General features: G+C 50.3%; 107 protein-coding genes, 6 pseudogenes and 1 riboswitch (1 of these 114 running past the window's edge). Of the genes and pseudogenes, 76 read left to right on the forward strand and 37 right to left on the reverse strand.

Features of this window, described 5'->3' with window-relative positions:
- Positions 1-536 (reverse strand): IS110 family transposase (locus E1757_RS25215; protein ID WP_165972279.1); only part of this gene is annotated, 536 nt, incomplete at its 3' end.
- 524 nt (positions 537-1060) lie between these two features.
- On the opposite strand from E1757_RS25215, the gene E1757_RS25220 reads away from it, so the two are divergent.
- Positions 1061-1459: a bleomycin resistance protein gene (locus E1757_RS25220; RefSeq protein ID WP_133233417.1), complete on the forward strand. Its 399-nt coding sequence runs from the start codon at positions 1061-1063 to the stop codon at positions 1457-1459.
- A 254-nt stretch (positions 1460-1713) separates the two neighbouring features.
- Here E1757_RS25220 and E1757_RS25225 read toward each other — a convergent pair whose 3' ends face one another.
- Entirely contained in the window at positions 1714-1896 is a 183-nt protein-coding gene (locus E1757_RS25225) for a hypothetical protein (RefSeq protein ID WP_133233419.1), read from the reverse strand.
- A 406-nt stretch (positions 1897-2302) separates the two neighbouring features.
- Here E1757_RS25225 and E1757_RS25230 point away from each other — a divergent pair, with 406 nt between their 5' ends.
- The 6 genes and pseudogenes from E1757_RS25230 (at position 2303) to E1757_RS25250 (ending at position 5806) form a co-directional block, all read left to right on the forward strand.
- Positions 2303-2494, forward strand: coding sequence for a hypothetical protein (locus E1757_RS25230; protein ID WP_133233421.1), 192 nt, complete (start codon positions 2303-2305; stop codon positions 2492-2494).
- A 37-nt stretch (positions 2495-2531) separates the two neighbouring features.
- Positions 2532-2624 (forward strand): annotated as a pseudogene (locus E1757_RS37305) (methyltransferase domain-containing protein); the annotation flags it as partial.
- Between the two features lie 111 nt (positions 2625-2735).
- Complete coding sequence (locus tag E1757_RS36625; protein WP_246079486.1) at positions 2736-2969, forward strand: hypothetical protein; 234 nt, start codon at positions 2736-2738, stop codon at positions 2967-2969.
- Between the two features lie 221 nt (positions 2970-3190).
- The gene (locus E1757_RS25240) at positions 3191-3826 is read left to right on the forward strand and encodes a stalk domain-containing protein (protein WP_133233423.1); all 636 of its coding nucleotides are present in this window, start codon (positions 3191-3193) and stop codon (positions 3824-3826) included.
- Between the two features lie 18 nt (positions 3827-3844).
- Positions 3845-4456, forward strand: a complete 612-nt coding sequence (locus E1757_RS25245) for a class I SAM-dependent methyltransferase (protein WP_133233425.1) — start codon at positions 3845-3847, stop codon at positions 4454-4456.
- A 360-nt stretch (positions 4457-4816) separates the two neighbouring features.
- On the forward strand, positions 4817-5806 hold the full coding sequence (locus tag E1757_RS25250) for a helveticin J family class III bacteriocin (protein WP_133233427.1): 990 nt from the start codon (positions 4817-4819) through the stop codon (positions 5804-5806).
- Positions 5807-6170: 364 nt separating this feature from the next.
- Here E1757_RS25250 and E1757_RS25255 read toward each other — a convergent pair whose 3' ends face one another.
- From E1757_RS25255 to E1757_RS25275, 5 genes are read right to left on the reverse strand one after another with little or no spacing between them, the layout of a single operon-like run.
- Positions 6171-7427 (reverse strand): MFS transporter, encoded by a 1257-nt coding sequence (locus E1757_RS25255; protein ID WP_133233429.1) that lies wholly within the window; start codon positions 7425-7427, stop codon positions 6171-6173.
- 51 nt (positions 7428-7478) lie between these two features.
- Entirely contained in the window at positions 7479-8405 is a 927-nt protein-coding gene (gene opp4C / locus E1757_RS25260) for an oligopeptide ABC transporter permease (protein ID WP_133233431.1), read from the reverse strand.
- A gap of 28 nt (positions 8406-8433) precedes the next feature.
- Complete coding sequence (locus tag E1757_RS25265) at positions 8434-9384, reverse strand: ABC transporter permease (RefSeq protein WP_133233433.1); 951 nt, start codon at positions 9382-9384, stop codon at positions 8434-8436.
- A gap of 25 nt (positions 9385-9409) precedes the next feature.
- Entirely contained in the window at positions 9410-10408 is a 999-nt protein-coding gene (locus tag E1757_RS25270) for an ABC transporter ATP-binding protein (RefSeq protein ID WP_133233435.1), read from the reverse strand.
- 13 nt (positions 10409-10421) lie between these two features.
- Positions 10422-11426, reverse strand: coding sequence for an ABC transporter ATP-binding protein (locus E1757_RS25275; RefSeq protein ID WP_133233437.1), 1005 nt, complete (start codon positions 11424-11426; stop codon positions 10422-10424).
- Between the two features lie 363 nt (positions 11427-11789).
- On the opposite strand from E1757_RS25275, the gene E1757_RS25280 reads away from it, so the two are divergent.
- From E1757_RS25280 to E1757_RS25290, 3 genes are all read left to right on the forward strand, one after another.
- A complete protein-coding gene (locus E1757_RS25280; RefSeq protein ID WP_133233439.1) occupies positions 11790-12353 on the forward strand; it encodes an ANTAR domain-containing response regulator in 564 nt (187 codons plus the stop codon).
- A gap of 212 nt (positions 12354-12565) precedes the next feature.
- A complete protein-coding gene (gene speB, locus E1757_RS25285; RefSeq protein ID WP_133233441.1) occupies positions 12566-13543 on the forward strand; it encodes an agmatinase in 978 nt (325 codons plus the stop codon).
- A 21-nt stretch (positions 13544-13564) separates the two neighbouring features.
- Complete coding sequence (locus E1757_RS25290) at positions 13565-15208, forward strand: ABC transporter substrate-binding protein (protein WP_133233443.1); 1644 nt, start codon at positions 13565-13567, stop codon at positions 15206-15208.
- Positions 15209-15277: 69 nt separating this feature from the next.
- Here the strand turns inward: E1757_RS25290 and E1757_RS25295 are convergent.
- Positions 15278-15432 (reverse strand): annotated as a pseudogene (locus tag E1757_RS25295) (transposase); the annotation flags it as partial.
- Between the two features lie 274 nt (positions 15433-15706).
- Here E1757_RS25295 and E1757_RS25300 point away from each other — a divergent pair.
- From E1757_RS25300 to E1757_RS25315, 4 genes are all read left to right on the forward strand, one after another.
- Entirely contained in the window at positions 15707-15985 is a 279-nt protein-coding gene (locus E1757_RS25300) for an ArsR/SmtB family transcription factor (protein WP_133233445.1), read from the forward strand.
- Positions 15986-16088: 103 nt separating this feature from the next.
- Complete coding sequence (locus E1757_RS25305; RefSeq protein ID WP_133233447.1) at positions 16089-16472, forward strand: VOC family protein; 384 nt, start codon at positions 16089-16091, stop codon at positions 16470-16472.
- Positions 16473-16901: 429 nt separating this feature from the next.
- Positions 16902-16984: riboswitch (cyclic di-GMP riboswitch) on the reverse strand.
- A gap of 417 nt (positions 16985-17401) precedes the next feature.
- Positions 17402-18076: a HupE/UreJ family protein gene (locus E1757_RS25310; RefSeq protein WP_246079488.1), complete on the forward strand. Its 675-nt coding sequence runs from the start codon at positions 17402-17404 to the stop codon at positions 18074-18076.
- A 311-nt stretch (positions 18077-18387) separates the two neighbouring features.
- Complete coding sequence (locus E1757_RS25315) at positions 18388-18561, forward strand: GNAT family N-acetyltransferase (protein WP_133233449.1); 174 nt, start codon at positions 18388-18390, stop codon at positions 18559-18561.
- A 154-nt stretch (positions 18562-18715) separates the two neighbouring features.
- Here the strand turns inward: E1757_RS25315 and E1757_RS25320 are convergent, their stop codons facing one another.
- Both E1757_RS25320 and E1757_RS25325 read right to left on the reverse strand, forming a co-directional pair.
- Entirely contained in the window at positions 18716-19291 is a 576-nt protein-coding gene (locus tag E1757_RS25320) for a peroxiredoxin family protein (protein ID WP_165972281.1), read from the reverse strand.
- A gap of 76 nt (positions 19292-19367) precedes the next feature.
- Positions 19368-20048, reverse strand: coding sequence for a Crp/Fnr family transcriptional regulator (locus tag E1757_RS25325; RefSeq protein WP_133233453.1), 681 nt, complete (start codon positions 20046-20048; stop codon positions 19368-19370).
- Positions 20049-20179: 131 nt separating this feature from the next.
- Between E1757_RS25325 and E1757_RS25330 the strand changes: the two genes are divergently transcribed.
- Positions 20180-20416, forward strand: a complete 237-nt coding sequence (locus E1757_RS25330) for a DUF3977 family protein (protein ID WP_133233746.1) — start codon at positions 20180-20182, stop codon at positions 20414-20416.
- A gap of 322 nt (positions 20417-20738) precedes the next feature.
- Here the strand turns inward: E1757_RS25330 and E1757_RS25335 are convergent, their stop codons facing one another.
- Positions 20739-21062 (reverse strand): ArsR/SmtB family transcription factor, encoded by a 324-nt coding sequence (locus E1757_RS25335; RefSeq protein WP_133233455.1) that lies wholly within the window; start codon positions 21060-21062, stop codon positions 20739-20741.
- 772 nt (positions 21063-21834) lie between these two features.
- On the opposite strand from E1757_RS25335, the gene thrS reads away from it, so the two are divergent.
- Both thrS and E1757_RS25345 read left to right on the forward strand, forming a co-directional pair.
- The gene (gene thrS, locus E1757_RS25340; RefSeq protein WP_133233457.1) at positions 21835-23748 is read left to right on the forward strand and encodes a threonine--tRNA ligase; all 1914 of its coding nucleotides are present in this window, start codon (positions 21835-21837) and stop codon (positions 23746-23748) included.
- 169 nt (positions 23749-23917) lie between these two features.
- Positions 23918-24427 (forward strand): DinB family protein, encoded by a 510-nt coding sequence (locus E1757_RS25345; RefSeq protein WP_133233459.1) that lies wholly within the window; start codon positions 23918-23920, stop codon positions 24425-24427.
- A 156-nt stretch (positions 24428-24583) separates the two neighbouring features.
- On the opposite strand, the gene E1757_RS25350 is transcribed toward E1757_RS25345, so the two are convergent.
- Both E1757_RS25350 and E1757_RS36250 read right to left on the reverse strand, forming a co-directional pair.
- Positions 24584-25135: a hypothetical protein gene (locus tag E1757_RS25350; protein ID WP_133233461.1), complete on the reverse strand. Its 552-nt coding sequence runs from the start codon at positions 25133-25135 to the stop codon at positions 24584-24586.
- A gap of 36 nt (positions 25136-25171) precedes the next feature.
- Positions 25172-25588, reverse strand: coding sequence for a DUF6220 domain-containing protein (locus E1757_RS36250; protein WP_246079490.1), 417 nt, complete (start codon positions 25586-25588; stop codon positions 25172-25174).
- A gap of 226 nt (positions 25589-25814) precedes the next feature.
- On the opposite strand from E1757_RS36250, the gene E1757_RS25360 reads away from it, so the two are divergent.
- The 5 genes from E1757_RS25360 to E1757_RS25380 all read left to right on the forward strand — a co-directional run bounded on the left by E1757_RS25360 (position 25815) and on the right by E1757_RS25380 (position 32306).
- On the forward strand, positions 25815-26501 hold the full coding sequence (locus E1757_RS25360) for a response regulator transcription factor (protein WP_133233463.1): 687 nt from the start codon (positions 25815-25817) through the stop codon (positions 26499-26501).
- The gene (locus E1757_RS25365; RefSeq protein ID WP_133233465.1) at positions 26498-27865 is read left to right on the forward strand and encodes a sensor histidine kinase; all 1368 of its coding nucleotides are present in this window, start codon (positions 26498-26500) and stop codon (positions 27863-27865) included. Before E1757_RS25360 ends, E1757_RS25365 begins: the two co-directional genes overlap by 4 nt.
- A 188-nt stretch (positions 27866-28053) precedes the next feature.
- Positions 28054-29031, forward strand: coding sequence for a Gfo/Idh/MocA family protein (locus E1757_RS25370; RefSeq protein ID WP_133233467.1), 978 nt, complete (start codon positions 28054-28056; stop codon positions 29029-29031).
- Positions 29032-29186: 155 nt separating this feature from the next.
- Positions 29187-30056 (forward strand): sugar phosphate isomerase/epimerase family protein, encoded by an 870-nt coding sequence (locus tag E1757_RS25375; protein ID WP_133233469.1) that lies wholly within the window; start codon positions 29187-29189, stop codon positions 30054-30056.
- A 726-nt stretch (positions 30057-30782) separates the two neighbouring features.
- Entirely contained in the window at positions 30783-32306 is a 1524-nt protein-coding gene (locus E1757_RS25380) for an extracellular solute-binding protein (protein WP_133233750.1), read from the forward strand.
- A 526-nt stretch (positions 32307-32832) separates the two neighbouring features.
- On the opposite strand, the pseudogene E1757_RS36630 reads toward E1757_RS25380, so the two are convergent.
- Positions 32833-32997 (reverse strand): annotated as a pseudogene (locus E1757_RS36630) (NUDIX domain-containing protein); the annotation flags it as partial.
- A 92-nt stretch (positions 32998-33089) separates the two neighbouring features.
- Positions 33090-33263 (reverse strand): hypothetical protein, encoded by a 174-nt coding sequence (locus tag E1757_RS35995; protein WP_165972282.1) that lies wholly within the window; start codon positions 33261-33263, stop codon positions 33090-33092.
- 377 nt (positions 33264-33640) lie between these two features.
- On the opposite strand from E1757_RS35995, the gene E1757_RS25390 reads away from it, so the two are divergent.
- Positions 33641-34657: an NAD-dependent epimerase/dehydratase family protein gene (locus E1757_RS25390; protein ID WP_165972283.1), complete on the forward strand. Its 1017-nt coding sequence runs from the start codon at positions 33641-33643 to the stop codon at positions 34655-34657.
- Positions 34658-34934: 277 nt separating this feature from the next.
- Here the strand turns inward: E1757_RS25390 and E1757_RS25395 are convergent, their stop codons facing one another.
- Together E1757_RS25395 and E1757_RS25400 are read right to left on the reverse strand one after the other, a co-directional pair.
- Entirely contained in the window at positions 34935-35327 is a 393-nt protein-coding gene (locus E1757_RS25395) for a hypothetical protein (protein WP_133233475.1), read from the reverse strand.
- Between the two features lie 186 nt (positions 35328-35513).
- A complete protein-coding gene (locus E1757_RS25400) occupies positions 35514-35708 on the reverse strand; it encodes a hypothetical protein (protein WP_133233477.1) in 195 nt (64 codons plus the stop codon).
- A gap of 310 nt (positions 35709-36018) precedes the next feature.
- Here E1757_RS25400 and E1757_RS25405 point away from each other — a divergent pair.
- Positions 36019-36329, forward strand: a pseudogene (locus E1757_RS25405) (response regulator); the annotation flags it as partial.
- A gap of 116 nt (positions 36330-36445) precedes the next feature.
- Positions 36446-37423 carry an aldo/keto reductase gene (locus E1757_RS25410; RefSeq protein ID WP_133233479.1) on the forward strand — a complete coding sequence of 326 codons (978 nt, stop codon included), beginning with the start codon at positions 36446-36448 and terminating at the stop codon, positions 37421-37423.
- A 198-nt stretch (positions 37424-37621) separates the two neighbouring features.
- On the opposite strand, the gene E1757_RS25415 is transcribed toward E1757_RS25410, so the two are convergent.
- Entirely contained in the window at positions 37622-39172 is a 1551-nt protein-coding gene (locus E1757_RS25415) for a CAP-associated domain-containing protein (RefSeq protein ID WP_133233481.1), read from the reverse strand.
- Positions 39173-39410: 238 nt separating this feature from the next.
- On the opposite strand from E1757_RS25415, the gene E1757_RS25420 reads away from it, so the two are divergent.
- The 5 genes from E1757_RS25420 (at position 39411) to E1757_RS25435 (ending at position 42774) form a co-directional block, all read left to right on the forward strand.
- Positions 39411-39887, forward strand: a complete 477-nt coding sequence (locus E1757_RS25420; RefSeq protein ID WP_165972284.1) for a NanQ anomerase/TabA/YiaL family protein — start codon at positions 39411-39413, stop codon at positions 39885-39887.
- Between the two features lie 101 nt (positions 39888-39988).
- On the forward strand, positions 39989-40774 hold the full coding sequence (locus tag E1757_RS25425; protein ID WP_133233485.1) for a class I SAM-dependent methyltransferase: 786 nt from the start codon (positions 39989-39991) through the stop codon (positions 40772-40774).
- A gap of 177 nt (positions 40775-40951) precedes the next feature.
- The gene (locus tag E1757_RS25430; protein ID WP_133233752.1) at positions 40952-41704 is read left to right on the forward strand and encodes an AAA family ATPase; all 753 of its coding nucleotides are present in this window, start codon (positions 40952-40954) and stop codon (positions 41702-41704) included.
- On the forward strand, positions 41704-41856 hold the full coding sequence (locus tag E1757_RS36000; RefSeq protein ID WP_165972285.1) for a hypothetical protein: 153 nt from the start codon (positions 41704-41706) through the stop codon (positions 41854-41856). The genes E1757_RS25430 and E1757_RS36000 overlap by 1 nt, the downstream gene beginning before the upstream one ends.
- Before the next feature lie 9 nt (positions 41857-41865).
- Positions 41866-42774: a zinc-binding dehydrogenase gene (locus E1757_RS25435; protein WP_133233487.1), complete on the forward strand. Its 909-nt coding sequence runs from the start codon at positions 41866-41868 to the stop codon at positions 42772-42774.
- A gap of 130 nt (positions 42775-42904) precedes the next feature.
- On the opposite strand, the gene E1757_RS25440 is transcribed toward E1757_RS25435, so the two are convergent.
- Positions 42905-43270: a winged helix-turn-helix transcriptional regulator gene (locus E1757_RS25440; protein WP_133233489.1), complete on the reverse strand. Its 366-nt coding sequence runs from the start codon at positions 43268-43270 to the stop codon at positions 42905-42907.
- A gap of 243 nt (positions 43271-43513) precedes the next feature.
- On the opposite strand from E1757_RS25440, the gene E1757_RS25445 reads away from it, so the two are divergent.
- Both E1757_RS25445 and E1757_RS25450 read left to right on the forward strand, forming a co-directional pair.
- The gene (locus E1757_RS25445) at positions 43514-44053 is read left to right on the forward strand and encodes an NAD(P)H-dependent oxidoreductase (protein ID WP_133233491.1); all 540 of its coding nucleotides are present in this window, start codon (positions 43514-43516) and stop codon (positions 44051-44053) included.
- Positions 44054-44293: 240 nt separating this feature from the next.
- Positions 44294-44716, forward strand: coding sequence for a hypothetical protein (locus tag E1757_RS25450; RefSeq protein WP_133233493.1), 423 nt, complete (start codon positions 44294-44296; stop codon positions 44714-44716).
- 227 nt (positions 44717-44943) lie between these two features.
- Here the strand turns inward: E1757_RS25450 and E1757_RS25455 are convergent, their stop codons facing one another.
- A complete protein-coding gene (locus E1757_RS25455) occupies positions 44944-45909 on the reverse strand; it encodes a hypothetical protein (protein ID WP_133233495.1) in 966 nt (321 codons plus the stop codon).
- 274 nt (positions 45910-46183) lie between these two features.
- Between E1757_RS25455 and E1757_RS25460 the strand changes: the two genes are divergently transcribed.
- Positions 46184-46570, forward strand: coding sequence for a CHY zinc finger protein (locus tag E1757_RS25460; protein WP_133233497.1), 387 nt, complete (start codon positions 46184-46186; stop codon positions 46568-46570).
- A gap of 267 nt (positions 46571-46837) precedes the next feature.
- Here E1757_RS25460 and E1757_RS25465 read toward each other — a convergent pair whose 3' ends face one another.
- The 3 genes from E1757_RS25465 to E1757_RS25475 form a co-directional block, all read right to left on the reverse strand.
- On the reverse strand, positions 46838-47566 hold the full coding sequence (locus E1757_RS25465) for a transposase (protein WP_246079494.1): 729 nt from the start codon (positions 47564-47566) through the stop codon (positions 46838-46840).
- Between the two features lie 201 nt (positions 47567-47767).
- Positions 47768-48247, reverse strand: coding sequence for an integrase core domain-containing protein (locus E1757_RS25470; protein ID WP_133233499.1), 480 nt, complete (start codon positions 48245-48247; stop codon positions 47768-47770).
- Between the two features lie 53 nt (positions 48248-48300).
- The gene (locus E1757_RS25475) at positions 48301-48516 is read right to left on the reverse strand and encodes a WYL domain-containing protein (RefSeq protein ID WP_133233501.1); all 216 of its coding nucleotides are present in this window, start codon (positions 48514-48516) and stop codon (positions 48301-48303) included.
- 673 nt (positions 48517-49189) lie between these two features.
- On the opposite strand from E1757_RS25475, the gene E1757_RS25485 reads away from it, so the two are divergent.
- The 9 genes from E1757_RS25485 to E1757_RS25525 all read left to right on the forward strand — a co-directional run bounded on the left by E1757_RS25485 (position 49190) and on the right by E1757_RS25525 (position 60661).
- Positions 49190-50845: a cache domain-containing sensor histidine kinase gene (locus E1757_RS25485; RefSeq protein WP_165972286.1), complete on the forward strand. Its 1656-nt coding sequence runs from the start codon at positions 49190-49192 to the stop codon at positions 50843-50845.
- A gap of 15 nt (positions 50846-50860) precedes the next feature.
- Positions 50861-52354 carry a response regulator gene (locus tag E1757_RS25490; RefSeq protein WP_133233505.1) on the forward strand — a complete coding sequence of 498 codons (1494 nt, stop codon included), beginning with the start codon at positions 50861-50863 and terminating at the stop codon, positions 52352-52354.
- A 104-nt stretch (positions 52355-52458) separates the two neighbouring features.
- A complete protein-coding gene (locus E1757_RS25495) occupies positions 52459-54399 on the forward strand; it encodes an ABC transporter substrate-binding protein (protein WP_165972287.1) in 1941 nt (646 codons plus the stop codon).
- Between the two features lie 114 nt (positions 54400-54513).
- A complete protein-coding gene (locus E1757_RS25500; RefSeq protein ID WP_133233509.1) occupies positions 54514-55512 on the forward strand; it encodes an ABC transporter permease in 999 nt (332 codons plus the stop codon).
- Between the two features lie 22 nt (positions 55513-55534).
- A complete protein-coding gene (locus E1757_RS25505; protein WP_133233511.1) occupies positions 55535-56377 on the forward strand; it encodes an ABC transporter permease in 843 nt (280 codons plus the stop codon).
- Entirely contained in the window at positions 56361-57317 is a 957-nt protein-coding gene (locus E1757_RS25510; protein ID WP_133233513.1) for an ABC transporter ATP-binding protein, read from the forward strand. Before E1757_RS25505 ends, E1757_RS25510 begins: the two co-directional genes overlap by 17 nt.
- Before the next feature lie 26 nt (positions 57318-57343).
- Positions 57344-58381: an ABC transporter ATP-binding protein gene (locus tag E1757_RS25515; protein WP_133233515.1), complete on the forward strand. Its 1038-nt coding sequence runs from the start codon at positions 57344-57346 to the stop codon at positions 58379-58381.
- A 29-nt stretch (positions 58382-58410) separates the two neighbouring features.
- Positions 58411-59490: a glycoside hydrolase family 172 protein gene (locus tag E1757_RS25520; RefSeq protein ID WP_133233517.1), complete on the forward strand. Its 1080-nt coding sequence runs from the start codon at positions 58411-58413 to the stop codon at positions 59488-59490.
- 52 nt (positions 59491-59542) lie between these two features.
- The gene (locus E1757_RS25525) at positions 59543-60661 is read left to right on the forward strand and encodes a glycoside hydrolase family 172 protein (protein ID WP_133233519.1); all 1119 of its coding nucleotides are present in this window, start codon (positions 59543-59545) and stop codon (positions 60659-60661) included.
- Positions 60662-61103: 442 nt separating this feature from the next.
- Here the strand turns inward: E1757_RS25525 and E1757_RS25530 are convergent.
- Positions 61104-61828: pseudogene (locus E1757_RS25530) on the reverse strand (IS110 family RNA-guided transposase); the annotation flags it as partial.
- 629 nt (positions 61829-62457) lie between these two features.
- On the opposite strand from E1757_RS25530, the pseudogene E1757_RS25535 reads away from it, so the two are divergent.
- From E1757_RS25535 to E1757_RS25560, 6 genes and pseudogenes are all read left to right on the forward strand, one after another.
- Positions 62458-62574 (forward strand): annotated as a pseudogene (locus E1757_RS25535) (transposase); the annotation flags it as partial.
- A complete protein-coding gene (locus E1757_RS25540; protein WP_220446533.1) occupies positions 62571-62924 on the forward strand; it encodes an RNA-guided endonuclease InsQ/TnpB family protein in 354 nt (117 codons plus the stop codon). The pseudogene E1757_RS25535 and the gene E1757_RS25540, both read left to right, overlap by 4 nt.
- A 53-nt stretch (positions 62925-62977) precedes the next feature.
- Positions 62978-63595, forward strand: coding sequence for an FMN-binding negative transcriptional regulator (locus E1757_RS25545; protein ID WP_133233521.1), 618 nt, complete (start codon positions 62978-62980; stop codon positions 63593-63595).
- A 187-nt stretch (positions 63596-63782) separates the two neighbouring features.
- Positions 63783-65081 (forward strand): phytoene desaturase family protein, encoded by a 1299-nt coding sequence (locus E1757_RS25550; RefSeq protein WP_133233523.1) that lies wholly within the window; start codon positions 63783-63785, stop codon positions 65079-65081.
- A 30-nt stretch (positions 65082-65111) separates the two neighbouring features.
- Positions 65112-66041, forward strand: coding sequence for an RNA polymerase sigma-70 factor (locus E1757_RS25555; RefSeq protein ID WP_425464863.1), 930 nt, complete (start codon positions 65112-65114; stop codon positions 66039-66041).
- A 205-nt stretch (positions 66042-66246) separates the two neighbouring features.
- The gene (locus E1757_RS25560; RefSeq protein ID WP_133233525.1) at positions 66247-67071 is read left to right on the forward strand and encodes a stalk domain-containing protein; all 825 of its coding nucleotides are present in this window, start codon (positions 66247-66249) and stop codon (positions 67069-67071) included.
- An 81-nt stretch (positions 67072-67152) separates the two neighbouring features.
- Here E1757_RS25560 and E1757_RS25565 read toward each other — a convergent pair whose 3' ends face one another.
- The 4 genes from E1757_RS25565 to E1757_RS25580 all read right to left on the reverse strand — a co-directional run bounded on the left by E1757_RS25565 (position 67153) and on the right by E1757_RS25580 (position 70529).
- Positions 67153-67728, reverse strand: coding sequence for a 5' nucleotidase, NT5C type (locus E1757_RS25565; RefSeq protein ID WP_165972288.1), 576 nt, complete (start codon positions 67726-67728; stop codon positions 67153-67155).
- Positions 67729-67797: 69 nt separating this feature from the next.
- Positions 67798-68439 (reverse strand): DUF2306 domain-containing protein, encoded by a 642-nt coding sequence (locus tag E1757_RS25570; protein ID WP_133233529.1) that lies wholly within the window; start codon positions 68437-68439, stop codon positions 67798-67800.
- 205 nt (positions 68440-68644) lie between these two features.
- Positions 68645-69520 carry a phytanoyl-CoA dioxygenase family protein gene (locus E1757_RS25575; protein ID WP_165972289.1) on the reverse strand — a complete coding sequence of 292 codons (876 nt, stop codon included), beginning with the start codon at positions 69518-69520 and terminating at the stop codon, positions 68645-68647.
- Between the two features lie 118 nt (positions 69521-69638).
- Positions 69639-70529 (reverse strand): helix-turn-helix transcriptional regulator, encoded by an 891-nt coding sequence (locus E1757_RS25580; RefSeq protein ID WP_133233533.1) that lies wholly within the window; start codon positions 70527-70529, stop codon positions 69639-69641.
- A gap of 228 nt (positions 70530-70757) precedes the next feature.
- Here E1757_RS25580 and E1757_RS25585 point away from each other — a divergent pair, with 228 nt between their 5' ends.
- Together E1757_RS25585 and E1757_RS25590 are read left to right on the forward strand one after the other, a co-directional pair.
- The gene (locus E1757_RS25585; protein ID WP_133233535.1) at positions 70758-71255 is read left to right on the forward strand and encodes an LURP-one-related/scramblase family protein; all 498 of its coding nucleotides are present in this window, start codon (positions 70758-70760) and stop codon (positions 71253-71255) included.
- A gap of 129 nt (positions 71256-71384) precedes the next feature.
- Positions 71385-72344, forward strand: a complete 960-nt coding sequence (locus tag E1757_RS25590; RefSeq protein ID WP_165972290.1) for an alpha/beta fold hydrolase — start codon at positions 71385-71387, stop codon at positions 72342-72344.
- Between the two features lie 156 nt (positions 72345-72500).
- Here E1757_RS25590 and E1757_RS25595 read toward each other — a convergent pair whose 3' ends face one another.
- Both E1757_RS25595 and E1757_RS25600 read right to left on the reverse strand, forming a co-directional pair.
- Positions 72501-74261, reverse strand: a complete 1761-nt coding sequence (locus E1757_RS25595; protein WP_133233539.1) for a sensor histidine kinase — start codon at positions 74259-74261, stop codon at positions 72501-72503.
- A gap of 23 nt (positions 74262-74284) precedes the next feature.
- A complete protein-coding gene (locus tag E1757_RS25600) occupies positions 74285-75010 on the reverse strand; it encodes a response regulator transcription factor (protein ID WP_133233541.1) in 726 nt (241 codons plus the stop codon).
- Between the two features lie 258 nt (positions 75011-75268).
- On the opposite strand from E1757_RS25600, the gene E1757_RS25605 reads away from it, so the two are divergent.
- The 20 genes from E1757_RS25605 to E1757_RS25700 all read left to right on the forward strand — a co-directional run bounded on the left by E1757_RS25605 (position 75269) and on the right by E1757_RS25700 (position 102848).
- Positions 75269-76261 (forward strand): mannonate dehydratase, encoded by a 993-nt coding sequence (locus E1757_RS25605; RefSeq protein ID WP_133233543.1) that lies wholly within the window; start codon positions 75269-75271, stop codon positions 76259-76261.
- 35 nt (positions 76262-76296) lie between these two features.
- Positions 76297-77613 carry an ABC transporter substrate-binding protein gene (locus E1757_RS25610; RefSeq protein WP_165972291.1) on the forward strand — a complete coding sequence of 439 codons (1317 nt, stop codon included), beginning with the start codon at positions 76297-76299 and terminating at the stop codon, positions 77611-77613.
- Positions 77614-77640: 27 nt separating this feature from the next.
- A complete protein-coding gene (locus E1757_RS25615; RefSeq protein WP_220446534.1) occupies positions 77641-78531 on the forward strand; it encodes a carbohydrate ABC transporter permease in 891 nt (296 codons plus the stop codon).
- 12 nt (positions 78532-78543) lie between these two features.
- On the forward strand, positions 78544-79383 hold the full coding sequence (locus tag E1757_RS25620; protein WP_133233545.1) for a carbohydrate ABC transporter permease: 840 nt from the start codon (positions 78544-78546) through the stop codon (positions 79381-79383).
- A 28-nt stretch (positions 79384-79411) separates the two neighbouring features.
- Positions 79412-80434, forward strand: coding sequence for a mannonate dehydratase (locus E1757_RS25625; protein ID WP_133233547.1), 1023 nt, complete (start codon positions 79412-79414; stop codon positions 80432-80434).
- 193 nt (positions 80435-80627) lie between these two features.
- The gene (locus tag E1757_RS25630; protein WP_133233549.1) at positions 80628-81518 is read left to right on the forward strand and encodes a dihydrodipicolinate synthase family protein; all 891 of its coding nucleotides are present in this window, start codon (positions 80628-80630) and stop codon (positions 81516-81518) included.
- A 62-nt stretch (positions 81519-81580) separates the two neighbouring features.
- Positions 81581-82486 (forward strand): 2-hydroxy-3-oxopropionate reductase, encoded by a 906-nt coding sequence (garR, locus tag E1757_RS25635; protein ID WP_133233551.1) that lies wholly within the window; start codon positions 81581-81583, stop codon positions 82484-82486.
- A gap of 48 nt (positions 82487-82534) precedes the next feature.
- Positions 82535-82717 carry a hypothetical protein gene (locus E1757_RS25640; protein WP_133233553.1) on the forward strand — a complete coding sequence of 61 codons (183 nt, stop codon included), beginning with the start codon at positions 82535-82537 and terminating at the stop codon, positions 82715-82717.
- A gap of 185 nt (positions 82718-82902) precedes the next feature.
- The gene (locus E1757_RS25645) at positions 82903-84798 is read left to right on the forward strand and encodes a beta-alanine-activating enzyme beta-propeller domain-containing protein (RefSeq protein WP_133233555.1); all 1896 of its coding nucleotides are present in this window, start codon (positions 82903-82905) and stop codon (positions 84796-84798) included.
- 87 nt (positions 84799-84885) lie between these two features.
- Positions 84886-85647 carry a hypothetical protein gene (locus E1757_RS25650; protein WP_133233557.1) on the forward strand — a complete coding sequence of 254 codons (762 nt, stop codon included), beginning with the start codon at positions 84886-84888 and terminating at the stop codon, positions 85645-85647.
- 222 nt (positions 85648-85869) lie between these two features.
- Positions 85870-88002 (forward strand): S-layer homology domain-containing protein, encoded by a 2133-nt coding sequence (locus tag E1757_RS25655; RefSeq protein ID WP_133233559.1) that lies wholly within the window; start codon positions 85870-85872, stop codon positions 88000-88002.
- A gap of 263 nt (positions 88003-88265) precedes the next feature.
- Entirely contained in the window at positions 88266-90668 is a 2403-nt protein-coding gene (locus tag E1757_RS25660) for a DUF7408 domain-containing protein (protein WP_133233561.1), read from the forward strand.
- A 170-nt stretch (positions 90669-90838) separates the two neighbouring features.
- A complete protein-coding gene (locus tag E1757_RS25665) occupies positions 90839-91768 on the forward strand; it encodes an ABC transporter ATP-binding protein (RefSeq protein ID WP_133233758.1) in 930 nt (309 codons plus the stop codon).
- Positions 91765-92661: an ABC transporter permease gene (locus tag E1757_RS25670; protein WP_425464864.1), complete on the forward strand. Its 897-nt coding sequence runs from the start codon at positions 91765-91767 to the stop codon at positions 92659-92661. The genes E1757_RS25665 and E1757_RS25670 overlap by 4 nt, the downstream gene beginning before the upstream one ends.
- Before the next feature lie 84 nt (positions 92662-92745).
- The gene (locus E1757_RS36005) at positions 92746-94506 is read left to right on the forward strand and encodes a hypothetical protein (protein ID WP_165972292.1); all 1761 of its coding nucleotides are present in this window, start codon (positions 92746-92748) and stop codon (positions 94504-94506) included.
- A gap of 296 nt (positions 94507-94802) precedes the next feature.
- Positions 94803-95792 (forward strand): AAA family ATPase, encoded by a 990-nt coding sequence (locus E1757_RS25680; protein WP_133233563.1) that lies wholly within the window; start codon positions 94803-94805, stop codon positions 95790-95792.
- Positions 95789-96682 carry a DUF58 domain-containing protein gene (locus tag E1757_RS25685; protein WP_133233565.1) on the forward strand — a complete coding sequence of 298 codons (894 nt, stop codon included), beginning with the start codon at positions 95789-95791 and terminating at the stop codon, positions 96680-96682. The genes E1757_RS25680 and E1757_RS25685 overlap by 4 nt, the downstream gene beginning before the upstream one ends.
- 499 nt (positions 96683-97181) lie before the next feature.
- Positions 97182-99341: a vWA domain-containing protein gene (locus tag E1757_RS25690; RefSeq protein WP_133233567.1), complete on the forward strand. Its 2160-nt coding sequence runs from the start codon at positions 97182-97184 to the stop codon at positions 99339-99341.
- Positions 99325-102288 (forward strand): VWA domain-containing protein, encoded by a 2964-nt coding sequence (locus E1757_RS25695; RefSeq protein WP_133233569.1) that lies wholly within the window; start codon positions 99325-99327, stop codon positions 102286-102288. The genes E1757_RS25690 and E1757_RS25695 overlap by 17 nt, the downstream gene beginning before the upstream one ends.
- Before the next feature lie 254 nt (positions 102289-102542).
- Positions 102543-102848: a DUF6509 family protein gene (locus E1757_RS25700; protein WP_181956693.1), complete on the forward strand. Its 306-nt coding sequence runs from the start codon at positions 102543-102545 to the stop codon at positions 102846-102848.
- A 271-nt stretch (positions 102849-103119) separates the two neighbouring features.
- Here E1757_RS25700 and E1757_RS25705 read toward each other — a convergent pair whose 3' ends face one another.
- Together E1757_RS25705 and E1757_RS25710 are read right to left on the reverse strand one after the other, a co-directional pair.
- The gene (locus tag E1757_RS25705; RefSeq protein WP_133233571.1) at positions 103120-103746 is read right to left on the reverse strand and encodes a nucleotidyltransferase family protein; all 627 of its coding nucleotides are present in this window, start codon (positions 103744-103746) and stop codon (positions 103120-103122) included.
- A 20-nt stretch (positions 103747-103766) separates the two neighbouring features.
- Positions 103767-104750, reverse strand: coding sequence for a phosphotransferase enzyme family protein (locus tag E1757_RS25710; RefSeq protein ID WP_133233762.1), 984 nt, complete (start codon positions 104748-104750; stop codon positions 103767-103769).
- Positions 104751-105073: 323 nt separating this feature from the next.
- On the opposite strand from E1757_RS25710, the gene E1757_RS25715 reads away from it, so the two are divergent.
- Complete coding sequence (locus E1757_RS25715; RefSeq protein ID WP_133233764.1) at positions 105074-105505, forward strand: VOC family protein; 432 nt, start codon at positions 105074-105076, stop codon at positions 105503-105505.
- Positions 105506-105663: 158 nt separating this feature from the next.
- Here E1757_RS25715 and E1757_RS25720 read toward each other — a convergent pair whose 3' ends face one another.
- Complete coding sequence (locus E1757_RS25720; RefSeq protein WP_133233573.1) at positions 105664-106401, reverse strand: class I SAM-dependent methyltransferase; 738 nt, start codon at positions 106399-106401, stop codon at positions 105664-105666.
- Positions 106402-107070: 669 nt separating this feature from the next.
- Here E1757_RS25720 and E1757_RS25725 point away from each other — a divergent pair.
- The 3 genes from E1757_RS25725 to E1757_RS25735 all read left to right on the forward strand — a co-directional run bounded on the left by E1757_RS25725 (position 107071) and on the right by E1757_RS25735 (position 108896).
- Positions 107071-107313 carry a helix-turn-helix domain-containing protein gene (locus tag E1757_RS25725; protein WP_133233575.1) on the forward strand — a complete coding sequence of 81 codons (243 nt, stop codon included), beginning with the start codon at positions 107071-107073 and terminating at the stop codon, positions 107311-107313.
- A gap of 2 nt (positions 107314-107315) precedes the next feature.
- Complete coding sequence (gene def, locus E1757_RS25730; RefSeq protein WP_133233577.1) at positions 107316-107831, forward strand: peptide deformylase; 516 nt, start codon at positions 107316-107318, stop codon at positions 107829-107831.
- 336 nt (positions 107832-108167) lie between these two features.
- Positions 108168-108896 carry an SDR family oxidoreductase gene (locus tag E1757_RS25735; protein WP_133233579.1) on the forward strand — a complete coding sequence of 243 codons (729 nt, stop codon included), beginning with the start codon at positions 108168-108170 and terminating at the stop codon, positions 108894-108896.
- A gap of 215 nt (positions 108897-109111) precedes the next feature.
- Here E1757_RS25735 and E1757_RS25740 read toward each other — a convergent pair whose 3' ends face one another.
- The 3 genes from E1757_RS25740 to E1757_RS25750 all read right to left on the reverse strand — a co-directional run bounded on the left by E1757_RS25740 (position 109112) and on the right by E1757_RS25750 (position 112665).
- Entirely contained in the window at positions 109112-110491 is a 1380-nt protein-coding gene (locus tag E1757_RS25740) for an ABC transporter substrate-binding protein (RefSeq protein ID WP_133233581.1), read from the reverse strand.
- Between the two features lie 393 nt (positions 110492-110884).
- On the reverse strand, positions 110885-111706 hold the full coding sequence (locus E1757_RS25745) for a carbohydrate ABC transporter permease (RefSeq protein ID WP_133233583.1): 822 nt from the start codon (positions 111704-111706) through the stop codon (positions 110885-110887).
- Positions 111703-112665 (reverse strand): carbohydrate ABC transporter permease, encoded by a 963-nt coding sequence (locus tag E1757_RS25750; RefSeq protein WP_133233585.1) that lies wholly within the window; start codon positions 112663-112665, stop codon positions 111703-111705. Before E1757_RS25750 ends, E1757_RS25745 begins: the two co-directional genes overlap by 4 nt.
- A gap of 481 nt (positions 112666-113146) precedes the next feature.
- Between E1757_RS25750 and E1757_RS25755 the strand changes: the two genes are divergently transcribed.
- Positions 113147-113560 carry an NUDIX hydrolase gene (locus E1757_RS25755; RefSeq protein ID WP_133233587.1) on the forward strand — a complete coding sequence of 138 codons (414 nt, stop codon included), beginning with the start codon at positions 113147-113149 and terminating at the stop codon, positions 113558-113560.
- A gap of 133 nt (positions 113561-113693) precedes the next feature.
- Complete coding sequence (locus tag E1757_RS25760; RefSeq protein ID WP_133233589.1) at positions 113694-114281, forward strand: histidine phosphatase family protein; 588 nt, start codon at positions 113694-113696, stop codon at positions 114279-114281.
- 341 nt (positions 114282-114622) lie between these two features.
- On the opposite strand, the gene E1757_RS25765 is transcribed toward E1757_RS25760, so the two are convergent.
- Positions 114623-115343, reverse strand: partial view of an ABC transporter substrate-binding protein gene (locus tag E1757_RS25765; RefSeq protein WP_133233591.1) — the 3' portion only. Its footprint extends 713 nt past the window's final position; the window shows 721 of its 1434 coding nt (coding positions 714-1434); its start codon lies beyond the right edge, outside the window; it ends in the stop codon at positions 114623-114625.

Here is a 115343-nt window from a genome sequence, read left to right on the forward strand (position 1 = left end):
AAACTTAACCCATTCAGCCATGTGCGATGCTTTGTTCCCCATTTCTTCCCTTTCTCGGAAAATACCAAATTGTATCGAAGCAAAAATTTTGTAATCCGATGACGGGTTCGCTGGCGGTCTTCCTTTATGGCCTCCCGAGCTCGAACTAAATCACGCAATGCTTCATCCTCTTCTGTAGGTACATAAATACCGGTTAACTCTCCTGCACGAAATAATTGGGCTAGCTTTATGGCGTCCCTACGGTCTGTTTTTACTTTTTCACCAGGCTTTTGTGGAATTAAGGACGGGGCAATTACCGTGCATTCAATACCTAGTGTGAGTAAATACCGGTATAAAAAGTAACCCGTAGGACCTGCTTCATAACAAACTTGAAGTTGCCCCGGTTCTCCCAGCTGTTTCATTAATTTTCTCACAGCTGCCTCCGTGTTAGTAATCGTACCCCAAAAACGCGACGCCTCCCTACCCTCATCCGCAATGGCAACAGCAATTGTTTCCTTCGAAACGTCTAAACCTACGTATTTTGTGTTAAGCTTCATAATGTTGACTCCTCCTTTTGCATTGTAGCTCTGCTTTGGTTTTCCCTAAAACAATTATTTCCAAAGTAACCTACGTTGTTGCAAATTCGGGGAGTCGACCTTCGTTCATGATAACTTGTTCGCTTCAAAAGAGAGTTTTTCGTCTCCGATTGCCTTTCAAATATGCAGAATAATAAAGCAGAAGACGGATGGCATAATACTTCCCAGGCGGGAACCCAAATTCCTCATTGTTCGATAGCGTCCAACGTTTCTATGTTATAACTTCTCCCGGCTCCAAACGGGTTAATCTTCAAAGTCGAAAACCGTTTGTTTGCGGCAAACGCCCGTTGATACGAATGTGGTTCTTCAATCTTCATTCCATCGTGTCAACTTTGCATGCTCACTATCTCACCCAATGACAATATTTCGAGCCAATACGAACGGGCAGTTTAGCGTGGTTGTACCCACGGCAAAGATATTCCTATACTACCAAATAATTGGGTTATTTTGTATTATGGTTGTAAAAAGACGGAGGATGATATGTTTTGAGATTCAATTCAATAATACCGGAGCTTTCTGTTAAGAATTTACTGATCTCCAAAATATTCTATTTGGAAATTTTGGAATTCACTTTGGAATATGAGCGCATTGAAAATAGCTTTATGTTTCTCTCGTATGGAAAGGCGCAAATTATGCTTCAACAGATAAATGGATATTGGGAAACGGGGAAAATGGAACACCCATTTGGCAGAGGGGTAAACTTTCAGATCGGTTGTAGTGACGTTGAAACACTGGTCAAAAAACTACTTTCAAATGGCTACGGACTTTTTCAAGATATAGAGGAAGTAAGCTATAAAGAGAACGAGATTGAACACAGAGTAAAAGAATTTTTAGTGCAGGATCCCGATGGCTATTTGTTACGTTTTTCTCAGTCTATTTGTTAACGAGGTGGTGAATCAGCTATACGTATGCGATTTGTCAGTTTAATTCGTGTAACAACCAGCCAAAATATTTATTGCCGAATATATAAGTTAATAAGGTAAGGTCATTGTGCTAACGGGTACGATAGCGTAATAATTAGGGAGCAGATCGCCGCGTGGCAGCTGCTCCCTATTCTGATTAAAGCAACGGGCAGATTCTCTGGGTCCTAGTTCCATCAAATGTCGATATCTCTATATCTTAGTAGCGAGCTAATCAGTTACGTTTTGCTTATCAAGGAACGCACACCATTAATGATTAAGGCGACGGCGAACACAATCACAACTATGATGCCTATTATGTCAAGCAGGGGATCTAGGCCTTGCAGTAATTCTGAAGCTGGGACGTAAATTAGGCCGAAACCACCAATGACTCCGCCGAGATAGTTCAGAAACTTAGACAAAGCGTTTCACCTCCTCTAGCGATAATACTTAGCTTATGCATGAAAGATTGGTAATGTGATAGACAAATGAATGTTTAAAGTCATTAAGTATCCATTGAACATGGAGATCGAATCTGGTTAAGAGGCCTTCCTGCTGTTCTGGATGGTAACTAGCGATTTATACATTAGGTGGTGTTGAAGAGGTAAGCTTACTTGAAATCAATTTGCCCAGAAACATTAACGGCATATTAGAACACGCCATTGCTAAAGAGTTCTCATGGATTATTGATGAGGATCACGGATTAACGGGATGTTTAACGCAGAAAATCAGTCATTGATAATTGATGATCCGGTTGCTATAATTTCCCATAAGCAGTGATTAATTAGTTGAGAAGAGATGAGATGAGTTGAGAGGAGACGTCTAGGTATGGAAACTGGTAATGAGCAGGTAATTCGTTTGGAGTTTCAGAAACAAGCCAAGGGTTTTTCAGATACTCGGCTATCTTTAAATCGTGAAGATTTATTAAAATGGATTAGCTGTAGTCTTCAGCTACAACCCGATCATAAAGTATTGGACATAGCTGCAGGGACAGGGATTTTAAGCAAGCGCAAACGTTGAACAATTACCAGTTAATGTTGATGCGTTTGATTTAGTTATAAGTCGCTTAGCCTTCCATCATTTCACAAATCCATCCAAAGTCTTAGATGAAATGACTAGAGTTTGTAAACCATCCAGTACTGTTTGTATCGTCGATATGATTTCATTAGAAGATAATTACTTTTGTAACCTATACAATCACTACGAAAGACTTCGAGATCCATCGCATACAAGGGCTCTCAAAGAATCAGAATTTATCAATTTGTTTAAAGATGCACGTTTGGATATTCAACTTGTTGAAACGATTGATGTTTCAATTAATGTTAATAGATGGCTGGAACTGACCAACACAGAGCAAGAAGTTGCAAAGAAAATTATTGCTGATATTCATATGGAATTACAGGGAAAGAAAACTACAGGTTTATCACCGTACTTAGAGCAAGATGAAATGATGATTAATCAGAAGTGGATTAAAATTATTGGTAGCAAAAATTGAACGGTCAATTATCATTCAGCTAACGAACTAAAGAGGGGAACGTAAGCCATATGACGAACAGGCAGCCGGTATTATTGGCTGCCTGTTCAACAATCGGGCAAGATATTACCGCGCGAACGGCAGCTTTGTTGCGTAGGTTTAGTACATTACTTTTTTCATTTTGCAGCTCATATTTGGTATAGTATGTCTTCTTAAGTAATAAGACGGGAGTTGAACATATTTTGAAAAAGTTCATTTTAGGTCTAATCTGCGGCATTGCTTTAACTGCAACGACAGCAGTATATGCAACAGATACCATTCAAACTATTAGGCAAGTTTTTATTAATGGGATGTTGCTTAAAACCAATGTTCAAGTTTCTGAAGATGGAACGACGATGATTTCGGCAAGAACTCTAGCTGAAGCACTTGGAGCAAGAGTCAATTGGAACGAGCAATCAAATACTATCGAAATTGCAAATCAATATCCTTATTTTGTATCCTCACTTCTCCATGGAAAATACACCTTTAAGTATGAAATTATTGCGGATAACAAAACAGGTAACTCTAATACGACTGTGATCTATTCGGAGGGGTATAAAGATATACCCGATAATACAGAGTATCAAAAGCTGTTCTTATTACTGCTGGTCGACCAATTAGATAAAAACATAAATACCAAGCAGATTGAATTTTGGTCAAATAAAGAGAATGCTCTTACATATGCATCAGGGAATTATGAAAAAGATGGAATCGAAGGTTGGTCAGGAATGAACTCTCGTTTTGGACTATTAATCAGGGATGGTGAAAAAGTTTCACTTTCACATATTTTAAGTGTACATGAACGAGACGTAATATCTATTGGAAAATATCTAGAGTGAATGATTGGAGAGATAATAATGGGAAATACGGATAAGTTTGAAATGATTGCTAATTTATATGACACTCCTGAAAGAATCCAAATTGCAAAGGTATCATCAGATGCCATCCGTAATTATTTAGTTGACGCTAAAAGTAAGAATGCTATTGATTTTGGGTGTGGAACCGGTCTTGTCGGAATGAACTTGTTAAGCGAGTTTCATTCTATGCTTTTTCTGGATACGTCACAAAACATGATTAATCAAATAAAGCAAAAAATAACGGATTTTAATATTCAGAATGTAGATACTTTATGCTTTGATATTGAAAAGGAAAGTCTATCGGTCTTGCAGGCCGACTATATTTTTATGGCTCAGGTTCTACTCCATATTTATGATGTTGAATTAGTTTTATCAAGATTATTTGATGTTCTTAATGAAGGAGGACATCTACTGATCGTAGATTTTAATAAAAATGAAAAAATAGTTTCAGATATTGTTCATAACGGATTTAATCCAGGAGAGCTAACCGACATTATGACTAAAATAGGGTATAGGGATATTCAATTCAAAACTTTTTATACGGGAAGTAAAATATTCATGGGACACGATGCGTCTATGTTTATTCTTGATTCAAAAAAGGGCCACCGGTAAAGGATGGCCTTAAACTTGCAGTTACAAACAGCCCGGAGAACCGTACCATAAGTAAAGGAGTTTAACGAGGCACGATAGTTAAACGAGCAGACCGCCGCGGCAGTCTGCTTTTTCATTGAAGTAAAACGGAGTTTGGCGCACTAAACAAATGGATGTGGGTGCTGTCTTCACCACCGGCAGTTGACTAGATTGGAGCTCTCCTACGAGCGGTAAATCAATCTAACATGATTTATATTGGATGGATATGGTTAATAAAGAACGGGAATCGTTATTTTCCGACCCTGGAATATAGAGAGGAAGAATATGGGCAGTCCAATAATAGTAGTCCAATTCTATGATCATTTTTAATGGAGGATCGATATGTTTAAAGTTCAAGCGTTGAGCCTTATTAAAAAGCAATCAAAAATACTTGCATCTGTCGTACTCGCAATACTTTTTTTTGGAATGTCTGTTTTGCCCGTATCTGCGGCAGCTCCCGGGAAAACTGTAAATGCTTCGGCAACGCTCGCATACAATCTCAAAGGACTTAAGCATAACGTGGCAGTTCAGAAAGCTTACATCGCTTCAACGTATGTTTACGTAACTCAGAGGTCTGGGGGAACATGCTATCTTTCAAGATTGCGCATAAACGGTAAAGACGCTACATACGTTGATGAAATGACCATCACCAATACCGGTCATTGCCAAACCCTAGATATGTATACGTACAATGGCAAAAATTACTTTTATTTCAGTTCAAAAGCGGATCCTTCAACAACGTATTACTGGTCGCTCCAGGTAGCAAGACTCCAATACTCGCCCGGTGGGAAAGTAGATTATACGGATCTTCATAGGTTCACTTATATGAACTACGCCAATAAGACCGGTACAAGATTAGGTGACACATACCGTGTTGATGGCGGCGGTAATAGTGCTTATACTATTTTCCGCGTACAAACTGCAGAAGGACCTGTAACTTGGTCCATTTATGACACGGCTGCATTGAACAAACTTCTTGATAGCAATGAACAGGTGCGACTGGACAGCGCGGCGGCGAAAAGCGCCTGCGTTATCAGCTTTACGCAGTCGGGCAGTGCTATAGTCAGACCGAACGGATCTTTCCAAGGTCTCGATATGCTCGATAAAACGGAAATATATACGTCAGGCGGTGCGGAAGGTCAGACTCCGCAGATTGCTAAGATGTCGAATACAGGAACATACAATACCCTTGTGAAAATTACAAATGTGGGGACCCATGAAATCGAGGGAGTACAGACAAAAAACGGTAACGTTTATTTTACTATAGTTACAGACCCAGTAAATAAACAAAATACGCAGAAAATTTATTACGTTCCTGATAGTATATTTTAAATAGCGCCGAACTTACGCTCCGGAAGCCGAAAAGCGGCTCCGGAGTTTGTTTTTCCACATCTGGACAAGAACTTATAACCGAATTGTATGGAAATTGTTACGCTAACTGGCAGGATAGCGCAACGAACGATTTGGAATCGGAGGTAGGACACAATAGAACATCGGAAAACCAATCTCAGTTCGCAAAAAGAATAGAAATTTCTCAAGGTAATCCGAATGAAAATTTTGATGATGAGCATGATGGCGCCGGTCGGGATGAGCCAGTGGCAGCAATCATCTTCTGTGTCCCTGGTTTAATGGACTAAATGATTCATTACATTAAAGTCTTGTTCTAAACAATACAGTGTTGTTCTCTCTAACCATGCTAATACGTCACGGCTTGCCTTTGCGTTAAGCTAGCTTTTTCCTTATGCAATGAAGCATGGATCAGGAAAAAGCCGACGGAAATGACCGAAGCGCATGTGCCTATGACCAATACAGGGACAACCCCCCAATGATCGTAGACGTTGCCGTACAGGGTCGGGCCCGTCATGCGGCCCGTATTGCCGAAGCCGCCGGATAGCCCCATGAAGAAGGGGGCGGCTTTTCCCGTCCGTTCCGAATAAAAAGTCGGAATGGCCGGCAGCAGCAGCATCTCGCCGATCGTACAAACGATCATCCCGATAACCAGGAATAAATAACCTTGATGGAACAATAAGATGAAGCCGAGTCCCAAGGCGTAACAGCTCGAGCTCATAACAATTTGGGCAACAAGCGATTTGGCGATAGTTGATTTGATGAAGTTAGTAACCGGCTGCCCGGCAAAAATAACGATTCCGTTTATCGTCCATAGCAGGCTGTACATCGTCAACGGGTAGCCTTGTTCGGTTAAATAAGGGGCGATCCCGTTGCTCCATAAAGTAAACGATATATAATAGAACAAAGCACCTAAACCAAGAAACAAATAGACGCGGACGTTTAACAGGTTGCGCAATACGCTCCCGTCTCCGTTTCCGTCAAGCGCGCTTGAAGCTGCGGCCGGATAATCATCGTCATGGGAAGCCGGCTTCATAAAGAAAAACAGGAATACGGCAAACGCAAATGTTGACACGGAAGTAACGGCATAAGTAAGCGGGAAAGAGAAGGAAGCGATAAGACCTCCAAGCGCTGCCCCGATGGCAAGCCCGGTGTTGTTGCCGACGTAGATGGCGTTATATAGCTTGCGGCGGTATTCCTTCCAGCGAAAGCCGACATAGGCATTTATGGACGGGACCGCAATGCCGTTCATAAATCCGTTAACGCACACAAGCGCCACAAACAACCAATAGTCGTCAACAAAAACAATCGAACCAAGCAAACATGCGCTTAATGCCATCGAGCTTACGATTAACGTTTTCGCTCCCAAGCGGTGGTACAAGGCGCCCCCGGCAAATTCCCCGGCGATTCCGGCCAAAGCCTGGTACAGCAAAACCATCCCCGCTTCCCCGTAGGACCGTCCGAGCACTTCATGGACATATAGCGTTGTTAAGGGCCATAAAATAGCTTTTCCCGTCGCGTTCATAAAGCTTGCGGCCATAAAATATAGCGCATCCTTCGGATACGCCTGAAAAAAAGTAACCAACCGTTGCTTGATCAGATTCATGTTATGAAACTCCACCTTTTAAATGTTCGCGTTGTTAGTCGCTGCTTCGAGTTATTTTTTCTTCGGATCAAACGCATCCCGAATGCCGTCGCCGACAAAATTGATGGCCAGCACGGTAATGACGATCATCAGCCCCGCAGGAATCCACAGCCACGGTTCACTTTTTAACGTTGTGATCGATTGCGCTGCAGTCAGCATATTTCCCCAGCTTGCCGTCGGCGGCTGAACGCCCATCCCCAGAAAGCTTAACGAGGATTCCGATAAAATCGCGGTTGCCGCGCCGAAGGTGGCATTCACGAGCAGAGGGGCCATGGCATTGGGTAATATTTCTTGAAAAATAATTTGCCGTTTGCTAAGCCCGGCCGCTTGGGCAGCCTTCACAAACTCCATTTGTTTAATGGAAAGCACACTGCCCCGCACAAGTCTGGCCACGTTGGGCCAGCCGAGCATCCCCAGTACAAATATGATATTGCCGAGACCCGGGCCGATAATGGTAACCAGCACAAGAATGACCATCAAATGGGGAAACGACATAAAAACATCGATGATGCGGTTGATGATCATATCCACTTTGCCGCCGTAGTATCCCGAAACAGCGCCTACGACGGTTCCGATTGCAACATAAATCGCTACGGACCCGAAGCCGATCGCAAGAGAAATGCGCGAAGCGTAGATCAGCCTGCTCAATACGTCACGGCCCACCTGATCGGTGCCCAGCCAATATTTATCCGACGGCGGCGCGCTGAATTCGTCTTGAATGACGCTTGGGTCGTAAGGCGCGATCAGCGGAGCCAATGCGGCGACCAGCAAAAGAATAACGAACACAATTAATCCGGCTACCGCCATTTTGTGCTTTAAAAATTGGATGAGGATGCTTCGGATGTAGCTTTCATGCCGGCTGATCTCCTTTTCGGCAAGCGCCGTCGCTCCATCTATATGGCTGTTTTCAATTTGTTCCTTCCAGGATATTGCGGGCATAGGGACACCTTCTTTATGAATGTATTGGTTAATTGTATTTAATCCGCGGATCGACAAAAGCATACATCAAATCCGCCCATAAATTGGACAAAAGCACTGTAATAGCGGCAACGAGATTAATGCCCATTAACGCCGGGTAGTCTCTGGACAAAATCGATTGGATGGTCAGCTGGCCCATGCCCGACCATTGAAATATCGTTTCGGTCACTACCGCTCCGCCGATCAGCAGCGGGATGTCCATGCCGGCAATCGTGATGATGGGGATCAGCGCATTTTTTAACGTATGCTTGTTGATGACCTTCCATTCGGGCAGTCCTTTGGCCCGCGCCGTCCGCAAATAATCTTGGTTAAAGACCTCCAGCACGCTGGACCTGACATAACGCATCATGCCCCCGGCAATCGAGGTTCCAAGCGTGAGCGCAGGCAAAATCAAATGCTTGAGTGTATCCAGCCAATCGGTTTCTTGCCCGATGGTGTTCATTCCCCCGGTAGGAAGAACGCCTAACGTAACGCCGAATATATAAATGACGCCAAGGCCGAGAAAGAAGTTCGGGACGGATACGCCAAGGAACGATCCGGTGGAAGCTACATAATCAAGCCACGAATATTGTTTCACTGCACTTAAAATACCAAGAGGAATAGCAATCAGGTAAGCGATGAATAGAGCGGCCCCCATCAGCAGCAATGTCGCTCCAAGCCGCTCGGCGATCATATGGGAAACCGGCTGGAAGGAACTGAATGAATGGCCCAAATCGCCGGTCAACATCCTGCCCAGCCATTTGAAATATTGAAGCAGCAGCGGATCATTGAGGCCAAGCGCTTCCCGCCGCGCGATTTTGTCGGCTTCGGAAACATCCGGATTGGCGTAGAGATCGACAGGGTCTCCGGGAGCCAAATAAATAATAATAAAGTTTAAAAAAGTAACGCCAAGCAGCACAGGCAGCGTGATTAAAAGTCTGCGAACCGTATAGTTGAACATTCAGACCAACCCTCCATGGATAAGCTTAAGATAACGGATAGTGACAAGCGGCCATGTGCTGCGCTCCTTGCAGTCCGGGCTCCTCCTCGCGGCAGCGGGGCTGGGCGAGCGGACATCTGGTGTGAAACCGACAGCCTGACGGTGGAGCGGCAGGGTTTGGCACATCGCCTGTAAGAATGATCCGTTCTTTTCCGCGGCTTAACGGATTCGGTACAGGGTAAGCATCCAGCAGTGCTTTGGTATACGGATGTTTGGGCTGCTTGAACAGGTCGGAAGTTCTGGCGAGCTCCACAATTTTGCCTAAATACATGACGGCAATCCGGTCGCTCATAAACTTGACCGCGCCGAGCCCGTGGGCGATAAACAAATACGTTAGCTGAAAATTGTTTTGCAGCGACTTCAACAGGTTCAGGATTTGCGCCTGAATCGATACGTCCAGGGCCGATACCGGCTCGTCGCATACGATGAGCTTCGGCTGCAAAATGACGGCTCTGGCAATCCCGATCCGCTGGCGCTGCCCCCCTGAAAACTCATGGGGAAACTTGTTTAAGGAATACTTCGACAAGCCGACGATGTCGAGCAGCTCGGAAGCTTTTTTTCTTGCTTCATCCGCCGTCAGCCGGCTATGGACCAACAGCGGGTTGATCAGCAATTCGCTTACCCGCTTTTTAGGATTTAAAGAGGCGTACGGGTCCTGAAAAATAATTTGCAACTCCGAGCGGACTTGGCGCATGTTAGGCTCGGGCAATTGATGGATGTTTTGATTTTTGAACAAAATAGACCCTTCCGTTAAATGCTCCAGCCGGACAATGCTTCGTCCGAGCGTCGATTTGCCGCAGCCGGACTCGCCGACCACGCCTAACGTTTCACCGGGGAAAACTAACAGATTCACATCGTCGACCGCTTTTACATGACCGACGGTTTTGGAGAAAATCCCCTTTTTAATCGGGTAATATTTTTTGACATGTTCGATTTTTAAAATCGGATCTGTGTTTAGCTGGGCTTTGTGTAAAATGGCGCTCATACAATTCCTCCGTTTACTGTAATGAATGCGAACTGAATGCCGCTAAGGACAACTCATCCTCCGCCAACCAGCAGCGGACATGATGCATCCCGTCAACCGGGAAAAGAGGAGGGTTTTTGCTCCTGCACTTCTCGGTAGCCAGCGCGCACCGGCTTTGAAAGCGGCAGCCCTCCGGCATCTGGTGAATCGACGGGACATACCCGGGAATGCTGGTGAGCTTATCGGACGGAGCGTCAAGATGCGGGATAGAAGATAACAAGCCTTGCGTATAAGGGTGCCGGGCCGTTTCAAACAAGGTATAAACGTCCGCTTCTTCTACAACCTGGCCGGCATACATGACAAGCACCCGGTCGGCCATCTCCGCAACGACTCCCAGGTCGTGGGTTATGAGCACAATGGATGTTTGGAACTCTTGCTTAAGCTCTTTAATGAGCTCCAGGATTTGAGCCTGAATCGTAACATCAAGCGCGGTTGTCGGTTCGTCCGCAATCAGCAGCTTAGGTTTGCAGGCAAGCGCCATTGCGATCATAACGCGTTGTCTCATGCCGCCTGACAAGGAGTTGGGATACTGTTTCATCAACGCATCCGCGCGGGCAATCCCGACCCGCGTCAGCAGTCGGATCGACCGTGCTTCCGCCTCTTTCATACCGACGCGTTCATGCTGAAGAATCGTCTCGGTCATCTGGTTTCCGATGGTAAGCACCGGATTCAGCGAGGACATCGGGTCCTGGAATATCATGGAAATATCTTTGCCCCGCAGCTTCCGCAGCTGCCCGGCACTTAGCTTCGTTAAATCTTGTTCATCGAACGTAATTTTTCCGGCTTTAATGTAACCGTTGCTGCCAAGAAGATTTAAGATAGACAGCGAGGTTACGCTTTTGCCGCAGCCGGATTCTCCGACAATAGCAAGCGTTTCGCCGGGCTTGACTTGGAAAGAAACCTCCTCAACGGAAGCTATTTCTCCGTGTTCGGTTCGAAATACGGTTTTCAAACCGTCGACTTCCAGCAAATTTTTCATTATTACCATTCCCCTAACCGCTTATTTTTGTATCCGTATGCTGCTGTTAACATACACAAAGCCGCCTTCTCCATAAGCAAGAAAAGGCGGCTCCATTGCCGGCTCCGGCGTGGCTTCATTGACAGACCGGAAATCAATTATTGAGTTATATGTCACGAATATTAACATTAAAATTATGATTTTGTCAATAAACAGGAAAAAAATGATTTAAAAAAACTGTTGACTCTTTATCGTGTTCGTTTCATGATATATAACATGACAATAATCGGATGATGGGAACGGGTTGGATTTTATGATGGAACGAAGATTGAGCCGACGTCTTTTGCGCGCATACGAAAATCCATATCGAGGGTGTTGCTGCATATGAAATCGATATTAGTTTATTTCCCGGACAGCTCCTACCGTCCGACTGACAGTGCGATCGGGAAGCTCAACTCCATCGGTCTTGATGTGCTGTCCGTTTATACGACAGAAGATTTTCCTGCATCGGCAGGAGGGTTGGACGGCATCATTGTGTGCTGTACGGAAAAAAGTCTGAACAGTTGGCTTGAACTGCTTATGCGGCAATTTGAGCTGCCTGTTTGGTGGTGGTGCCAAAGTCCGGGCTTCCTGTCGAAAATTCAATATCCGATCGAAGGCGTTCTGACCGGTGGTATGAGTCCGGCGGAGCTGCAGTGGGCGCTTGTCGTCGGATTGAACAACTATGACAACCGGCGGTCGGCTAAGCTGCAAATCGAGCAGTTGCAAGAAAAGCTGGATGAGCGTAAGCTGATCGAAAGAGCCAAAGGTATTCTTGCCAAAACAACCGGCATGTCGGAGGATGAAGCTTTTAAATATTTGCGCAATAAAGCGATGAAGGAACGTAAAAAAATGGCCGTGATCAGCGGAACCATCGTTGATCTGTACGGTCCGCTGCTGGAGCGCTAACACCTCAAGGCATGTAAAATAACCGGAAAAATTTTCGGAAAATGTTGTTGACTTATTCGTCAGCTTCGTGTTAGGATCTATCACATAAACAACTTGATATTCCGGTTTGTCAATGACGCCAAACCGTGAACCGGCAATGAAGCCGCTTTTCTTCTGATAGGAGAAAGGCGGCTTTCTGCATTTTATTAAACATTTCAGAAGGAGTGGTTTCTGTGTATCGTCCGTTAATTGAAAAAGGTGTCCCGTTATTTTCCGGTATTCGTACGTTCATGCATTTGCCCTATGTGCAAGATTTGGAGCATGCGGACTATGCCGTCATTGGCGTCCCCTTTGATACGGGTGTCAGCTATGCCGTCGGCACACGGTTCGGCCCTTCGTCCATCCGCGAGATGTCGCAGCGCCTTCGTCCGGTCAGTCAGGCGCAAGGCATTGATACAAGCGAGTTTTTATCCGGCATTGACTACGGGGATCTCAAAATATTTCCCGGCTATATCGAGCAAAGCTACGAGGCGATTGAAGAGCAGTTGAAGCCGGTTTTTGCCAAAGGCGTAGTACCGATTTTGTTGGGCGGCGACCATTCGGTTTCTTACCCGCATGTGAAGGCTGCGGCCAGCGTATACGGGGCGGTCAGTCTCGTCCATTTCGATTCGCACACCGATACGGGCAAAAGCATGGACGATAGGCGCAAGCACTCCCACGGCACTATGTTTCGTTACGCGGCGGAGGAAGGTTACATCGACGCTTCAACTTCAATCCAAATGGGAATGCGCGGTACGCCGTTCAGCCTTACAGGTCTTGATGAGTCCCGGGCGCTAGGTTATGAGGTTATGACAACGGATGATGTCAAGCAGGTCACGGCCGCGGAGTTATGTGAAAAAATTAAACGGCGCGTCGGTTCGAACCCGGTATTTTTAACCTTCGATATCGATTTTCTCGATCCTGTATTCGCACCCGGAACAGGGACGCCCGAGGTCGGCGGCTTCAATACGTATGAAGCCCAGCAAATGCTGCGCGGGCTTGCCGGCTTGAACATCATTGGCTTTGATTTGGTTGAGGTGCTACCGGACCGCGATCCGACCAGAGTTACCGCTTTGAATGCGGCTAATATCGCTTTTGAATTTATTACGCTGCTGGCCTTAAACCGCAGAAGCCGCTTAAAATCCACAGAAGCTGTACTGAGCAAGCCTTAAAAAACCAAGGGGGTCACAGTTATGAACCGGGTACCTAGACAACTATCCGTTATCCTTATTACAGCAATGATGATATGGACAACTGCATGCAGCTCCAGGCCGGAAGCGGCGGGAAGTCCTCAAAGCCCGGGCGCGGCGGCCCCTTCTGCGGGCCATCCAAACCGGATTACGATCGGGATGACCAACCCTCCGTTAATGTTTAATCCGACTGATACGGATGCATCCGGGTCTAACGCCGCCATGTTCGTGAACCGGTATTTGTACGATAATCTGTTGAAAATGACCGCGCCGCTTGAATTCAAGCTGCAGCTGGCTGAATCGTTCGAGCAGAAGGATGACCGTACTTACGTCATTAAGCTGCGCAAGGAAGCCAATTGGTCGGACGGCAAGCCGGTAACCTCACATGATTTTGAATTTACTGCAAATCTGGTAGCCAATCCGAAAACATTGACTACCGTCAGACCGTACATCGGTTTTTTGGAAGGATTAAACGAAAAAGGAAGACTTCCGGAAGGCGTCAGCAAATTAAGCGGTATTAAAATTATCGACGACAAAACGTTTGAACTGGTTACTGCAGCTCCGGTAGACCCCAATCTTGTGAAGGAACGCCTGTGCGATTTTCCTATCGTGCCTAAACACGTGTTGGAAAGCACAGACCCGGCGGCATTGAACGGCCATCCGTTCTGGAAAAATCCGAATGTGACCAGCGGGGCTTATGCATTCAACAAGTTTGAGAATGGCGTCGTTCAACTGACGGCCAATCAATCGTATTACCGCGGCGCACCGAAAATCGGCGAGGTGGTTGTTAAAGTCATGCCGGCGGCGAATATGGTAGCTCAGCTGCAATCGCAGGAAATCGATATGAACGCAGGCCAAGGTCCCGGCAACATTCCGCCTAAAGAGTGGGAAACCATCAAACAGATGGCGCATATCCGGACGATGGAGGAGCCGACGCGGCGCTACAATTCAATCGAAATCAATACGGTGAAAATACCGGATAAGAAGGTTCGCCAAGCGATGGCCTACGCCATTAACCGGGAGGCGATTGTCAATCAATTGATGAAGGGCATCGGCGAGATCCAGAACGGGCCTTACGCTCCGAGCCACCCGTATTATGACAAGGATATTTTAAAATACAGCTATAATCCCGAAAAAGCCAAGCAGATGCTGAAGGAAGCGGGCTGGGATTCGAATAAAACGCTAGAGTTCATCGTTCCTACCGGCGATGCGGTGCGCGAAATGGCGGGCAACATCATCCAGCAAAATTTGGAGGCGGCGGGGATTAAGGTTAAGCAGGTGAACTATGACTTTGCCACGGCCGTGCAAAAGGCGGTTAAAGGCGAATTCGATTTGCTGATTTCAAGCTTCAGCACCATCATTGATCCGGACGGCCCGAGCAACACGTACAAATCGACAGCCGCTTTAAATGATATGCGTTATAAAAACCCGCGGGTCGATGAATTGTTTGCGTTGGGCATGAAGGAAACGAATAAGGATAAACGGTTTGCAATCTATAAAGAGCTGCAAAATATTATTCAAGAAGACGTTCCGCTTATTACGATCTATTCGGAAAAAAATTTAATTGCGCTGAATAAAGCCGTCGAAGGAAGGGGCGGCACCATATACGGGATGCATTTCGATGTCAATGAATGGAAGATCAAATGATCCCGGGACCCGATCCTGCTTCACTTTAAAGTGGATCGCATCGAGAAAGACAACAGTGTAGACGCCCTACAGCGGCCGACTCTGCCGCTCTTTGATCAGTGCGCGATCTTGTTCGTCACATTGGAGATCAACGTCGGCGAAACGTCAATGTCATACACTTGGGTTAAATGATTTTGGATCGTTCGGCTGCTGACGCCTTTAGCATAAAGCGCCCCGATCTGATCTAAACAAAAGTAGGCTGCCGTTGTAGTGGTGGCCTTTCTTTTGTTCGTCAGTCCGTACTTCGGCGATTCCTCTTACCACATCCTCGTTTACGTAATGAAGCGGACGAAACATACCAGGGTATCCGTTCACGTAAGTTTGCATTATAAACATGGGGTTCAAACTACAATTATGTGACTTGAACTTGTTTAGATTGCAGAATACGGTTTATTTATCATGCAATCATACAGTTGCTTATGCTTGACAAGCAACCGCACAGTTGCTTATACTTGATATATGAATAGGGACAAAGACGCTATATTCAAAGCACTTGGCGACTCGACTCGGCGGCTTATATTAGACGAACTATCCGAACGCAACGAGCAGACGTTGTATGAACTTACGGTGCGCCTCATTACGAAGCACGACCTTTCCATTACGCGACAGGCGATAGCCAAACATCTTTCTGCATTGGAAGATGCAGGGCTCGTAAAATCAGAAAAAAAGGGAAAATATCGAGTGGTTATATTCAACAACGAACCACTTAAAAATTTGCTGAAAGGATGGGTAGAATAATTTTAATTAAAGCTTCTGACGAATGTATGATGGGCTTTTCTGATTGGAACCGGATTGTTAGCAGAGCATCAACATCACAAATATCTAAGGAGGCCAAAACATTATGAAAATCGTTGTTACCAGTATATTCGTTCAAGATCAAGACAAGGCATTGGAGTTTTATACAGAAACGCTGGGTTTTGTAAAAAAGCATGACGTTCCCGTCGGAGAATTTAGGTGGATAACGCTTGTTTCTCCCGATGAGCAAGACGGTACCGAGCTTTTACTCGAACCGAATGACCATCCAGCCGCCAAAGAGTATCAAAAGAAGATATTTGCCGATGGCATCCCAGCAACAATGTTTGGCGTAGCAGATATTAATAAAGAGTATAAACGATTATTGGAAAACGGCGTGAAGTTTACTATAGAGCCGACAAAAATGGGCGAACTCACAATAGCTGTCTTCGACGATACATGCGGCAACCTTATTCAGATTGTGCAGAAGTAACTTCATGACGAAGTATCTTGGTGCTAAACGACTTTATAGGCAAGTTTTAAGTTTCGGTGAAGTGTTTTTTATCAAAAATTAAACAACTTTATGTTAACCCTGTCGGAAATTCAAGCCACCCAATTGAGGTGGCTCATTCTTTGGAGAAAATCAACAATATTCATTAACAGAGCCTGCTTATAAGAACCTACATTTTTTCAAGGAAATTAAACATTTTCGCAACCCCCTTTGCGCAGACCAAAGCGTCTTCCATAGTTTCCCAGCAGTCTAATAAACCCCTTAACTCAACTCCATCCAGATCTGTTCCGCTTAAGTAAACGCAATACTTATTATCGCTATTTGTCTGAATTTCTACGTGGCTTAATACTTTAAAATTTGTTACAGAGATACGATTGTCCAATCTCCTCATCGACCCTTTCATGGAAAAGATGGAAGATGGTCGGTTGCACTACTCGCTCATTCCGATCCAAGTGCCCAGGTACAGATCGGAGATCTCAGCATCCATTCTAACTAAAAAATATCCAAAACGCTTTTCGACTTGGTTGAGATGTATTTCATTGGATCTTCTGATTCTTGTACAACGTAATTTAAAAAAACTGACAATTACCTCATTTACCTTTTTATCGGCAAATAAATTATTAGAATTGAGTATGTTTAAAAATTACACTTAAATTAGCACTGTTGTTTATTAAAAGGTATTGTAACCATGGCCGGATATCGTTCCGGTCATTTTTCTTTTGTAGTAATTACGGCTTGATATGAAACTACGGCATAGTAAATTCCCGAGGAAAAAACATGGAGGGAGAATTGGTACAGCAATAAATCGCATGATGTCACTGTGAACATTCGTCTTCGTGATCCAAACACCAATAATTCTAATGGTGCCAATCCAACAGCAGGAATCTATCTTTTCTTACGAGGTAAGAGACTTGAAAATCGGGGAAACGAGCTTCTTGATGAAGGCGAAACAATTTTTATTACTTGGTCTTGAGCATATTTTCACCGGTTATGATCATATTTTATTTGTCATCAGTTTACTTTTCGGTTCACGAACGGTACGTCATATCCTCTCTTTGGTTACCGCATTCACCATAGCTCATAGTCTGACACTGGTGCTAGCGACTTTTGAGATCATTAGTTTACCAAGTAAATTAGTCGAATCCGCAATTGCCTTAAGTATTATCTATGTGGCATTACAGAACATATTCAACCAAGACTCAAAGCACCATCCATTGATCGCTTTTGGTTTCGGACTTATTCATGGATTCGGGTTCGCCGGGATTTTAACTGAAATGCGGTTGGATGGAGCACATCTTGCCACATCGCTTTTGTTTTTCAACGTAGGTATAGAACTGGGACAAATTATCATAGTTTCCCTTGTATTTCATTTATCCTTTACTTTCGAAAAAGCTGGAATGCAAAATGGGTCATTCCGGCGCTTTCTACGGGAGTCTTTGCTTTTGGGCTCTTATGGTTTTTTCAGAGAGCCTTTCAATAAAAATCATCATAAAGTATTTTTATGCTATTATCGTAACCGACCTCGTTGGGGGCGGCCCTCCTACAATGAGGAGGTATCCTGTCGCTCGACACTTGGCACCAGATAAAAGGCCTGCGTGATAACGTTCGGGGCAAGCTGTGTATTTAATCTGAGCGCCGCAGAGCGCCAAAGTTTGCTTTCCTTGCAAATCGACCCGAAAGCCCGGGATTTGAACGATTCAACGGAAAAGCCTGGAAAATCGGGTACGGTTAAGAAACTTCATTTGTCTGAATCGCAGCATGATTCCACAAATAAAGCTTTCGTGCCTTAGCGGGGGACGGTTCATTTATCCATCCAGATTGTGGTAATATGAGGTAGTTCATATTCAGGAGGTGCTTTCGATGAACCCTATAACGGTAAGAAAAGCGCAGACCGACGATGCAGCGGGGCGCAGGAAGGCTGCTCATGCGGACGCTCGAAGAATTCGGATACAAGCAGAACTGCAGCTACGTTATTCTTGTGTCGGAGAGCAAACGCGAGCCGTCGCATGCATTTTATGAGTGGATCGGTTATTCCGCGGATCAGAGAGGGTTCAAAAAGCGTTTATTGTAGCAAGGTTAGGAAGAGGCGAGGCGGGATTAAACATAGAAGAAGCGGCAGCCGGTCCACTGGATCGGCTGCTTTGGTAAGTTGTAAAGCATAAGTTCCATACGCTGCTTTGCCGATCTTGATAGTCGCGCCCGCCCTTGAAGGACGGCGAAGCCGATTATTCCGGGGGACGGACGGTCTCGCCCGCAGCTGCAAAGCTGTCGATGGCGTCCATCGGCAAGTGATCCGTTATTAATCGGCCATAGTGCGCTATCTGCACGATGCCATCCTCGTCAATCAAAAACTCGGCCGGAATGCGGTTCATGTTGGAGCCTTCCTCCGGAGTCAGGGCAAAGCCTTCCGCCGCTGCCTCGGCAACAAACGGGTGCGTATTTACGTCGGCTATGGTTGCTTGCGTTTTCTCCTCGGATACTTCAACGCGGTACAGGTCGTAGAGGCTTGCTTGCGGATCGGCAATTAACGGAAACGGCGCCTCCTGCCGGCCGACGTACCGGGATAAATTAAAGTCCGGCGATTCGAACACCGCCAGCACCTCCAGACCTTGTCCGTGCCACCGGGGATAGTGCCTGATCATGTGCCGTACCCGCAAATTGCACAGCGCGCAGGCCGCGTTGCGAAAAAACGCGAGCAAAACTTTGCGTCCGCGCAGATCGGACAAGCGGAGCGGGACATTGTCCATGCCGCTGAACTCGAAATCAGGAGCGGCCGCTCCCTTGCGTAGTGGAATGCTCATTATAATATGCCTCCTGGTCATGTGATGAATCTGGCTCAATTTGAACCGATTGACACGACTATATCAGGAGTTCGTATTATAATTCTGTGACCAGGTCACCAACGAACGACGATAATGCTTCCCGTTCCAAAACCGAGATGCGACCCCGTCCCGTAGCGATCCAGCCTTTCTTGTGCATGCGGCTTAACACACGGCTGATGACTTCGCGAGCCGAACCAAGTTCGGCGGATAATTGCTGATGCGTGCTCCGGATTGTCGGCTGCTGCTCGGACGTCAGCCTCAGCAGCAATTCGGCGAGCCGCGCGTCCAGCGGCTTTGCGATTTTACCGGTCAGAAGCTCGCTCATGCGGATCAGGCCATCCATCATATTGCCGAACACCGCATTCCGCACTGGCGCATACTCTTGAATCCAGCGGAGGAACGAGCTTTTTTCCACGAACAATGCCGTCACCTCGGTTTCTGCGGTCATGGCGCCGGGATAATCGCGTTCGCTTAAGCCGCTTAATACCATGAAGGCGCATATATCACCGGGTGACAGCCGGTTGGCGATCATTTCGCGGCCGCTTTCGGCAATCGTCGAGATCCGAACTGTTCCGGCAATGAGAAACAGTGCATATTTGGCGGCTTCTTCAGCCCGGAATAAGCCGGCTGCGGGTGGAAAAGTTTTTAGCCGGGGCTGAGCGGCGGCCCATTCCTCAGCAGAGACGGCCCGAAAACAGGGGAAAGTGTCATATAGCTCTTGAAGGTCATGGTTCATGGCGTCTTCTCCGTTCGGATCGATGAATAATTTTATTATAAAGCACAGGCGGTTGTTGTTGAAATTAAGAGGAAGGATCGGGGATTATCCGTATCGAAGGTAGAAGCATCAATTTCGTGGGGGGATGCGCGCTGAAATATATTGAATTCGGTTTTGGCAATACGTGGCTTGTCCGAACTGAAACCGAGCTGGATGACGGGACGGAATTCGAACAGAAAGGTATCGTCGGTCCGATAACGTTCCGCTCGTTCTATGTAAGGATTTGGTTAGGCAAAACCGTACTCATTGCGGACTTGAAGCAAGGTATAAAAATAAGCAGGAAAAACCGGAATGCGGTAAAGTTTATTTTAGGGATAACAAGCCTCTGAAAGTCCGGCGGTTAACTGCCGCTAAGGGCAGAACCGTTGTGAAGCAGCGTCAGCGTTTACCTTCATCTCCGGATTTCAAACGCGTGATCGGCTCCTTCCATTCCGCTCATATGGGGAACTAACGTCGATCACAGCTATGATAGAGCATTCAGAGAGGGGGCGGTACGGCTGACCGGCCATATAAAATATAGTCGGCCGCCGGACTCAAAAGCCATGCAGCTGTACTTATCGCCGATGTATTCGGACTGGTATTGCAGCCAGCGGCTTAATCGTCGGCCGATCAACCGGTTCCCCTCAAATGAATGAAATCATTCCGAGCCCGTTATTTCTTTTCCTTATCCTGCAATTGCTGAAGGTAAGCGTCCAAGCGGTCGAATCGCTCCTTCCAGAGACGGCGGTACGAATCCAGCCAGTCGTCCATTTCCCGGAACGGCTCCGGCTTAAGCCTGTAAATCCGCCGGTTGGCGACCGCGTGCAGCTCGACGATCCCGGCCTCAAGCAGAACGCGGAGATGTTTGGATGCCTGGGGCTGACGGAGCTGCAGCCGTTCGGCGATTTCCCCGACGGTAAGGGGACCTTCCCGCAGCAATTCAACGATGTGCAGACGGTTAGGCTCGGCAAGTGCGCTTAATGTTGTTGTATCCATAGCAAGATTATTCCTTCATAAATCGATTCTCTGTATAAATCGCGAGTGAATGTATAGGTTTCAGCTTATATCAATCCTCCCGCATTCATGGTTCGAGCATTATCTCTAATTAAAACATACCATAAATGGAATATTCCCGCAAATGAATATTCGAATTGGTTTTCATACAGCTCCAAAGCTTGACAGGAACTGTTCATTATGCATATAATTGAAAAAATTAATTGCTGAGATCAAGGACATGAATCCTGAGCGATCCCGCACAGAGAGAGGGGACAACGGCTGCAATCCCCTTCGGCGATTTCCGGGCATTTACCCCCTTGTAGCTGTGATCTGGAAATCGTGCCTTGGCATGAGAGTATAAATCACCGGGTATTCCCGTTACCGAAACTTGAGGATTCGCGCAAGCCGCGGATCGAATTAGGGTGGAACCACGATGCACGCGTCCCTTACCGGGATGGGTGCATTTTTTGTTGGGTGAATTGAAAAAACGAATAGATCTGAGCTTTGATCAAGGACATGAATCCTGAACGACACCGCGCAGAGAGAGGGGACAACGGCTGCAATCCCCTTCGGTGGTCGCCGGCATTTACCCCCTTGTAGCTGTGATCTGGAAATCGTGCTTCGGCATGAGAGTATAGGTCGCCGGGTATTCCCGTTACAGAAACTCGAGGATTCGCGCAAATCGCGAATCGAATTAGGGTGGAACCACGAATGCACGCGTCCCTTACCGGGATGGGTGTATTTTTTATTTTAATAAGAGGGGTGAACTCGCATGAAATCAATGATTGAGCTTGAATTTCCGAATGGGGCGAGAAAGGAATTGTCCGCCGGGGTGACTTCCATGGAAATTGCGGCGGCAGTCGGCAGCAATTTAGCGAAGAAAGCGATCGCGGGAAGGCTGAACGGTCGACTGATCGATCTGCGCACGCCGATTCACGAAAGCGGCACGATTGAAATTGTAGTTGCGGACGACGAGGACGGCTTGTACATCATTCGCCATAGCGCCGCGCATTTGATGGCCCAGGCGCTCAAGAGACTGTATCCCGATGTGAAGCTGGGGATCGGGCCCGTAATCGAAGCCGGCTTCTACTACGATATCGACACGTCCGCAACCATATCGGTAGAGGAGCTTGCTCGTATTGAAGCCGAGATGAAAAAGATCGCCGCGGAAAATTACGACATTCACCGACGGATTGTAACCGGGAAAGAAGCTGTACATGTGTTTGAACAGATAGGGGATAATTTAAAGCTGGAGCTGATCCGGGATATACCGGCAGGCGAACAGGTTGCGCTCTATGAGCAGGGAGAGTTTGTCGATCTTTGCCGCGGGCCTCATGTTCCTTCGACCGGTAAACTATCGTCATTCAAGCTGTTGAGCGTTGCGGGTGCCTATTGGCGCGGCGACAGCAATAACAAGATGCTGCAGCGAATATATGGAACGGCGTTTTCGAATAAGTCGGAGCTGGATGCTTACCTGGCCTTCCTGGAGGAAGCGAGAAAGCGGGATCACCGGAAGCTGGGAAAACAATTGGAGCTGTTCATGTTTTCAGAGGAAGCTCCCGGTATGCCGTTTTACTTGCCCAAAGGCCAGGTGATCCGCAACGAGCTGGAACGGTTGTCAAGAGAATTGCAGCTGCAATACGGTTACGAAGAAGTTCGTACGCCGTTGATGATGAACCAGCGGCTTTGGGAGGAGTCCGGGCACTGGGAGCATTATCATGAAAATATGTATTTTACGGAAATCGATGACCGGAGTTTCGCCCTGAAGCCTATGAATTGTCCCGGACATATGCTTATTTACCAAAATCAATTGCGTTCCTACCGCGATCTGCCGATACGGATGGCCGAATTCGGGCAAGTGCACCGGCATGAATTCAGCGGGGCGCTTAACGGCATGCTGCGCGTCCGCACGTTTTGTCAGGACGATGCGCATATTTTCGCGACACCGGATCAGATTGAAGAAGAGATTAAACAAGTGATTCGACTGATCGGTCAAATGTACTCCGTATTCGGGTTTTCATACACGATTGAACTGTCGACAAGACCGGAGAAATCGATGGGCAGCGACGTTCTGTGGGAGCGGGCGGAAGGGGCGCTTCGCCAAGTGCTGCAGGAGCTTGCGATCGATTATAAGCTTAATCCGGGAGACGGAGCGTTTTATGGGCCGAAGATCGATTTTCATATTAAAGACGCGTTAAACCGCAGCCATCAGTGTGCGACGATTCAGCTCGATTTTCAAATGCCGATGAAATTCAACCTGCATTATGTAGACGAAGATAATCGAAAAGTGCATCCGATCGTCATTCATCGTGCCGTTTACGGTTCGATCGACCGTTTCTTCGGCATTCTTATCGAGCATTACGCAGGTGCGTTTCCAGTGTGGCTGGCCCCGGTTCAGGCCATGGTAATCCCTGTCTCCGATAAGCATGCGGACTACGCCCGGCGGGTTGTTGCGGCATTGCGGCAAGCGGGCATCCGGGGAGAGCTGGACAACAGAAGCGAGAAGATGGGATATAAGATCCGCAGCGCGCAATTGCAAAAAATCCCTTATACGCTTGTTGCAGGCAACGCGGAGCTGGAGCACGAAGCCGTTTCGGTTAGAAAATATGGGGAAACGGGCAGCAATTCCGTGCTGTTGGACCCGTTGATTAACGGGATTAAGGAAGAGATACAAGCGCGTATATAATCCGGGATATACGTAAACGAATGGGCTCGCTGCATGTTTGAAAGTCAAGTGAAAAAAAAGCGGAGGGGAGGGAAGCGTTCCTGACAAACTGTTGTCAGGGTAGCCGTCGTATAATAGCCATATAGAGCAATCGCAATAAAATGAAACGACAAACGGGAGGTTTTTTCCAATGAAGCATACAGCGGTGAACATGCACGACTACCATGTTTGGGCGAATCAAACGATGTTCGGACGGTTAAAGGAACTCCCGGAAGTGTACAATCAGGAGGTGCAAAGCGTATTTCCTACCGTATCCAAGGTCATGGCCCATATTTATTTGACCGACCTCTGTTGGTTTGACATTCTTTCCGGAGCAAGCATGGCAGAGGCGCTGTCCGTCGGCCACGGCCCGTTGAAGGAACAGACGGAATCGAAAAGCATCGGCGAATTGGAGGCGTTATACGCGCAGTTGGCGGAGAAGTACCGGGCTTATTTCAGTCAGCAGCCCGATTTGGAACAAACGTTGACACTGGATAACCCGTACGCCGGGATACGGGATACCAGCGTGACGGAAATCATTCTTCAGGTGGTCAATCACGGAACGTACCACCGCGGCAATATCACGGCGATGCTGCGGCAAATGGGGCATGCCTCGGTCATGACGGAGCTCGGCTTATTCTGGCACGTCGGGCCAAACTGATGGGCTCGCCGCTCCTGCGGAGCAGCTCCCGATTCACACGCTGTCAAGGAGCCATCGGCTCCTGCCGGCAATCTGCGCAGCCAATCGAGCAGCGCTCTTGCGGAGCCGGCCTTCAGCCGGCGCAAGCAGCAACGTGAAGGTCGGCCGCCCCGTTGCTTATGAATTAGGGGTGATCGTGGAGCTTCTTTGCCCCCACGGCTTAAAGACGGAAATTGCAATCATGGATACGAGAGAAACGGCTTGCAGCACAAGTCCGATCCACAGTTGAATCGCATTCACCTTAAATTCAGGAAGCAGCATTGCCCCCAGACCTTCCGCTGATACGATGGAAAGACCCTTCAGACTCCAGATGTAAAAACCGATTGGGCCGATCACGATCGTTAACAATGTTAATCCTTCCTTGGCTATAATCCAATAGTAGCGAAACAATCCCCAATGAGTCAGCACCGAAAGCAGGATGCCGGTGACTGCTGTACCGATCGTCGCTGCCCGGACACCTGTTCGGGCTAACAGATGAAAGATGGTATAGCAAGCTTGAAGCACGTCCCGGTTGTCCGCAAACAATGCGGCAATGCTCAGGATCACGATAACAACCGTTTCTCCAAGCATAATACCGGCGAATGCAAGATGGGCGGTTAACAGCCACTTCTTTTGATTTTTCGAAAGCTTTAACGAAATCAGCTCCTTTCCAAGCCGAACAGGCTGCATACTCCCCCTTAGTACGATCGGTAAATCGTTTGCAGCTTATACCTGCGACGCGCGAGTTTTTACTGTAATAACGGAACCCCAAAATAATAGCAGCGCAATGACCGGATGAAGCGCAGCCAAAACCCACACGGAAGCGAATACGTTTATGGTCATGAACTGCAGCACGATTAGCGCCAGCAGCCCAAGGCTGACCCAGCGCTTGGAACCGCGTATACGTCCGACCAAAGACAGCAGAAACATCATAAGCGGAACCATGGCGAAAAGCTGCACGAAAGCTTTATGCATCCCCCAATCGGCCGGGTTGACGAAAACGGCCATGCCCGCCAGGAAAACTTGCCCGACAATACAAATAAGAAACAACCATGCAAACAAGGTATAGAAGGCCCGACCTACCCGTACCAGAGCGGACGGCTTAACGATGTCAACGGTAATAGGGTTTGTTTGTTGTTCCACGGGAATTCCCCCTTCATTCAAAAGTAAGCCGCAGCAATCCCCCACAGCTTGCATACGACCGGATGGTTTCTATTGTAGACGGCAACTCTCACAAAGGAATGGAGGAATCGGTCACAATACGATCACAAGCCTTCTCGAATCGCCGGAAGTGAGCATGGAAACCGATGAACATGATACAATGGATGGAAATATGAAGTCTGGATGCTATCAGGTGAAGGAGGCCCCCATGAGTACCCCCAAAACGGTGCTGCTTGTAGATGATGATCAAGCCATTTTGGAATTGATGCGGGATTTTCTGGAGGACGAGGGGTTTTGCGTAGAAGCGGCGTCCGATTCCAGGAAAGCGCTGGAGGCGCTGGAGCGGATTCGCATCGATTGCGTGCTGCTGGATATCATGATGCCGGGACAAAGCGGCTTCGACTTGTGCAGACATATTCGCCGCACAAGCGAAACGCCGATCCTGTTCCTCAGCGCACGGGATGAGGATATGGATAAAATACGCGGTTTCAGCCTGGGCGCCGACGACTACATTGTCAAGTCGGCCACGCCCGAGGAGGTCGTGGCGCGGATCAAAGCTGTCCTCCGCCGCAGCGGCCGAAAGCAGCACGAGCATGTGCTCGATTTCGGGCAGCTGGTGCTTGATTTAAAAGCGCATGAAGCGTCCTTGGACGGCAAGCCGCTTTCCTTGACGCCCAAAGAATTCGACATTCTTTGCAGTCTGGCGGAATATCCGAGGCAAGTTTTTACATACAACCAGCTGTTGGACCGTTTTTGGGACGGTGTCGGGGACAAGCATACAGTCACCGTTCACATCGGCCGACTTCGCGAGAAGGTAGAGGATAACCCGTCTTTGCCGAAATGGATTGTCAATGTATGGGGCGTCGGATACCGGTTTGAGGGAGTGCGAAAATGAGCGGCGTGAAGCATTGCGGAAGAATGCGGCGCATTCGTACATTTATGCTTATCGGGATGCTTCTGCTGCTGCTGCTGCCGCGGTTGTTCTATCCGCTTCCCAAGCTGTTCGACAGCTGGATGCCGGGGGGCTTTATCCAGCAGCGCCACCAGGCGCAGGATGCTGCGTTGAACGATGCGCTGCTTGAGGCGTCGGGCCATGTGGAGCGCTGGCATGAGGCGGAATGGCAGCAGTCGTTGCGGCAAAGGCTCAACCATCCGGCGATCGGCTTGAAGCTGCTCGATGCGTCGGGACACGAAATTTTCAGGTCCGGTTTCATCCGCTTCAACGGTACCCCCGACCGGCAAGCTATCGTAACGGAGGAAGGCAAGGTGGTGGGGACCGTCTATATGTACGTGCCCGATCGGGAGACTGTGCTGCCTACCGTTGTATCTATTATTATAGCAGCTGGAATCATCCTGTTGATATGGAGGCAGATGGGGCGTTATGTCGTTAAGCCGTTGGAGGCGATGAGCGCGGCGGCCCGGAAGATCGGCGGCGGTGAGCTGGATTTCAAGCTGCCGCATTCCGCCGTATTGGAGGTGGACGAGGTGCGGACGGCTCTGGAGTCGCTCGGCAGCGGCATCAAGCAGTCGGTGACGCGCCAATCCGAGCTGGAGCACCAGCGCCGCTTTTATATCGGCGCGATCGCCCACGATCTGCGTACTCCGCTGTTCGCGCTGCGTGGCTTTTTGCTCCGGCTGGAGCGTGGGCTTGTCAAAAACCCGGAGCAGGCGGCAAGATACTTGTCGTTATGCGTCCAGAAGGCGGATCGGATGGAGCGGCTGGTGTCCGATCTTTTTTCATATATTAAGAGCGATGTGCCGGAGCTTTCGGTTCATAAGGAGCGTCAGGAGCTGTACCCGATTTTGGAGCGAACGCTTGATGCCTTCCGACCACTCGCCCAGTCCAAGCGGATTGACATCGCAGTAGACGGTCCCAGGGAGGACTGCGTCATTCAGGGAGACGATCATTTGCTGGAGCGCGCCATCGGCAACCTCCTCGACAATGCGATCAGGTACACGGCGCCGGAAGGCCGGGTCCGGCTGCAGTGGCATATGGAACGGGAGCGGGTCGTCTTTTCGGTTGCGGATTCGGGGCCGGGCATATCGGAGAAAGACCTGCCGCATATTTTCGATCCATTTTACAGGGCGGAGGCGTCCCGAAATACCGAGACCGGGGGAACCGGGCTGGGGTTGACGATCGCCGTTCGAATATTGACGGCTCACGGCGGCGGCCTTACCGCCCGCAATCTGCCGCAAGGAGGGGCCGAATTTACGGGATGGATAGCTCTTGATCATGGGCAGAACACAGGCATGCTATAAGCAGCCATATTTCCTTCTTATTGGAAATATACTTCTTATTGGAAATATATTGACACGCCCAGGAGCATCCGTTAACATCCGGATTATGGGAATGCCGCCGTTCATCGGTTTGGCCGAGACGTAATCAAAAGATCGAAATAAATCACAGACGGTTGCCAAGATCAATCGGCAAAGTGGAGGTATCGTTTATGGAAACGGTTCGTTGGGGCATTATCGGTGTCGGAGACGTAACGGAAGTGAAAAGCGGGCCCGGTTTTCGGAAGGCGGAAAATTCGCGGCTTGTTGCCGTCATGAGAAGGAACGGCGCATTGGCCGAGGATTATGCGAAACGCCATGGCGTGCCCAAATGGTACGACAATGCGCAAAGTCTCATCCATGACCCGGAGGTGGACGCCGTCTACATCGCAACTCCTCCCGCACATCACAAGGAATATACGATTGAAGCTGCCAAGGTGGGCAAGCCGGTCTACGTCGAGAAGCCGATGGCGATGGATTATGCGGAGTGCCGACAGATGATCACCGCCTGCGAGCAAGCTCGCGTTCCGCTGTATGTCGCCTACTACCGGCGCGCGCTGCCGAGATTTCTGAAGGTGCAGGAACTGCTCAAGAGCGGCGCGATCGGCGAGGTTCGTTTCGTTACAAGCACGCAGCTGCGACAAGCGAATGATTACGGCGGCGAGCTGCCGTGGAGAGTGCAGCCGCACTTGTCCGGCGGCGGGTTGTTCTTCGATATGGCCAGCCATACGCTGGACTTGCTCGATTTTCTATTCGGGCCGATTACGGAGGCGGACGGTCGGGCGGACAATCAGGGAGGGCAATACGCGGCTGAAGACATCGTTACGGGAACGTACAAGTTTGCATCGGGCGTCTACGGCATGGGGACGTGGTGCTACGCTGCTTATACGGAAATGGATTTGAACGAGATTATCGGGACGAAAGGAAAGCTTTCCTTCTCCACCTTGCAGGATAAGCCTATCGTCCTGACGACAGGGGACCGAACCGAATCATGGATGATCGATCATCCGCCCCATGTGCAGCAGCCGCTAATCCAATCGATTGTCGACGAATTGACGGGAAAACAAACGGTCTGTCCAAGCGACGGCATCAGCGGTGCGAGAACCAGCTGGGTCATTGAACAAATGGTCAAACAGTATACGGCGAAATAAGGGAATGTCCTAAAACGTCATTTTTGGATTTCTGTCCCCCTGCTCGGATATGAATTTGCATGTGAAAAGCCGCTTCCATTCCCACTGATACAGTGGTGTAAGTCTCGAAATAACGGGCATATCACGAGAAAAGGAAAGGAAAGGACGGATACCGTATGAAATGGAAAATCGGAATGCGCATACCGAGGCAGATCAAGGAAACCGGGATAGAGCATTATGCCGGGAAGGCGTCGGCTATCGGGATTGAGGTGCTGGATATCGGACAGCTGACACCGGAGGCCAAGCAGATATGCGATCGCAACGGTTTGGAAATCGGGTCGGTGGATGCGGTACAGGTCGGTTATTTGATCGGCAAGGACGAGTCGCTGCGCGCTCAGGCGGTCGATGCGGTGAAACAACAGATGGACGTCATGGCTTCGCTCGGCGTGAAGACGATGTTCATGTGCCTGTGCCCGGCGGATCGTTCCGTGCCGCGGCGCGAAACATTCGCGATTTGGAAGGAGACGTTTCCCGAAGTCGTTCGGCATGCCGAACGCAGCGGCGTCTACATCGCGATTGAGGGCTGGCCCGGGCCCGGGCCGGAGCTGCCAACCATCGGCTGCACGCCCGAGATGTGGAGAGCTATGTTCGAGGCGGTCCCGTCCAAACATTTCGGGCTCAATTACGACCCGTCCCATCTCGTATGGCTTGGCATCGATTATTTGCGGGCGCTGACCGAGTTCGGCGAGCGGATCAACCATTGCCACGGCAAGGATACGGAAATTATTCGGGAAGACCTGTATGAATTCGGCGTCGTAGCGCCGACCTTCGGTACGAAATATTACGATTCGGGCGGCTTTTGGCGATATACGATTCCGGGGCATGGGGAAGTCGACTGGGCCAAGGTTGCGGTCCGGCTGGACCGCTTGGGCTACAATGGCCCGATTTGCATCGAATTGGAGGATCACCGGTTCAGGGGCACGGCGGACAACGAATGGCAGGGCATTCAAAAGGCTTACGAGCATTTGGCGTTATACTTCCATTAATCCGCTGCTTGAGAAGCGAAAAGCATGCCGGCACGCCTCCGGCGTTGATCGAAATCGATCGACTTTATTTAACTTTCGCGTCATCTACAGTTGAAATGAGGCCGATTCGGGCCGATCCAAGACATCAGTTCCATGGGACTGATGTTTTTTATATGGTGGCGGAGCCTTTGTCCGTTATGACATAAATTGGATGTAGAATGATGGCGGATCTTCTCCTATAATGGGCAATGGAAGGCATAAAATATGAAGAAACGGGCGTTTTCAAATCGATTACAGTCATAGTCAAAAATTAATTTTTTCCGGATTTAACCCATATGAGACCTTGGAACCAGCGCATCGAAAAATGCGCTAAAAGCTTATGCCGTCGGGGGTGTCGGGCGTTTTTTCGGAAGTTAAAAAAAGATGATTGTTTGAAACGAAAAAAGAAAGGTATACTTTCCTTACCGCAAAGACATCCCGGATCCGGTGCGGCAATTGCCCGGTCCGGCGAAAAGAACCTGCCTTGCAAGTCTGAAGTTATGCGCTTACAAATAAACCGTATGCTTCATTTGTTTAAGAGCGTTATCGTCGATGCGTTTTTAAAGAAGCCAGGTGGAAGCGCATTCAATTTTGCTGTCGAATCGACTATTTTCTACAAACAAATTGTCGTCTGCAGCAGAACGGACCCGGGAAGGTTTGGGTAAATCTAAACCCTATATAAAGAGGAAAAGGAGTCGTGATGTACAAATGAAACATAAAAAGTGGATCGCAACGATGGGGTCAATCACCATGGCCATGGGCTTTTTAGCTGCTTGCGGCGGCGAACAGCCTGCAAAATCCGGCGCGGCTGAGGGTTCGAACGCAGGTGCCGTCAAGGAAGATACGACACCCTTGGATTTAACTATCGTCGTTAAACAAGTAGGGGACATTCCGGCGAAAGGAAATGCAATTGAACAGGCTCTTGAGAAGGGCACCAACACTAAACTAAACTTTCAATGGGTTCCGGCTTCTACCTATGATGAGAAAATTAACGTCATGATTGCGTCCAACGAATTGCCGAAAATTTTGATGGTTAACTATGTTCCGACTGTCATTAACGCGATTCAGGGCGACCAATTCTGGGAAGTGGGACCGCTGCTTAAAAATTATAAAAATTTGGCGGCCCAAAATCCGCAGTACTATGAAAATATTAAGGTTGACGGCAAGCTATATGGAATTCCGCAATACCGTGAAATCGCACGCCCGGCGAATATTTACCGCAAGGACACCTTTGATGCTCTGGGCTTAAAGATGCCGAAAACGCTGGATGAATGGTACAACGTATCAAAAACGCTTAAAACGGTCAAAAATGATGCGTATGCCTTTATGTTGGATAAAAAATATAACGAGGGCCAAAACTCTGTGTTGACCCGGATGGCCGTAAGCCAAGGCGGAGTTAACCGCTGGGGAGCCGACAGCAACGGCAAGCTTACACCGGAGTTCCTGACTCCGCAATTTATGGATGTATTGAAATTGTTTAAACGGTTATACGCTGAAAAGCTGATCAACCAGGACTTCCCTGCCTTGGACTCTACGGAAATGGATAAATTTTTCGAATCCGGCCGTGCCTTCATGAAAATCAATGGAGTCGCTACCAACGCAGCGAATATCCTAGACCGTTTAGTTAAAGTCGATCCTAAAGCTGAATTGGATATCACTCCTTGGGAAGGGCCTCAAGGACAGAAAGTTGCTGCGCAAAACGGGTATAACGGATTACTGGTATTTCCAAAATCAGCTGTAAAAACCGAAGCGGAGCTGAAACGGATTTTAACATTCCTGGATAAATTGCTGGAGCCTGATATGTCGACGCTGCAAAAACGCGGTATTGAAGGCGTCCACTTCAAAAAAACTGACAATAATATGGTTGAATGGGTTGATTTGACTGCATTTAACCGTGAAGTTAAGCCGTACCGCGACAGCCTGTTGAACTTTGAAACGTACAACGTGCCTCAATTGAAGGATACTCCGTTGGCCATGAAGGGCTATAAAATGGAGCCGGATAATTTGAAAAACGCTGTTCATAACCCTACTTTAACCTTGTCTTCCCAAACTTACTCCGAGCGCGGCAAGGAATTGGATCAAATGATGTGGGATGCGGAAACGAACTACATCGTAGGTAAATTGGACGATGCGGGCTTCCAGGCGGCCATCGACAAATGGCGCAAAGCCGGCGGCGACAACCTGATTAAAGAATTTGAAGCTGCCTTGGCTAAAAACAAAGCCGCGAAATAATTGGGTTCATATGAAGTGGAAGCAGGACGGTCAGCCGTCCTGCTTCGCGCTGCCTCACGGCACGTAACGGATTCGCACCGCGCTCAGCTCCCAGCGCTCGGTGTGGCGTTGCATGACGGCGGTCGACCACATGCGGAAAAAAACAGCCGCTCTTTTTATTCATGGAAGAGACGGTTTCTTTGGCAGATCCGCTTGAGTACTTGCGCGCCATTGCCTTTGGACACGAACAAACAGACGGCTCGTAATGAGCCGTCTGTTTGGCATTCCGGTTTATTCCTCTTACGCGCCGCGTACTGAACCGCACATCGGGCAAGCCTGCCTGTCCCGGCGCAAGGCTTGCCGATCGATTGAACCGTGTTATAATGAAATGGTTATTTAAAATGACGGGAGGTAGTACAGTTGGGAACTGGCGGTATTATTGTACTGGGTATCATTACAATAGCGATTGTATGCGGACTGACCTTTTGGGTAACGAAGAAAGCTTACTCGCGCAAATGGGATGAGGAGGATTAAAAAGCTTCACCAGTACCTCCCCATCGGAAAGGTCGATGTCCACGCCGGCCTCTTCTTTCGCTTCGCGGATGGCTGCCGCTTTAACCTCTTCGCCGCCGTCCATCCTTCCTGCGTCAACACTCCATTTTCCATCTTCAAACCCGGTATTCTGCCTCTTTAAAAGCAGCACTACTGTCATTATACGGATCGAATGGAGGAAATCAATCGTTTGCCTCTAGAAACCATGCCGCGATAGAGACCGGCAGTCCACATGCCGGCCTCTATGCCAATTTACAAGTTATCCGCCGTGTTCAGCGCATGCTCCCAGCTCGGAAAGTAAAACAACGCATTTTGCATAAGCTCCGGGTGCGATTGTTTGACTTTCTTTTTGTTCAGCGGCTGGCCGCTGGACTTCATCTGGCTAATCTGCTCCAGCACATCATCAATGCCCATGTTGGCTTCCATCGCGCGATTCTCCTTTCTTGGTATGATTGGTATGTAGTGTTCCCTTAAATTGGTAATCTAATCATTATGCACAGCTGCAGGAGGAGGCCGGCCGTATGGGCAGTCGATCAAATGGGGCTAAAAAGGAAAGGCAGGCCCGGGACCCGTTATGAGGGCGAAGAAGATATTCTTTTGAAACTTAGTTACGATCAGGTTATTAAATTCACCTCCCGTAAGTTCTTATAAAAAGGGACGCATTTCTGTATCATAGGAAGAGAGCCCGGCAATCGGGCAAGCTTTTCAGGCGGATGCGTTCCTTCGAGGAAGACCTGCAAGCGCTTTTCAGGCATCTATGCATCGATGGCATCATGACTAATTTGCTAAAAGAGGTGAAGCAATTGAAAGCATTAATTTTAGGGGGAACCGGTGTGATCAGCCGGCAAATTGTCGAACGCGGGCTGATGGCCGGCCACGAGGTGGCCGTGTTTAACCGGGGGACGAAACGGCTTCCTTTCGCCGGCGATGTGGAATGGATCCATGGCGATAAATCCGACCGCGCAGGCTTCGCGAAGCTGATGGAAGGCCGCAGGTTCGATGCGGTTATCGATATGATCAGCTTTAACGAAACGGATGCGCGCTCCACGGTCGAAACGTTCAAACACAGTGCCGGACAATTGATCATATGCTCCAGCGTCGCCGTATACAAACGGCCGTACAGATCGAATCCGATCCGCGAGGATGCGGAGGAGCTGTTCGATAATCCGGTTTTCGGGTACGCTTACGAAAAAGCGCAAATGGAGCGATATTTGCAGCAGGTGATCCGCGAAGGCGAGCTGCCCGTCACCATTATCCGTCCTTCCTTGACCTATGGCGTCGGCGCGGCGAATCTTGGCGTGCTGAGGCAAAATTACAATATCGTCCATCGCATTCGCAGCGGCAAGCCGCTTGTCATGTTCGGCGACGGTACGACGCCATGGAGCTTTACGTTTGCACCCGATTTGGCGAAGGCGTTCGTCGGCGCAATAGGCAACAAACGGACCTTCGGCCAAGCCTATCATGCCACCAACGAGGAAGTTCGGGTGTGGAACGATTTGTATTTGGAATTTGGCCGCATTCTCGGCATCGAGCCGAATATTGTACATATTCCGTCCGACTTGTTAATTCGTGCGAACCCCGGTTTGTTTGCCCATCTGTATTATGAAAAGGGTTACTCCGGCTTGATGGACAATGCGAAAGTCAAACGGGATATCCCCTCCTTCGAGGTGGCGATCTCCTTGAACGAAGGGCTGCAGATGATGCTGGACTGGTACGAAGCCGAAGCGGACAAGGTGGATGCGGACAAAGACGCGTTGGAGGATCGGCTGGCGGATTTGCACGCCCAGTGGGGCAGGCAGATGGATGCGCTGAACGTATAACGCAGCAAGTCCGACCAAACATCCGAACGAGGAAAACCGGATGTGCCTCCAATCAATGTTGTAACCGGAAAGCTTTTGTAACATAAATGAAATATTAGGTTCATCGTGTATTAATAATTAACGCTTATAATAACAGATGACCCCCTTTTTTATATATAAAATATTTCAGACCCCCGGCCGTTGCGGCATGCGGGGTTCTTTTTTGTTCACACAACCTTGATAAACGTGCTCGTCCTAGAAGGATGGTGAAGCCGATTATCCTTGATACGAATTGCAGTTATCCTTTTCGGCTTAGCGCTTTAGCAATTCCACCAATAATTAAGCCCCAGATCGCATTGGTTGCAAAGACACTTACAATGGCAAGCGGGTTAGTTAAAGGACCTTGTAATTTCCCGTCCAAAATAGGAGACAAGATACCGCTGAGTAATATGGCGAAGAATGCATAACTCAAGCCCGCATATACAAGAATGGCAACAGGATTGGGGATTTTCTTCATAAGGACGATAATAAGCCAAGCCAAGGAAATGAGGACCGTCATTAGGATGCTTCCGAATTGTTGTCCAATGATGTCTATTACCCCAGTCATCTTCATGATGGGTCTTATCAGCGCTAAAGCGCCTAGTCCAAGGATAAGAGGCCAGTTTTCCTTCACTATATCTTTTGATTTCAACGAATATCAGTTCCTTTCTTGTGATTTAGTTGGGGGGGAGACGTGCCCTTCTTTATTTTCCCGAATGGTTTGAGGTAAGTAATGAATACCATGAACATAAGACACAATAAGTTAAAACAGGACATTATGATAATGGACGTCCATCTTGTCTGGAATGTTTGGTCTTGTAAGGTTGCAAACCCCATCTCATGGATCATATCCCCAAATGATGCTATCCAATGGTACAATTCCCATCATGATTGTCATAATGGTGAGAACGAGTTTAATCAGCACCCAGTAATGCTTGACCAGTCCCCATTGCGTCCACAAGGACAACAAGATGCCTGTCAGCAAGCTCAGCAATGCCGGAAACTTGAGCGGATTCTCGTCAATGACTTCCATGCTGGCTAACGTTTATACAAGCTGATCACCATTGTCCGCGCTATGCAAGTAGATTCCTAACGGCAGCATTCCTAATGTACCGCCAACCACGATGCAATTGAAGCAACGTATAATGCGACTAGTAAGCTTTTTTTCTTCTGACTAGTTTGTAAGCCATTTAATGACCATCCCCCAGTTCGTAAGTTCTTCCGCAATTCGATGATTGCTCCTTTTGGCTCGGATTAAACTATACCAAAGAAATGTTGTGAACTTGTTACGATTATTTGCACGTTTTATGTAATTTACTCGCTCGTGAGAATCTTTGGATATAATGAGAAGGGGGAGCAATTATAAAAGAAGAAAAGTTCTAGAGTTTATGAGTTCCTTTCTGAAAAATGAAGGATTCCACATCGTCACTGCTCGAACGGGAATGGGAGCTTTTGAAAAGGTGAATGAAGTGAATCCTGCATTAGTGGTGCTGGATTGGATGATGCCGAATATGAGCGGCCTCGATGTATGCCGTGAATTGCGAAAAAAAGCCGGGTAGGCATCATTATGGTCACTGCCAAATCCGATGAAATGGACAAGATTGTCGGTTTGGAGGTGGGGGCGGATGATTCTATCACCAAGCCTTTTTCTTTGGCCGCGGCATCGTCGGTATCGGCTGCATGATTTTCGCTTGGGCAGTGGTATAATGGATGGTAAGCATCAATGAGCAATCCGCATTTCTTCATACATAGACAAGGAGCTGAGATTATATGAAGTTTAACCGTCTTGGCGGCAGCGGCCTGAAGGTGTCCGCTTTAGGCTTGGGAACCAACGCGTTCGGCAAACGCGCCGATGAACGCACGTCGATTCAAATTATTCATCAGGTGTTGGATCAGGGCATCAACTTTATCGACACGGCGAATATTTATACGGGCTCCGAATCGGAACGTATCATCGGCCTGGCGCTGGCCGGCAGGCGGCATGACGTTGTACTCGCGACCAAAGCCGGGCTGGTCAAAGGCAGCGGCCCGAATGAGAGCGGCTCATCGCGCTTCCATCTGCAGAGAGAGCTGGACGCCAGCTTGAAAAGGCTGCAGACGGATTATGTAGACCTGTATCAAATTCATACGTTCGATCCGCAGACACCTCTCGAGGAAACGCTGCGTGCGCTGGATGATATGGTCCGATCCGGGAAGGTGCGCTATATCGGCGCATCGAATTATGCGGCATGGGAGCTGATGAAGGCGCTTGGCATCAGCGAGCGGCTCGGCTTAAACCGGTATGTGTCGACCCAGGTAAGCTATTCGCTTGCCGACCGGACACCGGAGCAGGAGCTGACGCCGTTCTGTCTCGATCAAGGGGTGGGGATAATTCCGTATTTCCCGTTGGCCGGCGGGATTTTGACCGGAAAGTATACATCTGCCGATACGCCGCCGCAGGGCTCGCGAGCGGACAAGGACCCGAATTTCGGAAAGTTTCTGGATGAAGGCCGAATGGAGCTGGGTCGCAGCGTGAGCCGGCTGGCCGGGGAATCGGGCTGTACCCCGGGAGCGCTTTCTTTGGCCTGGCTGATGCGGCAGCCGGCGGTAGCCACGGTAATCGTCGGGGCCACAAGCGTGCAGCAGGCAGCCGACAATATGAGCAGTGTTGCGCTGGAGCTTGGCCATCATATATGGGACGAGCTGGACCGACTGAGCGAGCCGTATCGATACGGCAAGCCTTTTGCTTCGTATCGGCTGCCGCAGTAATGCTTTCGGACGGATGTCACGTCAAAGGCCGAATTCTGCTGCAAAGGACTCCCTTCTCGACGGCGATGAGGGACTTTTAAAAAGTTTAAAAAACCTTCGGGCTTCCGCATATGATGCGGAGAAGCCTGAAGGTTTTCGTTTTGAACAGGGACATTTCCGGTTTGCTCCGGTATGAAGGTACTGCGGGATCAGGCAGGATTACTTCGGCGTATAAAAGTTTTGCGTGTAGTAGATCGACATTTTGCCGCCGAAGGCGACGCCGACGCCGAGACGTTCAATATCGCTGAGCACATTTATGCGGTGGCCTTCCGAGTTCATCCAGCTTTCATGGGCGAAAATGGCGCTCGTTTGGCCGGCGGCGATATTTTCGGCGGCGGCCTGCAACGTGAGGCCGTCCTGTTTCATTCGGTCAAATGGCGACGCTCCGCTCAAATTCGTATGGTTAAAAAAGCTGTGATCAGCCATGTCCCGGCTATGCTTGCGCGCCGTTGACGCGACCTTGTCGTCCCAGACGAAGGCGGGCTTGCCGAGCTTGACGCGGACAGCGTTGGCCAAGTCGAAAATTTGGCGCTCATAAGCGTTGATCAGCGTATCGCTCGACTCCGGATAAAACGTCGTCAGCGCCATTTCCGCTGGCTTGGCGATAGCTTGAACGCTGGTGACGACATTGCTTCGGTGCAGATCGTAAAAGAAGGTGACGTAGGCATCGTCCGTTTCGTAAGTGCCGTACTCGCCCTTTCCGTAATTCATCATCAGCCGGGTGTTGCCCTTGGTGATGGAGGCTAACGGCTGCCCGTACTGCTTTTGAACGGCGCTCTTGGCGCTTCCGTCCGTGAGGCCGTTGAGCTGCCAGTTGGCGGAAGGGGAATACAGTCCGACCACTTTGCCGTCGCTGCCGATTCCAATCTGCGCGTAGCTGCTGTAATCCTGGTTATAAATGTACCAGTGGAAGCCGTATTCGCTTAAATCTTTGCGCGCAGGCTCGCCGAGCGTGGCGATTACATCGGCGGCGGTATCGCCGAGACGAATGCCCTTGACCGTGACGGCTTCCGCGGCAGCCGGCGCCGTGCCGGCCGGCGAAGCGTGCGGCGGCACCGGAGCGGTCGGGCTCTTCGGGTCGCTTGGAGCGGGTACGGCGGGAGCTGCAGGCGCTGCGGTTCCGTCCGGGCTCAGCCGAAGCTGCTTCAGCTTCAGGTTGCGGATAAACTGCACCGCTTCGGCCCGGGACAATCGGTCCGCGGCCTGGTAGCCGGCCACCGTAGCGGCGGTTTTTCCTCCGGACAAGCCCTGGTCAAGCAAATAACGGATCGAATCGTTCAAGCTCTGCGTCCCTTTCTGGGAAGCGGTAATGATCCGCGCCACATGCCCGCGGTTGAACTTGGCCGGATCGGCATTGTGCAGTACAGGCCATTTGCGGGTATCGGCCGCATCGTAATAAGGCTTGTACCAAGCGGCACCGGCTGCGGCGTCAGGGAGCTTTATCTCAGGGTAAGCGCGCAGCAGCATAGCCAGAAACTCCGGTTCCGATACCGGCTCATCGGGCCGGAAGCTGCCGTCGGCATAGCCGTCGACGATATGGTTCTGCACGCCCCAGGCGATCGCCGAAGCGCCCCAATGGCTCGACGTATCGGAAAAGACGGGCGCTTCGGCCGCGTGAACGGCGGAATGGCCCGGAACATCCGTAAATAGCTGCGATACAAAGAGCGCAACAGCGGCGGGCAGCAGAAATGCGGCAAGTTTGGTTTTCATCGGTTTTTACCTCCGGGAAAATTCGCGAGAAAGCGGTTATAAAGGACATAGGCTGCAATCCTATGTTTTCGTTATTCCTTTATTGTATGGGTCCGGCCGGGGAATGTCCAGACGGGAAGGGCACCGGGCGGTAATCGGGAGAAGAAGCTGGCAAGAAATGCTTTTCACCAAGTTCGAACAGGTTTATACTTGGGTTGCAAGGCATACGGAAAATTCAGAGCAGGAGGCGGATGTACAAGTGATTGTTAGCGATTTAACGAATTGGGAACGGGAAAAGCAGGTGTACCCGAAAGCGATTAACCGTGGGCTGGAGTTTATTCAAAGTACGGATTTCGGTTCATTGAAGCCGGGCCGTTATGACATTGAAGGTGACCGGATGTTCGCCCTGCTGCAGGAGCCGACAACGTTGGCTTGGGAAAAGCAGCGTCCTGAATCGCACCAGACGTATACGGATATCCAGTTTTTACTGGAGGGCGACGAAGTGATCCGGGTTGCGCCGTTGACCGCGGATGCGGTGATCAGCGAGGAAGATTTCGCCGCGAGAGACATTGCCTTTTACAGTACGGTAGCCGAAGAGCAGGCGATCCGGCTTCGTCCGGGTTCGTTTACGGTATTTTATCCCGGCGATATTCACCGTCCTTGCTGCAGTGCCGGACAAGAGCAAAAAATCCGTAAAGTGGTTCTTAAAATTCATAAATCGCTGCTGTTCGAATAGGGGCGGCTCCGGGAAGGACAGGACCGCGAGGTTGCTGCCCTTCCAACGATCGGGTGGAAACCTGCCGCATACACACTGCTTAAGGTCGGGAGGGGCAATCGATGGATGTCAAACGTGAGGTTCAAAAGCAATTCGGGCAAAATGCGTTGAAATATGTATCGAGTCCGATTCATGCGCAAGGGCATGATTTGGCGATGCTGCTTGAGGTTGCCGAGGCGGATTCCAACATGCGCCTGCTGGACGTTGCTACCGGGGGCGGCCATGTAGCCAAGCTGTTTGCGCCGGTGGTGAAGCAGGTGACTGCGTTCGACTTAACCGCGGAGATGCTGGGGGAAGCCCAGTCGTTTATCGCCCAAAGCGGCTTTGATAACGTGGATTTCGTCCACGGAGACGCCGAGCAGCTGCCGTTCGCCGACGGCGAATTCGACCGTGTGGCGTGCCGGATTGCGGCGCATCATTTCCCGAATGTCGGCGCATTTGCAAGCGAAGCGGCGCGCGTGCTGCGTCCCGGAGGCTGTCTGCTGCTGATCGATAATGTGGCGCCGGAACGGGCGGAGTACGACCAGTTTTACAACGAAGTCGAGAAAGAGAGAGACCCGAGCCATTACCGTGCATGGAAAAAATCCGAATGGATCCGTCTGGTCGAGCACGCCGGGCTAACCGTAGAGCTGCTGACGTCATTTCCCAAAACGTTCGGATTCCAGTCATGGGCCGACCGGATGAATATGACCGAGACGGCGAAGCAGCGGCTGGAGCAGACGTTTTTGCAGGCGACGCCGGAGTTGAAGCGGCAGTTCGCGATCGTGGAGCGGGAAGGGCGTCTTGCAAGCTTCCAAGGCCAGGCGATTTTGCTTAAGGCGCGAAAGGCGGAAGACCTGCAGGGTTAGCCTGCAGCATAGATAAGGGTGGCGCGTCGGAAGACGGCCATCCTATTTATTTTTGAGCCGGATGGATAGCGGATTGCTCGGCTCGCTCGACCCGGTGCATGCCGATCAGGTATGATGAAGAGGACATGCATTAGAAAGAACGCCAATTTTCGTTGGAAAGGCAGGAGAACCATGGGTCTGTTTTTACGTGAAATTACGATTCTGCGTGAAAAATTCCCCTCTATCGGGCGCTACCCTTTTTCGGTGCCTGCGCTTGCCGGGACGAGAGGGCTGCGGCTGAGAGAGCCCGTTACCTTCTTTGTCGGGGAGAACGGCTCGGGGAAGTCGACCTTGCTGGAAGCCGTCGCCTGGCAGTGCGGCTTTCATACGGCGGGCGGCAGCACCAATCAGGCTTACGAGCTGGAAGGGACGGAGTCCGATTTCGGGCCTTTTATCCGGCTGTCGTGGAGTCCCAAGGTGACGAACGGTTTTTTTCTGCGGGCGGAGTCGTTTTTCGGCTTTGCCAATTATTTGGATCAAATGGTGCGCGAGCAGCCGGGGTACCGAGATGAATTTTACGCGCCATACGGCGGGAAATCGCTGCACGAGCAATCGCACGGCGAATCGTTCCTGTCGCTGTTCCGCAACCGCTTCGGGAGAAAGGCGATCTATTTGCTGGACGAGCCCGAGGCGGCGCTGTCGCCGGCCCGCCAATTAAGCCTGCTGTCCGTATTCCGACGTCTCAGTCCGGATTCGCAGTTCATTGTGGCGACGCATTCGCCCATTTTGCTCGGGTACCCGGATGCGCAAATTTATTCATTTGACGAAGGGCCGATTCGCGAGATCGATTACGAGGAAACGTCGCATTATCAGCTGACGCGCCGGTTTTTGGAAAACCGCGGTTCCATCTTCCGCGAGCTGTTCGCCGAAGATGAGGAGGACGGGGAGTAATGGCCGGCAAGCGGCTTGCGCTTGAAAAGACGGCCGTTGTGCAGGAGCGCTTCATTTCGTTGACGATTCACGGCATGAACAATCAATGGCAGCAATTAGGAGCTGCGGTCCGATTTCCAAATGAATTCGCAAATTCGATCCGAGGAGCGTGAGCTTTGCATATGAAACCGTTTGAGGCGTTGATGGTCGATCAAGAGGACGGCCGGTTTACGATCGGCGTACGGGAGCTGGAGGAGAAGGAGCTGCCGGCGGAGGGCGAGGTGCTGATCCGCGTCCTTTATTCCGGCTTGAACTATAAAGACGGGCTGGCCTGCCGGCCGAACGGCGGCATCGTCCGTTCGTACCCGCATATCCCCGGCTACAGCTCGCTGGCGCGGGTGCCGGCCGACTGGGTCGTGCCGCTGCCGCCGGAGCTGGAGCCGCGCGAAGCGATGGCGATCGGTACCGCCGGGCTGACGGCGGCGATCTCGATTGAACGGATGGAGCATAACGGGCTCCATCCCAGGCTCGGCCCGGTGCTCGTAACCGGAGCCACCGGCGGGGTCGGCAGCTGCGCCGTCGCGCTGCTGGCGGCGCGCGGCTACGATGTCGCGGCCAGCACGGGCAAGGCCGCGGAGCACGATTATTTGCGGGCGCTCGGAGCCCGCACGGTTGTCGGCCGCCTGGGCGCAGCGGCGGCGGAAGGCGGCACAGCGGCTGCCGTCAGGCCGCTGGAGAAGCAGCAATGGGCCGGCGCGGTCGACCCGGTCGGCGGCAGCGGGCTCGCATTCGTGCTCGCCTCGATCCGCTACGGCGGCTCTGTAGCGGTCAGCGGGCTGACCGGCGGCGGTGCGATTCCGACGACGGTACATCCGTTTATCCTGCGCGGCGTCAATCTGTTGGGTATTGATTCCGTGCAATACCCGATCGAGCGCCGCCGCGCTTTATGGGAACGGATGGCCGCCGACTTGAAGCCCGCCGGACTGCTTGAGTGGATCGGCAGCCGCACGATCCGCCTTCAGGACGTGCCGCAGGCGGCCGAGGAGCTGCTGGCGGGTCAAGTTCGAGGTCGGATCGTGGTCGAGCTGTAGGCCGATTTCCGGCCTTTTGTGAAACGCGACGACAGGACGGAAGCTGCTAGCAGGCGCATAAGCGTTCGAACGGAACGGCATGTACGGGAACGAAAAAGACACCTTTGCCGGTGTCTTTTTCCCATTGCTATCAAAGGGTATTCGCGTCGCCCCTGTTCGCGTTGTTCATAAATTCGATATGACTAAATCCCCATCCACACATATCGCTCAAAACCGAGCTTAACGTTTTTCCGTGATCCGATAAATAATATTCGACTTTGGGCGGAATCTCGTGATACACCTGGCGCACGATCAGTCCGTCCCGTTCCATCTCGCGAAGCTGATTGGTGAGCATGCCTTGAGTGATATTTGGGAGCAGCCGCCTTAATTCCCCGAACCGCTTCGTGCCTTCATACAGCAATATAAACAAAATGAGCGGCTTCCATTTTCCTCCGATCACCTGCAGCGTGGCCAATATCCCCTCCGTCGTATTGGAATCGCGAATTCCTTCCCGCATTTCCTCAGCTCCCGATCACAAGATGTTAATCTTCTTAGTTGTTACTATAGCAAAGTATCCGGAATTAATACAGTACGCTGATTTATCGTACTTAGTACGGTTTATCGTACTTATCATGAGCGCCTATAGTACGTCACACGGGACCTAGTATGATTAAAAAGCGTACTTTGCAAAAATGAAAATCTCCACCATAATGGGGATGCACATCGCGATGCTGCAAAAAAATAAGAAAGGATGACCGTCATGAAAATTATGGTTATCGCCGCGCATCCCAATCTGGAACAATCCCGAGCCAATCGGGCATTTGCCCTTGAGCTGAAAAAACACGACAGCATTTATTTTCGCGACCTTTATCGGGAGTACCCCGATTGGAACATCGATGTAGAGAGGGAACAACAGCTGCTGGTTCAATATGACCGGATTGTGGTGCAGTTCCCCTTTTTTTGGTACAGCTGCCCGCCGCTTTTAAAAAAATGGTTTGATGACGTACTGACGTTTGGCTGGGCTTTTGGACCCGGTGGCGATCATTTGAAAGGCAAAGAGTTTATGGTCGCTACAACGACGGGCGGTACGGAACGGGGATACCGTTCGGGGGGTTCCAATTGGTACACAATCAGCGAGCTTTTAAGGCCGATTCAAAGCACCTTCACCCGTTGCAACGGAACCTATCTTCCCCCTTTCGTCACTTATAATGCGGATGAAGGTACGGATGCATTTCTCGCGCAAGAGGCGGCAAACTATGCGGAGCATATCCAGACTTCGATGCGCATGCTCGTCCATTAATTGATTTTAAGGAAGATTAAAGCATGCCAAATCACAAGCTGGCGGCATTGGAGCGGCTCTGCTTCAATTAGGCAGGTTGAAGGGACTTCAAATTGGGATGTGATCCGGAAGATTCAACCTAAAAACCGATAAAAATTCGTAAATCGGCACCTTTTGGCAGTGTAATGTGTGGCTATGGCAGTCCTTTCTTCCTTATGCTGATCGTGTAATATCAAACCTGACCAAGAGAGGTGCTTTCACATGACACAGCAACAAAATGGAGTAAAGACGATTGCAGGAGGTACACTTATTCGAAAGGTTCTCCTGACGAATGCCGCATCCTCGGGAGCTGTCGGACTGCTGCTGCTATTGTTTCCCGGATTTGCCGGCAGCTGGACAGGTCTGGACAACCTGACCGCACTAGCAGGAACAGGCGTGTTCCTGCTCATTGTCGTCGCATTTCTATGGTGGACAGCAACCAGGAACGTAGTATCTCCCCGGCAAGTGCTCGTTTTTGCGATTCTCGATTTTTTGTGGGTAATTGATAGCGCTCTTCTGCTGGGGGTTAGCGGATCCGTCACAACCATCGGCATATGGGCGATTATCGTGGTCGCTGCGGTTGTCGGCGTATTTGCGATCTTTGAGATGTCCTACTACTGGCACAACCGTTATTATCGCAAGTAAAGATGATTTTGGTGAGTGATCCGGTAACAATACAGTACCTGAACGGCTAACAATAGTTTAATACCAATCATTAACGAGCAGATGCCGCGGCAGCCTGCTCGTTTTATTGAACTAAACGGACAGGGATAGCGTGGAAGTAGTCCTTTTAGCTTATGGTGGTGTTCGTCAGGTACGAGGAAACCCTTGTCCCGTCTGCCTCGGCGAACGCCGGGAGGCTATTTATTTATTTAAGAGGCGCTGTAATCGTTGAAATAGTGCACCCCGTCGTGAGCGGTATCACCCGGTTTTGTTCTTCGATTGGTGTTGAACCAGAGTTTACCCCCTTTGGCGATTCCGACGCCCTCTATCTCAAAAAGGTCAGGGTAAGCAGCGGACGTAACGCGGAATGACAGATTATTATCTGCATTTATTGTACCCGAGGCAGTAGATATATTACGATAAACAAGTACAATGCTGATGTTTTCATGTGTCAGCGGAACATATATTGTATCGTTATAATAACCGAAACCCTGGAATGCATACGAGGTGATGTTAGATACGGTACTGCCGTTGACCCGAGCATCTTCAATATTTAGGGTAAAGCCATCGGTTACATTAATTGTACCGCTGTTTGCGGTCAGTGGGAGTGAACCCCTGTATAAGGTTCGTCCGGATTTGAAGAGAAAATATATGTTGTTAGCGTCTTTGCTTGTAATTTTCACACCCGACATTGACTTGTCTAAACCTTTGGATTTGATTGTATAGCTACCAACTTTGTAATATTTCGTTCCTACATACTTCAGTTTCACGAGACTCATATTGCCGGAGTTCATGGTGACGACGAACATATAATAATTTCCGTCGATTGTGCTAAGCACCACATCGTTGGCATGGCCGAGGTAAGAAGCATAAGTTGTCCCATTATCACCGTTTGTCATGAGCGTAGTGGTTCCGTCGCTCATTTTGGTACGGTAAATGACTGCCTTAGTATTGTCACTGTTGACCTTTACGGAATAGGCGTAGGTAGATCCCACTGCAAATCCCTGTGCGGCGTAACAATCATTTGCATTGTTGAGCGTTGCGACGGTGGTGTAGTTGTTGTAATATGCTGCACTGGCTGTGATGGGTATCAACATCGCTGTGCAGAGGAGAAAGACTACAAATAGGGTAAAACGTTTCATCGGTCCCATTCTTCTTGTAAACATACTCTTCATATACTATACCTCCATAAAAATGTTTTTTATGTTGTTTATATTAATTGAATGAGTTTCCTGCCCGGCTGTCGGCATAAGCAGCACAGAGCTGCTTTTTATTGATATCATGGTAAGAAATGGTTCATTCAATTGTATATCAATATATTAACCTGAATCCGTTCGTGATCATTCAGTAAATTAGGCCTAAATTGAGTGGAAGGGCAGCCGTATGCTCTGCATATTGAACGTAAAAATTAATCAGACCTACCTTCATTTAATTCTGCAAAGGTGGTATATGATAATTTTCGATGGAGGTGAATTCCAGGTGTCGAATGCTCGCAGACAAAATTACATTAGCGTACATGGTATAAAAGTCTATGGGGTCGAAGTAGATCACCAGACTCGTTGCAAACATTATCATTCTAATGTCGATATCATAGCGATTCGGTTTCCTTGCTGTGATGCCTATCATCCTTGTTATGAATGTCATAAAGAAGTTGCCGATCATCCCGTAGCAAGATGGAGTAAAGATCAGACCGAAGAGAAGGCCATTCTTTGTGGTGCCTGTGGTCACCAATTAACAATTCATGAATATGTGACCAGTGAATCTGCATGTTCCGCTTGTAATGCCAATTTCAATGCAGGTTGTCGGGCCCATTATCATTTGTACTTTGATTTATAAATTGTTGTATGAATATTAGATCGAACAAAAGACACCAAACCTTAATAACTGCGCTAACGGGAAGACGCTCGACAAGTTCTGCTATACCTATTGCTGACGATTGCTCTACAAACAACTAAGACGCGGCTGCCGGCATAGATCGGCAGCCGCGTTGAGCTCCCATGAAAATTAAATCCACAGTAGCAGGAAAAGGCCGCACTAAAGAAGATGCAGTTCATTCATTTTTTGAAAAGCGTCTGAACGATGGAATGTTGAAATGGTTTCAAATTAGGGAGTAGAAGCAATTGTCACGGAGTAACCTAAGCACTCTAGTCTTCGAACGGCATACTTTACAATAGATTGTTGCTTCTGCCTATCAAAATAGTCTTCACCTAAGTCCACGTACATTTCTTTACGAGTTAGGAGATAGTACGCAATCCTTAACATAGCATGAGCTACATTTATTGCTGCTCGTTTTTTACCTTTTCGAGCTGCTGTACGTCTATACATCGCGCCGAGATAGTTTTTTGATGCTGCAACGGAATGGGCTGCCTCAACCAAAGCAGATTTTAAGTACTTGTTCCCGTTTGTGGTTTTGGCAGATTTCTTTTTCCCTGCACTTTCGTTATGTCCAGGAACCAATCCAGCCCAAGAACATAAATGCGCTGCACTGGGAAACTGTTTCTTAATATCCGTTCCAATTTCCGCCAAGATTTGTTCCGCCATTCGAGTGGCTATACCAGGGATTGAATCTAAACGCTCAACATCTTCATGGAAAGATTCTATCCGCGCAGCAACTTCCTGATCGAGCAGCTCGACTTGTTCACTCAGAAAATCAATGTGAGTTAAAATGGTTTTGATCATCAGACGCTGGTGAGAGTTTACATAGCCTTGAAGAGCCAGTTCGAGTTCTTCCTTTTTTCGCTTCAGGGTGCGTCTAGCGAAGCTCGCAAGTTTTTCGGGATCATCTTCACCGTCTGCAATGGCACGCAGCATGTCACGAGATGAAAGCCCCATCGATTTAAACCCTTAACTTTAGAGTCTTATTCCCTTATTCTCACGAATTCGTAGTTTTTCAAATACACTACATTGCCGCCCTTGACACGGAGCCTCCACGGGCATAGATTTCTCGCGATGGGGCGATGCTGTAAAATAGGCATCGCGAGGCTTGCCAGCCTATCATGCCCGTCTCTCCATTTAAAGGGCTTTGTCCGTCCGCTAGACCTTAATGACAAGTGGTGGTACATTCTGCTGCTGAACAGCTTGTACAAATTGGGCTGGAGATAAATCATACAAACTGCCATGAATCCGCCGCTGATTATAAAATAGGATATAGTCCGATACGATCTGGTAAGCATCCTGGTAACTCTCAAACTCATGTCTGGATAGACAATCCTTCTCCAAAATGGCATGAAACGCTTCAATATTTGCATTTTTGTTCGGTGTTTTCGGCGGTATTCGCTCATGCTCTACCTGAAGCTGCAGACAGGTTTCTTCAAAGACATGGCTGATGAACTGCGGACCGTTATCGGTACGAATCACCGGCAGAGTCTCTTTACCGAAGCGTTGTCGTTTCCAAAGGGCACGTTGTACAATCTGCGCGGCATGCTTGCTTTCGCAGGATAGACCCATATGATAATCGATGATCGACCGATCATAAACATCAATGAGGCTCAGTAGGATTAATGCGGTCTTTATGCTCTGGCAACATCATACGACTACTTTCCTACAGGCCGTTACCTTCAAGCTTTTTACGCACTCTGTACGCCTCCCATCGATTGGACTGCAAGTATATTTTCTATTTTAAATGTCCGCGGCGCCTTTCGCTGCCAACAATAAGCTTTGGCCACGCCATCACGTATTTGGCGTATCTTGATCCGCCGCTGCGTGATACGGCCACCTGTGCCAAGGTAAATGATCTCGACGGTTTGATCCTCAATCTGCCCGTTAACATAATAAGCTGCCATATACCATTAATGATCCTATGAATATTTCTCAAACTCACTTAAGATTTTGTAACACTTGTATACAAACAAAAGCGCAGTGGAAAGACCATGGAACCGCAAGTTCCTCGGTTTTAGCTTCCTGCCCAACAGCAGGCTAGTATCCGGTTAGCCCCAAAGACGATTTTCCGAATGAAGGATAAAGTCAGGGAACTGACGAACCGGACGTGGTCGGTATCCATGAAGAGTGAATCCTACATTAAACCAGGACCTCATGGGTTGGATGGGCTATTTTCGACTTGCTTCAGCGAAAACACACTGCGGAAACTGGAACCGCCGTATGCGGACCCGCATGTACGGTGGTGTGAAAGGTCGGGGGCTAGTCGCCCCCTCCTACTCGATTATTTTACACTGGGTTTTATTATGAGATGTTTACTTTTCAAGAATTGGGGTTATTATTCGGCAGCCTGTTCCGAATGGGCAGGATAGTTGATGGACTTCACGAATAAGTAAAATATAACCAGTATTCTAAAATCAGATCAGCGCTTATAGAACCTTTGGGCATGTCGTGAAAGAAGCTTTATTTTGCTATAGGAGGTTGTCATATGGCTGGATATCTTGGGTATGAACAAAAAATAACCATATGTATATGATGAGTTTCTTTAAAATGCACACGCTCAAATCGAAGATTATTTTAATGTTTATCTTGATCGCAAGTATTGTGTTGATACTTCAGGTAGGGGTTTTTCAGAATTGGATTAGCACTATTTTTATAGAACAATCCGATGCATATTTTCGTGAAACGGTGCATCAGATAGGTAAACGTGTGGATCTTCAAGTAGAAAAATCTGAAATTATGGTGCAGACAATTACCGGTAACCAAGTACTGAAAAATTATTTAAAGGACCTCAAATATGATTCCCTTAACTACAATGTTGCAAAATATTTGATTACCCGAGAAGTATTAAGGCTCACGAATCTTGAAATGATCGACAATATATATATTTACCCTGTCAAGCATGAGCCCATTAGTTGCTATTATTCAGGGCCGACCTTAGAAACGGATTTAGATATGCATGATCTTCCGAATTCGACAAGTCCCAATGACAAAGTCGAAAGAATGGCTTTGAAAACAAAACCGTTTCAGCTTACCATCTTGCTATCCATTCATGATGAGGAAGATAGATTGGGTTTATTAAGAATCGATCTTAATGAAACCTTTTTAAGCAAAATTCTGGATGAGGTAAAGCTGGGAAAAGAAGGGGAGGTTTATATTGTAGGTAATAATACCGTTATTTTCGCGAAAGATCGTGACTTGATTGCAAAGCCGGCATCGGTGATTAACCAGGCTGACGGTTCAACGGTAAAGCATTCATTATATAATAAAAATTGGGAACTGATAGGCATAATCCCCAATACGGAGATTGTGAACCACATTAATCGGTTTAACCAAATTTTTTTTCTAATGGTTATTTTGATTCTACTGGCAATTTTGGCTTTTGCATTGGCTACCGCCCGGCTAATTTTTCGACCGTTAAAGATGATCATGAAAGGAATGGAGAGTATTCAGCAAGGAAATTTGAATATTATTTTGGTAAATAACAAGAATGATGAATTTAGTACTATTATACATAGCTTTAATTATATGGCGGATAGAGTGAAATCTTTAATTGAAACGATTTACCACCAGCAAGTTAATTATCGAAAAGCGGAGATCTTAAGTTTACAAGCCAAACTGAATCCCCACTTCTTATACAACACATTGGACATGATATATTGGATGCTCATCTTGAAAGACGAGGAAGAGATAGGGGAGTCTGTTGTAGCTCTCTCGAGTATTTTGCGCTATTCGATTTCAAAAAATAATGAGTTTGTAACGGTAAGGGAAGATATGGATCAATTGGAAAACTATTTAAAAATTCAAAGAATGCGGTTCCAAGAGAAGTTTCAATACACTTTTGAACTACAAGAAAATGTAAAGGAGTTAAGAATTCCAAAACTGATTATACAGCCGCTGGTGGAAAATTCCTTTAAGTATGCGTTTCAAGATTTGAAGCGAAGCGGGTCCATTGTTATCCGCAGTTATGTGGAAAACGATCAGTTGTTTTTTGAAGTGGCTGACAATGGGATAGGGATGTCCGAAGACAAAATCCGGTCTGTCTTTAGTTCATTGGAATACCAAAATAAAAAAAATGGAATAGGCATTCAATTGGTACATCAAAGAATGAAGTATATTTATGGGCAAGGATATGGCATAGCTACTATTGAAAGCGCTCTCGAAGAGGGGACGAAGGTGATAGTGAAACTTCGGAAAAAAGCTGAGATCAACGCGGAAGAGCTATTAAGCGAATAAAGGGGGATTCTTTCTATGCTTAAAATCTTAGTCGTGGATGATGAAAGAACAGTTTTAATGGGCTTGAATAAGATATTGTCTAAACATTGTCCTGATTATGAAATCGTAAATATGGTGCAAAGTCCGAACGAAGCGCTGCGAATATTGACGGAAAAAGCGGTTGATGTTGTGATTACTGATGTCAAGATGCCTGATATGGATGGAATTGAGCTGACAAAAAGAATCCGTGCCCAGTATCCCGATACGACCGTCGTTGTGCTAAGCGGCCACTCTGATTTTGAATTCGTCAGACAAACATTGAAAAATGGTGCGCACGATTATTTATTGAAGCCCTGCCACTACCAGACTGTAGTAGATATTCTTCGTAGTCTTGAGGATAATGTGAAGCATAAAGAGAAAAAAACGCTTGAGTCTATCAACAAAACGATTTTGGAGGCTGTTATATCGGGAAAGCGGGAATTGCCTAAAGAATGGGCTGTCTATGCTCATTTGCAGATGTTGGTTATTAGAACTCAAGACTATAGGGATCCGTTGCTTGAAGAACATCTCAAGAAAGAATTTGTAATTGGGAATGAGTTTATTGAATTTCTGGAAATGGTGGCCTTTGATGATATTATCGTTGTGCTTCTTCAGAATTCAATTGACGTATCAACTTTAAAACAAAAGATATTTCCTAATCTTAGTAAAAAGGGATTTCGTCTATTTATGGTAATTCATCGATTTATGAATGGCTCCAAATGCTTACAGGAAGCTTACAACACCTGTATGCAAATGATTGAGTTTTTAGAATTTAACGAGCTTTCCATCTTGATGGATATGGAAATGTATCGAGACTTCATCGAACAGCATAGGAAGTATGCATTAAATAATTACTTTTCCAACCAGATACTGTTGAAGCATATGATGAACGGCAATCTCCAAATGGCACAGCAATATCTCTCAACAAACCTGAATCAGTTGTATCTTTTGGATGTATATGTTGATCCTGTACGTATAAAGAAGGAAGCGATGAGAGAATTGATTTCACTGGAACAACACTTAAAGGATCATGGTATAGATTTCAAACAGCAATTTGGACAGCAAGACGATTATTTATTTGAATTGAAGGAGCTGAAAACTTATAAAATTTTATTAAATTGGTTCAAAAAATTCGTAATGGCGATCATAATGAACACGGAAGACGGAAATTATATGCCCAATTATATTAATGAGGCTATCAAATATATAAACGCACATTATATGGAGGATATTTCTTTAAAAACGATCTCAGACGAAGTGTACGTAAATCCTTGGTATTTCAGTACGCAGCTGAAAAAACATACCGGCTTATCCTTTAGCGAATATGTAAATCAAGCAAGAGTACGAAAAGCGAAAGAGTTTTTAAAACAAAAGGACTTGAAAGTATATCAAGTAGCGGAAATGGTCGGATTTCAGGATGCGGCTTATTTTAGTACTGTGTTCAAAAGCATTGAGGAGATCACTCCAAAGGAGTACCAAAAGATGGTTTAAAAAACAACTTCCAATATTTTTAAAAGAAATCAAATATTCACAAAATTCAAAAATCTGTAGAGATGCTATAATGCATTCAACCCAGTTTACAAGGAGGAATGTTAATGAGAAGAAGGCAAGCAAACATTATCTTTTGTTTGATTATGTCAGCCGTTTTGCTACTGACAGCTTGTACGGATGCGGTGCCTCAAAATCCAACGGCTACAGATAAGAATGAGTCAAGTGGCACCGTAAAGATGACCGATGTCGGAACGCCTAGAAACGAAACGTTAATTGTGGATATCCTTAACGGCCGCCAAGCCGATCCGCAATCGATGAACCCGTACATGCCCGGCTCCGTCCACACATCTGCAGGCTTGCACCAATTGATGCAGTCTCATTTGTGGGAGATCGATACGGTTAAAGGCGAACAGATCCCCAACCTGGCGGCATCGATGCCGGAACCATTGGACAATACGAATACCAAATTTCGATTTAAGGTTCAGGAGGGCTTAGCTTGGTCCGATGGCGTGGAGTTCACGGCTAAAGACATTGAGTTTACGTCGGATTTGGTTTTGAAAACCAAAGAGTTTGGGTTTAACGGATTTTACACAAGCATGGTGAAAACAATGAAAGCGGTTGATAATTATACCATTGAGGTGGAAACCGTCAAACCGGAAACGAGATTGGCTCAACGATTGGGCGTTGTTATTTACGGTAACTCTTTTAAAATTCTTCCTAAGCATATTTGGGAAAAAGAAGATCCAACCAAATTTAAATTTTCAAACCCTATCGGGGTAGGACCATATAAGTTGAAGGATCGCGATCCGCAAGGCTACTGGTTCCTGTATGAGAAGAGGGAAGACTGGAAGAAAAGCGATGTCGGCAAGCTTGCAGGAGAGCCAATACCAAAGTACATTCTGTTCAAGTCCTATGGTCCGGAAGAGAAGCGCATTATTGCGGCAATCCAACACGATATGGACGTACTGCAGGATATTACCCCCGAGAGCTGGGATATCTTAAGGAAGAAAAACGAATTTGCAAGAGCGTGGTATAAAAACTTCCCGTATGCGACAATGGATGATCCTTGCCAGAGAGGAATGTCCTTCAACACATCGAAGGCGCCTTACAACAATCCAGATGTCCGTTGGGCACTAGCACTGGCTACTGATATCAAGAATGTGTCGATGGCTACATTCGGCGGGATGTTGAGGGTTTCACCGATTCAGGTTCCGCCTATTGCGGTACTGCAAACGAATTACCACAAGCCGATGGTGGACTGGTTGAAAAGTTTTGAGATCAGCGGCGGCTATAAACCGTTCGAAGAAAGCTATGGCAAAGACATGGTCGATATGCTGAAGCAGCAAGGAATCAAGGATTTGCCGGCAAACAATCAGCTTGTTGATACATTCGGTATCGGATGGTGGAAATACGATACAGTTAAAGCGAGCGAATTGCTGACGAAGAACGGATTTACGAAGAAAGGCGAAAAGTGGCATAAGCCGGACGGTTCTCCGTGGCAGTTGACCATTAACGCTCCCGCTAACTTTGAAATCCAATCCATGAGACTGGCCTTCGCCGTTGCGGATACATGGAGAAAATTCGGTATCGACGTAAACGTTCAACAAATGGATTCAGCTACATTTGGGACAAGTGAATCTACTGGCGCTTTTGAAGTAGGCTCGTACTGGCCTTCTTGCGGATTGCTGCCGGATACGACAGTTCAAATGCAAAGCTGGCATAAACAATATGTCGTCGAAAACGGCAAGCAATCACCCGGTAATCGAAACCGCTGGTCGAACGACCGTGTAAGCCAACTGCTGGACGATCTGCAAGGAATGAAAAGCAGCGACCCTGCTGTAATTAAAAACATTACCGAAATCAACAAAGAATTTGTTAAGGAGCTGCCGTTTATCCCGATGTTCGGAACTTCGAAATTCGTTCCCGTCGATACGTACTACTGGGAAGGGTTCCAAACCTCGGAAAATGCTTACGAGGGGCCATGGTGGTGGTGGTCACAGTTTAAATATTACTTGCCTCACTTGAAGCCTACGGGAAAAAAATAGTTTGATTGTCTGATGAGGCTCGGATACCGGGTTGAACAAACCCGGTATCCGATTCTTAGATATCAGAAAAGAGAGCTTCGATCAGAAGCCTTTCTTATAAAGGGAGCGTATCCTATGGGATTTTACAAGTTTTTGTTAACCAGAATAGTGACTTTTCTATTGGTCGTGTTAATCGGTATCACTACAGTGTTCTTCGTGCCGAGATTTATGCCGTCGGATCCGGTGGAAGCGATGATCGGACAAATGGTGTCCAAATCGGCTTTTATGGAGCCTGAAGCGGTTGTAACGCTGCGCAAATCGTTAAATGAATCGTTCGGGCTGGAAGGGAGTTTATGGGAGCAATATGTAGGATTTTTTAAGAGGGTCATCTTTACACAAGATTTTGGTCCATCGCTTGCCATGTACCCTACACCGGTTAATCAATTAATCGCGGACTCCTTGCCTTGGACGCTGGGGCTGCTGCTTACTTCAACAGTGATTGCCTGGCTGATTGGCAATGTAGTCGGTCTATTGGCAGGATTTCGAAAAGAAAAAGCATATTCCAAAATGCTGGAAGGGGTATCGATGGTTCTATACCCGATTCCTTATTACATCCTAGCATTGGTGTTGATTATGCTGTTTGCTTATATATATCCTATATTTCCTCTTTCCACGACGGTTAAGGGAGCAGGATTTACTTGGGAGCATATCCGAAGCTTGATCTACAACTCGCTGCTGCCGGCATGTTCTATGATTTTAATCGGAACGGGCTGGTGGGTCATTAGTATGAAAACGCTATCATCGGGCATCGCCGAAGAGGATTACGTTCATTTTGCCCGGCTGAAAGGGTTGAAGGAAGGAAAAATTATGACCAACTATGTGCTGCCTAATGCGGCATTGCCTCAGCTCACCATGCTGGCCTTACAGATTGGAACTATTTTCAACGGTGCCTTGATTACAGAAATTTTATTCGGATATCCCGGTGTCGGGATGCTGCTCTATGGGGGCATTTTGCAGGCGGATTACAATTTGATCATGGGGACCATTACCGTTTCCATCCTTTCAGTGGCGGCGGCGACATTTTTTATTGATTTATTGTATCCGTTTATAGACCCCCGGGTGCGTTACAAGTAGGAAGGAAAGAGGGAGGATCGGCATGGGGTATTGGAACACGCGGCTAAAGCTGGGAGTACTCATTTTGGGCATTTTCCTGATCCTGGGGTTTATTGTTCCGCTTTTTGATTCTGGCAACCCTGTAGAATGGGGGAAATATCCTAAGAACTTGAAGCCGGGATCGGCGCATTGGCTTGGCACAACGAACCTAGGGCAGGATACGTTTTGGCTAATTGCCAAGTCGATACAAAATTCATTTATTATCGGAATGATCGTCGCCTTTTTCGCAACATTAATCGGAGTGTTGTTTGGGCTTTGGGCCGGATTGAAAGGCGGATTTCTCGACAGATGCATCACCTTGATGACGGATTCCTTTATCGTTATCCCCTCCTTGCCGATTTTGATTTTACTCGGCAGCTTGTCCAAAGGTAAAGCGTCTTTAATGTACATTGCGCTTGTGCTCATTATCTTTAACTGGCCCTGGCCGGCCAGGCAAATCCGTGCGATGGCGTTATCGCTGAGAGAGCGTGAATTTATCGATACGGCGCGCTTTTCCGGAGAAGGCACGTTTAAAATTATAACGAAAGAAATTTTTCCCTTTGTAGCAGGCTGGTCGCTTGCTAACTTTATTAATACCGTACTGGTTGCCATTACAGCGGAGTCAGGACTTGCCATCATCGGAATGTCGAGCAATGAAAGCGCGACCTTAGGAACGATGATTTACTGGGCCAACCAACATCAGGCCATGCTGGCCGGACATTGGTGGTGGATCGGTGCGCCGGTTGTAGCGAAAACGTTCATCTTCATCGGTCTATTCTTGACTATGTCAGGATATCAAGAGTATTCCGCGTTAAGGAGGGGGAAGAAGCTTGCTGCAGCTAACTAATGTAAGCGCACAGTACAAGACGTTGACGGGAACCGTGAAAGCGGTGGAGCGTGTTGATTTTACCGTTGAAAAGAACGAAATTTTCGGAATAGCTGGAGAGTCGGGCTGCGGAAAGTCCACCTTACTGAAGGTCATGTATGATCTGATCAGCTACCCGCTCGAAATTTCGGAAGGCTCCGTTCAAATTCAAACCAAAGATAAACACGGATCTACGGTAACTTTGCCCAATGGGAAAATCCATGAGAGCTGGTGGAAAGTGATTTCTTATGTCCCGCAGGGTGCGATGCATGTCATGAATCCAGTGATAAGAATCCGCAACCAATTTTTTGACGCCATCAGCAAATATCATGATAAAACAGACAAGAAAGCATTGGAGCAGGAAATCATCCGGTATTTAAAAGAACTGGAGCTGCCCCCCGAAGTGCTGAAAGCTTATCCGCATCAGCTGAGCGGAGGCATGAGACAGCGGGTCCTCATAGCGCTCGCCACATTCCTGAATCCGGAAATTGTATTGGCGGACGAACCGACAACCGCTCTCGATGTTGTTGTGCAAAGGGGCATATTAACGATGCTGTCCAGGGTGCAGAAAAAGATGAAAAACTCGATGGTCATCGTTTCGCATGATATGGGAGTTCATTATCAAATTACGAACCGATTGGGCATCATGTATGCCGGACAGATGATCGAAATCGGCCCGACCGAGCAAATTTTCAATAATCCTAAACATCCATACACCAAGATGCTCATAAATGCCCTACCCAGGGTAGGGGATAACAGCCAGAAGGAAGGCATTCCCGGTACTCCGCCCAGCTTGAGGAATCCTCCCGCCGGCTGCCGGTTTGCCGCAAGATGTCCGCTTGCTGAAGAACGTTGCCGGACGCATGAACCGGTTCCCGTATCTGTGGGACAGAGACATGTTGCCAGCTGCCACTTGCTCTAGTAAGTCAACCGGAAAGGAAGTAAAATATGGCGCATCCTATACTTGAGATTAATAATGTTTCGCGGAATTTTAAAATAGGCGGTATGCTGCTCGGAACCAAAATTAAAGCAATCGATGAGGTCAGTCTTACCTTGCCGGGCGACAAGCCTCAGATCATGAGTATCGTAGGAGAATCCGGTTGCGGCAAAACGACGTTGGCGAAGATGATCCTCCGCTTGCTGGAACCGTCATCGGGCGACATCATGATTGAAGGCGTTCCATTATCTTATTACAGTAAGCGGAAAACCAGGAAAGAGTTTTTTAAAAAAGTACAACCGATCTTTCAAAATCCGTTTACTTCTTTTAGCATGAGGAAGACGGTAGACACCTATTTGTTTGAAACGGCGTTGAACCTGGATGTGGCCCAAACGAGAAAGGACGCAAGAGCTGTAGTCGCCGATGTCTTGAAATCGGTCGGTCTTGAGATCGATCAAGTGCTGGGCAAATACCCGAATCAATTCTCCGGCGGTGAATTACAGCGGATATCCATTTCGCGGGCTCTTATCTCAAGACCACGGTTAATAGTGGCGGATGAGCCGGTAGCTATGATCGATGCATCCCTTAGAATGAACATTGTTAATTTATTTAAAAAGCTAAAGGATGAATATAATGTAAATTTCATTTATATTACTCATGACCTATCTACTGCTTATTATGTTAGCGACTATATTGCCACTATGTATCGAGGCAATTTAATTGAGTTTGGAAACGCCAAACATATATTGACCCAGCCTGCGCATCCATACACAGAGCTGCTGCTGGATTCGATTCCTAAAGTGGGGGAAAAGTGGGAGGAAGATATGACTCTACCTGACTTGGAAACGAAAGAGTATGGCTTGAGCGGGTGCAAGTTTGCAGCACGCTGCCCTTATGTTAAAGAAGTATGCCGCAGCACCGTTCCTGAGATGGTCCCCATCCATCAAGAGCACTCGGTTCTATGCTTGAAACACAATGATTACCAAACAGGCAATCCTAAGCCTCTCGACAGGAGCGGCTTGGATTCGAATAATCAATTAAGCGTTTAGAGAATTTTACAAAAGAAGGGATGAAAACTATGTCAGGATTTGACGGGTTAGGAATGGGTCTAGGAAACTTATCAAGATTATCTAAAGCGAAAACACGCTCCATCAGTGCTGAAAACTTTACCGGAGAAAAAGGAAAAGGCGGAATGGCCACAGAGGGAACAGGCGCCGCATGCGCGGTCGATTTGGGGCAGGGATGGAAAATTTCCCCTTCCGTCGTCATCTCAGGGAAATCCGTCTTTACAATGGCCGATATTGCAGGACCTGGCGTGATTCAACACATATGGCTGACCTGCAACCCGAAGGTTTGGCGGTACTTTATTTTTAATATTTATTGGGATAATGAGGACGAACCTTCGGTAAGAGTACCGGTCGGGGACTTTTTCTGTAATGGCTGGTGTGAGCGAAGCAACGTCAATTCGTATCCGGTAGCGGTCAATCCGGCAGGAGGCTTTAACAGCTACTGGGAAATGCCCTTCCGTAAATCCGCCAAAATTACGATGGAAAATATATCGGATGAGGATGCCGTACTTTATTATCAAGTTGATTATGCTTTAACCGATGTCCCGGATGATGCAGCTTATTTCCATGCGCAGTACCGCCGCAGTAACCCACTCGCATACAAGGAAGTACATACCATCTTAGAAGGTGTAAAAGGACAAGGACATTACGTGGGTACTTATTTGGCCTGGCAGGTGAACAACAACAAATGGTTCGGAGAAGGAGAAATTAAGTTTTATATGGATGGGGATAAAGAATTTCCGACGATATGCGGCACAGGAACGGAAGATTATTTTGGAGGGGCATGGAACTGGGATCAGAACGGACAATATGTCACGTATTCCACTGCATTCTTAGGTATGCACCAAGTCATTAAACCGGATGGCTTATATCAGGCGAATCAAAGGTTCGGGATGTACCGTTGGCATATCATGGATCCGATTCGCTTCGAAGAGGATTTGAGTGTAACGATACAAGCATTGGGGTGGCGCTCAGGGAGAAGATATCTTCCGTTAAAAGACGATATTGCTTCTGTTGCGTTTTGGTATCAGTCTGAGCCGCATCAATCCCATCCGGAACTGCCATGTAAGGATGATTTGGAAGTTATTTAAGTAACCGCTAACGGAATGAAAAACCGATTTTAACCAAAAAGGAGACGAAACAATGAACTCACTCCATAACATTTTTCAGATCAAAGATAATTTGAGAACGAAGCGGATTTCCAGCTATGATAAAACCGGCAATAATCGTGACTGCATTCGCATCCAAGGAGGGGAAACTTCAGAAATCGCCGTCATAGAAGGCGCGGGAATCATTAGGCATATTTGGATAACGCTTAAAACAGCAGACCCGTTCATTCGCAGAAACGCCATTATCCGTATGTATTGGGACGGGGAGACGCATCCAAGCGTAGAAGCTCCTCTCGGGGATTTCTTTGGCCAAGGTTGGGGTGAGGAGTATAATTTCATCTCTCTCCCATTGGCTGCAGCGCCGATGAAGGGCAGGGCGTTAAACTCCTACTTCCCGATGCCTTTTGGCGATGGGGCCAAAATCACGATTGAAAATCAGTCTGATTCGGATATCGAGAGTTTTTATTTCTACGTGGACTACGAAGTCCACCCTACTATTTCCAAGTCTTCCGGCCGTTTCCACGCCTGGTGGAACAGGGAGTTGACGGAAGTCCACCCTGAGGAGGGAGAAACAGAATGGGGTATTGTAGCTGCGCAAGGAGAGAACAAGACGGATGCACATAATTACCTTTTTGCCGACATTGAAGGAAAAGGACATTTTATCGGCATCAACTATTTTGTCGATAGCCCCGGCCCCATGTGGTATGGCGAAGGGGACGACATGTGGATGGTGGACGGTGAACCGTGGCCAGGATCTTTACATGGCACAGGGACCGAGGATTTCTTCAATAGCTCGTGGTGTCCCAACGAAATTTATCTTCATCCGTATTTCGGCTACGCGCGTATTCCCGACAAATTGGGTTGGATGGGCCGCACACATTGCTATCGATTCTTTCTTGAGGATCCGATTTATTTCGATAAATCGCTTCGCGCCAGCATAGAGCATGGCCATGATAACGCACTAACTCTTGATTTAAGTACGGTGGCATATTGGTATCAAACGGAGCCGCATAAAATTTATCCGCCTCTGCCGGGTAGGGGGCTGCGACAGAACATGCCGGAGGTCACAGTTCGGGATGTTCATATGTGGCGCCATGAATGGAGAAAGGCGATGGGCGGGGGCAAAACGCTTTGGGGAAATGAGCGTAAATAGTAAAAGAAAACAAACAAGCTTTCAGTAGTATTCCACTAAAATTCAATTCATTTTGGGATCCCTAGGAACGAATATACCAACACAGCTGAAACATCTTGTTTATGTCCTTTAATCGTAACTTTACTTGACATGCAAATTAACAAAACCGTGGAAATTGCTGTCGGACGACACAACTCTAATCTTTTCCTTAAGAACAACTTTTTGCTCATAATGCCAATTTGGTTACGCAATTCTGCCCGTTTAATAACGTTTTCCACTTTTAGTCTACGAAGTTATACGGGTATCTAGATTATTCGGTTAAATCAGCCATTGTAGGACCACTGGTAGTCAGCGTATCCGTATAGCAAAATGATTTAAGGAAGCATCCGAATGAAAAGTTATCTGGCGATGTAACTAAACTAATGCAGAACTATAGCTTAATAAACAACTAAGACGCGGCTGCCGGCATGGTTCGGCAGCCGCGTTGCTGATCGAGCAGCTCGACTTGTTCACTCAGAAAATCAATGTGAGTTAAAATGGTTTTGATCATCAGACGCTGGTGAGAGTTTACATAGCCTTGAAGAGCCAGTTCGAGTTCCTTTTTTCGCTTCAGGGTGCGTCTAGCGAAGCTCGCAAGTTTTTCGGGATCATCTTCACCGTCTGCAATGGCACGCAGCATGTCACGAGATGAAAGCCCCATAATGTCAGAGACAACAGAGCCTAGCTTATATTCGCTCCTTCTAACACTTTCTGAATGCGATTGTGTTGTCTAGATCTCTCTTCGATAATGCTGCGGCGATATCGAACAAGTTCTCGTAGTTCCCGTTGATTACGGTTTGGAATGAAGCTCGCTCTAAGTAGTCCATGACGAAGAAGCTTGGCGATCCATTCCGAATCCTTAACATCAGTCTTACGTCCAGGCAATGCCTTCATATGCTGAGCATTCACCACTAAAAATTCAATGCCTTCAGTTTCAAGTAGGTTAACAATAGGCTTCCAAAATACGCCTGTACTTTCCATAGCAACGTGAGAACATTCGTGTTGTTTAATCCAATCAATGAGTTGTAATAGATGTACTGTTTTCGTTGAGAACGTTTGAATCTCCTTTCCCTTGGATGTTAGAATGCATGCTGTAATATTATCCTTATGGATGTCCATACCGCATGCTCGTTCAATGACAACTTCCACCTTAAATCTGCCCTCTCTGTGGCTAAATTAGGTAAGAGGCTGGTGCAACAATCAGAGTAGGATTAATCTCCCATGAGTGCTTCCCGTAAGGGAGCGACAATCTGTGATGCACCGTGATCGTTGGAGTCAGACTAACGGTTGGGCTCTAAGGCACCATAGCTCATCGACCTTCCTCTCCCAGCCATGGTAGAAGTATTGACAGATTCCTCGTTCCATTTTCATCATCTGTGGTGCGGCGCTTGCGCTGCATGTACGGCTAACGGGTACGATATTTTAGCAATTTATACGAAGAGCAATGACAGATTGGTACAGTAATAATTATTAAAATTGGATCTTATACTGGTCCACTCTTTTGCTTATTATTTGTTTAAACAAAAAAGATCAATATTTGACGAACAGAAAAACATTTAGCCAGGTTTTATAGGAAATAATATAAGTGTAGCCAGATATGCAATAAAATGGGCTTTATAAGAAAACCTCTATCGAGGCATTTCCAAGATGAGCGACCGCAATTTAAATGTAGGTTTTCTTGCAATGATAGAAAGCTTCAGCTCCGCTGAAAACTTATACTTTCATCATTATAAAAAAGAGATGGCGCTTTTTTAACCTATGCGGCAAGAAGTCGTTCAGAAAAATCTCTATGGAAAGAATATTTCTGGTCGAGAAGTTTCTGTCCGCTAACAACAGGCGGTGCGCCGATGGAAGTGGTCAGACGTTATATCGAAAGTCAAGGTGAGAAGATATGAAACAGCTCTCCAAGCAGATAGCCAATGCCTGTACAGCGGTTGCCATTGAAGACTTAAATATGCGGGGGATGGCACAGGGACTTAAACTGGCAAAATCCACGAATGACAATGGATTCGGTATGCTGAAAACGTTCCTGTCGTACAAACTAGCCGAACAAGGAAAGTCATTAGTCGTCATTGATAGATGGTTTCCATCCAGTAAACTTTGTCGCTTTTGTAAAACAGTCCAAAGCGAACTGGCATTGTCAGCCAGGGTTTGGAACTGTTCTTGCGGTGCTGTGTTGGATCGAGATATCAATGCTGCGATCAATATCAAAAATGAAGGTTGCCGAATGCTTGGTGTAGCTTAGTCATTATGCTGAAAACACTTTTGAATTTTTAATGTTTGAGAGGAGAAAATCATATGTATATACCTACACATTTTAAAATTACGGATATATCAACTGCCTACAAGATTATAAGAGAAAATAGTTTTGCTACTTTGTTTTCTCAACATGATGGGACACCATATGCTACCCATTTGCCTTTAATTCTCGATACAAATCATATGTACCTATACGGGCATTTTGCTCGTCCAAATCCTCAATGGAATGATATTAGGAATCAAACTGTGTTAGCAGTATTTCATGGTCCTCATTGTTATATCTCTCCTTCTTGGTATGAGACGAATAAGGCAGTTCCAACATGGAACTATGTGACCGTTCACGTATACGGGGAAGTCGAACTTATAGATGACGAAAATGAGTTAATGGTTTCATTAAATGATATGGTATCGAAGTACGAAACCCCTAATAGTTCCTACAGGTTGCAGGATGTAGACCCCGACTTTCTAAGTGGTATGAATAAAGGAGTTCAAGGCTTTAAAATGAAAATTAACAGAATAGAAGGGAAAGCAAAGTTAAGCCAAAATCATTCAATACAACGACAGGAATTGATTATTCAACAGCTAGAGAAGATCAAAAATACAGACGAGCAAAAAATCTCCACTCTCATGAAACAAAATCTTGGGTCATTCAGCTAATTAATTTGCCCTCGCGGGGCAGGAGGATCATCTTACGTTTAGTCTTTGGTCATATTTTTCCTTCAGACGCTTTGTATATCCTGGTTTCGAAAGCTTCCCCAAAAAAGTTTAAAGAATCATGTCACAGATCCGCTATATCCTCCATCTTAGTTTATGAAAGACTAAACAGCGAAGGAAGGTATGGAGGATGAAACAGTTTGATGCGGCAATCGTTGGTGGAGGCATTGCGGGTTTGGTGGCAGCGATTGATTTGGCCCAGGCAGGTAAGTCTGTTGTCCTTTTCGAGAGGGCCAGAGAGCTTGGCGGTCGGGCAATATCTGTCAAGAAAAACGGGGCTATCTTCGATCTTGGCTCGCATGCAATAATCAAGGGAGGGGCATTGCATGAAATCTTTCAAGATTTAGGTATAAGAATGGAAGGAGGATCTCCCGGAACTAACGTATCGTTTCTATGGAACAATAAGGTAACCCATATGTTTAAGTTTTTACTCTCTCAAAACCTGAGCTGGTCAGGTAAGATGGAGTTTATAAAGTTTTTTAAAACGTTGACAAAATTCGATGTCGATTCAGTGCCGGCAATCAGTCTGCGGAGTTGGGTTGAACAAAAATTTAGCGATCCGATGACTCGTCATATCATTTATGCAATGTTAAGGACAAATTCGTACGCACAAGCCATAGATCACCAATTGGCTGGCCCCGCCCTACGTTCTATAGCACGCACGACCCAAAAGAATAGCATTATCTATATTCAAGACGGCTGGCAAACTTTAGTTGATCAGCTTTACGACAAAGCAGTTCGGTCAGGCGTCTCCATGATCACAGGAAAAAACGTAACGGAAATCGAGCATGATGGGATCGTTCGTAAAATAAAGTTTGCTGACGGCCAGGAGATGGACGTCACGCATGTGATTTCCGCCACCCCACCTGCAGTAACCTCACGGCTCTTGGGAGATGCGGCTTGCAATTCGGTTTTACGCTGGAAGGAACAAGCTCGTGTCATTGGGGCGGCAAGTTTGACTCTTTCTTTGAAGCGGCTTTCAGCACCAGATCATTTTGCCGTTTTGGGTCTTGATCAACCCGTGTACTTCATTAATCAATCGAAATTTACTCGACTTAGTGAAGATGGCACTTCGGTGGTGAACATTACGAAAAGTAATGGCACTGGCGGAACGGATGCAAAAGCTGACGAACGATTCCTCGAACGGACGCTGGACTTGATCCAACCGGGCTGGCGGAAGGAAGTCGTCGCCAGGCAGTACCTCCCCAATATTGCGGTAGCCTACGACTTTATGAACTTAGGCAGGGAAGATCGATTTCCGGGCCCAGCCGTACCCGAAATTGCAGGGCTTTACGTGGCGGGAGAGTGGGCCACCCATGGAGAAAATTTGGCAGATGCTGCGGCGGCAAGCGGAAGACGTGCGGCGCGGCGCGTGTTAAAGGATATGGAGGCAGTCCGTAAGTCTGGGCGGGAAACCATTGTGGTGTGAGTAACAGGAAGAAAGCGGGTGTCTGTCATCTTGGAAAACATCGAAACAGAACAATTATATACCGAGTACAAACCGCTATTGTTCTCCCTTGCTTACCGTATGCTGGGCAGTGTCATGGATGCGGAAGATATTGTCCAGGAAGTCTTTTTAACCTTATATAAATCCGGTTCTGACCACATTCAAAATATGAAAGCATACATGTGCAAAATCGTAACGAACCGCTGTCTCGAACTGCTTCGTTCTACGAGCAAACAGCGGGAAGTCTACGTCGGGACCTGGCTGCCTGAACCGCTCGTGACAACAGCAAGTGATGAAACGGATCCGATGCAATCATACTTGCAGAAGGAATCGGTATCGACCGCTTTCTTGCTGTTGTTGCAGCAATTATCTTATGTGGAGCGAGCCGTATTCTTGCTGCGCGAGGCGATGCAGTACGATTATGATGAAATTGCCGACATGGTTGGGAAGAGCAGTGCGAACTGCCGGCAAATATTTCATCGAGCTAAACGCAGTCTTAGTGTAAAGTATGTTCCAGATAAATTGGACCACGTAGATCGGGGGCAAACCGCCAACTTGGTGGAGCAATTTATGTATGCTCTTACTTCAGGTGACGCGGCCCAAATCATGAAATTCCTATCGACTGACGCGGTACTTTTCACAGACGGGGGCGGCAAAGTAAAGGCACTTGCGCAACCCCTTCATGGGCACATTCGAATTTCCCACAGTGTATCGAGTTTTTTGAAAAAATGGCCTGGAAGCTTAACTTGCCGTATCGCCATGGTTAATGGCCTGCCTGGAATCGTCGTATATATGGATGAAAAAACGTGGTCTGTCATTTCATTCAAGGTTCTGGATGGCCGCATCGTTAATCTCTATTTTGTTGCTAACCCGGATAAATTGACACATATCAAAACCTTGGATTTGAGTATTGTGGGCTATCCGGAACCTCATGGACCATGAAGATAGATCTCACTGTTAGTTGAAGTCCCTCGATATGATTCGGTTTTCCTTACTCAAAGGGCATGCAGGAACAGCGGTGAGGTATGAATCACCCAATTTGTTTCATATCCTGCACGTCTCCATGTTGCTCCGTCATACAAAGAAACTTTTCACTTACCAAATTCGTCCTATGTTTATCGGTAAATAAACGAGGAGGAATTTTTCAATGTTATTTTCAAAACGGTTCAAATTCATAACGGCCGCAGCTGTACTCTTGGGCGGAATCGCGGCCATGTCGACAGCGAACGCCGTAACTTCGCTCAAATTATTCGTTAACGGTAAGGAGCTGGTCATGGCGGTGCCTGCCGAAATGAAAGACGGGACCGCAACAGCGCCCATCAGGGCGGTCGCGGAAGCGCTTGGTGCCAGCGTACGCTGGGATGCGAAAGGCAACAGCGTATCCATTGAGTCGAAATCGCCGGTCAGCAAAGAGCAGGTGGCGGGATGGATTACGGCACAAGGCAAGGAGAACAATTATTACTTGGATGGTCTTGCGTATCAGCTTGTCGATTTGGATGGTGATAACGAGCTCGAAGTCGTGGCTGCGATTGACGGGGCGGTGCATTTGGGCAACTTTTTCATTTTCCGTAAGGAACTAGACGGCAGCTACAGGCTGATTCAAGAGAAGCGCTGGAAAGTCGAAAATGTGAAGCCGAACGATCCCATCGATTTTTCAGGAAAAAAAATGTTTGAAACGATAGAGCATACGGGCGGCACCGGGCTTGCCGTTGACATCGCTCACCTGTGGTATCTGGAAAACGGAAGCATGGTAGAAGCATGGACGGGCACGCTAAAGGAAATGAATGCCATGCAAAGGGACAATTATTATTTGACCGTAGGGGGATATCGGCTCGCGGAAGAGACCGGTTCGCTTTACGCCTGGGAATCAAAGTACAAGTTGGATATTGAAGGCAACAGAACGACAGGAGAACCGGTCACCGCTGTAAAAAGCTTTACATTCGACGGAACCGGGTTTGTCGAGGTCGAATAATTGTATTTAATTCACATGAATCGGATAACAGCTGTGCCGCTGCGGCGAGCTGGCATCCAAACGATTTTGCAGGAAGCCTTGCTACGCCAAAAGAGAACGATTGCTTTGGGATTCTAAATAATCAATATGTTTTTTTACTTCAATCCAGTTTGAAGCGCGATACACCAAGTCATTAGTAACGGACAAATTATATGGCTGTTCATATAAAATTACAGGTCTATTTGCAAGAGCAAACTCCTCGGCGTAGTGAGGACCGTCATCTATCAGCACATCTACATTTAAGTTTATGCATTCTTGGAGCTTGTTTTCAATAAGTGAAATATTGTGATAATTAATATTGTAAAGTTTAAGCCATTCAACGGTAACATCGCGGAAAAGCAATGGCCGGGCAGTAATAATTGATATTCGATGATGGTTATATAGCTGCTGTAATATTTCGACCGCCATCGGTAGAGGTGATGAGTTCCAATGAATATCATGCCCATATTTATGATAAACGGCAGCTCGTTCTGTTTCATCCCACCCATACAAACGGTATAAATAAAAATCATTCACATCGTCAGGTGTAAGCGATAATCCGGACACTTTATTATAATATTGCAAATGAGTGGAAGTGGCATCAAGAACGGTGTTGTCTAAATCTACTCCGATATGCAACAGCTATCAGCTCCCAGTAAAAATCAGTACCTTTTCCGTAAACCCATTATACCATATGTTGGATTCGGTTTACCCGGACAATCGACCGCTGCGTTCGCGGCGGAGACGAATCCACGCTTCGATGAAGAGCAAATTCGGAATCCAGGATAGCCAGGCGACAACTTGGTAAGCTTGAACAAAGCTGCCCTGATAAATGACAAGCAGCACGGGCAGCCACAGCCTCAGCGTGACAGCCGCGAACGTAAGCGCATAGCTGCGCAGCATCCATTCCTTGTGGGCATGGGCATGATCGCCTGCAATTTTGAATACGCCGATCCACGTGGCGCCAACCCAAAGCACGTCCAGCAGCAGGAAACCAAGCCCTGAAACCCACCCGCCCGTCGCATACAGGGACAAATAAAGATTGACGAGCCCGCTGACGGTAACCGACCCGACATAGATGTAGCCAAGCAATCGATGGCGACGCAGCCGCCTGGTGCTTCTCGGTTTCAAAAACAGCTGGAACGGACCGATTGCGAGCGCCAATACAGCCGTTGTGATATGGGTATAAAGGACATAGACCCACGGCTCCAGACGGAAATCCGGATTCCTCAGCTTGATCGAAACGAGCCCGGCTTTGCGGGGGTCGAACAAGCCGTACTGAATCACTGCGTAAGCGCTTATCGCTAAGGCCAATACAAGAACGAGCGCTCTTATCGTGCTCTTGCCCATCGATGGTCCCTCCTCATTGTTTTTCTTATTAAGACGATATATGGGCTTTGCATCCCTTCAAAACGGATGGAGGGACGCTAATAAATATAAACCGCTTTCGCGGCAGCGTATGGCCTGAGCCGAACAAAAAAAACGGCAGCCCGGACCGTTTCGGTTCAGGCTGCAGATATGAACGTAATAATGTTGGTCGAACAGGCAAAGGTTGCTAGCACTCCGCGCCGGTCATTTCGTTAGTGAACAGCTTCTTGTACTCCTGCGGCGTCAGCTTCCTCGCCGATTCGGGAGCGTAGTGGATTTGCAGCGCGCGGCGGCGCTTTGTCGATAAATTCGGCGGCGTCCCGTGATGCAGCAGGCCGGAGAAGATAAGGGCGCCGCCCGGCTTCAGCGGAACCGCGACATCGCGCTCGACCTGCACGCTCAGGTCGCATAGCTGCCAGTCGCGCACGGCGTAATGCGGGATCGCGCCGTCCCGGTGCGAGTAGGGGATGACGTGCATGCAGCCGTTATCCAATTCGGCAGGATCCAGGGCGATCCAGATGCCGATCACCGATTTGTCGAAAGCGAGCGGGCCGTAAGCCATATCCTGATGCCAAGGTTTCTCGGCACCGCCTGTAGGCGGTTTCAGAAGGGCCTGATCCTGCACGACCTTGGCGCCTTCGCCGAACAGCTTTTCCATTACTCCCATAATGCCGGCCTGATAAGCAATTTGTCTGAGCCGCGGCTCGTGGTCGACGTAATCATGCACCTTGCGGGCGGCCAGCTCCCGTTCTTCCTCTGTTCGAAGCTCGGATTTCGGCTTTACGTACTGCACCTTCGAGCCTAGCGACCTGTCGAAAAGGATGTCCATCAACGCCTCGATGGAATCGCTGATTTCCTGCCCGTTCAACACTTCGTCAATAACCAGATAGCCGCGTTCCCAAAATCGCTTGACCTGATGCTCGGTTAATTGTTCGGCCGTCCGGATGCGGTCCGATTCGACGTTATCGTAGCGGTACAGCGTTTGGGCGATCGTGAGGGCCAACTGCTGCTCTTCCTGATTTTCGTATGAATACAGCGTGCGAGCGTCTTTATTGTTCTCCATGTTCTGCTTCCTCCTTTGGCTTCCGTCTGATTTCATCTTACCGGATGAAACGGGGCCGCGGAATGAAGGCAGCGTGCGTTTTTTTATACTTAAGCCGATAAAGGGCTATTATTCGTATCTAATCGGAGCCGGCGGAATGGCCGGAATCGCCGCTTGTGTCGCGGCCGTGGGCGCGCGATGGCTCCGAGCCCCATTTGTACTTGGACGGCGGCGCGCCGTAGCGCTCCTTGAACTGCTTGCTGAACAAATACACGTTGGCGTAGCCCAGCGCCTCGGCCACCTGCGAAACGTTCATCGTCGTTTCCATCAGCAGATGAAGCGCCCGTTCCAACCGCACATCGGTCATATATTGCTTGATCGACGTGCCGGTATGTTTTTTGAACAGCGTGCTGACATATTCGGCCGACAGCTGCACATGGGCGGCTATTTCCCGGTGGGCGATTCTTCTGCCGGGATGCTCCCGGATATATCCGATAACCCGCGCGATGACCTGCTTCTGCTTATCGGCCGAGGAGGCATGCTCCTCCCGCTGCCAGCGGTACAAATGAAGCAAAATTTGCATCATGGCCAGCCGATACTCGACATCGTCCCAGGAGCTTTCCGGTTTCGTGATTTGCAGCAGCCGGTTCAGCATCGTCTCGATAAACAGCGTGTCGCCGACCCGGGTATGTCGATCAGGCAGCAAAGAACCGTCAAAAAGCTGCCCCGTCCCCGAATCGGTCATCGTAAAATGAATGAAAATAACGGTCAGCCGGTCATGCGGGTCCTGCGTCGCTTCGGGCCTGTCACCGGGCCGGATGAGAAAGCAGCTACCCTTACGGATCGGGTATGCCGTCCCGTTAATGTTCATCATGCCTTTGCCGGCAACTGCATACCATAAATCGTAATCGCGCAGCGGCTGATGCGGGCGCCAGTGCCATGCCGGCTCGCAGCGCGCTTTGCCTGCATTCGGGCTGCGTTCGAAGCGGGCCGTCAGTAGCGGAAACGGCTCCGCCATAGGCTTGCTCATCGACAACACCTCCTGATCATGGAGATAAGCTAATGCATCGTCCCAGGATAAACAGCCTCGCCGTCCAAGGGGACGTCGCGTTTGTCAAGTTGTACGAAGCGAAATATATAATTTATACTTTGCCTTCGCACAACCGAAAAAAAGTTCCGATCCATGTAACCAATTCCCCGCTTTTTACGTCAGAAGGTTTAGAGCATCCTGCTCCAAACAAGAACGGAGGGGTTAGACTTGGAGAGCAGCACCGTTTATTTCTCGGACCGTTTTTTCTCGGCCGGGTTGACCGATATTTTCGACGAACATAACAATAAAGTAGGCGAGCTTGATTTGTTAAGCATGTTTTCCGCCGGCATCCATGTGCTGGACGAGCGTGGCCGTGTGACCTGCAGCGGCAAGTTCCGCTTTTTCTCCAATGCGTGGATTGTGCAGAACGGGAACGGCGACGAGATCGGCGTACTGAAGGCGAAGCTGGCATTTTTTAAAAAGCACTATGCATATTCCGGACGGTACGGCGAGCTGCGGATTGAAGCTCCCGCTTTTTCCAGGTCGTATACCGTGACATCGGCCCGCGGCGAGCTGGTGGCGGAGTTCGCCAAAACCGACGGGTTGTTTTCTCCCGGGGCATTCGCCTTGACGAATTATTCCCCGATTCCGGTCAATGAACTGATCCTCGTTGTCATGGGCGTCCACGCGATTCAAAAAAGGCATAACCAATCGGCCGCCACTTAACATTAACTATACCATAACGGCTCTCCGCTTGGATGGAACCCCGTCCTGGCATTGGCAAAAAAGTGCATGGATGCGGACGGATTGGGAAATTCTATAACCGAAACGTCGAACAAGCGGGGTGCCCAATTCATGCCAACAGTTGTTTTGAACGGAACGCGGATTCATTATGAGACTGCGGGAAGCGGGGTGCCGATTGTGTGCATTCATCCGCCGATGCTGTCCGCCAACTGCTTCGATTATTTGAAGGAGCGGCTGTCCGATCAGTTCCAGATTATCGCCTTCGATATCCGGGGGCATGGAGTGAGCGGACGCTCCCGGCAAAAGCTGTCCTATCCGCTGATCGCCGGGGATATCCGCCAGCTGCTGGATGCGCTGCGCCTGCCGCAAGCGTATTTATGCGGCTATTCCACGGGCGGCGCGGTCGCTCTGCAGGCGATGCTGATGTACCCGGACCGCTTTTACGGCGCGATTCTGATCAGCACGATGTCGGAAACGAGCGACTGGATTAACCGCAGCCTGATCTGGACGGCGGTTCAGGTATCGCGGCTGCGCGCGAAACGGCTGCTGACGGCGGTTTTGTCTGCGGGCAATGCGGATGTGCTGCAAGCCTTCAAAAGCTTGTACCGCAGCGCCATCCGGGGCCATCTCCGCAACGGCCGCGAATATTTCGACTGCAGCCTGCATTATTCGTGCACGGCGCGGCTGCAAGAAATCAAGTCGCCGGTTCAGCTCATCTATGGGCAGAAGGACATATTTTTTCACAAGTATGCCCGCATTTTGCAGCGCGGACTGCCGCACAACACGCTGCAGTTTATTCCGAAGGGCAGACATCAGCTGCCGTTAAAAAATGCGGACGAGCTGTCCGGCCTGATCCGCAGCTGGCTGGAGCATACGGAGGCGGAGCGCGAACGGGAGCAGCGGGCCAAGAGAGACAGCGCTCGCGCTCTGGGTCAGGAACGCGAGTTTGCGTATGCTCACGAGCAAGAGCAAGAGCTGGCCCGCGTCTATGAGCGCGATGCGGTGCTGACCGGTTCGGCGCAAGCGGGAGAATCCGCAGCCGAACGCGAGGGCGAGCTTGATCGCGGGTAAGCACCCGGCCGCTCCGGTTGCCCTTGGCGCGTAAGAGCCCGCCAGTCGGACGGGTGAAAAACGGCGTTGCGCTCTGCAGTCAACGCCGTCAGTTCGACATTAAGAGGGAAGCCGGGTGAAGCGGCTTCCCTCTTCCCTTTTCCCGCGTTTAAGCCGTCAAATCGGGATAGTCAAATAAACCGCCGTCCCGCGGCCGAATTTGCTGCGGACCGTTATGCCGAACGATTCGCCGTAAAGCAGCCTCAGCCGTTTGTGGGTATTGTACAGCCCGATATGGTCCGTCTCGCCGATATCCTGCTCGAGCTCGTACCTGATATGCCCGAGCTTCTCCCGGGCGATGCCGATTCCGTTGTCGATCACGGCCACATGCAGCAGCCCGTCGGCCTGGCGGATTTTAATTTTGATCAAGTATGCGCCTTCCATCACTTTGATGCCGTGATAAATGCTGTTTTCAATCAATGGCTGCAAAATCAGCTTCGGCACATTATATTTGTTGACGTGCTCCTCATATTCCCAGACGACGTCGAATTTGTCCTGGTACCGAACCTTCTGAATGTCGATATAGCTCAGCGTATAAGCGATTTCTTTCTGCAAAATAACCGGTTTGTTGTGGCCTTCCAGCGAGTAGCGCAATATATCGGCCAAATTTTCCACCATTTTGTTCAAGCTCCCGGGCTTGCCGGTAAGGCTGGCGATTTTCCAATTAATGGTTTCCAGCGTATTGTACAAAAAATGAGGGTTGAGCTGCGACTGCAGGGCGATCAGTTCCATCGCCTGCGCTTTATACTTTCTTTCCGACAGCTGCATGCTTAAGTAGTTTTGCTCGATAAAATTTTTCAAAATGCTGTGGATGATGTAGCTGTAAACATCCTTCACGCGCGAAGGCAGGGCGGGCAGCGGCTTGCTGTTTTCGGCCGATTCCAAAATCGTAACGATCGTTTTCACGTCCCGGTAATTTTTGCGGGTCAAATAATACGTTAGTCCGCTGCCGAATACGAAAGAAACCAGCAGGAGCAGCCGGCTCGTCAGGTTCAGCCTGTCGGGGACCTGGTACAACGACGCTTTGGGAGCGATGGACAAATAGGTCCAGCCGTATTTATCCGAGTTCAGCTTGGAGACGATAAACGGTTCGTTTTTCAGCTTCGTTTCGTAAAAGGAACGTTCGTCGGCAACGAGATCTTTAAATACGAGCCGGTCGAAGTAGGGAAGCTTCTTGTTTTTGAACATCACATCGCCGTTCGGTCCCAGGATGAGCAGCGTTTGATCCTGAAGCGTGGACAGATTGGACAGGTGGTTTCCGATATATTTGGCGTCGATATTCAAGACGATGAGTCCATCCCCCTGATCGCGCGACAGCTTTCGGTACAGGCTGATCAGCTCTACGGCCGAGTTCTCGAAGTTGTATTTTTTGATGATGCGGTTTTCCGTCCAAACGAGCTCGTCGTCATGCTCATGACTTTGATAGCTGGCGAACCAGGCTTTATCGTAAAATTGCGCCACATCGACCAGCCCGCCGTTCGTTGTCGATAAAAACCGGTTTTGGTCATTCGTTAAATAGACGTAGACCGAATCGATATAGGGCATGGCCATCGCGGGCGCATCGATCAAATTTTTGGTCGCCGCCAGCACCTTGTAGTCCTCGAGCTCGAGCGCCGGCTTGAGCATCAGGCTTTTTAAATTCGCGAATTCGATGGCGTTGGCCATAAAGTGAAGGTTCAACGAATCGAGCTGGTTAAAGATCAGATCGGTGTTTTCCTTGGTCTGCTTCAGCATATTGTTCGTGTTGTGATTGATTTCTTCCGTTACATATCTTTGAATAATGACCGTGGACAGGGTGCCCAGGATCAGGATCGGTACAAGCATCGGGATCAGGAAGGTGAACAAATTTTTCAGGAAAAAGGCGTGATAGGTTTTCATCCGGTGAGCTGGGTCCTTTGTCGTTATTCCGCATTTCTGAATTCGCGCGGGCTTTTGCCGAAATATTTTTTGAACGTGCGGGTAAAGTTTTTAGGGTTGCTGTACCCGATCATATCGCTGATTTCATATGTTTTATAATCGATTTCCTTTAAAAATTGCGCGGCCTTTTCCATTTTCACGGACATGACGAAGTCGGAGAAATTTTCCCCTGTCTTTTGCTTGAAATATTTGCTGACGTAATAGGGGCTCATGTGAACGAGCTCCGCCGCCTCCTCCAGCGCGGCATCGCGGTACCGCTCCAACACGTACTTTTTAATAACGGCGATCACTTTGTCGGCAACGCAGCCTTCGGGCTCGGCGGATTTTTTCCGTTCCTGGTTTAATTCCTCCCGGATGTTCATGAATATATTCATCAGCTCGTCGTATTTGGTCGGCTTGACGATGTAATTTTTTACGCCGTAAATTAGCGCCTGCTGGGCAAATTCGAAATCTTTGTAACCGCTTAAAAAAATGACTTTGACCGGCGATTTTTTAAGAAACAGCTCCCGGGCCACGTCGATGCCGGTCAGGAGCGGCATGCGGATATCGCACAGCAGCACGTCCACCTCGTGGTTCTCCGTATATTCGATGGCCTGGACGCCATTTTCAGCCAGCAGCACGACCTCGAAGCCGACCTCGCCCCATGGGAAATAGTTGCTCAGGCCGTTTCTGATTTCATATTCGTCATCTGCGATTAGGAGCTTGTACACAGCAGTCCGCCTTTCCATATCGTAATAGGCTCATTATATCATTGATCGCCTGCCTGAGTACCTCCATTTGCTCAAATGAGCATGTGATGATTCCTTTATGTTAAAAGATGATACTTCCCGGAAGCTCCTGTCCGTATCCGGGCAACAAATGATACCAAAAGAGGAATGAACGGCCTTTTTATTGGCGTTGCGGCCGATATAATCAAATTATGCGTGAAAACGTTTCCTGTTGGAAACAAAAATGAAAGGATGAGGGTCTTGATTCGAATATCCGTTACAACCGCAAGAGTCGATCACCCCGACAACTATTTGAAGCAGCTTGTGCAGCTGGGGGCGGATTGCCTCGATTTCGGCAGGGGCTCCAGCTTCGCCGGGGTGAAGGAGCAGGGGTATCCCGACCTGGACGAGCTGCTGAAGCTCCGGCGCCGACTGCGTTCCTTCGGGCTCGAGATGAACCGCGTGACGCTGCCCGATATGTCGGAGCGCTTCATGCGAAATCTGCCCGGCTCGGACAAGGAGCTGGATAATACCGTCAACGCTATGAAGGTATTCGGCGAAGCGGGCGTACCGATCGTCCGTCAGAGGTTCGCCGGGGACACGTTCGATCATTGGATGCTCCGCTACGATGCTGTGCAGCGCGGAGGCGTTATCTCGCGCGGAGAGAGCCTGAGGCAGGACAGGCCGGAGCCGGGGACGCCGACGTACGAGGAGCTCCAGGCGTGGTGGGAGCGGTTCCTGACGGTTTACGGCCAATTGGTGCCGATTGCCGAGGAGTACCGGGTGAAGCTGTCGATGCACCCGTCGGATACGCCGAACGCGGATACGCCCTTCGGCGGCCTGGGCTACCCTCGCGTCACCGACGCTTTCCCAAGCAGGCAGGTGGGCTACGTATACTGCGTCGGCACGCGGGCCGAAGCGGGCGGCTCGTCGCTCGTGCTCGATGAAATCGAGCGGTACGGCAGACAGGGCCGCATCCATCTGGTCCATATGCGCAATGTCCGCGGGAGCCTGCCGACCGCAGGCGGCTTCGAGGAGACGCTGCTCGATGACGGGGACATGAATATGTTCAAGGTGCTCATGGCGTTGAGAAAGATAGGCTATGACGGCTGCATCAACCCGGATCACATCCCGGTGCTGGAAGGGGACGACCGGGAACGGCACAGCGGCGACAGCCGCACCGCATGCGGAATCGGACTTGCGTATTCCATCGGCTATCTCAAAGCGCTGTTATGCGCGATGTACGCGGTCTAAATGTTTAATGCCATTAATTTACGATGAGGTGAACGATGATGAAATGGACGCGCGTAGGTTCCGTTTTAACGACGGCTGCACTGCTTGGCACCGTGGCTGCAGGCTGTTCGACGGAGGAGAAGGCGGCAGCGCCTGCCTCCGCTTCGAACGGTCCCAAGGAGAAATTTATTTTTTGGGACAAAGGAGAATATACCCAGACGTATAACGACCTGATGAAGCAGCGGGTGGAGGAATTCGGTAAGGCGAACAACATCGAAACCGAATATGTAGTCGTTTCCCAGAACGACTTGAAAACGAAGCTGCTGGCTTCCATCGAAGCTAAAAACCCGCCCGATCTGATCGTGGCCAACGACCCGGTCGCCAAGCAGTTCGTCGCTTCCGATCAGCTGGTGGACACGTCGGACATCATGACGAAAATCAACTTTACGGACGGAGCCAAAAAGTTCGCCGTCGTCAAAGATAAATATTTCATGGTCCCGCAATCGTTCCAGATGGGCGGAGCGTACCTGCGCAAAGATTTGTGGGAAAAGCACAATCTGCCGATCCCGAAGACGTGGCAGGAGCTTTACGAGCAAGCCAAAACGGTCAACGATCCGAAAAACGGCATTTATGCAACCGGACTCCCGCTTGGCCAATCGGGCGGCGGCGACGCAGAAGGTATGGTCCGGGACGTCATATTGGCTTACGGCGGGGCGATCGTCGACAAGGATAACAATATTACCGTCAACTCCAAGGAGACGCTGGAAGCGATCACGTTCCTTGCGAAATTTTGGCAGGAAGGGCTGACGCCGCCTTCTTCCGTCACGTGGGACGATAACGGCAATAATAACGCTTATCTCGCAGGTACGGTCGGTTTCGTCATCAACAGCGGCAGCATTTACGATCAGGCCAAGAAGGAGAAGCCGGAGCTGGAAAAAAATACGCTGCTCATTCCGAAGCTGGCCGGCCCGAAAGGCGATTTTATTTTGGGGAGCGGCAACGTATTCGCTATTTTCAAAAATGCCAAAGGCACCAAGTGGGCGAAAAAATTCGTAACCGAATTTTATGACAAAGATTTTTACGGCAAATTTATCGAAGCGATGGGCGGGAAGTTTCAGCCGGTCGTCAAAGGGCATGAGGATGCGCCGTTCTGGAAAGATCCGAACAATAAAGCGGTCGGTTGGATGAAAATGATCGACACGGTAGTCGGCTCGAGCAACTATCCGGGACCGGAGGACGATCTCGGCTCGAAGGCGAAATCCATGCAGCTGGCGACAAGAGCCGTGCAGCGCATCGTCGTGGAGAAGATGGATCCGCAAAAATCTCTCAATCAGCTCGAACAGGAGCTGAAGCAGCTGTACGGCAAAAAATAACGGGTTCATAGTATAAGCAGGCAGGCGGTGATTCCACGCGTGGAGCAGTTAAGCAGAAAATACGATAGAACGCTTGGATACGTATTGATTATACCGGTGGCTTTCGTCATCTTTGTGGTCATCGGTTTCCCTTTCTTGAATTCGATTTATTTAAGCTTCTCCGACAAGGTCGTCGGGGTGGAGCCGAAATTTGTCGGACTCGACAACTATATTTATATATTTTCGGATAGAGAGTATTGGAAGGTGCTTAAAAACACGTTTATCTACATGATTTCGAGCGTAAGCATCAAACTGGCCGTCGGTCTCATACTGGCGGTCGTCGTGAACGAAGCTTTTTTCGGGCGCGGCATTTTCCGCATGATTTTGTTGATTCCGTGGGCGCTGTCCGGCATGGTGGCCGCCATCACCTGGCGTTGGATGTATGACGACACATACGGCATTATCAATTCGATGCTGCTTCGCTGGAACGTTATCGACACGCCTATTCCATGGACCTCGGGCGTCCATATGGCGCTCGTCTCGGTTATTATCGTCAACATCTGGAAGGGGCTTCCCTTTTTCATCTTCAGCCTGCTCGGCGGCCTGCAGACCATCGATTCGCAAATGTATGAGGCGGCTACGATCGACGGGGCGGGCTGGGTACGGCAGTTTTTTGCCATCACGATTCCTTCGATCATGCCGGTCATCACGATTACGACGCTGCTTTCCTGCATCTGGACGTTTAACAACTTCGAGAGCGTGTATTTGATTACGGGCGGGGGGCCGCTCAATGCGTCGGCGGTTATTTCCACGTATACGTACGAAGTCGCGTTCCAGCAAAATCTGTTGGGCCGGGCGTTGGCCGTAGCCGGTTCCGTCGTTCCTATTCTTGTCGTCATGATCGTCATCTCCATGAGAAAACTGAAAGCCGATGATTAGGAGGGAACCGGGATGAAGCCAGCCACCGTGAAAAAGATCAGGAAGCAGACCTTAATTTACGCCATCGTACTCATTTTTACCGTATGGACGTTGTTTCCGGTGTATTGGATGGTGAAATCGTCCTTTACCCCGAACGACCTTATGTATACGCCGAAGCCGTCGCTCGTTCCCGAGACGTGGACCGCATCCCATTATAAGGATTTGTTTCAAAAAACAAAGTTTATGAACTTTGTGAAAAACAGCGTCTATGTCGCATCGCTTGTTACGGTCATCTCGGTCAGCATCAGTATATTGGGCTCCTACAGCATGACCCGGCTGCGCTACCGGGGGAGAGTCTTTTTCTCGCAAAGTATTATTTACACGTATTTGCTCCCTACGGCCGTCCTGTTTATTCCGATGTATGTGGCGGTAAGCAAGCTCGGCCTGAGCGATAACAAGAACGCCCTGCTGATCGTATATCCGACGATTATCGTCCCTTACTGCTGCTATATGCTGATCAGCTATTTCAAGGCGATTCCGAAAGAGCTGGAGGAAGCGGCGATGATCGACGGCTGCACCAGTCTTCAGGCATTGTTCAAAATTATTATTCCGATTGCCGCACCGGGCATCGCGGTCGTATCTACCTTTGCCTTTACGCTGGCATGGAACGAATATTTATATGCGCTCGTATTGACGACAAGTCCGGGTCAGCAGACGGTCAACATCGGAATTTCCGGCTTTAAGTTTTCGGATCAGGCGGTTTGGGGACTGCTGATGGGCTCGTCCGTTATTGCGTCGCTGCCGGCCATTTTCCTGTATTTCCTGGCGCAGCGGTTTTTAAAAAGCGGCTTGGCCGCCGGCGGGGTTAAATGAGGCAGCCAGTAAATAGGAGGCGGCAACGATGATGAAAATATCGGTTACGGTTAACACTTGCGATTTGACGGATCGCGATTTGAAGCAAATGTGCCAGCTTGGCGTCGACTGTGTCGATTTCGGCAAAGGCTCCTCGTTTCCTGGCGTGCGGGAGCAGGGTTATCCTGATTTGGACCGGCTGCTGCAGCTGCGCAGGAGGGTGCGCTCCTTCGGGCTCGAGATGAACCGGGTTACGCTTCCGGACTTCACCGAACGGTTTATGAACAATTTGCCGGGCAGCGAGAAGGAGCTGGACAATTCGGCCCAGGCCGTAAAAGTATTCGGCGCAGCCGGTTTGCCGATTGTGCGGCAGCGGTTCGCCGGAGACACGTCGCCGGTGCTGACGGCCGGCTATAAAGCGGTGCAGCGCGGAGGAGCCGTGGCACGCGGCGAGAGCCTCGGCCTGCTGAGGCAGAAGCCTGAGATCCCCGGCTTGGAGGAGCGGGAACGATTCTGGAGCCGATTTACGGAGGCATTCCGTACACTGGTTCCGGTGGCGGAGGAGTCCAACGTCAAATTGACGGTGCATCCTTCCGATACGCCCAATCATGGGACGCCCTTCGGCGGTCTTGGCTTCCATCGGATTATCGACGCCTTCCCGAATGCCAATGTAGGCTTCGTATACTGCGTCGGAACCCGCGCCGAAGAAGGCGGCAGCTCTCTCGTGTTGGATGAAATCGATCATTACGGGCGTAAAGGAAAAATATTTTTGGTCCACCTGCGCAACGTGAGGGGAAGCTTGCCGACGGCCGGGGCATTTGAAGAAGCGCTGCTGGATGACGGCGATATGAATATGTTCCGAATTTTGCTCGCGCTGCGGAAGGTCGGATACGGGGGCTGCATCAACCCCGATCACATTACCCAGCTGGAAGGTGACAGCGTCGATTTGGACCTAAATTGGGCGCATTCGGGAATCGGCTGGAAACATTCCAGCATCGGCTGGGGCTACTCTATCGGCTATGTGAGGGCATTGCTGGCCGCCCTGGCGGAATTTGAGGGCAGGCGCTTTTGACAAAGCGCCCTGGAGCAGTGCGCTGCAAGCTGACACCCTTCTGAAATGCGGGCGTCAGCTTGTTTCGTTTCGCGCGTCCGCAATGCGGATCGCGCAATTAAGATCACATCAAGGTTGTCGATGAAAAGGGATGCTTGGAGAATGGCTTCAGGGCCTCCATTCATCGACAACCTCCATACGGGGAGAGATCAGAATGGACACGGGTTTTATTCGCGGAGTCATTCCGCCTATCGTCACGCCGGTCGATGCCGATGAATGCGTGGAGGAGCAGGGACTCCGCAATGTCGTCGAGCATGTTATCGCCGGCGGCGTGCACGGCATTCTTGCACTGGGCAGCAACGGAGAATTTTACGGACTGGATCAAGAGCAGCAGGAGCGGGCGGTTCGCATTACAATCGAGCAGACGGCGGGCCGGGTGCCGGTGTATATGGGGATCGGAGCGATCGCGACCCGGGAGTGCGTCCGCTTGGCCCGGCTGGGCGAATCGTTAAAGGCGCAGGCGATCACAATGCTGCCGCCGATGTTTCTGTCGCCCTCGGAAGATGAGCTGTACCGGCATTTTCGCCAAGTCGCCGAAGCGACCGCTCTGCCGCTGCTGCTTTACAACAACCCGGACCGCGTAGGGAATTGCATCTCCGCCGGTCTGCTAGAACGGCTCGCCGATATTCCGAATATCGTCGGGGTGAAGGACAGCAGCGGCGATCTGACCTTGACCGCCGAGTATATACGCAGGACGCGGGATAAAGGCTTTAAAGTCATGGCGGGCCGGGACGTTATGATCCTGGGCTCGTTGGTTTACGGCGCGGTCGGCTGCGTCGCTTCGACGGCGAATATCGTACCGGCATTGGTCGTCGACATTTACGAGAAGTTTATGGCCGGCGATCTGCAGGGGGCATTGGCTGCCCAGTTCAAGCTGGCTCCGCTTCGCATGGCCTTTAATCTCGCCAGCTTTCCGGTTGTGACGAAGGAGGCCATGAACCTCATCGGCCTTGCTGTGGGCGGCTCGATCCTGCCGAACACCGGCTGTTCCGAACTGAACCGGAGCAAGCTCGCCGACATATTGAAGCAGACAGGGGCGCTCTAACACGGACGGCGCATGCCGTGAAGCTGCACCCAATATCCGGATGATCAGGAGGTACCGCACATATGAAAGTCGGATTTATCGGTTTGGGCATTATGGGCAGACCCATGAGCAAAAACTTGCTGAAAGCGGGCTATGAGCTTACCGTGCTCGAAACGAGCAGTCATGGCCGGGAGCTTGCTTCGCTGGGGGCCCGGACGGCCGCTACGCCCCGAGCATTGGCGGAACAGTCGGAGATCGTGATCACCATGCTGCCGAATTCGCCGCAGGTGAACGAAGTGGTTCTCGGTCCGAACGGCGTGATCGAAGGAGCCAAGCCAGGGACCATCGTGATCGATATGAGCTCTATCGCGCCTCAGGCGAGCAGGGACATATCGCGGAGGCTGGCGGAAAAGGGAATCGAGCTTCTGGATGCCCCGGTGAGCGGCGGCGAGCCCAAAGCGATCGAGGGCACGCTGACCGTAATGGTCGGAGGAAAAAAGGAAATATTCGACAAATGCTATGAGGTAATGAAAGCGATGGCCGCCTCGGTAACTCGTACCGGGGAGATCGGAGCGGGCAATGCAGCCAAGCTGGCGAATCAGATCGTCGTCGCTCTCAACATCGCCGCCATGTCCGAAGCGTTCGTGCTCGCCGGCAAGGTCGGCGTCCAGCCGGAGCTTGTTTACGAGGCGATCCGCGGCGGTCTGGCCGGCAGTACCGTTCTCGATGCGAAAGCGCCGCTTGTTATGGATCGCCGATTTGATCCGGGCTTCCGGATCAACCTGCACATCAAGGACTTGGGCAACGTCCTGGAAACGGCCCGCGAAGCTGACGTGCCGCTTCCGCTGACGGCCGCCGTCATGGAAATGATGCAAGCGTTACAGGCTGACGGAATGGGCAACGACGATCACAGCAGCTTGATCCGCTATTATGAGAAGCTGGCCAATATAGAGGTGCGCAGGAATATGCCCCAAAAACCGAACAGCTAGCGCCACTCGACTTTCTGGGGCTGCCGCAAAGGTGAAGAGAATTACCCAATGATGTTGCGCCTCGATAATAAATGGCTGAACAGGCCCTCGAACCTGTGCAGCCATTTTTCTTTTCCAGCTTCAGCCATCGAATGGCGCATTGCAAATAAAACAAGCGGCTGTGCGGACGAAAGTGCCGTACCCGCAGGCCGCCGCCCAATTGAAACGCTTTTGAAGCGCTACCTTCTTTAGAATCGATCGAAGGAAGGTTTTTTTATGCCTCGATAGCGGTTTTTTTATAATATCAGAATTTATATGTTTTCAGCGGAGCTGAACAATTCTGATATTGCAAGAAAACCTACATTTGAATCGCGGTCGCTCATCTTGGATAGGCCTCGATAGCGGTTTTCTTATTTTGTGCAGAAAGGAACATTGCCATGTTTAAAAAGAAATCGCTTTATGCTGTTCTATGCTTTGTTGTGCTGCTGACCGGTCTGTTTCCGCTCCATGCAGCAATGGCAAGCTTGAACGACAAGGAAAGGTGGAGGCTCACGACGGGAGCCGAAATCATCTCTTCACCGGCTATCGGAGCAGACGGCACCGTCTATGTCGGATCGTACGATAAAAAGCTGTATGCAATCGATAAAAAAGGAATGAAAAAATGGGAGTTCATAACGGGGGACAAGATCGCTTCTTCCCCGGCGGTCGGGACGGACGGCACCATCTATGTCGGGTCCGACGATAAGAAGCTCTATGCGATCAAGCCGAACGGCGAGAAAAAATGGGAGTTCGTAACTGGAGGCAAAATTTTTTCCTCTCCGGCGATTGGAGCGGACGGCACTGTCTATGTCGGATCGTACGATAAAAAGCTCTATGCAATCAAGCCGGATGGAATGAAGAAATGGGAGTTCGTAACCGGGGACTTTGTCCCCTCCTCTCCGGCGATCGGTGCAGACGGCACCATCTTTGTCGGATCCAGGGATAAGAAGCTGTATGCGATTAAACCGGACGGAACGAAGAAATGGGAGTTTGAAACGGGGAATCTTGTCGAATCGTCCCCGGCAGCCGGTTCCGACGGTACCGTCTACGTCGGCTCCGAAGACAAGAAACTGTATGCGATCAAGCCGGACGGAACGAAGAAATGGGAATTTGAAACGGGGGATTTAATCTTTTCCTCCCCTGGCATCGGTGCGGATGGTACCGTCTATGTCGGATCATACGATAAGAAGCTCTATGCGATAAAACCGGACGGGACGAAAAAATGGGAGTTCCTAACCGGCGATGTCGTCTTCTCCTCCCCGGCTATCGATGCAGACGGGACCGTTTATATCGGGTCCGGGGACAAGAAACTGTATGCGATCAAGTCGAACGGGACGAAAAAATGGGACTTCGAAACTGGGGCCGAGATCGCCTCCTCTCCGGCGATCGGTCCTGACGGTGCCGTGTATATAGGATCGATGGACCATAATGTATACGCCGTTGGAATGGTCTCTGTAAGCGGAGTAAGCCTGAATAAAACCGCACTTGCCTTGAAAGCGGGGCAGAGCGAGACGCTGCAGGCGACAGTTACGCCGGGTGACGCTACATTCCAGGAAATGAAGTGGTCCAGCGACGATGACGGTATTGCCAAGGTGGACGATTCCGGCAAAGTAACGGGCGTCAAGCCGGGCAAGACGACGATTACGGTAACGACGGAAGACGGGGGATATTTCAACCGATGCGTCGTGACGGTAAGCGAAGCGAACGCTGCGCCTCCGCCCGGTACGCCGGCCCCTGGCGATGCGCCGGTCCCGAATATTTCCTTGTCGGACATCGAAGGACATTGGGCGAAAAACAATATCATCCAGGCAGTAAACAAGGGCATCGTGAACGGCTACCCCGACGGCACCTTCAAACCGGAACGCAGCGTCAGCCGCGCTGAGTTTGCCGTACTGCTGATGAACGCGCTGAAGCCTTCCGGCAATGGCGCGGCCCTAACCTTTGAAGACAGGGACACGATCGGTTCGTGGGCCGCCAAGGAGATCGCGCAGTGCGTAGAGCTTGGCATCATCAACGGCTATCCGGACGGCACATTCGGGCCTAACAGGACGATCAACAACGCCGAGATGATCACCATGGTCGTCCGGGCAGGGAACCTGCCGACCGTAGACAATGCGGCGACCGCATACTTGGATAATGCGGCTATTCCTGACTATGCGAGAAGCAAAGCCGCTGCAGCCGAGCTGTACGGCATTACCAGCTACATTACCGATAACAAGTTCAAGCCGGAACAACCGTCGACCCGTGCCGAGTCGGTAACCGCCATATTGAACATGTTGAAAGTGAAAAAGTAATATTTTGAAGCGCTTTTGAAGCGCTCCCTTCTTTAGAATGAATTTGAAATATATGACGAAAGGGTGCTTTCATTGAAGATCAATGTTATGAAAATGAAACTGTTCAAGATCGTTTTATTTGCTGTTGCATTTCTTGCCACCTCAGTCGGCTCCGCTTATGCGGCGGTCAATCTGGAACCGATCAACGCTTTCTTTAACCGGGGCGTATCGTTTGTCTTGAAAGGGGAACTGTGGCAGCCCAAAGACGAGGACGGAAAGCCGCTGACGGCGATTTTTTACAACGGAAACAACTATTTGCCGGTCCGTGCTTTGGCTGAGGCGCTGAAAATACCTATCGATTACGATACCGCCAGTCAAAAAATTTACATTGGAGGCAGACCCGGAGAAAAAACACCGATTTTTTCCATGCCGATGGAAATTGACAACATCTATGCGGTTCTGTCAAAAGACCCTGAAGAAACATTGGTGAAAAATAAACAATTCCAGGAAGTTCTAAAGATTGACCAATATGGAGATGCAATTTTTACAATTGACCGCAAATATAAGCGGCTCGTCCTGGATGCCGCTGTCATCAGCCCCGGTGAACATGAGGTTGAATTCTCGCTGTATAACGCGGGAGACAAAGCAGGAAACGCAGCCCTCACTGTCTTGCAAAAGCTGACCGTCAGTCCGGAAGACGATGTAAAGCAGCTTATATTTAATGTCGAAGGTCTGGAAAAAGTCAAAATCCACGTACAAAGCCATAATTTGAACCCTTATATTTACGCAAGAATTTTAGACACTTCTTATTTTGATAACGGGGATACCGCCGCCAAGGACAGCTCGAAAGGGACACCGGTTGTCAAATAAGGAAACGTTTCTTCAATTCTTTTTGACCGGGATCATCTGATTGTCAAGGGCAACTCGCATGAAAGCCGTCCGCCAAGGAAAGATCGATTCGATGGCGGGCGGCTTTAACAATTTGATTGGCGTCGTGCATGATGGAATCGCAGCGGACACAGGGGACTGTCGGTTAAAAGGGGATAAGGGCTTGGAGGATGGCTTCATCCGGCATGAAGGAGGCGAACCCCGATGCAGGTATTCAAAAAAGCTTTGATCCTGCTGTTTGGCTTTATTTTGTCGTCGTACGTCATATGGCCGATACAGCACTCGTATGCTTTTACGTATACCAGTGCGCCGTATGGCAGTACAGTTTATTATAATGAAAATAATGGTACGCTTAAGGGATGGATCGATTGTTTTTTTGCTCCAACCCATATCATTGCAGGCAGCATGTTTGATACTAATTATAGATATGACGATTATGCTTATTGGAAAACAGGGAATAATATAAAAGAGAAGCGATTATATTATTCAACCGATAATGAGGTCACATGGACCAGCCTCCCGAGAATCAAAAACAGTACGGGTACCGGCTATATGCTGCCCATCGACCCGCAGCTGACCAAGGCCGTATTTCGCTGCGAATTGATCGGCACGAAATTCAACACGGCGCATAGGATTCCTTATCCGATTTATCAGCCGACGTATCCGACCGACTTGGCGGCGATTCCGAACGATGACGGGACGGTCACGCTAAACTGGAACGACACTTCGAATATGGAATCGTATTACCGGATAACCCGTTTCGGTCCCGACGGCACCAAAACGTTTACCGTCAACAAGACGATGGATCACATCGGCCCGCTCAGCTATGCCGACAAAGAGACGAACAAGACGAAAAGCACGATCTACGTTTACAAGTTGAACGCAGTAGTGGACTTCTTCGACTTGCCGGAAGATCTCCGGCCGTGGGATGTTTGGGCGACCGTCAAAACAAAAGCTGCGGCGGGCGTTTTGGATAAATATAAAATCGATACGCCTATTGTAAACCCGAACGCTATAAACCCGAACCTCATAACCAAAATCGACCCCAACACGCCTCTAAAAAACCTGGACGATTTTAAATATCTGGGAGACTTTAGCCTGAAGATTGCAGACCTCGATAAAGTAGCTTTGAGCGGCGTCACGCTGGATAAGAAAGCTGTTGTGCTGAAACAAGGGGAAAGCGATACGCTTAAAGCGACGGTCTTTCCTTCCGATCCGGCCGATCAGAAGGTTACGTGGAGCAGCGATAACAGCAAGGTCGCCGATGTGGACAGCAGCGGCAAGGTAACGGCCAAATCGCCCGGTACGGCGAGAATAACCGCGAAGACGGAGAGCGGCGGCTCCAACGCCGTTTGCGTCGTGACTGTAACCGGAATTCCGGAAATCAATTCCCAGGCGCTGAATCAAATTGTTATACCTGACTTGACCGACGTTTCCGAACACAAGCCGATCGGAGAGATCGCGAAGATAACCCCGAACAATATAATCCCGGACAATATATCGGCTGGGAGCGGCATCATGCTGAACCAAAGCGCAATGATTGTGAAAACGGGGGAGAGCGGAACGTTGACCGCAACGGTTTCTCCGTCCGAAGCGGCCAATCAGAAGGTCGCGTGGAGCAGCAGCGACAGTACTGTGGCTGCTGTGGATAGCACGGGAAAAGTCACGGGAATCGCGCCGGGTACCGCGAAAATTACCGTGAAGACGGAGGATGGGAGATTGACCGCCGTTTGCGACGTGACTGTAACCGTGGTTCCGGAAAGCAAGCCACAGGCTCCAAATCCGTTTGTTACACCCAAATTCACCGATATTTCGGAGCATAAGTCAGCCGGTGAGATCGCACAGGCGGTGACGTCCGGATTCGTTAACGGTTATCCGGACGGCACATTCCGACCGGATGCCGGCGTCACCCGCGCCGAGTTTGCGACGATGCTCATGAAAGGGCTGAATCCGGCGGTTGAAGGCGCTCCGCTTTCCTTCGCGGATAAGGACGAAATCGGCGCCTGGGCGGTCCAGCCAGTCGCACAGGCGGTGCAGCTCGGAATCATTAGCGGATATGCGGACTATACGTTTCGGCCGAATGAGAACATTACCCGCGCGGAAATGATTGCGATGGTCATGCGCGCCTCCGGCCTTGCAACGGACAATGCGCAGCAGACCGGCTTTGCCGACGATGCGGCTATTCCGATGTGGGCGAAGCCCTCCGTTTCCAAGGCCGAGGAGACCGGCATCATTATCGTCGGAGGCCTCCCGGATCATAAGTTTTCTCCGCAGGCGCTGTCCACCCGCGCGGAAGCCGCGTCGGCCATCGTTCGAATGCTGGGGATCAGCAAATAGGATACGGAGGCGGAAACGCGGTTATCGTTCGGCGGATGCAGAAGAAGGTCAGACTGATCGACAGCAACAGATAGCTATTTTGAACCGGGACTGATCCAGAGTAGAAATTTTACTATGGGCGGTCCCTTTCCCGTGATCAGGCTCGATTCGTTAGGAACCCGGATTCCAAATTTTTGCCGAATAAGCAACTTTTCTGCTCCGCAAAGCGTCATTAACGAATGGAAAGCATTTACTATTTTCTTGGATGGAGAGGGGTAAACCAGTTGGTATTTGGTAGAGAGAGAAAACAGTATGCGCTCTGGGCCGGCATCATTCTTGTTCTATGTCTGTGCTCCTTGCTATGGAACCGGCCTGCAGCCGCTGCGGGTTCTTCGATCGAGCTCCGGATGGAGGTCGGATTTGACGGAAAAGTGAAGGACGGACAATGGTTTCCGGTTAAATTTACAATAACTCATCCTTCCGGCGATATGAGCGGCGACCTCGTCGTACAGGTCGTCAATCCGATGGGGGGAGGCGACACAACCTATGTGAAGCATGTGGACCTGCCGAAGCAGACGGCCAAGGTGGTCTGGATGTCGCTGCCGGGCACGGCTTACAACAGCAGCAATAATATCATTAAATTTTATAAAGGCGATATGAGCAAGGGGGAAATCGTTCCGATTGCCAAAGGCGACGATTACATATCGGCAACGCCGTACCAGGCGGTTCAGGTCGGCGTGCTGGCGCGGGACCCGGATACGCTTAATTTTTTATCGCTTCTGCAATCCAAAAACAAGTCGGTCAACGTCATTCACCTGAAGCCGGAGCAGCTGCCGGAAGAATCTGTGATGCTCGACAGCCTCGATGTGATTGCGCTGAACGATTTTGCCTCAGACCAATTGAAGGAAGATCAGGTGAAAGCTATCACGCAGTGGGTTGGCCGGGGCGGCACGCTCGTATTGGCGGGAGGCGCCGGGTATCCGAAGACGGCCAAAGCATTCGAGGGCTTGTCTCCCGTGACCTATACAGGGACAACCTCGTTAACCCGGCTGGCATCGCTGGAGCAAGCGGCAGGCAAGGAGCTGAAGCTGAGCGAGCCGTTCACCGTATCCGCCTCCAGCCTGAGAGCGGGCGAGGCGGTACATCAGGAAGACAAGCAGCCGCTTTTTGCCAGGCAAGCTTCGGGCAGCGGTGAAGTATGGTATGTGGCCTATGATTTGGCGCTGGACCCGGTAGCCTCGTGGAACGGGAATCCCGAGATTTGGGAGAAGATCGTTCAGGACACGTCCGGCATGACTATGAAGCGGGGCAGAGCGGGGTTTATGAACCCGTTTATACAGGTACAGTATGCGCTCGATTTTTTCCCTTCTCTGGTACCGCCCTCCTTCTTCATGCTGTTGACGATGTTTATCATTTATGTCCTTCTCGTCGCGCCCTTCTTATATCTGTTGTTAAAAAAGCTGGATAAAAGAGAGTGGGCATGGTTCATTATCCCGGCATTTTCCATTGTGTCGAGTATTATTATCTTTACGATCGGCTCCTCAGATAAAAGCTCGACGCTGATCCATACGCTTCATACTTTGGAGCTGAACGGCAGCGGCCAAGGACAGCGGACAAGCGCAACGGCGGTCTTCGTTCCCCGCGGCGGCACTTATGAGGTCGAGCTGCCCAAAGCGGCGCATACGCTCACGGCGAGCTCCAACCAGAACTTCGGCTCGAACGGACGATTGTCGGGCGTTTCCGACCAGAGTATTCGTCTCGACACGGAAAAAACGCAAATTCGTTGGACGGAAGTACCTTATTGGTCGGTCCGCAAAGCATGGGTTCAGAATGACGAGCCCGAGCCGCTTGGCAAGTTCGATGTCAGTATGACCTTCGATGCCAACGGACTGAAGGGGGAAATCGCCAACGCTACGAAAAGCGATTTAACCAACGTTCATATTTTGATTAACCGGAAGGTGTACAAAGTGGGCGAATTGAAGGCCGGGGAGAAGAAGGCGGTCTCCCTGACAGCTCCTTCCAATATTAACAACGGCAATTACGACTATGGCTACTTGCTGTTTTCGAACACGATGAACGCGGGACGTAACGGAAACATGAATGCCAACGAGCGGGAACGAGCGATGATCAACGCTTACATGAACAACAGCGGCAGAGGTATCCAGGGCAAGCCGGTAATCGTCGGCTGGAGCAAGGATAATGAATCTCCGTTCAAGGTGAACGGCAAGGCGGCCAACTCCGATCAATTGAGCATGTGGGTGCAGCAGATCGCTTTCCAGGTGGTGCAGGGAGACCAGGTATCGATCCCGCCCGGCTATATCAGTCCGGATATCGTGAACAACAGCACGAATCAATTGATTACGGAGCCCAACGGGATGATCATTATCGGCAACGGCTCGATCACGTTCGAATACAGCCTGCCGTCCATTCCCGGCGCAGCCTATTCCAAGATGAACCTGCAAATCCCCGGGGGCATCGGCAATTCGCAGTTTATCGCTTTCGAGCTGTGGAACGGGGAGAAGCAGGCATGGGAACCGCTCGATCTTCGTCTCCCCGTGGAGAAGAACGATCATGTGTCCGCCTACCTGCTTAACGGCGGGACGACAATCCGGCTGAAAGCGACGGCGAGTCAGCAGTTCGGCTTTCAATTCCCCGAGGTAGCGCTGGAAGGGAAGGTGCAGCGATGACGGAGAGCCGGAATATGAATCGTCCAAAGACGGAGAATGCAGAGGTGAAGCCGGTGACGGTAAAAGAAGAAGCGAACGGTTTATTGACCGGCAGCCCTGAAACGATAGGGCCGGCCAATGCCGTTCCTCACCTGACGGAGCCGGACGCAGAGAGCCCGGACGTACAGCCGATGATCGAAATTAAAGACTTGACGAAAACATACGGCAGCTTCACCGCATTGAAGTCGATGAGCATGGACATTGCCAAAGGCTCCGTGTTCGGCTTCGTCGGCCCTAACGGCGCCGGCAAATCGACGACGATGTCGATATTGGCGACGCTGCTGGCCCCGACCTCTGGCACGGCCAAGGTCGGAGGCTTCGAGGTTACGGAGCATCCGAAGGAGGTGCGCAAGCTGATCGGCTATATGCCGGATTTTTTCGGCGTGTACGACCAGTTTAAAACGACGGAATATTTGCATTTCTACGGGGCCAGCTACGGTCTGCCCCGGGCTGAGCGGGAGAAGCTGATTCCGCAGCTGCTGGAGCTTGTGAATTTGACCGATAAAGCGGATTTTTACGTCGATTCGTTGTCGCGGGGCATGAAGCAGCGGCTATGTCTGGCCCGCTGTCTGGTGCACGATCCCGAGCTGCTCATTCTTGATGAGCCGGCTTCGGGACTCGATCCGCGGGCGCGGATCGAAATGCGCGAAATATTGAAGGAGCTCAAAGCGATGGGCAAAACAATTCTTATTTCGTCGCATATATTGCCCGAGCTGGCGGAAATGGTTGATGAAATCGGCGTCATCGAGCACGGCCAATTGATCGCCAAGGGGAAAGTGCAGGACATTCAGAACCGGATGAGGGCCAAGCGCGTGCTGCATATCCGCGTATTGGACCGGGAAGCGGAGGCGGCGGCCTTCTTGCAGGATCAGCCGCATGTTTCGATGGTGCTGCATGACGAGCAGGGCATCCACGTCCACTTCGGTGGGCAGGATGAAGATCAGTCCAACCTGCTTCTTGCGCTGATTGGCAGCGGCTACCGCATCATTACGTACAGCGAGGCGCAGACGAATCTGGAGGACGTGTTCCTGGAAATTACGAAGGGAGGGGATGCGACGTGAAGAACGAATTCGACTGGCGCCAATCCTTAATTAATCCGGTTTTGGACAAAGAATTCCGGCTGAGGATGCGGACGGTCCGATCATCGTTGTCGCTGCTGTTCTACTTGCTTGCGATCGGACTGCTCGCGATGGGCTTTATTTATTTGAATACAAACGGGGTACGGGGCGGCGCGATGGGCTTCCGGCCTCAGGAAAGCCGGGATTTGTTTTATTTTCTGGCGGTGGCGCAGCTCGTGCTGATCGCCTTTATGACGCCCGGCCTGACGGCCGGAGTTATTAGCGGGGAACGGGAGAAGCAGACGTTGAATATTTTGCTGACGACGCAGCAAAGCTCGACCACGATTATTTTGAGCAAGCTGGTTTCGTCCCTGAGCTTTATGCTGCTCGTTATTATCGCGACATTGCCGGTATACAGCATCGTCTTTCTGTTTGGCGGGATTTCGCCCAAGCAGCTGTCGCTTGTCTTTTTATTTTATATATTTTCGATGTTCGTGCTTGGCGCGTTCGGCGTACTGTTCTCGACGGTTTTTAAGCGGACGATGATTGCGGTTGTCGTAACATACGGCTTTACGCTGGCCGTGTTCGGCGGGACGGGACTGCTGTTTCTCTTTTTGCGGGGCGTGTTCCGCCAGTTTTATCAAGGCGGCACTCCGAACCCGTACTCCTGGATCGGCTACGTGCTCGGGCTCAATCCGGTGGCGGCGCTGCTCAGCATCTTCGAGCCGAGCCTGAACCGGGAAGCGTTCGGCTCCAATATGACGCCGTCCGGAACGCCGTCGACGCCGCCGATCGAGCTGTGGCAGGAGTTTGTCGCCGTGTACGCGGTATTGGCCGTAGGCGCGCTGCTGCTGAGCATCCGGTATATTCGTCCGCGGCTGAAAAGACGGAGATGACCCGGGACTGCGGAAGATTGGGCCGTAAAGATAAGGCAAGCCCAGCCCTTGGCACAAATTCTTTAACGTAAGGAGTCGTTAACGATGTTAAATATGGAATCGCAGCGGCTGCTTGGGCTGATCAAGCCGATTCAGCGCCGAATGCTGCGGATTCGCATGACGGAGCAGGGCGCGTTCGGTCTGGTGGCCGGATTGATCGCCGCCTTCTTGTGGCTGCTTGCGGGCCATATGCTGCCGATTCCTCATTACCGGCTGACGGCCGTACTGCTCGTCTTGCTCGGCGGTTTGCTGGGGGCGCTGTATCCTTTGCTCCGGGGCGTATCGCCGCAAGCGGCGGCCAAAGCATTGGATCAGGCCGGGGCGGAGGAAACGGTGCTGACGGCGCTGCAGTATATGCGGCATCCGGATACGCCGGTCATCCGAATGCAGCGGGAGACGGCCATCGCTTTTACGGAGGCGGCTGTGCGCAACCTGCCGGAGATCGTCATGCTGCAGCGGTTTAAAAGGCGGCTGTGGGTCATCGGCATCTGCTCCTGTATGCTCGCCGCCGCTGTACTGCTGCCCAATCGGATGGACGGTATTGTAGCGAAAAAGCAGGCGGAAACGGCCTGGATTGAGGAACAAAAGCAAAATGTCGAATCGCTGGAAGCGAAGCTGAAGACGGAAAAGCTGGACCCGCTCGTGAAAAAACCGACGGAACAGACGCTGCAGCAGCTGCAGGAAGGGCTGGAGCGGAGCCGGGACGTTAAGACGGCACTTGATGAGCTGGAAAAATCGATGAAGGAGCTGCAAAAACAGGCGGAGCCGCTGGCCAAGAAGCAGGCTGAAGCCGAACGATGGGCGGAGCAAATGGAGCGGCAGCCGATGCTCAAGGAGCTCGGCCAAAGCTTGCAGCAGCGCGATTCCTCACAGCTACGGCAAAATGCCGGACAGCTCCGCGAGCAGGTGCTGAAGCTGACGAAGGAGCAGAAGGAAGCGCTGGCGAAGGAGCTGGAGAAGCTTGCCGCAGCGGTGCCGGACGCGGCGTCGGAGCAGGCGCAGCAGCTGCGTAAAGCGATGGAGGCTGCGGCGAAGGAGCTGCAGCAGGCCGGGGACGCGGAGGCCGATTCTCAGCGGCTCGAAGCGCAGCTGAAGGAGCTGGAAGCGCGGCTCGCCGAGTCGCTGATGCAGCAGCAGCTGAACGCGCAGCAGCAGGCGCTGGCGATGCAGCAGGCCGCCCAGCTCGCACAGCTCGGCGTGCCGATGGCGGGCCAGCTGGCGGCGCAGGGCGCGGCACTATCCGCCGCGTGGAGCCCGGGCGGCCTCGCGAGCGCGATGGCGGCCGGCGGCGCGTTAGTGCCCGCCGGGAGCGGCAGCACGCCCGGCGCGGGAGCGACGCCGGGAGCAGGTGCGGGAGCGGGCGCAGGAGCGGGCGCAGGAGCAGGAGCGGGCGCAGGAGCGGGAGCGGGAGCAGGAGCAGGATCGGGTGCAGGAGCAGGAGCAGGAGCGGGAGCAGGTGCAGGAGCAGGTGCAGGAGCAGGAGCTGGTGCAGGTACAGGAGCTGGTGCAGGCTCCGGCGGCGCCGGCGCGGGCGTCGGCAGCGGACCGCGCAGCCTGGTCACGACACCCCGCAGCCTGCAGGGCGCAGGCGGCGTGCAGTCCGACCAGGGGCCGGTCAACGGCTCCGGGGGCGAGGTGCAGAAGGGCGGCGCATCGCCGATGATGGACGGCGCGACGCGGCCGTACGAGGAAGTGTACACGGAGTATGCCAACGAAGCCAAGAGCTCGCTGAACCGCAGCCAGCTGCCGCAAAATGTACAAAATCTGGTCCGCGACTATTTTACGGAAATTCAGCCTAATCGTTAATTATGCGGATCCATGAAGAAGCGAATTGCAATTCAATAAGCCGGCGAACGTCGTGCAGGATGGACCCGCCGAGTACGGGTCAATGCTTGTCGAATCGGATGAAACCGATGAAGTGCACGCCATCCGAATGATTTTGACAAACCGCGAGTCGGGCCTCTAAATAGAATCAAGCTTATAATGGAGATACCGTAGATCCGGAATATTTGAACGAGCCTATTGATCGGGCTATACCCGAACACTTTAACCGGACGAATTAGACCACTCATACGGACAAGATGAATCATAGAGGTGAAGCCATGATAGAGTCAAAAGCGCAAGTCGAGCAATGGATGGGTGTTTTTGCGGCGGTTAAGGAACAGGTCGGCAAAGTCATCGTAGGCCAGCAGGACGTAGTCGAGCAAATTTTATGGTGCATTTTTACCGGCGGCCACGCGCTGCTGGAAGGGATTCCCGGACTCGGTAAAACGATGCTCGTACGGACGATTGCCGATGCGCTGGACCTGCCCTTTTCCCGCATTCAATTTACGCCCGATTTGATGCCTGCGGACATTACCGGGACGAACATTATCCAGTTCGGAGCCAAAGGGGAGACGTCGTACCAGTTCCAGGCCGGGCCGATCTTCGGCAGCCTGATTCTGGCCGACGAAATTAACCGCGCAACGCCCAAAACGCAGAGCGCCCTGCTGGAAGCGATGCAGGAGAAAACCGTCACGATCGGCAGCACGACCCATCGGCTTCCGCGCCCCTTTTTCGTGCTGGCCACGCAAAATCCGCTTGAAAACGAAGGCACCTATCCGCTGCCGGAAGCACAGCTGGACCGCTTCCTGCTGAAAATTAACGTCTCTTTTCCGACGAAAGAAGAGTTGAAGGAAATTATCGTACGTACGACGTCGGCTTATAATGCCGCAGCCGATACCGTCGCGAACGGCCGGATGCTGGAGGACATTCAGCGCGGCGCCAAAGATATTCTGGTTGCCGACGATGTATTGGATTATGCGCTGCAGCTGTTGATGATGACCCATGCGACGGAAGCGCAGGCACCCGACTCCGTACGCAAGTACGTCCGTTACGGCTCTGGCCCGCGCGGACTGCAATCGATCGTTTCGGTAAGTAAAATCCGCGCATTAAGCATGGGCCGTCTGCATGTTTCCGTGGGCGATATTCAAAAGGTCGCCGTACCGGCGCTGCGCCACCGGATATTTCTCAATTTCGAAGGGCAGGCGATGAGCGTGTCTACTGATACGCTTGTACAGGATATTATCGATGCTTTGGAGAAAAACCGATGAGCGGCTCCGGGCTTCTCTTGGATTCCGACCTGATGCTGCGCCTGGACGCGCTGCAGCTCGCGGCGAAAAACAGGGTGCGCGGCACGATGCAGGGCAAGCGCCGGTCGCGTCAGCTCGGCTCATCGCTGGAATTTGCCGATTACCGGCTGTATACGCCCGGCGACGATACGCGCCAATTCGACTGGAACGTGTTCGGGCGCACCGGCAAGCCGTTTATTAAGCAGTTTATGGACGAACAGGAGCTGCAGGTCAATCTCTATATCGATTGCTCGCAGTCGATGGATTTTGGGGCAGGCTCGGCGAACAAGTTTTTGTATGCCCGGCAGCTTGCCGCAAGCATCGGGTATATCGCGCTTGCCGGATATGACAGGGTGAGTGCACGGCTGTTCAGCGACCGGATCGGCCGGCAGCTGCCGATGCTGCGGGGCAAAGGGTCGATGCACCGGCTTATGCAGTTTTTGGAGCAGGCGGCCGTAGAGCCGTCGGGCGACATGGCTGCGGCGATGATGCAGCCGTCCCAGCTTCCGAGACAGCCGGGTGTGACCTGGCTGTTTTCCGATTTTTTGTACGAATCCGGGATTGAGGAATCGCTCTCGTATTTGCTTGCCGCCCGTCAGGAACTGGTCGTCGTGCAGGTGCTTTCCCCTCAGGAGATGAACCCCGAGCTGACCGGCGACCTGCGGCTGATCGACAGTGAGTCGCTGAGCGGCAAGGAGGTGGCCGTGACCGGCAGGGTCATCAAGGCATACCGGGAAGCGGTCGGGCAGTACACGCGCGGACTGCAGCGTTTTTGCCACGAACGCGGCATGGGCTATGTGCTGACGGTTACGGATACGCCGCTGCTCGACACCGTGCAGCGCGCTTTCCGGCAGGGTGGTCTGCTGCTATAAACGGCCATACTCGGGAAACGAACTCCGGGGACTGAAAATTACATTTTATACCATAACTATCATGCAATACAGTGGAGGAAAGCCTCTTTCAGAGTACGGCGTAACGGACCGAGAGAGACTGTCGATTAATAGGGATAAGGGCTTGGAGAATGGCTTCAGGGCGAGTTTTTTATTGCCTTGACACAGAAAAGTGTAATCAAATCAAGGCAATAAAACGTGTTTGAGCTTCGAAGCATCTCCAAAACCTGTTCCCGTCTTTTAATCGACAGTCTCCGAGATGCCGTTATTTGTCCTGGTTTTAGTCTTTTGACATTTGAACGGCCAGGAGAGACGTTATCCGTCCGGCCAGTCGTCTTGGAACCATTTTTAGCAAAATAACGTTTCCCGGTATCCGCTACATTTGAAAACCGTTCGTTTAGGCGTAAATAAGTGTCCTGGTGTCCGTTAGGGAGGCATGATGGACGTTTCGCATCGACATCAAAGTTGGAGGTGACCGCAAGTGCAATTTCAATCGCTGCTCAGCCTTTGGTTCGGGTTGACGCTGCCTGTGATCGTCCTCATGTACATATTGAAGCGCAAATATGCCGATACCGTCGTGCCGAGCCACTTGCTGTGGAACCGGGTGCTGCGCAATCTCGAGGCGAACACCCCGTGGCAAAAGCTGCGCAACAACCTGCTGCTCCTGCTGCAGCTGCTCATCGCAGCTTTGCTGGTGCTCGCTTTGATGCAGCCTTTTGTCTGGAGCTCCGGCGGAGTAAAAAATCATGTCGTCATTGTGCTCGACCGTTCGGTCAGCATGGATGCGCTGACGGCCGGCAATGACGAGAACGGACAACGTCTCACCCGGCTGGAGCAGGCCAAGCGGGACATTATCCAACTGGTGAAAAAGGAAGCCTCCGGCAGCGCGGTCACGCTGATCGCCATGGGCGGCGAGCCGGATGTGCTCGTATCCCGTGAAGTCCGGAGCGATGAGATTCAGGCGGCATTGGATGCGGTCACCCCTTTTTACGGCAAAACGGCTTATAAAGAAACGATGTCGTTGGCGGCTGCGCTCACCCAGGACGACAAAGACTCGGAAATCCGGGTGTTTACGGATGGCAGGTGGACGGAGTCTCCGGCGGGACTTGTATTTCACGTTCCGGTGATCGTGGTGCGGGAGGGCCAGGAAGGCAGCGTAGACAATGTGCGTGTCGTTCAGTTCGGCGTCAAGCTGTCCGGAAGCGCGGCTTCCGACAATGCATCTGCCGGTTTTGCCGGCGTTGCGGGAGGTGGCGCCTCGCAAAGCGCGGCAGCGGCCGGCTTGCGTACAGACGCGGGTTCAGAGCAGGTGACTGCCGTCGCAATGCTGAAAAATGAAGGCTCCAACAAGAAGGAGCTTGATATCGAGCTCTACAACGGCGGCAGCCTGGGAGAGACACGCCGCGAAATACTGCAGCCGGGCGAGCAGAAAAGCGTCTACTTCGACAATCTGGCAGCGGCCGATTATTACAAGCTGTCTGTCCAGGCGGAGGGGGATGCGTTGGCGGCCGATAATCAGGCGTTCGCTTTTTTGCCTGGAGAGCGGACAAAGAAAGTGCTGCTTGTAACGGAAGGCAACGTTTTTCTGGAAAAAGCGCTGCAGCTGTCGCATGCGGAGGTGACCAAGCTGCAGAGCGGAGGGACGGAGCCGCTGACACCGCCGCGCAATGCGGTGGATATGATCGTGCTGGACTCGGTGAAGGCCGAAGCGATTGCAGGCAAGGCATGGCAGGAGCTGCTGGCGCAAAAGCCGGTCTGGTACATACGTACTCCGGCGCAAACGGCCGAGGTGAATGTGGCGGCGGGTGAATATCAAATCAGCGACCATCCGGTAACGCAATATATTCGTCTGCAGGATACGCATATTGCGAGGCTGCAGCAGGTCGAGGCCGTACCGTGGGGCAAGGCGGTTATTTCATTGGGCCTGCAGCCGATCGTCTACGCGGGTACGGATCAAGGGCAGCCGAAGCTGCTGTTCGCATTCGACCTGCATCAGTCCGATCTTCCGTTGCGTTCGGAATTTCCGGTACTCGTGCAAAATGCGGTCGAGTGGATGGGCAGCCGCCAAGCGGCAAGCTTGGGCAGAGCGGTCGCGGGAAGCCGCATCGACATTCCGCTGTCCGGTAAAACCGCAGCGGCCGAATGGCGGCCGCTTGACGTGATCGGCAAACCGGCGAGCGCGATCGCCGCCGAGAAAGCGGAAGGCGCGGTAACGAGCAGCCAGCCGGTGCCGAACCGGCCGGGGCTGTACCAGTTCGTTGAGCATCCGGCCGCGGGCGCGGCTTCTTCGGATGCAAACGCGGCGGCTGAACGCCGCACATATCTGGAAGTGATTGCCGATCCGCAGGAATCGGCCGCCGCGCCGCCGCAGAAGCTTGTTTTCGCCATGCCTGACGCTGCAGGCGCGCAGTCGGATTCCCGTGCAAGAGCAGGTGCGGGGACAGACGGGACGGCTCCGCCGCAGCCTGCTTCCGATCCGGGCGGCGTCCAAACGGACACGGACAAAGCGGCGGCCCCGGTCCATTCGTCCGAAACGGATGGAGGCCGGTCACTGTACCCGCTGGTACGCTGGATCGCGCTGCTGGTCACAATCCTGATGTTTGTGGAATGGGGGGTGTACCGGCGTGGGACTTCAATTTAAGGAGCCGTTGTTTTTGCTGCTGCTTGTTCCGTTGGCCGTCTTTGCCATGTGGATGTGGCGAACGAAGCTGCAGCTGACCGGCACCCGCAAAGCGCTGGCTGTCGGCTTGCGAACGGTGATTTTACTGCTGCTCGTTTTATCGCTCAGCGGCGTCCAATGGTATGTGACACTGGAGCAAAAGGCGATCTACTACGTCGTCGACCGCTCGGCGAGCATGCCGTCGGATAAAGCGTACGGGCAATGGCTGAAGGCATCGTCCGACGCCAAGGCGAAGGACGATCAGGTCGGCGTCATCGCCACCGGTCTGGATGCGATTGTCGAGCGCAGTTTGTCGCCGCAGCATTTGAACGGGTTCAGCTTCACCGGACAGATCAACGGACAGTTCAGCAATTTGGCGCAGGGACTGCAGCTGGCCGGCTCGATGATGCCGGAGCAGGCAGCGCCGCGGGTCGTGCTGGTGACCGACGGCAGCGAGAATGTCGGCGACATGCTGCGGCAGGGGAAGCTGATGAAGGATAAAGGGATTCCCGTCGATATATTGCCGCTGTCCGGTCCCGCGAAGAAAGACGTTGCGATCGACAGCCTTAAGCTGCCGGAAAAGCTGTACCAAGGCGAGAAATATGCATTGGAAATTACGATTGCGAGCACGTTCGCCGGTACCGGGGAGCTGCGCATTTATGAAGAAAATCAGGAAATATCGAAGCAAACGGTGACGGTGGAGCGGGGAGAGAATCGTTTTGCGCTGCAAAGCCTGGCGAAGGAAGCGGGCTTTCACCGCTACCGGGCGGAGTTGTATTTTGCCGAGGATGAACAGGCCGAGAACAATACCGGCTACGCCTTCAGCCGCGTGACCGGTCCGCCCAAAGTGCTTGTCGTCGAAGGTGTGCCGGGCAGCTCCGGCAACATCGAGTCCGTGCTCAAGTCGAGCTTTATCGGGTACGAGGTCATTCCGCCGGAAATGCTCTCGCGGGATATGGCCAACTATGCCGCTTACGACAGCATCATTTTAAACAATGTGTCGGCTACGCGCATCTCCGGCCCGCAAATGGATATGATCGAGACGGCGGTCGCAAGCTACGGCATAGGGCTGGTCATGCTGGGCGGCGAGGACAGCTACGGCATGGGCGGTTATTTCAAGACGCCGATTGAAAAAGCGCTGCCGGTCTACATGGACCTGCAGGGCAAACGGGAAATTCCTTCGCTCGGCCTGATTCTCGTCATCGACCGTTCCGGAAGCATGGACGGCGGCAAGCTGGAGCTGGCCAAGGAAGCCGCGATGCGCACGGTCGAGCTGATGCGTGAAAAAGATTCCGTCGGCGTCGTCGCCTTCGATTCCACCCCGTGGTGGGTCGTCGAGCCGCAAAAGCTGACCGACCGCAAAAAAGTGCTGGAGCAAATACAATCGATTCAACCGGCCGGAGGGACGGAAATTTATACGGCGGTGGATGAAGCTTATCAGCGGATGCTGAAGGTGGAAGCGCAGCGCAGGCATATCATCCTGCTGACGGACGGCCAGTCGGCGACGAACCAAAGCTATGAGCAGCTGACGTCGAACATGCTGAAACACAACATCACGCTGTCGTCGGTCGCCGTAGGCGAAGGTGCGGATGTGCAGCTGCTTGAATCGCTCGCGAAAATGGCCAAAGGGCGGTTTTACTATACGAATGACCAGTCGACTTTGCCAGCGATTTTTAGCCGGGAGGCGGTCATGATGGCGCGGACGTACATTGTCGACCAACCGTTTGTTCCGGCGCTGGGGCAGACGGGCGACTGGAACGGGCTGTTCGGGGACGGCGTGCCTAAAATCAACGCCTATGTGGCGGTGACGCCCAAGGAGACGGCGGAGGTTGCCTTGATGAGCCCGGAGCCGGATCCGCTGCTTGCCCGCTGGCAGTACGGCTCAGGCCGCAGTGTTGCCTGGACGAGCGACATTACGGGGAAATGGTCGGGCGACTGGATTAGCTGGGAACGGTTTTCCAGCGTGTTCAGTCAAATTATCAAATGGACGTTCCCGCAGTTTCAGGCTTCGCCGTTTACGCTATCCTCGCGTTTGGAGGGCAATGCCGCCAAGCTTGAGCTGAAGAGCAGCCAGTCCGGCCTCAAGGGCGACGTTCACGCATCGATCACGGACGATACGCTCGGCCGGACGGAGCTTCAACTGACCCCGACGGCTCCTGGCGAATACGAGTCGCAGATGACAGTGCAAAAGCCCGGGGTGTATTTGGCCAAGATCGACGTGAAGGATGCCGCCGATCCGGACAAGAGCGCAGCCGGCTTCACGACCGGCTTCGTCATTCCGTATTCGCCGGAATACCGGATTCATCCGGCGGATTCCGGGGCCAAGCTGAAACAGCTGGCCGAACTGACGGGCGGAAGGCTGCTGTCGCTCGACCGGCCGGAGGAAGTATTTCAAGGCGCGGTTCATCCGAAAAGGCAGCCGCATGATATGGCAGCGGCGCTGCTGATCGCCGCGCTCCTGCTCTGGCTGCTCGACATCGCGGTTCGCCGGCTGTCGATCCCTTGGGATCGGGCGGCCATCCTGTGGACGGCCTTCCGCCCCGGCCGCCGACGGCTCCAGCCCGAGCCGTCAGCCGTCGCAGCCGGACTCGAGCGGCTGCAGCAGCGCAAGCGCAGAGCCGCCGGGCTGCAGCGTGCGGCTCAACAATCCGCGGGCAGCGGAACGACGCTGCTCGAACGCGGCGCATCGGCGGCTCGCTCAGCCGATGGAGCCGGCTCCGGCGCCGCGGCTTCGGCGCCGGCCGGCCAAGCCAGCGCCCCGTCAGGCGCTGGCGGAGCTGCATCGCCGCCGCGCGCAGGCGGCGGTGCGGCCTCGATGCCGCAGGGTCCGGCATCGGCAGCGTCTCCGGCTGCGCCCGGCACGCAGCCGGATGCGGCCGAGCAGACGATGAACCGTCTGCTTGCCGCCAAAAACCGCAGGCGCCGGTAACGGGCGGCGCCTTCTTTCGCACCGCTTATTTAGGACGCTTTACCGACCTTGACGAGCTCGCTCATCCGTAAGGCCTGCAACTGCAAAGCCGGTTGTTCGTTGTAAAGAACCGTTTTCTTACTATTGCTATGAAACTTTTATCACAGCCTGAGACCCGACGGGTCATAAACGGTTATCGTTGCGAGGCGAGCCTTTTTTCTATCCGGCCGGTTTGATGTATAATGAAAGCCAGTAGTGGAGGAAGGGATGAGGGTATGAGCGACATGACGATTACCGCTTACAGCGTGGAGCAGGTGAAAGACCCGTTTGCGATTTTGCCGGGGGAGCGGTATGAGTTTAAATTGGATATCGAAGTTCCCGAGGATGACGAGCTGTACTCCGAGCAAGGCTTATACGTGAGGGTCATTTACCGCGTTGAGGAGGGCCGGACGGGCGTAGTCAAATACGAGATTTTCGAGCGGGAAACGGAGCATTATCTCGATTTCGATCTGGAGGAAGAGGAAGAGGCGCTTATCGACGGCTTTTGCAAAGAACATTTGCCGGGTGCGGACGCTGAATAGCGGGTTGTCTAACGGCCAATAGGTTGTTGCCTGGCATCAGGGCAGCCGCTGCGGCGGGATTGCAGTCTGAGTTTTAATCCTCGTCAAAACTGAAAAGACGCTTCCAAAACCACTGTTGATGTGGGGATGGGAGCGTCTTTTTGTATGAGAGTTCATGTCGGGGCGGAGGTGGAAATCCGCGTACGCGGCTAAGCGGCTTCGCTTATTTTCGAACAGGGCGTATCCGCCTTCTAATGACCGTTTCCCGCAAATCCGGGTTCCGTCAGCCGTGTCATGACTCCCAGGGGATAATGTTAAGCGCAGGCCAATTGGTCTGCCACCTGTGCACTTTCTTTTCATAAATCTCTTTTGTTATTTGGACCTTGTTTGCCCTTACGATCAAACCGAACAAGTCGTTCAAACCATAAGGGGCGTATACGTTCCATTGACCGTTGGCATCCTTTCGCAAACCGATCGCCGAAGCTGTCGTAGGCCAAGTATTTATGGCATCTTCCAATGAAGCATATGGTCGTATAGGATAGCCGAAGTGCTGCTCGTACCATAAATGAACGCGGGCCTGATTTTTTATATCGATACGGATCGGCAGGTCGCCTAACGATTGGTTCACGTGGTTAATGACCTCACACTCTTTGTCATAGGATAAATCCGAATCAAAATAAACAAAATCAATATCGTTTATTCCGTTCGTCGAGGAAAATCCGCTGCAATGATTCCAAACCGTTTGGGCAATACAGCCCGCGCCAATATAATAGTGATCGATGTTCAAATGAGCGGCTTTATGGAATACGTTGTCCATAAGAGGGCTCGCCCCCATCATTTTCGTTAAATAATCCATTTGAACCAAAAGGTCTTTATTAAATGCAGGATGACATGACTCTCGATCCAGCTCCGTTTTCATACGGCTAGCCCTCCCTAAGTTTACAAGCTGTACAAGATGCTCTCCCCGGATAAAAAAGGAAGGCAATGCTTCGCGCATAATTGCGGCATACGTTCGCGAATCCACGGATGTACCCGTTCATTTTCCATGTGAAACGCGTAATATCCAAAAATCGCCAATAGCATGCATCCTTCCAATGCGGGGAAAACCGTCCCGGGCAGTTGGCCACTGTCATAATAGGCTTCAAGCAAACGGATTCGCCGTTGTGACGGAACCATCAAAGCCGCCATGGCAACATCCAATACGTAATAACCGAATCCGAATAGGCCAAAATCGATAAAGCTGATTTCGCCGTCTTCCGTTAAGATGATATTGCCCAGGTTCAAATCGCCATGAATGATCCCCCGGCAGTCTTGCGACTCGTTCATACGTTCCAGACGGGAGTTGATGACCCGGATCGTATCCTTGACAACACGGAAGTCCGAGAGGGCGATGAGGCCCGTCTCAACACCGAGTTGAATGCGCGAAAGCAGTTGATCGTTCCGTTCAATCCCTTGTACGGGCCGGGTCTCAGAGTGGACACGGTGACGATATTTACGAAAAAAACGGTGAAGCTCAGCGAGTTGAGCGCCTATTTTCCCGGCCAATTCCGCGTCAGCCGCAGCTTCCTTTTGCAAAGGACGGCCTTTTATCCATGTAAGCAGCGAACAATGGATCATGCTGCGTTCATGTTCTATTTTGGCAATCCAATGTCCATTGCGGTCGCGAACAGGCCGCTGCACGATAAGCTTCGTTTGGTCCGCCATGTCCGTCAACAGCTGAAGCTCGCTTAATAAACCGGGACCGGTATGCTGCAGCCCCGCCATATTTGGGGTAACCGGTTGATGCATGCGAAAGAGGTACTCGTTACCTGTTGCGCTATCGGTGACTTTGTAGGTTCTGTTTTCATTATGCCGAATGAATTCGATGCGGGGCCGATGAATTCCATAGCTGTCCAAAAGCTCGATAAGAGAATCGTTCGTCATCAATGGGCATTTCCTCCTTCAAAACCGTCCGTACATTAACGCCGAATTCGAGGCAAGCTTCATGGCGTAAACTTTCGCCTCCGGTTGATAACCGTCATCCATTCCATGGATCGTTGCGATTAAGGTATGTCACAATTCCGTTTATTTTTATGACTATGACAGTTCTTGTCACTATTATCATTTATGATGGGTACCAAGTCCAGTTAAACTTGACGAACCGAATTTATTATGAAGGGCGTGAAGCTAATGCAGTTTGGTTGACTTCAGGCATGAAAGAGTTGAGCGTCAATTTTCAAAATCAAAATCCAAGGAGCTGTATAACGATGACTTTACAATTTACCCCCTTTATCATGTTGGACGGAAATGCCAAGGAGGCGATCCAATTTTATGAAAAAGCGTTGGATGCCAAAGTTCTCTTTAAACAAACATTTGGAGAAGCACCGGAAAACCCCGAATCGCCCGTACCCGAAGCTGCAAAAGAGCGGTTGGCCCATTCCGTATTAAACATCGGCGGTGCGGACCTGTTTGTCGCCGATAGCTCGCCCGGTCAGCCCCATGAAAGGGGAAATCAAGTGAACATCTGCATTACGGCCGGCGAAATTGCAACATCCAAACAATTTTACGAGGCCTTGCAGCTTGAAGGTCAGGTGAACATCCCATTGCAAGAAACTCACTTTAGCCCCGCTTACGGGATGGTAACGGACAAATTCGGGATAACCTTCCAAATATTTACGAAGCGGCAGGTTAGTTTTTGAACATAGCTGATGTGCCGGCAGCGGTTATTCGTCTGTGTTCCCCCTGTAAAACAGATGGAAAAAAGGCATTCCGCAGGTGATGGCGGGATGCCTTTTTTTCTATGGACTTATTGATTTCTCTCCGGTTTCATGGTCTCGAGTCCATCCTGTGCGTATGCCTATTCGTGTTTCATTGCTGCCATCAGGAGAAAAATGGGGCGGCGCGTTTCGTCCTGCATGTCAGGGTGCTTTTCCAGCATTTCCCGATCCGGAGACGGCTCGGAAAGCTTCGTGATGGCGAAGCCTGAATCAATCAGCGCATTCATGTGGGTGGCGACAGTCCGGTGGTACTTAACGACCTGATGCTCCAAAAACGTAGTTTGCCGGCGGCCTTCATGATGATAGTCGTCGACAGGCCAGTGCAATCGTTCCCCCTGCGGACCGTAATACCAGTCTTGCGGAGCAAGTGCGGTAAAGACCGGATGTTCGACCGACAGTACGAAGGCTCCCCCCGGTACCAGGAAGCGGTTCACCTTCTGGCAGACGATGTCGAACCGCTCGACATAATGAAGGGCAAGCGAGCTTATGACCACGTCGAATTGTTCCGCGTCAAAGTCGATATCTTCGATGGCCAGACGCCGATACTCGATCGCGTCATCATTGGTACTGGCCCGGGCGCGCTCCAGCATATTTTCCGACAGGTCGACCCCGATCACGGACCGGGCCTGCTGCTCGCGGGCGTATCGGCAGTGCCAGCCGAAGCCGCAGCCCAGGTCGAGCACTCTTTTATCGCGCAACTCGGGAAGCATGGCCCGTAATGCATGCCATTCCCCGGCGGCATTCAGTCCGCCGATGGAACGGGGCATCTGACTGTAATTCGCAAAAAATTCGGGATCGTCGTATTTGTTCTGTTTCATTGTTTAAGCCTCCTCATAAAAGTTCATCCAGATATGCGGCGAGCCATTCCTTTGATTCCTGCAGCATGCCGATCGTGATGTGACGGTTTACCCCGGCGTATACGATTAGCTGAAGCCGGCCCGCGGCAGCAGGTTAAGTTGACATGGCCTCCATAAAATATTTCTGGCTATCGACAGGAATCGTATGATTATCCTTGCCGTGAAGCAATAATAGCGCCCGCTTTCCGTCAACATGTATGCGAGACACGGGATCATGCTGTTCGAGATACGTCTTTTCCGTTGAGCTCAATGGTTGTCTCCCGTCTTTTTCGCGGTATTGATACCCATCCGTGAACTAGCAGAACGGTTCCATTGGGCTTGACGGATGGGCTCTCTATGAAGCACGGTATACCGGCTATGCAGCATTTTTTGCGATTTCCCATAAGATTCTCCTACATACAAGGCTACCCATTCAGACTAACATGAATACTGACAAATGTCCCCGGAAACTTTCCTTTACTGTTGAACTATACCAGAGGAGGGGGGCGCATTTTTTCAATAAAATGCGGTCGACGCATCTGCCGTTGGTTCATAGTTTTTGACAGCGATTGCTTTCCACAGGAACATCGTAGTATATTAGGTAATACCTAATAAATTTAGTTGTTACTTAAAAAACGAAGGGTGATCGGGATGCTGGAATGGATGCTCAGACAAGTGATGGCGGAGCGGGGGATATGGTCCGGGGCCGCGTTGGCGAGACTGCTGCAGGAAAAGGCGGATTATCGGCTGTCGGCGCCTTCCATCAGCGCTTTGTTAACAAGTCAGCCGAAACAAATGAAAGCCGATACGTTGGACGCCTTATGTACCGCGTTGGATTGTTCCCCGGGCGAGCTGTGGGTGTACACGCCGCCAAAGCAAGCGAGGGGGGCTTAGCGATGAGCGTGAAAGAAATTGTTCCGTTCGGCGATCCGATATTGCGGAAGACGGCCAAGCCCGTAGAAACCATTTCGGCCAAAATGGTCAAGCTGCTGGACGATATGGCGGAAACGCTGTACGCCACCGACGGACGCGCCGGGCTTGCCGCACCTCAGGTGGGTATGCTTCGGCGCGTCATTGTGATGGATTGCGGCGACGGGTTGATCGAGCTGATCAACCCGCAAATTATCGAGTCGAACGGTGAACAGACGGGGCCTGAAGCCTGCCTATCGTATCCCGGCTATTACGGGAGCGTGAAGCGGGCGGACTATGTGAAAATTACAAGCCTGAACCGGCAGGGCGAGCTGTACGAACTGGAGGGCAGCGGCTTTCTGGCGCGGTGCATTCAGCACGAAATCGACCATCTGAACGGCGTGCTGTTTATCGACCACGTTCACGAGCCTTGGCTGTATCATGAGCAGACGAATCAAAAGGTTAAGCTGCTCGACGTGATCCGGCTGGCGAACGGAGGCTGACGGCCGGCGGCTCAGCGAACCGGCGGCAAATGCAGGCAGGGCTGCTTCAAGAGAGGACAGCCCCGCAATTCCGGATAGTAAATTGCTCCTCTCTTATTCCATTAAAAGCAATAGAAAAACAATTGACACCGAATCAAATACAAGTTATATTAACGTTAATACAAAATGACAAAGCAGATTATTTACCGGTTGCTAATCGAACTTAAGTGAAATTTCATTTTGGATTCGAATTCATTGATTGCCATATTATCAACATTATGAAAGCGCTTTTTTTAGATGTTAATAAACGCCGTCAACAACATACACAATTAAATTAATTATGGAGAGGTGAGCCAGGTGGAGCTTAAAGGAACGGTGGCTGTAGTTACAGGAGCAAATTCGGGAATCGGTTTGGCAACAATGAAGGCATTGACGGAGAAGGGGGCATACGTGGCTGCGCTTGCCAGAAACGAAGACAAGTTAAAGCAGGCGATCGATGGCCTTCCGTCACATGTCAGACCGAACGTCATCGGCATTGCTGCCGATGTCCGGGATGAGGCATCCGTACGGAATGCCGTCGATCAGGCAGCTGCCCGATTCGGCAAAATCGACATTTTGGTCAATGCGGCCGGTGTCAGCATGAGCGGCAAGCAATTGGTTCAGGACGTCGATTTTGCGGAATGGAACCGGATTATGGAGACGAACTTGAACGGTACGTTTCTGCTGTGCCGCGAAGCGCTCCGCCTGATGACGGAAAGGAATTCCGGGTATATCATTAACATTTTATCGACAGCGGCTTTTCAGGCTTCGGGAGGGAACAGCATCTACGCGGCTTCCAAATTCGGCGCAAGAGCGCTGACGGAGGAGATGATCGCGTCCAACCGGCAATCGGGCATTCGCGTGTCCTCCATCAGTCCGGGTGCCGTCGACACGAACATTTGGAGCTTTAAAAAAGAGCCCGTTTCCCAAGAAAGCAGAGATACCATGCTAAAACCCGAAAATATTGCGGATATCGTACTCTTTCTCGTAAATCAGCCGGCGGCCGTACATATCGAAAACATAACGGTCACCCCGTGGTTTAGATAGGATAAAGCGCTGCATAAATCAAATACCCGCAACGGCCGCGCGTATGCGGCTGCTGCGGGTATTTTTAGTATTATAACTTTGCTTCGCATACCTTCGCATACCTCTGGCAAACGCGCACGTCTCTTGAGGATGGCGAAGCCTATTATTCATCCATGGATGCGGGAGCTGTTTGCACGGGGGATCGCACGGCTTTCCGTTGTTCGGTACGGCGAGTGCTATTTCACCGTCTTATTGTAAGTTCCCAGCTTGCCGGAAATTTCTTTTGCGGCCGCGTCGAGCGCTTCCTTCGGCTGCTTTTTGCCGTTCAGCACTTCCTCGATTGCGCCCTCGGTCAGTTGGCGCGCCTCCGGGAAGACGCCCATGACGGCACCCTGCGTAGCCGTATTCGCTTTGGTCGAGTGAAGCTGATCGACCGCCGTTTTCAGCTGCGGATATTTAACCAGATTGTCTTTTACCGTTTGCTCGTCATACGCCTTTTTCGTAATCGGGAAGTAACCCGTATTGACATGCCAGTATGCCTGCTGCTTCGGTTCCGCCAAAAATTTGATGAAATCCCATGCCGCTTTCTGTTCCTCATCCGAACGGTTGTTCAGAATGTACAAGCTTGCGCCGCCGACAATAACGCCGCCGTCCTTGGCGTCGCCCGGCTTCGGCAGGAAGCCGGTGCCGACCTGGAACTTGCCCTGCGCGCCGTCCACGATGCCGCGGAGCGAACCGGTAGAGTCCAGCGTCATCGCCACTTGACCAGCAAGGAACGCTTTTTTCGTATCGTCGGTTTTGCGTCCAAGGTTGCTGGCGGTTTTATCGTCCACCATTTGCTTCCACCAGGCGAGAGTTTTCACGCCGGCGTCGCTGTTCACGAGCGATTCGGTGGCGAGGCCGCTGCGGCCGTTGCCGTTGTTCAGCAGATCGGCTCCCTGATTGGCGAAGAACTGCTCCATAAACCAGCCGTAAATGGCGAAGGCTGCGCCGGTTTTGCCGTCCTTGGTCAATGCCTTTGCGGCTTTGGCCACTTCCTCGTACGTAGCCGGCGGTTTTTCCGGATCGAGTCCGGCCGCTTTGAACATATCCTTATTGTAATAAAGAATCGGGTTGGACGTGTTGAACGGCATCGCGTTCAGCTTGCCGTCGATTTTATAGTAATTCAGGATGTTTTCTTCCAGCGGAGACAGATCGTATTTCTCCTGATCGATAAACTTTTGCATCGGCGTAATCGCTTTGGAGTCGATCATAAAGCGGCTGCCGATTTCAAACACCTGAATGAGCGCAGGCCCACTTTTGGAGTCCATCGATGCCTTCATCTTGTTCAAGCTTTCATCGTAAGTGCCTTGGAACACGGCTTCCACGACGACGTTTTTCTGGGATGCGTTGTAATCGGAAACCAGCTTGTCTATCGCTTTGCCGAGCTCGCCGCTCATCGAATGCCACCATACGACTTTGACCGGTCCTTTGTTGGCAGCTGCCGTAGGCGCAGGAGCATCTTTATTGCCGCTGTCGGCTGCCGGCGGGTTGGCGGTATTGCCACAAGCGGCCAGCAGCACCATCATAACCGCCATGCAGAGGGTGACGACGCTTTTCAATTTGAAGCTTTTCATGGGTACGTTTCTCTCCCTTTTTTAAGTTGAATAGAAATTATAAGTTTCTTATAATTTACTTCGCACAACCTTGACAAACGTGCTCGTTCTTGAAGAACGGCGAAGCCGTTTATCCTTGGTTGAATAGAAATTATAAGTTTCTTATAATTTACTTCGCACAACCTTGACAAACGTGCTCGTTCTTGAAGAACGGCGAAGCCGTTTATCCTTGGTTGAATAGAAATTATAAGTTTCTTATAATTTACTTCGCACAACCTTGACAAAAGCGCTCGTTCTTGAAGAACGGCGAAGCCGTTTATCCTTGTTAAATGGATAATGGAGCATATATATGGAGCGCCGCGCCCGTACGGAAACGGAGCGGCGCATAATCGTCCGTTCGCCGGTTCGCACCGGTCAGCCTTTGACCGCCCCGGCGGTAATGCCGCGGACGAGCTGCTTGATCCCGAGCACGAGCAGCAGCAGAGAGGGCAGCAGCACCAGGGCGACGCCGGCCAGCACGAGGTTCCACGAAGTCATCTCCTCGAACTGCAGCATGCTGATGCCGATCTGCACGGTACGGAGCTTCTCTCCGTTGGTGATGAGAAGCGGCCACAGGTACATGTTCCAATGCGTCAGAAACGAGTAGACGCCAAGTGTGGCGAGTGCAGGGCGCGACAGCGGCAGCACGAGCCGGAAAAAGCTTCGGATGTGCCCGCAGCCGTCCATCTTCGCCGCCTCGAACAGCTCGCCCGGCAGCTGCAGAAAAAATTGACGGAGCAGGAACGTGCCGAACGCGGATGCGAGGAACGGCACGATCAGCCCTTCATAGCTGTCCAGCCAGCCCCAGCTTTTGACGGTCAAGTAATTCGGAATCATCGTCACTTCCCACGGAATCATCATAGTGGAAAGGAACAGGACGAACAGCGCTGTCTTGCCGGTGAATCGCAAATAGGCAAATGCGTAGGCGGCCAGGCTCGCGGTGAGCAGCTGTCCGATCATGATCGCAGCCGAGATCAGGAAGCTGTTCCCGATGAACCTGAAGATCGGTACCGTTCGCGTTACCTGCAGCAGGTTGTCCCAATTCAGTCCGCTCGGGATGAGCTTGGGCGGATAGGCGGAGGCTTCGGCCTGCGTCATGAAGGTGGCCGAAAACGTGAACAGAACCGGGTACAGCATCAGTGCGGCGGCTATGATCAGGACGGCGTAAATGACCGTATGTTGCAGGCGGGAAGTCATTGATAATGCACCTTCTTTTCAAACCATTTGAACTGCAGCAGCGTCAGGATCAGGATGATCGCGAACAGCACGAGCGCCTGCGCGCTGCCGATGCCGAAGCGGAAGTTAATGAACGCATCCTGATAAATGTTATATACGACGACATCCGTCGTGTTCATCGGTCCGCCCTTGGTCAAAATATGAATTTGCCCGAACGACTGGAACGCCCCGATGACCGATACGATGAATACAAAAAATAAAGTAGGCGATACGAGCGGCAGCGTCAGCTGCACGAAGGTGCGGACCGGTCCGGAGCCGTCGATTTTGGCGCTGTCGTAAATGTCCTCGGAAACGCCCTGCAAGCCGCTCAGCAGCACGATATAATTGAAGCCGAGATTCATCCAGACGGTCATCAGCGAGACGGAGAACAGCGCCCACGCCGGATCCGTCAGCCAGCCGACGGCCTTAATGCCGGCCAGACTTAGAGCATAGTTCAATATACCGACGCTAGGGTGATACAGCATCATCCAGATGACCGAGCCGGTTCCGACGGAAATGGCGATCGGCAGCGAGAATATGAATTGAAACGCGCGCATGCCGCGCAGCTTGTTATGAGTCAGGGCGGCCAACAGCAGCGCAATCGCAATGCACGTCGGCACGGTCAGCAGCGTAAACGACAACGTAACTTTCAAGCTTTGATAAAATTTCTCTGACATAAACAGTTCCCGGAAATTGTCCATTCCGACAAAAGCGGCGATCCGTCCGCGCGGATCCGTCAAATGCATGCTTAAATAGATCGATTTCAATAACGGGTAGAAGAGGAAAACGCCGAACAACAGAAGCGACGGAGCCAGGAACAATCCTGCCAGCATATTTTCTTTGAAACGCATGCCGCGGAGGCTTTGAACCCGACCGGCGCGCTGCTGAGGCTCGGCTTCAGCGGGTGAGGGCAGACGAAGGTCTTGTTCGAGTAGACTCATGAACTTGATTCACTCCTAACGTTTTCTCGTCGTCCCGCGATTGAGCGCGGGAGCGTGGGCTGCCTGCCGTCTCTTGCCTGCCCGACCGGCCGCCTTGTTTATTGCCTTGTTCAGTATAACGGGCGTTTGTAAAACGGAGGTCAAGGGTATATGAAGATTTTATGGAGCGGGTCGAGATCTTTACTAAACATTTAATTTTGCGGGCTGTTCGCATAAACAAGCTAATTCCGTATGCGCCTGACAGCCGGTCGGATACCTTTTTATACGATGGATAATTATGGTACTATATGAAGAGACATGGGGACAGGCGATGGTTTTACGGATTCGCAGGCGGGAAAGTGGTCATGCTAGTCAATAGAGAGAATATGTTTCCAACAGGTCAAAAAGCAGTGCGCGCCCTTTCCATACGTCGGATGGGCCGGGAGTACGCGTTTTGTTGTATAAGCCTGCGTCTGCGTATTTTGACAGAAGGAGAGGCGGAATGAGCGTATACGGAGTTAAGGTGGTCACCTTGTATAAAAACAAATTGGTCATCGTCAAGCAGTTTAGAGAAGGCAAAAAAAGATTTACATACGAGCTCCCCGGCGGGAGACTCGAGCATAACGAAGATTTGAGAGAAGGCGCACTCCGGGAGCTGAGCGAAGAGACGGGGCTGGTTGCAGGCAGTCTGATCGAGCTGGGAACGTTCAGCATTCCGAAAAGTCCGGTTATCATTACGCTGTTTTTCACTAACGATATTATTGAAGTGCAGAAACAGCAGCTCGATAAGGATGAAGACATTCATGTGCTGTATGTGGATGCTGCGGAGGCGTTTGCCCATATCGGCAGCGGCAAGTGGCAGGATACGAGGCTCGGGTTCGGCTTGATTTTGGCCAGATCGAACGGGCTGATCTAGTTCGGCAAGGGAACTGCAACGGATCGGAAGCATGATCCACCTGCGCAGCGGCTATGGATTCACCGGTTTTTGGATACGGGAATGGGTCGAACGCTTGGCGGTTGTTTCCATGAAAGAGAGGAGAATTCTGCGGATGGGAACGATTCTTTACATGGTCAGGCATGCGGAGGCGCCGTTTTCGCTGGAGCGAGAAAGGGAACGAGGGCTGTCGGACCGAGGGAAAAAGGCTGCGGCCTTGGTAACGGAGCTGCTCGCGGACTGCGGTATTGCCGCTGTCGTTTCGAGTCCTTACGCAAGGGCGGTCGAGACGGTGAAAGGGCTGGCCGACCGCATGGGCATCCCGATCGAGCTTGAAGAGGATTTGCGGGAAAGGCAGCTGGCGGGCATCGATTATATAGTGGAAGACCGGGATTTCATACCGGCGGTCGAGAAGCTGTTTGCGGAGCCGGACTTTTCGTTTCCCGGCGGAGAATCGAACGCGGCTTCGCAGCGGCGAAGCGTCGCCGCCCTGCGGCGCGTCATGGAGCGCCACAAGGGCAAAAGCATTGCCGTCGGCACCCACGGCAATATAATGACGGTGATGATGCAATATTTTAACAGCAGCATCGGCCTGGCGTTTTGGAAACAGACGAGCAAGCCGGATATATATAAGATGGAGTTCGACGACACCGGCAGCCTGATAGCAATAAACCGGCTGTGGGAGGAGGCCGGTTCCGGTTGACCTTTCCGGCACGTTTTAAAAATAACGTTCACGCTGAAGGCGGCGGGTACGGCGTATTCGTCCGCACCGCCGCCTAGTGCATTGAAACGTAAATATGGCAACGATTAAAAACAGAGAACTTTTCCCTTATACATCCATTTGAATGGTTTATCCATCGTGCCGTACGAGTCGGCTGGAAACGCCGCGCGGCTGGATTGTCTCGCCAGGATGCCCGATTTGCCCTTCTGCCCAATAAGTTTATTTAATGAAGAATTTAAAGTTTCCCATTTGATTGACTGTAGTAATAAATGGCGAAGTCAAAAAAAAGAGGCTGCATCAGCAGCGATCTTAGTAGTTCAGCCTTACGGATTAGCATTATGCCAATCTTGGAGTAATTGATTCGATGAAGCTTCAATATTAGAAATTGTCTTTTGCATATCCTGGCTGCCATTGCTATATCTAATAATTTCATCTTGGATAATTTTGTCCATATCAGTGAATGAAGGTACCCATGGTTCTAAATATTTCGTGTAATTTTTAGAATGATCTGCAATAGTTTGGATAATTTTATAATGCGGATTCTTTTCTAAAAATTGTTTAGTTTTTTCTAGTTCCATTGCATGGGAATTCATTGGATAGTAACCAGTGCTCATAAACCAGTCTGCAGATATTTCAGGTGTAGCTAAATATTTCAAATAATCCCAGGCACCGAGAAGGGAATCTTTGTTGTTGCGATCAAATAAATAAACGGCTGATCCACCAATACCCGTACCATTAGTGCTGTCTTTATTGACACGAGGCAATTCTGCTACCCCTACATCAAATAATCCGGCATCAATGATGTTTTGTTTTACATTACCCATAGATGAAGTGGATGCTGGCATAATGGAATACAACCCGGATTGGAATCCTTTCATCGGAGAAGCATCCGTGTATTCTACGCCACCAGTGTCAAGAACTTTTTTCCATTCTGTTAACAATGTTTGGAGTGTACCATCAGTAGTCATCGAAATCTTGGTTGGCGTATCTAAATGTCCATCTTCATTATTGAAAATATACTTGTTCTGGCCTTGCATAGGAATC

The sequence above is a fragment of the Paenibacillus piri genome, assembly GCF_004354045.1.
GTDB lineage: Bacteria > Bacillota > Bacilli > Paenibacillales > NBRC-103111 > Paenibacillus_S > Paenibacillus_S piri.

Excerpts from the sequence above, each read along its gene's own strand:
- E1757_RS25760 (WP_133233589.1), top strand. The coding sequence starts at position 113,694 with ATGGGAACGATTCTTTACATGGTCAGGCATGCGGAGGCGCCGTTTTCG.
- E1757_RS25275 (WP_133233437.1), bottom strand. The coding sequence starts at position 11,426 with ATGAAAAATTTGCTGGAAGTCGACGGTTTGAAAACCGTATTTCGAACC.
- def (WP_133233577.1), top strand. The coding sequence starts at position 107,316 with ATGAGCGTGAAAGAAATTGTTCCGTTCGGCGATCCGATATTGCGGAAG.
- E1757_RS25250 (WP_133233427.1), top strand. The coding sequence starts at position 4,817 with ATGTTTAAAGTTCAAGCGTTGAGCCTTATTAAAAAGCAATCAAAAATA.
- E1757_RS25465 (WP_246079494.1), bottom strand. The coding sequence starts at position 47,566 with ATGGGGCTTTCATCTCGTGACATGCTGCGTGCCATTGCAGACGGTGAA.
- opp4C (WP_133233431.1), bottom strand. The coding sequence starts at position 8,405 with ATGCCCGCAATATCCTGGAAGGAACAAATTGAAAACAGCCATATAGAT.
- thrS (WP_133233457.1), top strand. The coding sequence starts at position 21,835 with ATGAAATCAATGATTGAGCTTGAATTTCCGAATGGGGCGAGAAAGGAA.
- E1757_RS25540 (WP_220446533.1), top strand. The coding sequence starts at position 62,571 with ATGAAACAGCTCTCCAAGCAGATAGCCAATGCCTGTACAGCGGTTGCC.
- E1757_RS25665 (WP_133233758.1), top strand. The coding sequence starts at position 90,839 with ATGATCGAAATTAAAGACTTGACGAAAACATACGGCAGCTTCACCGCA.
- E1757_RS25595 (WP_133233539.1), bottom strand. The coding sequence starts at position 74,261 with ATGAAAACCTATCACGCCTTTTTCCTGAAAAATTTGTTCACCTTCCTG.
- E1757_RS25720 (WP_133233573.1), bottom strand. The coding sequence starts at position 106,401 with ATGAAACAGAACAAATACGACGATCCCGAATTTTTTGCGAATTACAGT.
- E1757_RS25715 (WP_133233764.1), top strand. The coding sequence starts at position 105,074 with ATGACTTTACAATTTACCCCCTTTATCATGTTGGACGGAAATGCCAAG.
- E1757_RS25280 (WP_133233439.1), top strand. The coding sequence starts at position 11,790 with ATGAAATCGATATTAGTTTATTTCCCGGACAGCTCCTACCGTCCGACT.
- E1757_RS25630 (WP_133233549.1), top strand. The coding sequence starts at position 80,628 with ATGGACACGGGTTTTATTCGCGGAGTCATTCCGCCTATCGTCACGCCG.
- E1757_RS25475 (WP_133233501.1), bottom strand. The coding sequence starts at position 48,516 with ATGGCAGCTTATTATGTTAACGGGCAGATTGAGGATCAAACCGTCGAG.
- E1757_RS25610 (WP_165972291.1), top strand. The coding sequence starts at position 76,297 with ATGATGAAATGGACGCGCGTAGGTTCCGTTTTAACGACGGCTGCACTG.
- E1757_RS25375 (WP_133233469.1), top strand. The coding sequence starts at position 29,187 with ATGAAATGGAAAATCGGAATGCGCATACCGAGGCAGATCAAGGAAACC.
- E1757_RS36000 (WP_165972285.1), top strand. The coding sequence starts at position 41,704 with ATGGCCGGCAAGCGGCTTGCGCTTGAAAAGACGGCCGTTGTGCAGGAG.
- E1757_RS25265 (WP_133233433.1), bottom strand. The coding sequence starts at position 9,384 with ATGTTCAACTATACGGTTCGCAGACTTTTAATCACGCTGCCTGTGCTG.
- E1757_RS25650 (WP_133233557.1), top strand. The coding sequence starts at position 84,886 with ATGAAAATGAAACTGTTCAAGATCGTTTTATTTGCTGTTGCATTTCTT.
- E1757_RS25550 (WP_133233523.1), top strand. The coding sequence starts at position 63,783 with ATGAAACAGTTTGATGCGGCAATCGTTGGTGGAGGCATTGCGGGTTTG.
- E1757_RS25560 (WP_133233525.1), top strand. The coding sequence starts at position 66,247 with ATGTTATTTTCAAAACGGTTCAAATTCATAACGGCCGCAGCTGTACTC.
- E1757_RS25590 (WP_165972290.1), top strand. The coding sequence starts at position 71,385 with ATGCCAACAGTTGTTTTGAACGGAACGCGGATTCATTATGAGACTGCG.
- E1757_RS25625 (WP_133233547.1), top strand. The coding sequence starts at position 79,412 with ATGATGAAAATATCGGTTACGGTTAACACTTGCGATTTGACGGATCGC.
- E1757_RS25575 (WP_165972289.1), bottom strand. The coding sequence starts at position 69,520 with ATGGAGAACAATAAAGACGCTCGCACGCTGTATTCATACGAAAATCAG.
- E1757_RS25725 (WP_133233575.1), top strand. The coding sequence starts at position 107,071 with ATGCTGGAATGGATGCTCAGACAAGTGATGGCGGAGCGGGGGATATGG.
- E1757_RS25290 (WP_133233443.1), top strand. The coding sequence starts at position 13,565 with ATGAACCGGGTACCTAGACAACTATCCGTTATCCTTATTACAGCAATG.
- E1757_RS25740 (WP_133233581.1), bottom strand. The coding sequence starts at position 110,491 with ATGAAAAGCTTCAAATTGAAAAGCGTCGTCACCCTCTGCATGGCGGTT.
- E1757_RS25455 (WP_133233495.1), bottom strand. The coding sequence starts at position 45,909 with ATGAAGAGTATGTTTACAAGAAGAATGGGACCGATGAAACGTTTTACC.
- E1757_RS25425 (WP_133233485.1), top strand. The coding sequence starts at position 39,989 with ATGGATGTCAAACGTGAGGTTCAAAAGCAATTCGGGCAAAATGCGTTG.
- E1757_RS25400 (WP_133233477.1), bottom strand. The coding sequence starts at position 35,708 with ATGGAAGTCATTGACGAGAATCCGCTCAAGTTTCCGGCATTGCTGAGC.
- E1757_RS25500 (WP_133233509.1), top strand. The coding sequence starts at position 54,514 with ATGGGATTTTACAAGTTTTTGTTAACCAGAATAGTGACTTTTCTATTG.
- E1757_RS25545 (WP_133233521.1), top strand. The coding sequence starts at position 62,978 with ATGTATATACCTACACATTTTAAAATTACGGATATATCAACTGCCTAC.
- E1757_RS25245 (WP_133233425.1), top strand. The coding sequence starts at position 3,845 with ATGGGAAATACGGATAAGTTTGAAATGATTGCTAATTTATATGACACT.
- E1757_RS25345 (WP_133233459.1), top strand. The coding sequence starts at position 23,918 with ATGAAGCATACAGCGGTGAACATGCACGACTACCATGTTTGGGCGAAT.
- E1757_RS25380 (WP_133233750.1), top strand. The coding sequence starts at position 30,783 with ATGAAACATAAAAAGTGGATCGCAACGATGGGGTCAATCACCATGGCC.
- E1757_RS25640 (WP_133233553.1), top strand. The coding sequence starts at position 82,535 with ATGATGTTGCGCCTCGATAATAAATGGCTGAACAGGCCCTCGAACCTG.
- E1757_RS36005 (WP_165972292.1), top strand. The coding sequence starts at position 92,746 with ATGTTAAATATGGAATCGCAGCGGCTGCTTGGGCTGATCAAGCCGATT.
- E1757_RS25685 (WP_133233565.1), top strand. The coding sequence starts at position 95,789 with ATGAGCGGCTCCGGGCTTCTCTTGGATTCCGACCTGATGCTGCGCCTG.
- E1757_RS25435 (WP_133233487.1), top strand. The coding sequence starts at position 41,866 with ATGAAACCGTTTGAGGCGTTGATGGTCGATCAAGAGGACGGCCGGTTT.
- E1757_RS25755 (WP_133233587.1), top strand. The coding sequence starts at position 113,147 with ATGAGCGTATACGGAGTTAAGGTGGTCACCTTGTATAAAAACAAATTG.
- E1757_RS25570 (WP_133233529.1), bottom strand. The coding sequence starts at position 68,439 with ATGGGCAAGAGCACGATAAGAGCGCTCGTTCTTGTATTGGCCTTAGCG.
- E1757_RS25505 (WP_133233511.1), top strand. The coding sequence starts at position 55,535 with ATGGGGTATTGGAACACGCGGCTAAAGCTGGGAGTACTCATTTTGGGC.
- E1757_RS25460 (WP_133233497.1), top strand. The coding sequence starts at position 46,184 with ATGATAATTTTCGATGGAGGTGAATTCCAGGTGTCGAATGCTCGCAGA.
- E1757_RS25255 (WP_133233429.1), bottom strand. The coding sequence starts at position 7,427 with ATGAATCTGATCAAGCAACGGTTGGTTACTTTTTTTCAGGCGTATCCG.
- E1757_RS25320 (WP_165972281.1), bottom strand. The coding sequence starts at position 19,291 with ATGAGCATTCCACTACGCAAGGGAGCGGCCGCTCCTGATTTCGAGTTC.
- E1757_RS25580 (WP_133233533.1), bottom strand. The coding sequence starts at position 70,529 with ATGAGCAAGCCTATGGCGGAGCCGTTTCCGCTACTGACGGCCCGCTTC.
- E1757_RS25680 (WP_133233563.1), top strand. The coding sequence starts at position 94,803 with ATGATAGAGTCAAAAGCGCAAGTCGAGCAATGGATGGGTGTTTTTGCG.
- E1757_RS25710 (WP_133233762.1), bottom strand. The coding sequence starts at position 104,750 with ATGACGAACGATTCTCTTATCGAGCTTTTGGACAGCTATGGAATTCAT.
- E1757_RS25495 (WP_165972287.1), top strand. The coding sequence starts at position 52,459 with ATGAGAAGAAGGCAAGCAAACATTATCTTTTGTTTGATTATGTCAGCC.
- E1757_RS25370 (WP_133233467.1), top strand. The coding sequence starts at position 28,054 with ATGGAAACGGTTCGTTGGGGCATTATCGGTGTCGGAGACGTAACGGAA.
- E1757_RS25360 (WP_133233463.1), top strand. The coding sequence starts at position 25,815 with ATGAGTACCCCCAAAACGGTGCTGCTTGTAGATGATGATCAAGCCATT.
- E1757_RS25270 (WP_133233435.1), bottom strand. The coding sequence starts at position 10,408 with ATGAGCGCCATTTTACACAAAGCCCAGCTAAACACAGATCCGATTTTA.
- E1757_RS25305 (WP_133233447.1), top strand. The coding sequence starts at position 16,089 with ATGAAAATCGTTGTTACCAGTATATTCGTTCAAGATCAAGACAAGGCA.
- E1757_RS25230 (WP_133233421.1), top strand. The coding sequence starts at position 2,303 with ATGGAAACTGGTAATGAGCAGGTAATTCGTTTGGAGTTTCAGAAACAA.
- E1757_RS25645 (WP_133233555.1), top strand. The coding sequence starts at position 82,903 with ATGTTTAAAAAGAAATCGCTTTATGCTGTTCTATGCTTTGTTGTGCTG.
- E1757_RS25515 (WP_133233515.1), top strand. The coding sequence starts at position 57,344 with ATGGCGCATCCTATACTTGAGATTAATAATGTTTCGCGGAATTTTAAA.
- E1757_RS25315 (WP_133233449.1), top strand. The coding sequence starts at position 18,388 with ATGCAGCGGGGCGCAGGAAGGCTGCTCATGCGGACGCTCGAAGAATTC.
- E1757_RS25705 (WP_133233571.1), bottom strand. The coding sequence starts at position 103,746 with ATGAAAACGGAGCTGGATCGAGAGTCATGTCATCCTGCATTTAATAAA.
- E1757_RS25525 (WP_133233519.1), top strand. The coding sequence starts at position 59,543 with ATGAACTCACTCCATAACATTTTTCAGATCAAAGATAATTTGAGAACG.
- E1757_RS35995 (WP_165972282.1), bottom strand. The coding sequence starts at position 33,263 with ATGGAAGCCAACATGGGCATTGATGATGTGCTGGAGCAGATTAGCCAG.
- E1757_RS25335 (WP_133233455.1), bottom strand. The coding sequence starts at position 21,062 with ATGGATACAACAACATTAAGCGCACTTGCCGAGCCTAACCGTCTGCAC.
- E1757_RS25300 (WP_133233445.1), top strand. The coding sequence starts at position 15,707 with ATGAATAGGGACAAAGACGCTATATTCAAAGCACTTGGCGACTCGACT.
- E1757_RS25745 (WP_133233583.1), bottom strand. The coding sequence starts at position 111,706 with ATGACTTCCCGCCTGCAACATACGGTCATTTACGCCGTCCTGATCATA.
- E1757_RS25445 (WP_133233491.1), top strand. The coding sequence starts at position 43,514 with ATGAAAATTATGGTTATCGCCGCGCATCCCAATCTGGAACAATCCCGA.
- E1757_RS25415 (WP_133233481.1), bottom strand. The coding sequence starts at position 39,172 with ATGAAAACCAAACTTGCCGCATTTCTGCTGCCCGCCGCTGTTGCGCTC.
- E1757_RS25490 (WP_133233505.1), top strand. The coding sequence starts at position 50,861 with ATGCTTAAAATCTTAGTCGTGGATGATGAAAGAACAGTTTTAATGGGC.
- E1757_RS25620 (WP_133233545.1), top strand. The coding sequence starts at position 78,544 with ATGAAGCCAGCCACCGTGAAAAAGATCAGGAAGCAGACCTTAATTTAC.
- garR (WP_133233551.1), top strand. The coding sequence starts at position 81,581 with ATGAAAGTCGGATTTATCGGTTTGGGCATTATGGGCAGACCCATGAGC.
- E1757_RS25325 (WP_133233453.1), bottom strand. The coding sequence starts at position 20,048 with ATGAACCATGACCTTCAAGAGCTATATGACACTTTCCCCTGTTTTCGG.
- E1757_RS25520 (WP_133233517.1), top strand. The coding sequence starts at position 58,411 with ATGTCAGGATTTGACGGGTTAGGAATGGGTCTAGGAAACTTATCAAGA.
- E1757_RS25350 (WP_133233461.1), bottom strand. The coding sequence starts at position 25,135 with ATGCAGCCTGTTCGGCTTGGAAAGGAGCTGATTTCGTTAAAGCTTTCG.
- E1757_RS25485 (WP_165972286.1), top strand. The coding sequence starts at position 49,190 with ATGTTTATCTTGATCGCAAGTATTGTGTTGATACTTCAGGTAGGGGTT.
- E1757_RS25410 (WP_133233479.1), top strand. The coding sequence starts at position 36,446 with ATGAAGTTTAACCGTCTTGGCGGCAGCGGCCTGAAGGTGTCCGCTTTA.
- E1757_RS25700 (WP_181956693.1), top strand. The coding sequence starts at position 102,543 with ATGAGCGACATGACGATTACCGCTTACAGCGTGGAGCAGGTGAAAGAC.
- E1757_RS25750 (WP_133233585.1), bottom strand. The coding sequence starts at position 112,665 with ATGAGTCTACTCGAACAAGACCTTCGTCTGCCCTCACCCGCTGAAGCC.
- E1757_RS25365 (WP_133233465.1), top strand. The coding sequence starts at position 26,498 with ATGAGCGGCGTGAAGCATTGCGGAAGAATGCGGCGCATTCGTACATTT.
- E1757_RS25655 (WP_133233559.1), top strand. The coding sequence starts at position 85,870 with ATGCAGGTATTCAAAAAAGCTTTGATCCTGCTGTTTGGCTTTATTTTG.
- E1757_RS25440 (WP_133233489.1), bottom strand. The coding sequence starts at position 43,270 with ATGCGGGAAGGAATTCGCGATTCCAATACGACGGAGGGGATATTGGCC.
- E1757_RS25450 (WP_133233493.1), top strand. The coding sequence starts at position 44,294 with ATGACACAGCAACAAAATGGAGTAAAGACGATTGCAGGAGGTACACTT.